General features: G+C 39.7%; 93 protein-coding genes, 1 tRNA gene, 1 pseudogene and 1 CRISPR repeat array (1 of these 96 cut by a window edge). Of the genes and pseudogenes, 43 read left to right on the forward strand and 52 right to left on the reverse strand.

Annotated features, from left to right (window positions below):
* The 4 genes and pseudogenes from ACFG4S_RS29890 to ACFG4S_RS29905 form a co-directional block, all read right to left on the reverse strand.
* Positions 1 to 325 carry the 5' end (the start) of a mercuric reductase gene (locus tag ACFG4S_RS29890; RefSeq protein WP_392532514.1) on the reverse strand. It extends 1,226 nt beyond the left edge of the window, so only the first 325 of its 1,551 coding nucleotides appear in the window; its start codon is at positions 323 to 325; its stop codon lies off the left edge, out of view.
* Positions 326 to 574: 249 nt separating this feature from the next.
* The gene (locus tag ACFG4S_RS29895) at positions 575 to 1,294 is read right to left on the reverse strand and encodes a TVP38/TMEM64 family protein (protein WP_392532515.1); all 720 of its coding nucleotides are present in this window, start codon (positions 1,292 to 1,294) and stop codon (positions 575 to 577) included.
* 31 nt (positions 1,295 to 1,325) lie between these two features.
* Positions 1,326 to 1,454 (reverse strand): annotated as a pseudogene (locus tag ACFG4S_RS29900) (TVP38/TMEM64 family protein); the annotation flags it as partial.
* Positions 1,455 to 1,604: 150 nt separating this feature from the next.
* Positions 1,605 to 2,681, reverse strand: a complete 1,077-nt coding sequence (locus ACFG4S_RS29905) for a PIN/TRAM domain-containing protein (protein ID WP_392532516.1) — start codon at positions 2,679 to 2,681, stop codon at positions 1,605 to 1,607.
* Positions 2,682 to 2,932: 251 nt separating this feature from the next.
* Here ACFG4S_RS29905 and hemW point away from each other — a divergent pair, with 251 nt between their 5' ends.
* Positions 2,933 to 4,102, forward strand: coding sequence for a radical SAM family heme chaperone HemW (hemW, locus tag ACFG4S_RS29910; protein WP_392532517.1), 1,170 nt, complete (start codon positions 2,933 to 2,935; stop codon positions 4,100 to 4,102).
* A 10-nt stretch (positions 4,103 to 4,112) separates the two neighbouring features.
* Positions 4,113 to 5,000 carry a sugar phosphate nucleotidyltransferase gene (locus ACFG4S_RS29915; protein WP_392532518.1) on the forward strand — a complete coding sequence of 296 codons (888 nt, stop codon included), beginning with the start codon at positions 4,113 to 4,115 and terminating at the stop codon, positions 4,998 to 5,000.
* Here the strand turns inward: ACFG4S_RS29915 and ACFG4S_RS29920 are convergent.
* The 4 genes from ACFG4S_RS29920 to ACFG4S_RS29935 all read right to left on the reverse strand — a co-directional run bounded on the left by ACFG4S_RS29920 (position 4,987) and on the right by ACFG4S_RS29935 (position 9,685).
* A complete protein-coding gene (locus tag ACFG4S_RS29920) occupies positions 4,987 to 5,379 on the reverse strand; it encodes a hypothetical protein (RefSeq protein ID WP_392532519.1) in 393 nt (130 codons plus the stop codon). The two genes, ACFG4S_RS29915 and ACFG4S_RS29920, sit on opposite strands and share 14 nt — an antisense overlap.
* 39 nt (positions 5,380 to 5,418) lie before the next feature.
* The gene (locus ACFG4S_RS29925) at positions 5,419 to 6,447 is read right to left on the reverse strand and encodes an LD-carboxypeptidase (RefSeq protein ID WP_392532520.1); all 1,029 of its coding nucleotides are present in this window, start codon (positions 6,445 to 6,447) and stop codon (positions 5,419 to 5,421) included.
* A gap of 186 nt (positions 6,448 to 6,633) precedes the next feature.
* Positions 6,634 to 7,020 carry a KGK domain-containing protein gene (locus tag ACFG4S_RS29930; RefSeq protein WP_392532521.1) on the reverse strand — a complete coding sequence of 129 codons (387 nt, stop codon included), beginning with the start codon at positions 7,018 to 7,020 and terminating at the stop codon, positions 6,634 to 6,636.
* Between the two features lie 184 nt (positions 7,021 to 7,204).
* Complete coding sequence (locus ACFG4S_RS29935; protein ID WP_392532522.1) at positions 7,205 to 9,685, reverse strand: dynamin family protein; 2,481 nt, start codon at positions 9,683 to 9,685, stop codon at positions 7,205 to 7,207.
* Between the two features lie 257 nt (positions 9,686 to 9,942).
* Here ACFG4S_RS29935 and ACFG4S_RS29940 point away from each other — a divergent pair, with 257 nt between their 5' ends.
* Together ACFG4S_RS29940 and ACFG4S_RS29945 are read left to right on the forward strand one after the other, a co-directional pair.
* Positions 9,943 to 10,197 carry a PCC domain-containing protein gene (locus ACFG4S_RS29940; protein ID WP_392536111.1) on the forward strand — a complete coding sequence of 85 codons (255 nt, stop codon included), beginning with the start codon at positions 9,943 to 9,945 and terminating at the stop codon, positions 10,195 to 10,197.
* A 310-nt stretch (positions 10,198 to 10,507) separates the two neighbouring features.
* Positions 10,508 to 10,912: a response regulator gene (locus tag ACFG4S_RS29945; protein ID WP_392532523.1), complete on the forward strand. Its 405-nt coding sequence runs from the start codon at positions 10,508 to 10,510 to the stop codon at positions 10,910 to 10,912.
* Positions 10,913 to 10,924: 12 nt separating this feature from the next.
* Here the strand turns inward: ACFG4S_RS29945 and ACFG4S_RS29950 are convergent, their stop codons facing one another.
* The gene (locus ACFG4S_RS29950; protein ID WP_392532524.1) at positions 10,925 to 11,908 is read right to left on the reverse strand and encodes a polysaccharide deacetylase family protein; all 984 of its coding nucleotides are present in this window, start codon (positions 11,906 to 11,908) and stop codon (positions 10,925 to 10,927) included.
* A 546-nt stretch (positions 11,909 to 12,454) separates the two neighbouring features.
* On the opposite strand from ACFG4S_RS29950, the gene ACFG4S_RS29955 reads away from it, so the two are divergent.
* Positions 12,455 to 13,150: a hypothetical protein gene (locus ACFG4S_RS29955; RefSeq protein ID WP_392532525.1), complete on the forward strand. Its 696-nt coding sequence runs from the start codon at positions 12,455 to 12,457 to the stop codon at positions 13,148 to 13,150.
* A gap of 38 nt (positions 13,151 to 13,188) precedes the next feature.
* Here the strand turns inward: ACFG4S_RS29955 and ACFG4S_RS29960 are convergent, their stop codons facing one another.
* Complete coding sequence (locus ACFG4S_RS29960; RefSeq protein ID WP_392531164.1) at positions 13,189 to 14,436, reverse strand: ISL3 family transposase; 1,248 nt, start codon at positions 14,434 to 14,436, stop codon at positions 13,189 to 13,191.
* A gap of 407 nt (positions 14,437 to 14,843) precedes the next feature.
* The gene (locus ACFG4S_RS29965; RefSeq protein ID WP_392532526.1) at positions 14,844 to 16,394 is read right to left on the reverse strand and encodes a YcjF family protein; all 1,551 of its coding nucleotides are present in this window, start codon (positions 16,392 to 16,394) and stop codon (positions 14,844 to 14,846) included.
* A gap of 343 nt (positions 16,395 to 16,737) precedes the next feature.
* Between ACFG4S_RS29965 and ACFG4S_RS29970 the strand changes: the two genes are divergently transcribed.
* On the forward strand, positions 16,738 to 18,117 hold the full coding sequence (locus ACFG4S_RS29970; protein WP_392532527.1) for a DUF3370 domain-containing protein: 1,380 nt from the start codon (positions 16,738 to 16,740) through the stop codon (positions 18,115 to 18,117).
* A gap of 939 nt (positions 18,118 to 19,056) precedes the next feature.
* The gene (locus tag ACFG4S_RS29975) at positions 19,057 to 19,779 is read left to right on the forward strand and encodes a hypothetical protein (protein ID WP_392532528.1); all 723 of its coding nucleotides are present in this window, start codon (positions 19,057 to 19,059) and stop codon (positions 19,777 to 19,779) included.
* Between the two features lie 165 nt (positions 19,780 to 19,944).
* Here the strand turns inward: ACFG4S_RS29975 and ACFG4S_RS29980 are convergent, their stop codons facing one another.
* Positions 19,945 to 21,300, reverse strand: a complete 1,356-nt coding sequence (locus tag ACFG4S_RS29980) for an AAA-like domain-containing protein (RefSeq protein ID WP_392532529.1) — start codon at positions 21,298 to 21,300, stop codon at positions 19,945 to 19,947.
* 997 nt (positions 21,301 to 22,297) lie between these two features.
* Between ACFG4S_RS29980 and ACFG4S_RS29985 the strand changes: the two genes are divergently transcribed.
* The 4 genes from ACFG4S_RS29985 (at position 22,298) to ACFG4S_RS30000 (ending at position 32,402) form a co-directional block, all read left to right on the forward strand.
* Positions 22,298 to 24,046, forward strand: a complete 1,749-nt coding sequence (locus ACFG4S_RS29985; RefSeq protein ID WP_392532530.1) for a ShlB/FhaC/HecB family hemolysin secretion/activation protein — start codon at positions 22,298 to 22,300, stop codon at positions 24,044 to 24,046.
* Between the two features lie 51 nt (positions 24,047 to 24,097).
* On the forward strand, positions 24,098 to 28,435 hold the full coding sequence (locus ACFG4S_RS29990; RefSeq protein ID WP_392532531.1) for a filamentous hemagglutinin N-terminal domain-containing protein: 4,338 nt from the start codon (positions 24,098 to 24,100) through the stop codon (positions 28,433 to 28,435).
* A gap of 61 nt (positions 28,436 to 28,496) precedes the next feature.
* Complete coding sequence (locus ACFG4S_RS29995; protein ID WP_392532532.1) at positions 28,497 to 31,427, forward strand: CHAT domain-containing protein; 2,931 nt, start codon at positions 28,497 to 28,499, stop codon at positions 31,425 to 31,427.
* A 207-nt stretch (positions 31,428 to 31,634) separates the two neighbouring features.
* On the forward strand, positions 31,635 to 32,402 hold the full coding sequence (locus tag ACFG4S_RS30000) for a DUF928 domain-containing protein (protein WP_392532533.1): 768 nt from the start codon (positions 31,635 to 31,637) through the stop codon (positions 32,400 to 32,402).
* On the opposite strand, the gene ACFG4S_RS30005 is transcribed toward ACFG4S_RS30000, so the two are convergent.
* Complete coding sequence (locus tag ACFG4S_RS30005) at positions 32,380 to 35,103, reverse strand: CHASE2 domain-containing protein (RefSeq protein WP_392532534.1); 2,724 nt, start codon at positions 35,101 to 35,103, stop codon at positions 32,380 to 32,382. The two genes, ACFG4S_RS30000 and ACFG4S_RS30005, sit on opposite strands and share 23 nt — an antisense overlap.
* A 632-nt stretch (positions 35,104 to 35,735) precedes the next feature.
* Between ACFG4S_RS30005 and ACFG4S_RS30010 the strand changes: the two genes are divergently transcribed.
* A complete protein-coding gene (locus ACFG4S_RS30010; protein WP_392532535.1) occupies positions 35,736 to 36,410 on the forward strand; it encodes an HAD-IA family hydrolase in 675 nt (224 codons plus the stop codon).
* A 289-nt stretch (positions 36,411 to 36,699) separates the two neighbouring features.
* Complete coding sequence (locus ACFG4S_RS30015) at positions 36,700 to 38,112, forward strand: sugar porter family MFS transporter (protein ID WP_392532536.1); 1,413 nt, start codon at positions 36,700 to 36,702, stop codon at positions 38,110 to 38,112.
* Between the two features lie 289 nt (positions 38,113 to 38,401).
* Here ACFG4S_RS30015 and ACFG4S_RS30020 read toward each other — a convergent pair whose 3' ends face one another.
* The 3 genes from ACFG4S_RS30020 to ACFG4S_RS30030 form a co-directional block, all read right to left on the reverse strand.
* Complete coding sequence (locus ACFG4S_RS30020; RefSeq protein ID WP_392532537.1) at positions 38,402 to 39,961, reverse strand: Hsp70 family protein; 1,560 nt, start codon at positions 39,959 to 39,961, stop codon at positions 38,402 to 38,404.
* A gap of 80 nt (positions 39,962 to 40,041) precedes the next feature.
* Positions 40,042 to 40,680, reverse strand: coding sequence for a hypothetical protein (locus ACFG4S_RS30025; protein ID WP_392532538.1), 639 nt, complete (start codon positions 40,678 to 40,680; stop codon positions 40,042 to 40,044).
* Positions 40,681 to 40,739: 59 nt separating this feature from the next.
* Positions 40,740 to 40,952, reverse strand: coding sequence for a DUF2997 domain-containing protein (locus ACFG4S_RS30030; protein ID WP_392532539.1), 213 nt, complete (start codon positions 40,950 to 40,952; stop codon positions 40,740 to 40,742).
* A 145-nt stretch (positions 40,953 to 41,097) separates the two neighbouring features.
* Between ACFG4S_RS30030 and ACFG4S_RS30035 the strand changes: the two genes are divergently transcribed.
* The 4 genes from ACFG4S_RS30035 to ACFG4S_RS30050 all read left to right on the forward strand — a co-directional run bounded on the left by ACFG4S_RS30035 (position 41,098) and on the right by ACFG4S_RS30050 (position 46,193).
* Positions 41,098 to 42,360, forward strand: a complete 1,263-nt coding sequence (locus tag ACFG4S_RS30035; protein WP_392532540.1) for an STM4015 family protein — start codon at positions 41,098 to 41,100, stop codon at positions 42,358 to 42,360.
* 96 nt (positions 42,361 to 42,456) lie between these two features.
* Positions 42,457 to 43,686: a hypothetical protein gene (locus tag ACFG4S_RS30040; protein WP_392532541.1), complete on the forward strand. Its 1,230-nt coding sequence runs from the start codon at positions 42,457 to 42,459 to the stop codon at positions 43,684 to 43,686.
* Between the two features lie 29 nt (positions 43,687 to 43,715).
* Positions 43,716 to 44,972 (forward strand): HEAT repeat domain-containing protein, encoded by a 1,257-nt coding sequence (locus ACFG4S_RS30045; RefSeq protein WP_392532542.1) that lies wholly within the window; start codon positions 43,716 to 43,718, stop codon positions 44,970 to 44,972.
* Positions 44,973 to 44,987: 15 nt separating this feature from the next.
* The gene (locus ACFG4S_RS30050; RefSeq protein WP_392532543.1) at positions 44,988 to 46,193 is read left to right on the forward strand and encodes an STM4014 family protein; all 1,206 of its coding nucleotides are present in this window, start codon (positions 44,988 to 44,990) and stop codon (positions 46,191 to 46,193) included.
* Here ACFG4S_RS30050 and ACFG4S_RS30055 read toward each other — a convergent pair.
* Positions 46,172 to 46,579, reverse strand: a complete 408-nt coding sequence (locus tag ACFG4S_RS30055) for a four helix bundle protein (protein ID WP_392532544.1) — start codon at positions 46,577 to 46,579, stop codon at positions 46,172 to 46,174. The two genes, ACFG4S_RS30050 and ACFG4S_RS30055, sit on opposite strands and share 22 nt — an antisense overlap.
* Positions 46,580 to 46,690: 111 nt before the next feature.
* Between ACFG4S_RS30055 and ACFG4S_RS30060 the strand changes: the two genes are divergently transcribed.
* From ACFG4S_RS30060 to ACFG4S_RS30075, 4 genes are all read left to right on the forward strand, one after another.
* A complete protein-coding gene (locus tag ACFG4S_RS30060) occupies positions 46,691 to 47,482 on the forward strand; it encodes an STM4013/SEN3800 family hydrolase (protein ID WP_392532545.1) in 792 nt (263 codons plus the stop codon).
* A gap of 51 nt (positions 47,483 to 47,533) precedes the next feature.
* Positions 47,534 to 48,991 carry an STM4012 family radical SAM protein gene (locus ACFG4S_RS30065; RefSeq protein ID WP_392532546.1) on the forward strand — a complete coding sequence of 486 codons (1,458 nt, stop codon included), beginning with the start codon at positions 47,534 to 47,536 and terminating at the stop codon, positions 48,989 to 48,991.
* Between the two features lie 81 nt (positions 48,992 to 49,072).
* Entirely contained in the window at positions 49,073 to 50,266 is a 1,194-nt protein-coding gene (locus ACFG4S_RS30070; protein WP_392532547.1) for a HEAT repeat domain-containing protein, read from the forward strand.
* Positions 50,267 to 50,303: 37 nt separating this feature from the next.
* Positions 50,304 to 51,158 carry an STM4011 family radical SAM protein gene (locus ACFG4S_RS30075; protein WP_392532548.1) on the forward strand — a complete coding sequence of 285 codons (855 nt, stop codon included), beginning with the start codon at positions 50,304 to 50,306 and terminating at the stop codon, positions 51,156 to 51,158.
* Between the two features lie 260 nt (positions 51,159 to 51,418).
* Here ACFG4S_RS30075 and ACFG4S_RS30080 read toward each other — a convergent pair whose 3' ends face one another.
* Entirely contained in the window at positions 51,419 to 52,270 is an 852-nt protein-coding gene (locus ACFG4S_RS30080; RefSeq protein ID WP_392536112.1) for a dienelactone hydrolase family protein, read from the reverse strand.
* A gap of 310 nt (positions 52,271 to 52,580) precedes the next feature.
* Here ACFG4S_RS30080 and kdpA point away from each other — a divergent pair, with 310 nt between their 5' ends.
* The 3 genes from kdpA (at position 52,581) to kdpC (ending at position 57,650) form a co-directional block, all read left to right on the forward strand.
* A complete protein-coding gene (kdpA, locus tag ACFG4S_RS30085) occupies positions 52,581 to 54,266 on the forward strand; it encodes a potassium-transporting ATPase subunit KdpA (protein ID WP_392532549.1) in 1,686 nt (561 codons plus the stop codon).
* A gap of 426 nt (positions 54,267 to 54,692) precedes the next feature.
* The gene (gene kdpB, locus ACFG4S_RS30090; RefSeq protein ID WP_392532550.1) at positions 54,693 to 56,798 is read left to right on the forward strand and encodes a potassium-transporting ATPase subunit KdpB; all 2,106 of its coding nucleotides are present in this window, start codon (positions 54,693 to 54,695) and stop codon (positions 56,796 to 56,798) included.
* Between the two features lie 249 nt (positions 56,799 to 57,047).
* Entirely contained in the window at positions 57,048 to 57,650 is a 603-nt protein-coding gene (gene kdpC, locus ACFG4S_RS30095) for a K(+)-transporting ATPase subunit C (RefSeq protein ID WP_392532551.1), read from the forward strand.
* Positions 57,651 to 57,753: 103 nt separating this feature from the next.
* Here kdpC and ACFG4S_RS30100 read toward each other — a convergent pair whose 3' ends face one another.
* The 4 genes from ACFG4S_RS30100 to ACFG4S_RS30115 all read right to left on the reverse strand — a co-directional run bounded on the left by ACFG4S_RS30100 (position 57,754) and on the right by ACFG4S_RS30115 (position 61,278).
* On the reverse strand, positions 57,754 to 58,470 hold the full coding sequence (locus tag ACFG4S_RS30100) for a molybdopterin-dependent oxidoreductase (RefSeq protein WP_392532552.1): 717 nt from the start codon (positions 58,468 to 58,470) through the stop codon (positions 57,754 to 57,756).
* Positions 58,471 to 58,541: 71 nt separating this feature from the next.
* Positions 58,542 to 59,138, reverse strand: coding sequence for a cytochrome b/b6 domain-containing protein (locus ACFG4S_RS30105; protein WP_392532553.1), 597 nt, complete (start codon positions 59,136 to 59,138; stop codon positions 58,542 to 58,544).
* A gap of 369 nt (positions 59,139 to 59,507) precedes the next feature.
* Positions 59,508 to 59,984: a hypothetical protein gene (locus ACFG4S_RS30110; RefSeq protein WP_392532554.1), complete on the reverse strand. Its 477-nt coding sequence runs from the start codon at positions 59,982 to 59,984 to the stop codon at positions 59,508 to 59,510.
* A 43-nt stretch (positions 59,985 to 60,027) separates the two neighbouring features.
* Positions 60,028 to 61,278, reverse strand: coding sequence for a proton extrusion protein PcxA (locus tag ACFG4S_RS30115; protein WP_392532555.1), 1,251 nt, complete (start codon positions 61,276 to 61,278; stop codon positions 60,028 to 60,030).
* Between the two features lie 389 nt (positions 61,279 to 61,667).
* Between ACFG4S_RS30115 and ACFG4S_RS30120 the strand changes: the two genes are divergently transcribed.
* Both ACFG4S_RS30120 and ACFG4S_RS30125 read left to right on the forward strand, forming a co-directional pair.
* On the forward strand, positions 61,668 to 62,219 hold the full coding sequence (locus ACFG4S_RS30120; RefSeq protein ID WP_392532556.1) for a COP23 domain-containing protein: 552 nt from the start codon (positions 61,668 to 61,670) through the stop codon (positions 62,217 to 62,219).
* Between the two features lie 73 nt (positions 62,220 to 62,292).
* Positions 62,293 to 63,420, forward strand: a complete 1,128-nt coding sequence (locus ACFG4S_RS30125; RefSeq protein WP_392532557.1) for an aromatic acid exporter family protein — start codon at positions 62,293 to 62,295, stop codon at positions 63,418 to 63,420.
* A 137-nt stretch (positions 63,421 to 63,557) separates the two neighbouring features.
* On the opposite strand, the gene ACFG4S_RS30130 is transcribed toward ACFG4S_RS30125, so the two are convergent.
* Both ACFG4S_RS30130 and ACFG4S_RS30135 read right to left on the reverse strand, forming a co-directional pair.
* Positions 63,558 to 66,038: a filamentous hemagglutinin N-terminal domain-containing protein gene (locus ACFG4S_RS30130; RefSeq protein ID WP_392532558.1), complete on the reverse strand. Its 2,481-nt coding sequence runs from the start codon at positions 66,036 to 66,038 to the stop codon at positions 63,558 to 63,560.
* 199 nt (positions 66,039 to 66,237) lie between these two features.
* Entirely contained in the window at positions 66,238 to 66,660 is a 423-nt protein-coding gene (locus ACFG4S_RS30135; RefSeq protein WP_392532559.1) for a hypothetical protein, read from the reverse strand.
* A gap of 1,122 nt (positions 66,661 to 67,782) precedes the next feature.
* On the opposite strand from ACFG4S_RS30135, the gene ACFG4S_RS30140 reads away from it, so the two are divergent.
* The gene (locus tag ACFG4S_RS30140; RefSeq protein ID WP_392532560.1) at positions 67,783 to 68,055 is read left to right on the forward strand and encodes a hypothetical protein; all 273 of its coding nucleotides are present in this window, start codon (positions 67,783 to 67,785) and stop codon (positions 68,053 to 68,055) included.
* Positions 68,056 to 68,167: 112 nt separating this feature from the next.
* On the opposite strand, the gene ACFG4S_RS30145 is transcribed toward ACFG4S_RS30140, so the two are convergent.
* Positions 68,168 to 70,378, reverse strand: coding sequence for a family 1 glycosylhydrolase (locus tag ACFG4S_RS30145; RefSeq protein ID WP_392532561.1), 2,211 nt, complete (start codon positions 70,376 to 70,378; stop codon positions 68,168 to 68,170).
* A 316-nt stretch (positions 70,379 to 70,694) separates the two neighbouring features.
* On the reverse strand, positions 70,695 to 73,133 hold the full coding sequence (gene glf, locus ACFG4S_RS30150; RefSeq protein ID WP_392532562.1) for a UDP-galactopyranose mutase: 2,439 nt from the start codon (positions 73,131 to 73,133) through the stop codon (positions 70,695 to 70,697).
* A 531-nt stretch (positions 73,134 to 73,664) separates the two neighbouring features.
* Here glf and ACFG4S_RS30155 point away from each other — a divergent pair.
* Entirely contained in the window at positions 73,665 to 74,363 is a 699-nt protein-coding gene (locus ACFG4S_RS30155; RefSeq protein ID WP_392532563.1) for a DUF305 domain-containing protein, read from the forward strand.
* Positions 74,364 to 74,462: 99 nt separating this feature from the next.
* Here ACFG4S_RS30155 and ACFG4S_RS30160 read toward each other — a convergent pair whose 3' ends face one another.
* From ACFG4S_RS30160 to ACFG4S_RS30170, 3 genes are all read right to left on the reverse strand, one after another.
* The gene (locus ACFG4S_RS30160) at positions 74,463 to 75,473 is read right to left on the reverse strand and encodes a glycoside hydrolase family 43 protein (protein ID WP_392532564.1); all 1,011 of its coding nucleotides are present in this window, start codon (positions 75,471 to 75,473) and stop codon (positions 74,463 to 74,465) included.
* A 155-nt stretch (positions 75,474 to 75,628) separates the two neighbouring features.
* Positions 75,629 to 76,438 (reverse strand): phytanoyl-CoA dioxygenase family protein, encoded by an 810-nt coding sequence (locus ACFG4S_RS30165; protein ID WP_392532565.1) that lies wholly within the window; start codon positions 76,436 to 76,438, stop codon positions 75,629 to 75,631.
* 264 nt (positions 76,439 to 76,702) lie between these two features.
* A complete protein-coding gene (locus tag ACFG4S_RS30170) occupies positions 76,703 to 77,092 on the reverse strand; it encodes a signal peptidase I (RefSeq protein ID WP_392532566.1) in 390 nt (129 codons plus the stop codon).
* Between the two features lie 421 nt (positions 77,093 to 77,513).
* Between ACFG4S_RS30170 and ACFG4S_RS30175 the strand changes: the two genes are divergently transcribed.
* Complete coding sequence (locus tag ACFG4S_RS30175; protein ID WP_392532567.1) at positions 77,514 to 77,636, forward strand: hypothetical protein; 123 nt, start codon at positions 77,514 to 77,516, stop codon at positions 77,634 to 77,636.
* 474 nt (positions 77,637 to 78,110) lie between these two features.
* The gene (locus ACFG4S_RS30180; protein WP_392532568.1) at positions 78,111 to 79,193 is read left to right on the forward strand and encodes a helix-turn-helix domain-containing protein; all 1,083 of its coding nucleotides are present in this window, start codon (positions 78,111 to 78,113) and stop codon (positions 79,191 to 79,193) included.
* A gap of 457 nt (positions 79,194 to 79,650) precedes the next feature.
* On the opposite strand, the gene ACFG4S_RS30185 is transcribed toward ACFG4S_RS30180, so the two are convergent.
* From ACFG4S_RS30185 to ACFG4S_RS30220, 8 genes are all read right to left on the reverse strand, one after another.
* Positions 79,651 to 81,149, reverse strand: a protein-coding gene (locus tag ACFG4S_RS30185; protein ID WP_392530881.1) for an IS5 family transposase whose coding sequence is annotated in 2 segments (ribosomal slippage) — positions 79,651 to 79,910 and positions 79,910 to 81,149 — 1,500 coding nt in all. Because the reading frame shifts where the segments join, the coding sequence is not laid out codon by codon here.
* Between the two features lie 342 nt (positions 81,150 to 81,491).
* Entirely contained in the window at positions 81,492 to 82,532 is a 1,041-nt protein-coding gene (locus tag ACFG4S_RS30190) for a hypothetical protein (RefSeq protein WP_392532569.1), read from the reverse strand.
* Positions 82,533 to 82,592: 60 nt separating this feature from the next.
* The gene (locus tag ACFG4S_RS30195; protein ID WP_392532570.1) at positions 82,593 to 84,233 is read right to left on the reverse strand and encodes a hypothetical protein; all 1,641 of its coding nucleotides are present in this window, start codon (positions 84,231 to 84,233) and stop codon (positions 82,593 to 82,595) included.
* A 135-nt stretch (positions 84,234 to 84,368) separates the two neighbouring features.
* A complete protein-coding gene (locus ACFG4S_RS30200; RefSeq protein ID WP_392530294.1) occupies positions 84,369 to 85,697 on the reverse strand; it encodes an IS701 family transposase in 1,329 nt (442 codons plus the stop codon).
* Positions 85,698 to 85,736: 39 nt separating this feature from the next.
* Entirely contained in the window at positions 85,737 to 86,819 is a 1,083-nt protein-coding gene (locus ACFG4S_RS30205) for a hypothetical protein (protein WP_392532571.1), read from the reverse strand.
* A 92-nt stretch (positions 86,820 to 86,911) separates the two neighbouring features.
* Positions 86,912 to 87,073 (reverse strand): hypothetical protein, encoded by a 162-nt coding sequence (locus tag ACFG4S_RS30210; RefSeq protein WP_392532572.1) that lies wholly within the window; start codon positions 87,071 to 87,073, stop codon positions 86,912 to 86,914.
* Between the two features lie 138 nt (positions 87,074 to 87,211).
* The gene (locus ACFG4S_RS30215) at positions 87,212 to 88,780 is read right to left on the reverse strand and encodes a hypothetical protein (protein ID WP_392532573.1); all 1,569 of its coding nucleotides are present in this window, start codon (positions 88,778 to 88,780) and stop codon (positions 87,212 to 87,214) included.
* Between the two features lie 115 nt (positions 88,781 to 88,895).
* Positions 88,896 to 89,039, reverse strand: a complete 144-nt coding sequence (locus tag ACFG4S_RS30220; protein WP_392532574.1) for a hypothetical protein — start codon at positions 89,037 to 89,039, stop codon at positions 88,896 to 88,898.
* A gap of 26 nt (positions 89,040 to 89,065) precedes the next feature.
* On the opposite strand from ACFG4S_RS30220, the gene ACFG4S_RS30225 reads away from it, so the two are divergent.
* The gene (locus ACFG4S_RS30225; RefSeq protein ID WP_392532575.1) at positions 89,066 to 89,206 is read left to right on the forward strand and encodes a hypothetical protein; all 141 of its coding nucleotides are present in this window, start codon (positions 89,066 to 89,068) and stop codon (positions 89,204 to 89,206) included.
* Positions 89,207 to 89,277: 71 nt separating this feature from the next.
* Here the strand turns inward: ACFG4S_RS30225 and ACFG4S_RS30230 are convergent, their stop codons facing one another.
* The 3 genes from ACFG4S_RS30230 to ACFG4S_RS30240 are packed head-to-tail and all read right to left on the reverse strand — an operon-like array spanning position 89,278 to position 90,230.
* Positions 89,278 to 89,529, reverse strand: a complete 252-nt coding sequence (locus ACFG4S_RS30230) for a hypothetical protein (RefSeq protein ID WP_392532576.1) — start codon at positions 89,527 to 89,529, stop codon at positions 89,278 to 89,280.
* Between the two features lie 6 nt (positions 89,530 to 89,535).
* A complete protein-coding gene (locus tag ACFG4S_RS30235) occupies positions 89,536 to 89,883 on the reverse strand; it encodes a hypothetical protein (protein ID WP_392532577.1) in 348 nt (115 codons plus the stop codon).
* Positions 89,883 to 90,230, reverse strand: coding sequence for an STAS-like domain-containing protein (locus ACFG4S_RS30240; RefSeq protein ID WP_392532578.1), 348 nt, complete (start codon positions 90,228 to 90,230; stop codon positions 89,883 to 89,885). Before ACFG4S_RS30240 ends, ACFG4S_RS30235 begins: the two co-directional genes overlap by 1 nt.
* A gap of 238 nt (positions 90,231 to 90,468) precedes the next feature.
* Here ACFG4S_RS30240 and ACFG4S_RS30245 point away from each other — a divergent pair, with 238 nt between their 5' ends.
* The 4 genes from ACFG4S_RS30245 (at position 90,469) to ACFG4S_RS30260 (ending at position 93,459) form a co-directional block, all read left to right on the forward strand.
* Complete coding sequence (locus tag ACFG4S_RS30245) at positions 90,469 to 91,482, forward strand: transposase (RefSeq protein ID WP_392536113.1); 1,014 nt, start codon at positions 90,469 to 90,471, stop codon at positions 91,480 to 91,482.
* Positions 91,483 to 91,784: 302 nt separating this feature from the next.
* Positions 91,785 to 92,453 carry a hypothetical protein gene (locus ACFG4S_RS30250; RefSeq protein WP_392532579.1) on the forward strand — a complete coding sequence of 223 codons (669 nt, stop codon included), beginning with the start codon at positions 91,785 to 91,787 and terminating at the stop codon, positions 92,451 to 92,453.
* Positions 92,454 to 92,475: 22 nt separating this feature from the next.
* Positions 92,476 to 93,099 (forward strand): hypothetical protein, encoded by a 624-nt coding sequence (locus ACFG4S_RS30255; protein WP_392532580.1) that lies wholly within the window; start codon positions 92,476 to 92,478, stop codon positions 93,097 to 93,099.
* Positions 93,100 to 93,102: 3 nt separating this feature from the next.
* On the forward strand, positions 93,103 to 93,459 hold the full coding sequence (locus ACFG4S_RS30260; protein WP_392532581.1) for a hypothetical protein: 357 nt from the start codon (positions 93,103 to 93,105) through the stop codon (positions 93,457 to 93,459).
* Between the two features lie 23 nt (positions 93,460 to 93,482).
* Here the strand turns inward: ACFG4S_RS30260 and ACFG4S_RS30265 are convergent, their stop codons facing one another.
* Both ACFG4S_RS30265 and ACFG4S_RS30270 read right to left on the reverse strand, forming a co-directional pair.
* Complete coding sequence (locus tag ACFG4S_RS30265; RefSeq protein ID WP_392532582.1) at positions 93,483 to 94,850, reverse strand: restriction endonuclease subunit S; 1,368 nt, start codon at positions 94,848 to 94,850, stop codon at positions 93,483 to 93,485.
* Between the two features lie 28 nt (positions 94,851 to 94,878).
* The gene (locus ACFG4S_RS30270) at positions 94,879 to 95,487 is read right to left on the reverse strand and encodes a hypothetical protein (protein WP_392532583.1); all 609 of its coding nucleotides are present in this window, start codon (positions 95,485 to 95,487) and stop codon (positions 94,879 to 94,881) included.
* Positions 95,488 to 95,580: 93 nt separating this feature from the next.
* Between ACFG4S_RS30270 and ACFG4S_RS30275 the strand changes: the two genes are divergently transcribed.
* Positions 95,581 to 96,909, forward strand: a complete 1,329-nt coding sequence (locus ACFG4S_RS30275) for an IS701 family transposase (RefSeq protein ID WP_392530294.1) — start codon at positions 95,581 to 95,583, stop codon at positions 96,907 to 96,909.
* 21 nt (positions 96,910 to 96,930) lie between these two features.
* Here ACFG4S_RS30275 and ACFG4S_RS30280 read toward each other — a convergent pair whose 3' ends face one another.
* The 3 genes from ACFG4S_RS30280 to hsdR are packed head-to-tail and all read right to left on the reverse strand — an operon-like array spanning position 96,931 to position 100,319.
* On the reverse strand, positions 96,931 to 97,470 hold the full coding sequence (locus ACFG4S_RS30280; RefSeq protein WP_392532584.1) for a hypothetical protein: 540 nt from the start codon (positions 97,468 to 97,470) through the stop codon (positions 96,931 to 96,933).
* Complete coding sequence (locus ACFG4S_RS30285; protein ID WP_392532585.1) at positions 97,470 to 97,913, reverse strand: hypothetical protein; 444 nt, start codon at positions 97,911 to 97,913, stop codon at positions 97,470 to 97,472. The genes ACFG4S_RS30280 and ACFG4S_RS30285 overlap by 1 nt, the downstream gene beginning before the upstream one ends.
* A gap of 9 nt (positions 97,914 to 97,922) precedes the next feature.
* The gene (gene hsdR / locus ACFG4S_RS30290) at positions 97,923 to 100,319 is read right to left on the reverse strand and encodes an EcoAI/FtnUII family type I restriction enzme subunit R (protein WP_392532586.1); all 2,397 of its coding nucleotides are present in this window, start codon (positions 100,317 to 100,319) and stop codon (positions 97,923 to 97,925) included.
* A gap of 210 nt (positions 100,320 to 100,529) precedes the next feature.
* On the opposite strand from hsdR, the gene ACFG4S_RS30295 reads away from it, so the two are divergent.
* Complete coding sequence (locus ACFG4S_RS30295; protein ID WP_392532587.1) at positions 100,530 to 100,955, forward strand: hypothetical protein; 426 nt, start codon at positions 100,530 to 100,532, stop codon at positions 100,953 to 100,955.
* Positions 100,956 to 101,144: 189 nt separating this feature from the next.
* Complete coding sequence (locus ACFG4S_RS30300) at positions 101,145 to 101,822, forward strand: hypothetical protein (RefSeq protein WP_392532588.1); 678 nt, start codon at positions 101,145 to 101,147, stop codon at positions 101,820 to 101,822.
* Positions 101,823 to 101,858: 36 nt separating this feature from the next.
* Here the strand turns inward: ACFG4S_RS30300 and ACFG4S_RS30305 are convergent, their stop codons facing one another.
* The gene (locus tag ACFG4S_RS30305) at positions 101,859 to 102,020 is read right to left on the reverse strand and encodes a hypothetical protein (RefSeq protein ID WP_221709058.1); all 162 of its coding nucleotides are present in this window, start codon (positions 102,018 to 102,020) and stop codon (positions 101,859 to 101,861) included.
* A gap of 144 nt (positions 102,021 to 102,164) precedes the next feature.
* Between ACFG4S_RS30305 and cas12k the strand changes: the two genes are divergently transcribed.
* Both cas12k and ACFG4S_RS30315 read left to right on the forward strand, forming a co-directional pair.
* Positions 102,165 to 104,096, forward strand: a complete 1,932-nt coding sequence (gene cas12k, locus ACFG4S_RS30310; protein ID WP_392532589.1) for a type V CRISPR-associated protein Cas12k — start codon at positions 102,165 to 102,167, stop codon at positions 104,094 to 104,096.
* A gap of 115 nt (positions 104,097 to 104,211) precedes the next feature.
* Entirely contained in the window at positions 104,212 to 104,451 is a 240-nt protein-coding gene (locus ACFG4S_RS30315) for a hypothetical protein (RefSeq protein WP_392532590.1), read from the forward strand.
* 228 nt (positions 104,452 to 104,679) lie between these two features.
* A CRISPR array of direct repeats spans positions 104,680 to 104,934; the repeat unit is 37 nt; unit sequence GTTTCAACAACCATCCCGGCTAGGGGTGGGTTGAAAG.
* Between the two features lie 380 nt (positions 104,935 to 105,314).
* Here the strand turns inward: ACFG4S_RS30315 and ACFG4S_RS30320 are convergent.
* Positions 105,315 to 105,388: transfer RNA gene (locus ACFG4S_RS30320), tRNA-Pro, on the reverse strand.
* 140 nt (positions 105,389 to 105,528) lie between these two features.
* Between ACFG4S_RS30320 and lipA the strand changes: the two genes are divergently transcribed.
* The 3 genes from lipA (at position 105,529) to sigC (ending at position 109,381) form a co-directional block, all read left to right on the forward strand.
* Positions 105,529 to 106,407 (forward strand): lipoyl synthase, encoded by an 879-nt coding sequence (gene lipA, locus ACFG4S_RS30325; protein WP_392532591.1) that lies wholly within the window; start codon positions 105,529 to 105,531, stop codon positions 106,405 to 106,407.
* Between the two features lie 23 nt (positions 106,408 to 106,430).
* The gene (locus ACFG4S_RS30330; protein ID WP_392532592.1) at positions 106,431 to 107,387 is read left to right on the forward strand and encodes an NAD(P)H-dependent glycerol-3-phosphate dehydrogenase; all 957 of its coding nucleotides are present in this window, start codon (positions 106,431 to 106,433) and stop codon (positions 107,385 to 107,387) included.
* Between the two features lie 743 nt (positions 107,388 to 108,130).
* Entirely contained in the window at positions 108,131 to 109,381 is a 1,251-nt protein-coding gene (gene sigC, locus ACFG4S_RS30335; protein WP_392532593.1) for an RNA polymerase sigma factor SigC, read from the forward strand.
* A 395-nt stretch (positions 109,382 to 109,776) separates the two neighbouring features.
* Here the strand turns inward: sigC and ACFG4S_RS30340 are convergent, their stop codons facing one another.
* From ACFG4S_RS30340 to ACFG4S_RS30360, 5 genes are all read right to left on the reverse strand, one after another.
* Complete coding sequence (locus tag ACFG4S_RS30340) at positions 109,777 to 112,116, reverse strand: cation:proton antiporter (protein WP_392532594.1); 2,340 nt, start codon at positions 112,114 to 112,116, stop codon at positions 109,777 to 109,779.
* Positions 112,117 to 112,776: 660 nt separating this feature from the next.
* On the reverse strand, positions 112,777 to 113,757 hold the full coding sequence (locus ACFG4S_RS30345) for an SDR family NAD(P)-dependent oxidoreductase (protein ID WP_392532595.1): 981 nt from the start codon (positions 113,755 to 113,757) through the stop codon (positions 112,777 to 112,779).
* 12 nt (positions 113,758 to 113,769) lie between these two features.
* Positions 113,770 to 114,186 carry a retroviral-like aspartic protease gene (locus ACFG4S_RS30350; protein ID WP_392532596.1) on the reverse strand — a complete coding sequence of 139 codons (417 nt, stop codon included), beginning with the start codon at positions 114,184 to 114,186 and terminating at the stop codon, positions 113,770 to 113,772.
* Complete coding sequence (locus ACFG4S_RS30355; RefSeq protein WP_392532597.1) at positions 114,179 to 114,397, reverse strand: hypothetical protein; 219 nt, start codon at positions 114,395 to 114,397, stop codon at positions 114,179 to 114,181. The genes ACFG4S_RS30350 and ACFG4S_RS30355 overlap by 8 nt, the downstream gene beginning before the upstream one ends.
* Positions 114,398 to 114,516: 119 nt before the next feature.
* Positions 114,517 to 115,005, reverse strand: coding sequence for a hypothetical protein (locus ACFG4S_RS30360; RefSeq protein WP_392532598.1), 489 nt, complete (start codon positions 115,003 to 115,005; stop codon positions 114,517 to 114,519).
* Positions 115,006 to 115,343: the final 338 nt, after the last annotated feature.

The raw sequence follows: 115,343 nt of genomic DNA on the forward strand, positions 1-115,343 counted from the left end.
TATTAACTCCCAAGTTTTTGGCATTCCAGATTTCGCCAACTACCCGAGCCGAGCGAATCACAGTTTTAGATGGGACGCAACCAACATTCAAGCAATCTCCACCCATGAGATGCTTTTCAATTAACGCTACTTTTAAACCCAAATCCAGACCTGCTGCACCCGCCGCCACGACTAATCCCGCCGTCCCAGCACCAATTACTACCAAATCATAAATATCGGCGGGTTGAGGATTGACCCAATTTGTAGGATGAACATAAGACACTAACTTTTGGTTATACTCATCCATTGGGCGAACCGTGACTCTCTCTAATTCTGAATTTATCATTGGCGAAACCTCTTTTAAGAATTGAAAATACTAAAGTCAACTGGCTTTTAAGGCAATTTAAAATTCAAAATCCAAAATCCCGATAAATTTATATGCTTGTTTAACAAGAAATACAACCTTTAAATTGTTTTGTCCGTTTGTGAATTGACAGATAGTATAGAAGTTTTCCTGTATAAACGTTTCGGCAAACAATAATTTACAGCAATTTGCAGTTAAATAGACTACAGCGGGTAGCATCATTCTGCTATGTTATAATTCTTCTTCCAAAGCTTTACGAGCAATTCGGGTGATATAAATTGTAACGGCGACTGTGGCAATAAAACCGATAATTCGGATTGCCCATTGTATGGTGGGGTTAGTGGGTTGAGTTTCAGTACCAATCATGGCTAGATTACCCGCAAGGGAACCAAGGTAAACATACATAATGGTTCCCGGAATCATACCCAAGGAGCCGATAAAGTAATCTTTGAGGGAAACTCCTGTGATCCCAAGGCTATAGTTCAATAAATTGAAGGGAAATATTGGCGAAAGTCGCGTTAACAGGACAATTTTTAATCCTTCTCTACCAACCGCTTGGTCAATTGCGGCAAATTTTTTGTTATCTGCAATTTTATGAGCAATCCAGTCTCTTGCTAAATAACGTCCAACCAAAAAAGCCGCTGTAGCGCCAAGGGTTGCACCAATAAAGACGTACAAAGAACCCCAAACTACCCCAAAAATAACGCCAGAACCTAAAGTAAGGATGGAACCTGGGAAGAATGCGACGGTAGCGATAATATAAAGTGCAATAAAAGCGATCGCTCCTACTGTACCAAGGCTATCAATCCACTGCAACGCATCCCGTAAAATTGCTTGGGGATTAAAAGAATTTGTCTTAATAGATTCTTGTGCTAAAGCAAACTCTGTATTTAACAAAAAACCAAAGCCAATTACTACCAATATTAATCCAATTAATCTAAAACTCCTCATTTTCTCTGCGCCTCTGCGTGAAAAATATCATAATCATGACAAGATTCCCAGCTAAAGAAGCAATATAAACGTACATTACAGTATCGGGGATAATGCCAAAAGAACCGAATATATAATCTTTGAGAGAAAATTGTGTAACTCCAAAAACGTAATTTAATAATACTGGTATGCCATTAAAACAGATAGCAAGAGTAACAGGGTTAGTGAGTCTGGTGAGTCTAATTAACAAATAATCGGTGCAGTCAAACTGCACCGATTGCTGCGCCGACGCTGTACATTAAATAGAACTCGAATTGGAAATCCCATTGTTTCACGCCAATGCGGAAGCTTGGGGTTTAGCAAAAATCATCCGTCCTGCTGTAGTTTGTAAAGCACTGGTGACTACCACCCGCACTTCAGCACCCACATAACTGCTGCCTTCTTCAACGACTACCATTGTGCCGTCATCTAGATAGCCAATACCTTGACTGGGTTCTTTACCTTCCTTGAGAATTTTCAAATCAAGATTGTCGCCAGGTAAATAACTGGGACGAACGGCGTTCACCAAATCATTCACATTCAAAACAGGTACTTTCTGAACGCTGGCGACTTTAGATAAGTTGTAGTCGTTGGTTAGCAGTGTCCCGCTAATTTCTTGGGCAAACCGGACTAATTTCGCATCTACTGTGGGAATATCTTCGTAATCAACTGGGTTAATGAGGATGCGATCGTGGTAAGTTTCCTTGATGCGGTTGAGAATTTCTAGTCCTCGCCTTCCTCGCACCCGTTTTTGGTCTTTGCTAGCATCGGCTACTTGTTGGAGCTCCTGCAAGACAAACTGCGGTACGAGAATTTGCCCTTCCAAAAACCCTGTTTCTAGTAGTGCTTCAATGCGACCATCGATAATGCAGCTAGTGTCTAAAACTTTGGTGTTGGCGGGTTTTAGCGTCCCTTCCACAACCATCGATTCTACTGTGTTGGGATTAATGAACCGTAATAAGCCTCTTCCGTGGGTGTCTGCCAAATTCATGCCAGTGACGGAAAGTATTATACTGCCGACAACTGCCACCAGTGGCTTAATAAAGCCAAAATCAGCCGGGATGGGTAACAAAAATAACGGTGCTAGCATCAGGTTTGCTAGCAATAGCCCAATCACTAAGCCGATCGCCCGCGTTAAGATTACTTCTAGAGGCATTTCTTTGACTTGTGCCTCCAAGCGACGATATGTCGTCTGGAAACTCAGGCCGATGGCACCACCAATAATGGCAGCAAAGACGGCAAAAACTAAGCGTAAAGCTTCTATATTTGTCACCTGATCTAAGGTGCCATTGGGTAGCAGTTCTAAGCTATAGAACCCTATTCCCGACGCTGCCAGAATAAATGAGAAAATAATAATGGCGTCAAGCATGGTTGTCTTGTTTTCCTGCAACTGTGTTAACCGATAAAATTAAGTATTTTTTATTTCATCGGTAAGTATAAACTAATCAATATTGACTTACACTAAGGGTTTAGGTAAATAATATCTGCAATTATTATAACTAAAGGCTTTTATCTTCATATTTTTCATTGTTTCGTTGTAAAATGATAAAAACTTGTAAATAAACTACTCATTTTCATTATTTCTAATTTGCAGTTGGGTTAATTTAATTCTTTCTCAAAATGGCTCTAAATTTTGATGTTTCTGGGATTGTAAGCTCTGCTTATGTACATATTCCCTTTTGTAGAAGGCGATGCTTTTATTGTGATTTTCCTGTGTCTGTTGTAGGCGATCGCTTGCGCGGCGAAACATCTGGTACTATCTCCCAATATGTTGAGGTGCTATGTCAAGAAATTGCCATGACACCAACGCTTGGTCAACCCCTAAAGACAATTTTCTTCGGTGGTGGTACTCCTTCGCTGCTCTCGATAGAGCAGTTACAACGTATACTAGCAGAGCTAGAGAAGCGTTTTGGGATTGCGCCTGGGGCAGAAATTTCTCTGGAAATGGACCCAGGTACCTTTGATTTAGAACATATAGCAGGTTATGGCAGTGTCGGCGTGAACCGCGTCAGTCTCGGCGTACAAGCCTTTGATGAAGAATTATTGCAAGTTGCGGGGCGATCGCACTCGGTTGAAGATATTTTTGCAGCGGTGGAATTAATCCATCAAGTCGAGATTCCCGAATTTAGTTTAGACCTGATTTCGGGGTTACCGCATCAGTCTTTGGATCGATGGCAAGATTCTTTAGAAAAAGCCGTGGCAATTTTACCCACTCACATCTCTATCTACGATCTTACCATCGAACCAGGTACGGCTTTTGGTCGTTACTACAAACCTGGTGACAGTCCAATGCCTACGGATGAAGCCACAGTCAAAATGTACCAGATGGGGCAGCAAGTTTTGACTAGTGCAGGTTATGAGCATTATGAAATTTCCAATTATGCTCAGCCTGGCCATCAATGTCAGCATAATCGAGTTTATTGGCAAAACCGCCCCTATTATGGTTTTGGCATGGGTGCAGCGAGTTATCTAGAGGGGAAACGCTTCACTCGTCCCCGTAAGACTAAGGAGTATTACCAGTGGGTGCAAGCTGGCGGTGTAATTGATTGTGATGTGACTCCCCCAAACGAAGTATTGTTAGAAACGTTAATGTTGGGATTGCGTTTGGCTGAGGGTGTAAGTTTGGCGACGCTTGGGGAAGAGAAAGTAGAGAAGATTTGTAGGTATTTGCGATCGCACTTTGATAAAGGTTGGGTGGAAGTTGCAGAAGGAAGGTTGCGTTTGAGCGATCCCCAAGGGTTTTTGTTTTCTAATGTGGTGTTGGCAGAGTTGTTTAGTAAGTTGGGGTGACGAACTCTTGATGCAGAAAAATCAAGTTAAAAAAGCTGTGATTCCAGTAGCCGGTTTCGGTACTCGTTTGTTTCCAGCGACGAAAGTTGTGAAAAAAGAGCTTTTCCCAATCATCGATGGAGATGGTAGGGCAAAACCTGTGATTTTAGCAATTATTGAAGAAGCAATCAGTGGTGGAATTACAGAAGTCGGAATAGTAGTACAGCCAGACGATCGAGAAATATTTGAAAATCTTTTCAAAAATCCAACCAAAAGAGAATTATTAGAAAAACTTTCCCCACAAAATCAAGAATATAGTCAATATATTGAAAATTTAGGTAGCAGAATTACCATCTTATTGCAAGAGGAGCAATTAGGCTATGGTCATGCGGTATTTTGTGCGAAGGATTGGGTACAAAATGAGCCATTTCTATTAATGCTGGGCGACCATATTTATACATCTAAGATTGAAAAATCTTGTGCTAGTCAACTTTTAGATGTTTACGAAAAAGTCAATCAAAGTGTTGTTAGCTTAACTACAATACCAGCAGAAATTATCCATCAATCTGGGTGTGTCACAGGCGTTTGGCAAGATTTGAACTCAATTTTAGAAGTTACACAACTCTATGAAAAACCAACCATTGAGTATGCACAACAAAATCTGCGTGTAGAAGGAATGGCAGAAAATGAGTTTTTATGTATATTTGGCTTGTATTTACTGACACCGAAAATTTTTGACTTTCTTGCAGAACACATCAATCAAAACTTTCGAGAACGAGGTGAATTTCAGTTAACATCCTGTCTTGATAGATTGTGTCAGGAAGAAGGAATGACAGGATATGTTGTTAAAGGTAAGCGTTTTGATACAGGATTGCCAGATGCTTATCGCCAGACAATGATTGATTTTAGAAATTTATAATACTTCTATTTGCAAAAGGGATTGGGATTATGGACACTCCTCTGCGAGAGGCTGCGCCAAGGATTACATCTTCATCTGGCACAGCAATATCAATAGATTCTTCTGATTTTACATAAAAAGGAGCCAGATAAAAATCCCCAATAAAAAGTAAGGGGTCTAGAATTGCCATTCTGACAACATTTTCTAGTAAAGGTGGGTAATTAAGAAGATTGATATAACCTGTTTTTACCTTGTCTAAAAGTTGTCTATCTAAATTATTAATTTCTGGCAAATCTTCTTGCCATTCGCCAAAGAATGAGTCATCTAAAACTAACTCAATCCCCAACCTATCGATTAAGTAGCGTAAGTCGATATTCTTTGCTTGAATTGTTGGCGTCATAGGTTGTGAGTAGTAGAGCATATAATCAAGCGATCGCTCCTATTTTTCCACACTAACAGCCGCTTCTAACATTTGTATTGTCCCCATATTGGCATCTATTTCTACTTCTACACCAATTGGCAAAGTAAATTTATCCTTAATATGACCAATCATTGAACCGTACCAAGCAGGAATACCTAAAGGAAGTATATGGTCTTGCAATACTTGGATTAAGGTAAATGATGGTTCATCGCCAAGACTACAATTAGTGCATTGCCCAAAGATAAAACCAGCAATTTGGTGAAGTATTCCAGCAGTTTTTAACTGCGTCAACATTCTATCGACACGGTAAACATCTTCGCCAATTTCTTCCACAAATAAAATACTTTTGTTCCAAGAAGGTAGGTAAGGTGAACCTACCATTGCTGTTAATACTGATAAGTTTCCACCTATCAGTTTCCCTCTGGCTTTTCCTGGTGCTATTATCCCAACTCGGACTTCCCCACCGTTGGAATTTTGCATAGTCACTGCTTCGCCATTAAATAGGATACGCTTGAAGTAATCTACTGTAAACTCATTCCAGGTAGACGTAGCTACTGGCCCGTGAAAAGTAATCAGCCGACTACGCGCATTAATTGCCAACAATAAAGTAGTAATATCACTGTAACCGATGAGAATTTTGGGATGGGAGCGGATCAGCGAGTAGTTCAGTAAAGGTAAAATGCGATTACAGCCCCAACCGCCGCGCATGGGGATTATTGCTTTGATGGAGCGATCGCTAAACATTGAGTTTACATCATCAGCGCGATCGGCATCTCTACCTGCCAAATAGCCGTAACGGTCTAAAATATGCTTTCCTTGTTTGACTTTTAACCCCAATTGTAAAAATGATTTTTTGGCGGCTTCGATATCTTTGGCGTCAACGATACCCGCAGGGGCGATTAATCCGACGGTATCACCCATTTGCAGCCGTAGCGGCTTCAGAATGGTGTTTGAGGATGGCTTACCTTGGGCGGTAAGTGCAGGTATTTGGGTGGCTAAGGTAGCGAGTCCAAAGGTTGTGAGAAATTCCCGACGCTTGATAGGCATAATTATTGAGTTAGGGATTGGAGACTAGGGACTATTTTCCTAATACCCAGTTTTGTACAGACGTAGTTATAGCAAGCGTAAATCATTCATCAACAAAAAGATTCCCGACTTTTTAAATAAGTCAGGAATCTAGACCTTTCGAGTTTCAAAAATTAAATAGCATTGCTATATGTCAGTTTTTGTTGACTAATTTTCCTCTTGAATCATACGGCGAAGATCGTCAAGAGGGGATTCTGTTTTGGTGATTTGTGAATTGTTACTATTAGTTATTTTCATATCTTCCTCTTCAGCATAAAATTCAACACTTATTTTCAATTTCACTTTTCCCTTTTTCCAGCTTTCAGAACCAAGTGTTAAAATTTCACAATTTATACCCTTCTGAAACCAATTCACATTAGGAGGCTGTTTTATACTTACTCCTTGCGTACTTAATTCTTCATTTAATGTATCTTCTAACGTGGAGTTAAATGAGGTATTAATTGCTTGTTTAAATTTAGCAACTTTATATGTGTTATCTCCAAAGTCCAAAACATCACCATTATTACACTCGATTGCCTTGAATCCATCTTCCATATCAACCTCTATTTTTGAAAATTTTCGACTTTACGTAAAACTGTAGTTAGTGAACACTAAAGTCACTAACTACAAACTACAAAAATCATCTGTGTTTATGTGATACAGGATTTTGCAAGTAGCTGAGGTAGAAAATGCAGAAATTAAAATCAGATACTTGATGCAAAAAAAATCTGTATGAAGACTAAACCTCTGATATACCATCCACTAAACCATCTGAAATCACAAACCCATTAGTGGCAAATCTCACATCAGTATCTAATACATCAGGGGTAATGTACATAAATTCTACATCACCAATTACAGGCAAAAAATGGTCATATAATTGCATCGCTTGTAAACAATTATTGATACTAGAAGCTGCTGAATTATATGCTTCAATGTTTTCTTCAAGAACATTCACTAATCGGCGATTAGTCGCAATTTTTGCTTCCGCTTCTTGTTCGAGTGTTTTCTCTAAATACGCTCGCGCCTGTGGATATTGTTGCAAAATTTCATCTGCTTGTCTATCTGCCATCGCTAACAACTGAGTTTTGAGGATTTGGTTGATAGTTTGACGGAAAGATTGACGAATCGTTTGAGAAACTTTTGGCTCAAAATCTAGTTTCAATAACTGCCTAATTGCTGGTTCTGCTTCCACAATGCTTTCAGCATCATAACCTTGGGAAGTTTGTAATAAAGTCTGGCGAAATTGATATATGGAAAAAGTACCTTCGTCGTAAAATCTGGGACTTTCTCGCACAAAGCGATCGCACTCTACGCTAGCTGCACTCACTAGTGCTTGAGTCGCTAGTTTTTCCAAATTTCTAATCTCTTGTTCAATACCACCATCATTATCTAATAAACGATACAATTGACGATAATATTCTGATTTGCGAATTTGTTCGAGCAACCGCTGGAAAAAGTTTGCAACTAGTTGCTGAGAGGATTGAACTAAAATATCTTCTAATTGATTTGCTAAGTAATAAAATGCCTCTACTAAAATAGCAATTAAAGGCGCCGTAGAATTTCGAGGATGGCTGATTGTGGCGCGTCGATAAGCATAAGCTACCGAAAAAGTATCTAGTAACTCATCTAGACGACGAATCATTCGTGATTGCAATTGCTTAAAATCAGCTTCAAAGGCGTCGCAGGAGTTATTAATTATTAAATTAACTTCTTCTGTGATATGCTGACTAAACTCTCTACCAATTTGCTGGAGTTGCTGATTCAGGCGTTGTAATTCTTGCGCCTTCATACTTTGAATTTCTTGTGGCTGGCTATCTAAATTACGTTGTAAACTCTGATAATGTTTTTTCAGCTTTATACAAATATCTTGCAAGTCATCAGCAAGATTTTTAAATAATTGCGGACGTTTTTCTTCAGTCAGATAGCGAGTAATAGCTGTGCGAAATTCCTCAATTCCACTATCTTCAATTAGCTGTTCTATCAATTCATTTCCGCAATCTCCCAGAATTCGGACATAATTTTGATTTGGTGTTTCAAAGCTGTTGACAGAAATGCGGAATTTGCTAGCTGACAATTTACCTGAGTTAGCACAGTAACGATTAAACTCATTAATAAATTGTGGCGTTTCTTCTTTACCATCTAAACCTTTAATACTTTCAGCAAAAAAAGAATCTAAACCAAATCGATTCTGTCCACTTGTCTGTTTAATCTGACTGCCGTAAAATCCTAATAATCCACTCGTCTTATAAACTTTGCTGGTATTGCGAAACTGCCCATTAATTAAATCATCTAATCGTTGCCGTAGCTGAGTATTATACCAAGTCTCATCGATCCGATTGAAGATATAGAAAATGCGATCGCGTACTCCGCCATTGTCTCGCATTAGTTCCAAAAGTTCTGTTTCTTCTTTTGTCATATCCCCCGCCGAAGCAGGTTTTAGCACGCATACTACCGCTGAAGTATCGGGATGTTGAATTTTGGCATAAGTGAGCTGTGCATCCTTCTCCACTGGCGCATCGATACCCGGCGTATCAATAATCACATTACCACCTTGTAACAGGGGATGGTTGCAGTAATATTCTATCCGCTTCAATACTGCACTATTGCTACCACGACGAGCATATCCAGCAGCTTCCTTGAGATTAGAAAAGTGAAATTGCTCCATTGAATATGTAGCATTATTAACCGTGTTGATGCGATCGCGGTTTGCTATATATCCCTCCAACAATAACATTAACGCCTTCGCCTGTTTTCCCCGTTCTGATTTACTCTCACCACCCTCGTGCTGAATAATATTTTCACAATCTTGACGTAGCAAGTTCATGACATCAGCTTGGTTAATATTAGCTACTGTCTTAAATCCTAGTTGCTGACATAAATAAATGGCTTGTTCCCTAATTTCCGCTTCACTTAAAAACGTCAAAACAACACGTTCTTTATCTATTTCTGCATACTCAATTTTGCATTCTGTACCTGTAGCGTGTCCCTCTGCACTATAAAGTAATTCTCTCTCTAAAAGTGCATTAATTAGCATTGATTTTCCAGCACTAAATGCACCTGCAAATACAATCTCAAACTTGGGAGAAATTGCCTTATTTAAAGAAGTTTGAACAGATGTAATATCTTGAGAACGTAGCGTTGGTTCTTGCTGTAAAAGTTGTAATATAGATTCAACTTGCTCTTTCAAATTTTTGCACTGAACCAGTAAATCTGACATATTCAGCATCCTGATAATATTTATGTATATATTAGTAACATTAGTTAGGTTGATGGCTCAGTAAAATTCCTGAGAATTTTGTTGTTTAGTTACTAAACATTACTTAAACAACTAATTAAAAATTATTGACTAATGAAAGTTTTTGCGATCGGATTAAAACCCTGCGACAATTTAAAACAAAGCTTAAAGAGTTTTGTCAAACAAGAAGATAAGCAGGATTTATATTAAGTGCCATTGGTAGCTTAGAAGAAGCAAAAATTCGCTTTGCTAATCAAGCGATGAGTACAGTATTAACTGAAAAATTTGAAATCATCGCTCTCAATGGTACAATATCAACTATGGGTGTACATTTGCATATTGCTGTTTCCGATCGAGAAGGCAAAACTATCGGTGGACATCTCGATTATGAATGCATTATCTACACAACTGCTGAAATAGTCATTGGTGTAAGTAAGGAGTTTACCTTTAATAGAACTTTTGATCGACAAACAGGTTATACCAATTTTTTATGAAGCTGCATATAATTCGATCCCCCCTAGCCCCCCTTAATAAGAGGGGGGAACCAGAAAAACATCTATTAAAGTCCCCCTTTTTAAGGGGGATTTAGGGGGATCAAGATATGTGCAACTTCACGTTAAATTGGTATTACGAAGAACTATAAATTATCCGTGATTGAATAATTACTAATTTGTAATATTCGCCTCCCGCGAAAAGCAAGCTACTTAATTTGTAATTAATACTACAACCCCCTCAATTCATTGATGGAGATAAAGAATATAATTCCAATTTCTGCGCCGCCGACTTCAGTCGTTGTCATTTGTTATGCAACCTTCTCTGGCTCTTACTGGCTTAAATATTCTCGTAGTTGAGGATGATGATGATATACGCTTTTTTATTACTACAGTATTGGAAGCAGATGGAGCCACCATTGTAGCAGTTCCATCAGCAGCCCCAGCACTGGAAGTATTACCCCAATTGCAACCTGATGTCTTAATTTCTGATATAGGTATGCCTGGAGAAGATGGCTACACCTTAATCAGGAAAATACGTGCGCTCAAACCAGAGATGGGTGGACAAGTCTTAGCTATTGCCTTAACTGCTTATGGCGATAGTGAGAATCGTATTCGCGCTTTGGAAGCTGGCTTTCAGACTCATGTATCTAAACCAATCTCTCCAGAAGAACTAGTGGAAATTGTCGCTAATTTGTTTGCTTCTTGTCATTGGTAATAGATTATATTTTTATCTCTTTTGAGGTATTAAAATAGGTAGTTTACGAACACCAGCTACTAATTTGGCGTGTTGTCCCACAGTCAAAACATTGAACTGATTACATATAATTTCTAAACTTTTATTCACCACTGCTAGCTTTTTATAAGTGGGGACGCTCATTCCAGGAAAAAATGATAATTCCGGGACATCTTCTTGACTTAAAAAGTCTGTGGGATGCAATAGCAAAGAAGGCTGGGTACGTGTAAGTTTACACAGCCACAGGGCAATTCGTAAGTAAAGTAACGCCAGTTCGCTAGAAAATGTACTTATATACATGATGTAACTGAAGTGAATTGGCACCTTGAAAATTGGCATGGTGGTAACAGGAATCTCAGTCAGTTTATCCTTACCCATATGCCACTGGTAAGGTTTTAGAGGCTGTAAACCGTCTTTGAAACTGCCAAACAAAGCTTCGCGTTTTTTACGTTCTTCCTTACTTAGCTTACATGTCATTAAATAATAAGCTCGTGCCATCGGCCCCAAAAATGTGGGGAAAGTCGAAGCATCATACTCGTATCCTCGTCGTGCTAAGACTTTCAATACCGCAGGTGATAAACTGTATCCAGGTCCCCGGAAGCCTACAGGATGTTGATAGGTAACGCGCTTGATCTGTTCTTCGGCCATAGCCACCTCTTCTTCAATCTGATTTTCGGAATACAGATGTAGCCAAGGGTCGTGGTAGAATGAATGATTACCAATTTCGTGACCAGCGTTGGCGATCGCCTGTATAGCCTGATGATTCTTTTCTAAGGCTGCATCCTGACCGACAACGAATACTGTAATTGTCAAATTCCATTGCTGGAGAATCTCTAGGAAACGGGGTACTGCGATATCCAGGTAAGAGGGGAAAGTCTCCCAACCAGGAGCGCCTTGATTTTTCAGATAAGACCAAATATTATCTAAATCTAAAGAAAGACTGGCTGTTGGTTTTTTTACTTGTCCTTTGGTTTTCATTATTACTTCAAGTATTTGACAATTTCAAAATAAAAAGTGAGTTTAAAATCAGTATCCCGTAGGCGAGTGGTGGTAGATATCGCCTTTAATGTGGACTTTATCAAATCTTCAAATAACTTTGTTGCCCTGAGATTTGATTGCTGGTAATTAATATATCATAGTAAAAACGTATTTAAACGCAGAACGGGAAGTTTTCGCGATCGCTAGTGCTGACTGAGCATTTGATTTTAAATAGGAATTAGAAGTATTTTAAAGCCACTTTCAAAAAAGAATGCAAGATGAAGTTTGTGTAAATTTTATATAAAATTTGTGTATTTGTACTTAGTATACATTCAAATTATTGCATGTATCATGATGTTGATGACAGCATCATTCAAATTAAAAGCCAATTTCCAGTAGAAATAGAACGCTAGTTGAATACTGAATTGTTCACTACGCTTAGTTACTCTTGCGATCGAGCAACCGCGTACTTTGAAAAGCAGTGATTGTATAGGAAAAAATTTTGTCAATTTCACTTAAACAGGTTCAAAGTTAGAGGGATATCTCATGAAAAACTGTTACAAATTAGCAATTACAGCTGCTATTGTTGGATTCGGATTAGGAACACTGAACGTAGCGCAAGCAGCAACTATTAGTTTGAGTAGTTCAAATCAAGGTTGGTGGAGTAAGGACATTAGTAACTTGAACTATAACGACAACTATATAACTGGAAATAATATCAACGCGATCGCTTATCATAACTTTTTTACATTCGATCTTGGTACTCTAGCTGGAGTCTCCACAGCCACTTTGCAAGTTCAGCGATTTAATGGTTTAGGAAATCCAACAAAGACTTTAGGTTTTTTTGATGTTTCAACATCTGCTGATGTACTTGCTCAAAAAGCTAACAATCCCGATATCAATATTTATAATGATTTGGGAAGTGGTAAAAATTACGGTACTTTTAACGTCAGCACTTTTGGCGATCAAAACGAAATCCTAAGTTTTGTTCTCAACTCAGATGCTATTGCAGATATTAACGCCAGAAGTGGGAAATTTTTCTCAATTGGAGGTGCGCTTCTGGGCGATCTTGGAATTGGAAAGCAATATCTGTTTGGAGGTAGTGGTTATTCCTCCGCTAAACTTGTGCTTGATACCGATCTAGCCACTGTTCCAGAACCTGGCACTTTTAGCGGAGCAGTCCTTGTTGGTATTACGAGTTTGTGGCTAAAGCGCAAAATAAAAGCGTTTCAAGCTGTATAGGCTAATTTAATTGGTTCTTCAGTACATAATATGCTTAACTAATAGGTTAAATGCCAATTTAACAAGCATCTAACTCGGAAATTATCAAAGTTTCTAAATCCATAGCCGGAACGTTTAATTAGCTTAAGTTTGTTATTAATGCCTTCCACAACACCACTAGTTGTCCCATTATCAAAGTAAGCAATAATCTCATCAAACCAACGGATAATAGTATTGTTACTCTTGGGAAAATATTTTTTAGCTTTTGCTAACCACATCCCGAGTTTAAAAACTCCCGGATACCAGTTATCTGTCTTATTGAAAATCTTTCTAATTTTTTCTTTTAATTCATGCATTTCTTTGAGAATAGGAGATAAATTTTTCACTTCATAAAGTTTGTTTATCTGCTCTTCATTTAAGTCTGACTCATTTTTCAATAAAACGTATTTACTATTTTTTAGTCCCGACAATACTTTTTCGTACTTAGATTTTTTTGATAATGATTGCGCTTTTTTAACTAATTCTTCTAGATTCCGCTTCTCTTGTTTTCTTTGTGTATCTAGTTCTTTATTGATTTGTGTCATCACATGAAATCTATCTGCTACTACTTGAGCATTGGGCATTAATTCTGTTACTACATTTTTGTAACCTACCCACAAATCTATACTCACTTCCTCAATTCGTGCTAAAACCTCAGTTCCCCACTCTATAAGGGTTTTCTTTACTACCTCTTGTGTGCGCCCACTTAACAAAGTTATTAATTTAGATGTATCTAAATCTATTAATACTGCACAGTAATTACCCTTGCCTTTAACTAGAGCTATTTCATCAATTCCAAGCCTTTTTATAAAATCAGGTTTGTTATCAGATAATTTTTCTGAGGCATCTTTTAACATTCTTTCTATTTCTTCTGTTGTCACTATCCCTTTATTTGCTACACTATGGATATCATTTTCTACAACATCTTGTATTATCTTGTCTGCTAGCCGTTTTGTATAAGTTCTTTTCTTACTTACAAAATCTAGCTTTTCACTAAACGGTTTTTCACATTTTTCACATTTGAATTGTCTCCTATTTATTTCTAAAAATACTGGCTTTTCTCCAAAAGGTAAGTCTTTAACAACGTATCGATGATTTTGATGTAATCTATGGCTTTTTGTACCACAGCGAGGACAATTACTGTATGATTTTGTTGATTCAGTTTGTAAAATCATTCCTATCCCCTCATGAATCCGATGAGATATAACTTTCACATCTTTTAAATCAAGAAGCGCTGTTAGGATTTTAATATTTTGTTTCCTATTCATGACTGTAAATACACAAAAAAATATTTCTCTTGTAATTACAGCTAACAACAAATATGCTTTATAAGTCAATTAGGTCAAAGTTTTTTCTCAATAGCTGATACGATTATTTTTATTTATTAAGCTTTTTGGCTAACAATTTAGCATAACAAGTGCTGAAGAACCATTTAATTTGATGCCTATCCAATAAAGTATTTTTTCCTAGAAAAATTTCAATGCTCTTGCTTTTTTGCCAGAGCATTTTTTACACTAAGGAATAAGAATGAAATAACATACAATTTATGTCCCTGGCTTACCTCACCCTCAATCCCTCTCCTTTATAAGGAGAGGGAAGCTAGAGACATGATGAAGTTTTGCATTTTATTTAATCCACGTTCCTAATTTGTAAAAAAAGTTTATGGTTAGTGAGATTATTCTCTACTCTCTTGTTCCTCGATCGCTTCACTTTTCTCTGTTAACGGCTTCACAACTCGGGCGATCGCTTCTTGAATAAAAGCTTTAATAAATTCATCTCTACGATTAATTTGAAACTGTCGCTGGACAACTTCTGTCATTCCGCCATCACCCCAATCTTGATCGTGACGAAAATATTCAATAAAGCTTTTACCAGCAATTCGCGTTAAATAAGCTGCTGTCACACCTTGAATCGCTCTACCAATCACAAAGGTGGCAACATTGAGTTGTAAAGCTGTGGATAATAATTCAATTGCACCTTTGACAATGCCTAAACTAGCAATGGTTTTTGCTAAAGAAAGAGCTAATTCTCGTCCCCGTTCCATATTCAATTCACAGCCGTAGACTCGACCAATTTCTACAACCATTTGAGCATTGACGGCGGCTGTAGCCAATAAATCGACAACTGGTATCGGCGTCACTGAGACTACACCAGCACCAATCCACTGAAAGCGTTCCACGATTTTGTCAGCTTGGCGGCGACGCTGGCCATCGATGAGTTTTCGCGCCTCATCTCCCAATCGCAGAGATTGTAAAAGAATATTATCCGCCACCAAATCTTCACCTTCGGCGCGTAAAACCGCAGCCGTGCGCCGCAGCAAGGGAACAATATCTGGTTCTGGCTGGAAGGTTTCGCCAGTTTCGAGTTTGGCAGATTGAGGATTAGCAGCGATCGCTACTACATCATTAGTAGCAATAAATCCCCGCACTCGTTGACGCAATCTGGCGAGGATGGATTCTTTATCTTCATCAGTATATAAATCAGTTTTGTTGAGAACCAAGAGCGATCGCTTACCAATTTCAGCTAATCCCCTTAATGGCTCATATTCGGAGCGTCGTAAATCATTATCCACCACAAACAACAGTAAATCAGCTTCTGTTGCTAGTTCTCGCGCCATTTGTTCTCGTTCTGTCCCCGCCACACCCGCTTCTAAAATCCCCGGCGTATCTGTAATTAAAATCTTGCGTTCTAATCCCTTCAATCGGAGACAATAAGTTTCTCCAACTTGGGTTGTACCCATCGGTGCATCCACTTGACCAACCATACGTCCCATGATGGCATTTACCAGGGAAGTTTTGCCAGCACTCCCTGTCCCAAATACTACTACTTGAATTTCACCCCGTGCTAAATTTGCTTCAATCTCCCGCGATCGACTTAATAAAGCTTGGCGTGCGACTTCATCTTGAATTTGGGATACCTGTTGGCGCACAGCTTGTAAAGTTGTGGAAGCAGCATCAGATTTCGCCGCTGGAATTTGCGCTGGAGTCACTCGCTTCGGGTTGCGACGCGATCGCTTTTCCCCAGCCTGAATCACCAGTACATAATAGACAAAAGCCGCAACCAATGCTCCTATAAGTACAATCAGCAGTAATAGCAGCAAATTGCCCAGTAACGGCGAATATGACAATTGCCAGTAAAGCCGCGATAGGGAATCAATTAGCCATAAAGCTAGCCCCAAAATGACGATTAGACCAACAATTAGGGTTACTATACGTGACAGAGGCATGGCTGGCAAAGATTAGTAGGTATGAAATAGGCAGATGCTTCCGATCTTAATAGTTTCAGGATTTTTTACCATAGTGTTAAGCAAATTAAATGCTAGTGTTCATCGCTGCAATGCTTGTCACACCGATCGCCGTAAGGAGTAAGAGATTTAAAACTATTTAAAGTGGCAATACCAAACCAGCCTAGTCTTACTGTTTCCATCCCCTTGAGGGGTAAGAGTAGTCACTTTGGTGGATGTTACTTGCAACTTTATTTTACAAACAGCCTCCTCTAACTTGTTACGCTTGGGGAGAGGTTAAGTATGCTGTATTCTTAACTTCAGCGATAAATTGCTTTTTGAATAAATGCTTAGTTTTATTTCCTATTTGTTTTTGGCTCAAGCATCGCCTTCTCCTGCACCTACACCACAGGAAATCTTCATTCCCCAACCAACAAGACCTTTAACAGGACATCTTGATGAAGTACCAGTATTTAACAGTAATAACCCAGAAGTAGTTCAGAGTGAAGGAATTCTACTATCTACATTTCCTCCTCAAGGCAAAAGAGTGCCCACCGCACACCTGAACTTTCCATTTCAAGGACGGTTTGATTTATTTTCTCACCATATTGCTAGAGCAATTGAGACGCCAAATGATTTGCGAACTCTTTATTTGGGAGTGATTGTTTACAATCCCAGCGATCGCCCTGCAACTGTCAACATCTTGCAAGCAGCTAGTTATGTTAGTCAACCTGATGCACCTTTTATCAAGCTTCCTCCTATGCAAGACAATAATTCAGGAAACATTTATGCTGGCCCAGGCGATCGCGTGATGAACGATCTGCTACGAGTCAAACGACAGTCAGGATGGCCAGCCCAGTTGGTAATTCCAGCCAAACAAAGCCGGATGTTGATGAATCATCCCATTCCAGTGCGTCCTTTAACACCGCCATTGAATGGACGTTCTACTTTGTTGCATTTGTATAGCGATCGTCCAGTTTATCTGGCAAACCTAGCAATGTTTGCCAAACCCAATCCCGATGGTAGCGAACGAGCGCCTACTTTAGAAGAATGGGAGAACTTGTTAGAAAATGGTGATTTTGCTGGGCCGCGTGAAGATGCTCCCAGTCCTCCAGATAAGCTTGCAGGAGCAAAAGAAATTTACGGACGGGTAGCGGGAGTAGCTATTGGCTCTCGTTGGCAAGCACAAGTTACTGACTCTAATAGTTCATACCTGACAATTCCCAAATCAGGGCAAGCTTTTTCCTACGGTTTAAGTACCCTTTTAGCTGGCAAAATGGGTACTGGACAAAACCAAACTGCTAAACTCGTAGCGCGTTATCCTGGTACTGCTTACGAAGCCCACGGCAACTACGGCATTGAATACAATATCTCTCTACCATTATTCAACAATACCGATCAGCCGCAAACTATAAATGTACTTTTCCAAACGCCTATCAAAGAAGATGAGTTAAGTAAACCAGGGCTTCGCTTTTTTTCACCACCCGAACCATCGGTCTTTTTCCGAGGCACAGTTCGCATTCGCTACAATGACGATCGTGGCTTACCCAAAACTCAATACTGGCATTTAGTTCAACAACGGGGACAGATGGGAAAACCACTTGCTCAATTAAAAATATCTCCTGGTCAGCGGCGACTGGTAGAAGTGGATTTTCTCTACCCACCTGATGCTACGCCCCCTCAAATGTTGACAATTCAAACTGTAGATAAGCTGTTACGCATTTAATTCTACATTTACCTGATGACTGATGACTGTTAACTGTCAACGACCATCAAGAGTGTTTATATACTTTATACCAATTTAACGTGAAGTTGCACATATCTTGATCCCCCTAAATCCCCCTTAAAAAGGGGGACTTTAATAGATGTTTTTCTGGTTCCCCCCTTCTTAAGGGGGGCTAGGGGGGATCGAATTATATGCAGCTGCAGCTTCATAAAAAATTGGTATTAGACGCGCATCAGCTTAAAACATAAGGTAGAGGACAAACTACTTAATACGCTCAGTGGAGCAAATTATTCAAATTCAATCAAATCAACAGGTTCAACTTTCCCAATTCCTCAACGACTCCAGCAATCTGCCTGAATACACTTGATTAATGCGATCGCCTATGGCGGGTGCTTGCGCCATCGCTAATCTTCTATTACCCAAACCGAAATTTGTAGTATCCCCTTGACATTATGTAGAAAGCATGCTACAAATGTAGTATGAGAATAAAGAGGACAACAAAAGCAAAATTAAAAAACCCCTTGCAACCTTGACAATTGCATAGATGCCACTTTTGGGGCCGCGATTGGTGTTCGACTGCTCCGAAACCAACAAACGGACGGTTGCAGGATTCGGGTTCAATTCCCGACGGCTCCACTAGACTTGACTGTGGTTTAAGTTGTGTAGAAGCTTGGGTCATGGTTAAATTTCCTAGTCATCCGTGCCCTAACAAAATAAGCATACATACATCCATAACGGTCCTAAAGTAAGATAGTTCGAGCAATCAAATAAGCGAAGTATGATTTCTAAGTCTGCTTTGCTAACTTGTGCGGAATTTCAATTATTTGAATTGTATTTATCTATAACCTTTACTCAATACAGAGGTGAGTTCAATGATGTTAACCAACTCATGTTTAATAACAACTCAATTAGTACAACTGCATTTAAACAACGTGAGATATGAGCGAACATCGTTTGAGCGAGATTGTGATTGAGCGTCCTCGTGGTGGGAGGAGAATTAGCCTCAAAAAGGTGACTGGCTTTAAGAAGCAATTATACAAAATCACCGAAGATGCAATTCAGGATGGATTGTTGAATCCCTACTTGATTAAACCAATAAATAAATCTAAGTATCTTTCAGACCATCTCGGTCCTCTGCGTCGGTTTTTGCGATCGCAAGTCGGACAGCCTTGGAATGACGTTTACAGCCAACTGTGTCAACGACTAGATCCCAGTACAATGGCAGGACGCCATGTTATCGATCATGTGTGGGACTACGTTGAACGGTATGTAGAAATAATTGATGGTGGTTTCTATAGCAAGCCTTATCGAGGGTATCGAAGTCAGCTAGATACAAATCATCGCGATCGCTTCTATATTCATCCTGAAACCGGAATTCTTTGTGCAGCCGAGAAAATACCCCGAAAGGAGAAACAAAAGCAGGAACAAACTGATATTGTCATCATTGATAATTATCATCAATACCAGAAGCTAAACGAGATTTGGTATTTAATTACCTTTGAAGATTTGCCATCGCCACCCATTCATTATGTGAGGGATGCTGTCAAAGGTATAATTCATCGTTCTGTGGCATATACAGGTCGAATGATTTACGCTGTTAGGAAACAGCAATGTAGCAAGAAAGAAATTCGATTTATTTTAAATCAACTTTCTAAAACTTAAAATTTTCACTTCGTGCCCTAACTGGATAAGCTTTACATACTAGCGAATGGTAAGGCATTTGACTGAAGATCAAGCAACTACGGCTTCAAATCCCGTGTGTGAATCAACAGCTTTTTCAACTTGCACGAGGTGATTTTATTTCATTAATGAGTGAAATTATAACTATTACAAAACTCGATAGAAATACTCCCGATACAAATTGCATCTAGGTATTACCTGATTGTCCTGTCGCTGCACTAATCCCATACTGTGCAACTTATAAATCTGCATTGAATCTAATTCAACTGGCTCAGGTGAGCTAACTACCTTTTTTAAGGCTACTTTTAAACCTTGAGCTTCTTCAGAATGTAGCGTCTCTAAGTACCGCCGCAGATGGTTGCTGTAAATTCCTGCTTCTGTAGAAGCATCTTGTAATAGCTGTTTTAATGTTGTCTTTCCAGTATATACTTCATACATTGCTAACCGGATTAGATAAGGATGTCCTCCTACTATTTTCATTAATTCTTCTACCTCGATATCGTTCCAATTCAATTGATGAAGGTGAGCCAAATTTATCACCTGCTGCTGGTCAAATTCCAATAACGTCACTGGTAGCCCTGCATTAAAGGGAGATTGATTCATGTCTAAGGGGATATAAACTTCGGTAGAATGTGCTATCACTAGCCTTAATCGTTTCCATTGCTCAGAAATTTTTCCCTTTTCATGCCAGCTTCGCAGCATTCCTAAAAAATCATCAACCACTTGGTTATAGGGAAAAATCCGATCTACTTCATCGAATCCTAAAACCAAAGGAGAATCTATTTCTGCCAATAAATACTCTTCAAAATAGACTGTGCAATTATCATTGCTACCTAAAATTTCTGTATCCCAATACTCTTTTAAACGATTTTCTAACTTTAATTTTCGACCAACTATTAAACACAACCAGCGTAGCAACTTATCTAAATTCGTTAAAATTGCCCGTTCTACACTACTAAAATTCAAATATACTGTTTGATAGTTCTGGGATTCAGCATGATGTAAAATCCTCATAATCAACGAACTTTTTCCCATCAGATTTGGCGCTTTAATACGAATTAGAGAAGCGGTTTTGATAACTGTTTGGTAACAAACAGACTCTAGTCCATTTCGCTCCACATAAAAAGGAGAATCTAGAGGAACTGAACCCTCTGGAAATGGTAACTCTGCTAAAGAAGATTTTAGCTGTTTGATATTACTATCAATATTTGGAGATAGTTGCCTTGTAGATGCTCTCTCCAACGCTCCTTTAAAATTACTCTTTGTTACCTCTTCTCCTAAAGCCTCTGAAAGCTTTTGCCACAGATGAGGGCCTACATCTCCTCTAAGGTAGTTTACAGAGAGATTGTACTGTTCTGCCATCTTTTCATAGATTACACCTTCCCACGAGCCTTTAAGCACATCCATTTCAATATCTTTGAGATGCTCGCCAAGATTGTTGAAGACAATTTGCTCGGCAATCTGTTTAGCTTTTTCCCACGTAAAGGCTGATTTTGAGTTCATAATAGGATTCCTATTTGATTTTTGAACAGATACGTAGGGTCTGTTATCGCTGAGATTAGGGCACCATTATTAAGGGTTTGGTGCGTTACGAACTTGATTCTAACGCACCCTACAATAACTAATTTCTTTCATAAATCAAACCGGATTACTATAGATGCTGAGTCAGCAAAAATAACTTCATATTGAAGGTTGCATCCTACAATAAATTACAGGGTAAGCTCATCTAATTTGGTATAATTTTAACTTGACAAATTAAAGAAGATAAGCATAAAGTAACAGATAAAAACGCACTTGACAACTGAGTAAGATAAATGGGAAGACTTCAATGCTATTGTCAAAACAATGTCAGGAGTAAAGTTGATGTCACAGCGATCGCTTCCATCTGTTTCTCTATCTATGTTTAGCATCCACTTTTGCAAGAAGCATAATTATTTCGTTCCATAAACCTCACTATAATCGGTTCTGGAAAAAAGTCTATCTGCCAAAATTCAATGTTTTCTTAACCCTTTTATAAATATAGCTTAACCAATTTAATTACTAAACTATTTTAAAATATAAATTATCAAATCTGGCTCTTCAGTTACTTTTATGGTTAACAAACATTAAAGACAATGTAATTAATGCTTACATCTCTTGTTCAAAGAGCTTTTTAATGTTCTAATGTCCTTGCAAAACTTAATTCTTACTAACTTACGCAAGAATTAATGGCTAAAAACCTTGGCTTTTAAGGATTTTAGCTAGTTAAATTTGTTCTTTACCATAAAAATAGCGGAAGAACCTCAAATCTTAGTTTTATGCCTTCTGTAAAGACAATTCATCACTAATATGAACTGGAAAAAAACTTATTGGCAAAATTTGTGATAAATATTGTCTCCAAGTTACAGGGCATATATTGTAATTCAGATTCTGGTTAATTTTTCCATGCAAAAACTCCACATGATTAATAATGCCGAAAGTATGCCGTCCATTATTGTGGTCTTTCACACTAGCTTTGAAAATGTCTGCAATACTAGGGGTGTTAGTTGTCTTCCATAAGGGTAGGGCTTTTGCTTTGATTTTGAGTGATAAATCCCAAAATACTGACAATTCGCGCTTGAGTTTTAATGTTAAGAAAAAGGGACAGTCTGTTATCCGAATTTTGTCTCAAATTATCGATTCGGAACCGCCAATCCCCATCCTAGAGCCACAAGCAAAACCTCCCATCGATCTGCCTACTCAAACATTTCCTTCATCTCAAGAAAGCTTTGTTCTTCCTCAAACGATCGTCGTTAATAAATTTGAGTTTGATGGAAACACAGCATTTAGCGATGAAAAATTAACACAAGTGACAGCCCCATTTACCAAGCGATCGCTAACCTTTGTAGAGTTATTACAAGTTGAGGCTGCGATAACTAAACTTTACACCGATGCGGGGTATATCAATTGCGCTGCTGCGATCCCAGCTGGCCAAACCTTGTCTCAAAAGGGATCTGTCGTCAAAATCCAAATTATTGAAGGAGGACTAGAAGAAATTGCAGTGACGGGTACACGACGGTTGAACTCGAACTATGTACGTAGTAGATTAGCCCTTGCTACCGCTAGACCCCTAAATCAAAAGCGCTTATTAGAAGCATTGCAACTATTACAACTCGATCCCCTGATTCAAAATATATCAGCCGAATTGTCTGCGGGATCGCGTCCTGAATTAAGTTTACTGACAGTCAAAGTCATAGAAGCTGACTCTTTTAATACAGAATTATTTATAGATAATAGTCGTGCGCCTAGTGTTGGTAGTTTACGACGTGGTGTCCGCATAAACCAAGGAAATTTATTCGGTTTTGGGGATGCCTTGAATCTGGAATATATCAATACTGATGGTAGTAACGCCTTTGACTTGCGCTACAACATACCTGTTAATCCTCATAATGGTACAGTTACCTTGAGAGCTGGATTCACGAATACCGAAATTGTCAAACCACCCTTTGACCGCATAGATATTATTGGTAATTCAGATTACTTCGAGTTAGGCTTTCGCCAGCCTTTAATCTTATCTCCCAATAGAGAATTTGCTGTGGGTTTATCTGCGTTACGACAAACAAGCAAATCTCAACTGCTAGGTGTTGGTTTTCCCCTGTCAGCAGGTGCAAACGATCGGGGAGAAACTCGCATCTCGGTTTTGCAGTTCTTCCAAGAATATCAGCAGCGAAATACTCAAGAAGCCTTTTCCTTACGTTCTCAGTTTAACCTGGGTTTAGATATCTTTAATGCCACCATTAACAACAATCCTCCTGATAGTCGGTTTTTTTCTTGGCGCGGACAAGGACAATATGTGCGACTTTTAGCACCGCAGACTTTACTGGTGTTACGTTCTGACCTGCAATTTTCAAACCGTGCCCTTGTACCTCTGGAGCAAATTGGGCTGGGGGGTCTGCGTAGCGTTCGGGGTTATCGACAGGATGTTCTCTTAACAGATAATGGCTTTTTTGGATCGGCAGAAGTGCAATTACCAGTACTGCGGATACAAAAAATAGGAGGAGTTTTGCAAGTAGTACCGTTTATTGATTTTGGTTGGGGTTGGAATAGTTCCGACAATCCACAGCCAAATCCTCATACCTTGCTAGGGTTGGGATTGGGTTTACAGTGGCAAATGAGCGATCGCCTCAATGCTCGTTTTGATTATGGTATTCCATTGACAGATATTCGAGACGGAGGCAGAACTTTGCAGGAAGAGGGTATTTATTTCTCAATAGTGGCGAATCCTTTCTAAAATTTTTTGTCAAAAATTTCTTGATTAGCAAAGGTCTAAAAGTCAACAATTATGCAACATCCTAAGCGATCGCTTCTATCTTCTACTTTACTTCTGCCTATCGGGGTGAACGTTGTGTTGGCTTCGTTGTCTTGTATCACTCCTCGGACAGCAAAAGCACAAATCACACCTGATGGAACTCTGGGCGATCGAGGTTCAGTTGTACTCCCAGACAATTTGAATGGCAATCCGATCGACCGGATTAATGGGGGAGCAATTCAAGGAAGCAACCTATTCCACAGTTTTACGGAATTTAATGTTAATCAAGGAGCAAGAACCTACTTTACGAATCCGGGGGGAATTAACAATATTTTGACGCGGGTAACAGGGGTTAATGCCTCAAATATTCTGGGGACTTTGGGAGTTTTGGGTAATGCCAACTTTTTTCTGATTAATCCTCATGGAATTGTTTTTGGTCCCAATGCGCGTTTAGATGTAGGAGGGTCGTTTGTAGCTTCTACAGCAGATAGTATAGTCTTTGATCGCGGGTTTGAGTTTAGCGCGACGAATCCGCAAGCACCACTTTTAACGGTAAATATTCCTCTAGCATTGCAATTGAGGCAGAATCCGGCGAGCATTGTCAATCAATCATCTGCGGTTCTGGCATTGCAACCGGGAAACACCTTGGGACTGATAGGCGGAAATGTCATACTTGATGGTGGCAGCTTGCAGGTATCTGGGGGACGGATTGAGTTAGGAGGATTAGCTAGTGCGGGAACAGTTGGTTTAAATATTCAGGAGTCTCAAGGGGTACAAAAGCTGACTTCTTTGAGGTTTCCCAATACTATCGAACAAGCTGATATCTCTTTGTCTAATCAATCAATCGTTAACGTTGCCGGCGGTGGTGGAGGGAGCATCGTCAGCAACGGTCGCAACATCAGCGTTTTGGGAGGAAGTAGGCTGCTAGCTGGCATCGCGCCGGGGTTAGGTTCACTTGGGACTCAGGCGGGAAATATTGAAATTAATGCCACCGGAAAAGTAGTTTTTGATGGAGTATCAAACGGCTTTATTAGTGGTGCATTGAATCAAGTCGAAGTTGGAGCGACTGGTAACGCAGGTAGAATCGAGATTAACGCCAATAACGTAGAAGTAAAAAATGGTGGTCAACTAAATACCAGTACCACTGGAAAGGGAAATGCCGGCACAATCCAAATTAATGCTACTGATAAGGTAGTCTTTAGCGGCGCTCCTTTGGGATTCCGCAGTTCTGCATTTAGTCAAGTGGGTAAGAACGCTGAAGGCGATTCTGGTGGAATCGAGATTAACGCCAATTCCGTTGAAGTTACTGATGGCGGTTATCTGGAAGCCAATAGTATAGGACAAGGAAATGCTGGCACAATCCGAATTACTGCTAGGGATCGGGTTTTGTTTGACGGGGAATCTACTTTAGGATTTCGTAGTTCTGTATTTAGCCAAGTGGAAGAAAACGCTGTAGGCAATTCCGGAGGAATTAAAATTAATGCGGGTAGCGTTGAGGTGACTAATGGCGCTCAACTTAGTGCTACTACCCTGGCAAGTGGAGATGCTGGCAAGATCCAAATTACCGCTAGCGATCGGGTTTTGTTTGACGGAGAATCTACTTTAGGATTTCTGAGTTCTGTATTTAGCCAAGTGGGAGAGAACGCCATCGGTAATTCTGGTGGGATTGAAATTAATGCGGGTAGCGTTGAGGTGACTAATGGCGCTCAACTTAGTGCTACTACTGAGGGACTGGGAAATTCGGGTTTGATCCGAGTTACCGCCGCCGATAAAGTGATTTTCGATGGGGAATCTTCTTCGGGATTTCGTAGTTCTGCAACTAGTCAAGTTTTTAATGGCGCTGAGGGCAAATCAGGTGGAATCGATATTCACGCGGGTGATGTTGAAATAACCAATGGCGCTTTGCTGGATGCCAATACTTTAGGTAAGGGTGATTCTGGAACAATCCGTATTAATGCCCGCGATCGCGTGCTTTTTGACGGAGAATCTCATTTTGGATTCTTGAGTGCTGCATTGAGCCAGGTGCAAGAGAAAGCTGAAGGCAATTCCGGCGGGATCGATATTCATGCAGGTAATGTTGAAATAACCAATGGCGCTTTGCTAGATGCCAATACTTTAGGTAAGGGTGATTCTGGGACAATCCGCATTAACGCCCGCGATCGCGTGCTTTTTGACGGAGAATCTCGTTTTGGATTCTTGAGTGCTGCATTTAGCCAGGTGGAAGAGGGAGCTGAAGGTAAATCAGGTGGGATTGATATTCACGCGGGTGATGTTGAAATAACCAATGGCGCTTTGCTGGATGCCAATACTTTAGGTAAGGGTGATTCTGGGACAATCCGAATTAACGCCCGCGATCGGGTTGTCTTGGACGGGCAATCTCATTCAGAATTTCTGAGTTCTCTATTTAGCCAAGTGGGAGAGAATGCCATCGGTAATTCTGGTGGGATTGAAATTAATGCGCGAAGCGTTGAAGTGACTAATGGCGCTCAACTGAATGCTCTAACTCAAGGAGCGGGAAATTCGGGTTTGATCCAAGTTACTACCGCCGATAAAGTGATTTTTGATGGGGAATCTCCTTCGGGCTTTCGTAGTTCTGCAACTAGTCAAGTTTTTACTGGCGCTGAGGGCAAATCAGGTGGAATCAATATTCACGCGGGTGATGTTGAAATAACCAATGGCGCTTTGCTGGATGCCAATACTTTAGGCAAGGGTGATTCTGGAACAATCCGTATTAATGCCCGCGATCGCGTGCTTTTTGACGGAGAATCTCATTTTGGATTCTTGAGTGCTGCATTGAGCCAGGTGCAAGAGAAAGCTGAAGGCAATTCCGGCGGGATCGATATTCATGCAGGTAATGTTGACATAACCAATGGCGCTTTGCTGGATGCTAGTACATTAGGAAGGGGCAATGCTGGAGCAATTCAGATTACTGGTCGCGAACGGGTAGTTTTCGCTGGGGAATCTCAGGTAGGAAATGGCAGTTCTGCAATTAGCCAAGTAACAGATAGCGCTGTAGGCAACTCAGGAGGAATCGCAATTAACGCAGGTACACTTGAGGTAACTAAAGGCGCTGAATTAACTACCACTACTCAGGGAGTGGGAAATTCAGGCACAATCCAAATAACTGCTAATAACGGTGTGGTTTTTGATGGAACATCTAGGAATGGCTCCCGCATTTCTGCTGCAACGAGTGAAGTGGGATTTGGAGCAGCAGGTGACTCAGAGGGAATTCAAATCTATACTCCTAGCTTTCGGGTAACTAATGGCGCTTTTGTCAGCGCTAATACTAACGGAAATGGTAATGCTGGTAACATTGAAGTCACGGCTAACACTATTGAACTCTCCAATGCCGGACAAATCCGTACTAGCACTTCAGCTAGTTCCAAAGCAGGTAATATCACACTGAACGCGCAAAATCGCGTTTTCCTGACTGACTTGGGAACCGCAATCTTAGCTCAGACTGAAAAAACTTCCACCAGTGCTGGTGGTAATATCTTCGTGGTTGGCTCTCCTGAAAATGTCCTGATTCAAAATGGTGCCCAACTCTCTGTGAATAGCAAAGGAACTGGAACTGGGGGCGATATATCTCTGCAAGCAAACTCTATGACTTTAGATGGGGGAACAATTTCAGCCGAAACTGCCAAAGAAAGAGGTGGCAATATCAGCTTAGATATAGCAGATTTATTACTCATGCAAGGTGATAGCAAAATCACTACCAATGCAGGTATTGAGAGCCAACCGGGGGCAATTGGTACTGGCGGTAACATTGCGATTAACACCCAATTTCTAGTTGCACCACCCTCAAGACCTCATGGTAGCGACATCACCGCTAATGCAACTTATGGTAACGGTGGTCGTGTTGATATCACAGCTAATGGGATCTTTGGCATTGAATTTCGGGATCGGGAGAGAGATTTTTTCAATGACATCACCGCTAGTTCCGAGTTTGGTGGAAATCCGGGAGTGGTAAACATCAATCAAACGATTGATCCCAGTCAGAATTTAGTTGAATTACCGACAAATGTTATCGATCCCAATGACCAAATCGCTCAAAATCCCTGTAGTCAAGGTCTTGGCAGTGAATTCATCATTACCGGACGTGGTGGACTACCTCCTAGTCCCAACGAAGACTTGAGTCAAGAAGCTACTCAGGTTGGTTTAGTTGAACCAGTCTCAAGCGTCAGTAATGTAAAACCAACGCCGAAAAACTCCTCCACTTATTCTTTAAAATCCCAAATCCCCAGCCCGATTGTCCCTGCTCAAGGATGGATATTCAACGATCGAGGTGAAATAGTTCTTACTGCCTATAATCCCAACGTCACTGGAACCCACCGTCTACCCAAGAATTTAGGTAGTTGTTCTCCACGATGAAGAGCAGGAAAGTCAGAAAAAATAGGTAGTTTGGTGAAGATATTGATATAAGAGAGGAAATATGGTTTTAAAACAGCACAGATGGCGATGGGCTAGACCTCGATCGCAACGAACGTTCAGGACAAAATTTTTCTGGCAAAATAACCGCCAAGTCGTGAGGGGATCGCAGACTTGGAAGCTAATTCTGGCAGTTCTATTATTTTTCTTGTCTGTGGGAGGAGTGCTAGTTAATAGCCACGTTTGGGGATCAACTGCAATCGTTCAAACTCCGCAGACTCCTTTCTTGTTGGTAGAACAAGCCAAATCCCTATACGAAAATAGACAATTTGAGGAAGCCCTTACTGTTTGGGAACAAGTAGCTAGGGCTTTTGCAGGGCGAGGGGATAGACTAAACCAAGCGATGGCGTTGAGCAATCTTTCCCTGACTGCTCAACAACTCGGTAGATGGGATCGAGCCAAAAAAGCGATCGCTACCAGCTTAAACATCATACAAACACAGGCAAAGACACCAGCACAATTGCAAATCCTCAGTTCCACATTGGATATTCAAGGACAGTTGCAACTAGCAATGGGTGAATCAGAAGCGGCCATAACTACTTGGCAACAAGCGGCTAAAATCTATCAAAATCTCGGCAATCAAAATGGTGTAACTAGAAGCCAGATTAACCAAGCTCAAGCTATGCAAGACTTGGGTCTTTACCCAAGGGCTTGCAAGACCTTATTAAAAACTTTAGAGTTCGATCGTCAAAGCTGCCAGGTTGTAAAAGAACAATTGCAAACCTTGCAACAACATGTCAACAACAAAAATTCCTCATCTTTGCAAATCCTGGCTTTGCGTAGTCTCGGTAATGTTTTGCGCTTTGTTAGTCAACTCCAACAATCTCAAATGGTCTTGTCCATAGCTGGGCAATTGGCTCAACAATCAGGTGATTCTGCCAATCTAGCTGCTATTTATCTAAATTTAGGCAGTACAGCGCGAGCTTTGGGCAATATAAAAATGCAGTCGGAAAAATCAAACCAACAGCCTCTGTTCCTAAACTGTATCCAGGTAGCTAGTACAGCTAATTTTGCTGACTATTATCAACAGGCAAATACTTGTTATCTGCAAGCTGAATCATCTACCTCATCAGATATCAAAAGACAAGCACAATTGAATCGATTTAGCCTCTTAATTCAAACTCAACAATGGTCTGAAATCCCAATATTGTTGTCTGAAATAACTTCCAATCTCAATGACTTACCTACTAGTCATCAGAATGTCTATGCTCACATCAAATTTGCTCAGAGTTTGATGTGTCTTCAATCAAAGGTGAATAAAAACTTATCAAATGCTTTATCTCCAACTCTACAACTATGTAGTTTCGTCAAGAATAAACCTACAAGCACTAGTGTTAAAACTCTTCAATCCTCAAAAATTCCCTCATGGACAGAAATTAGCCGAATTTTAGAAACAGCCCTCAATCAAGCTCAACAATTGGGAGATCGTCAAGCCGAAGCCGATGCCCGTGGTTATCTAGGAGGAGTTTATCAGCAAATGGGGAAATTGGTAGAGGCACGACAATTAACTGAACAAGCTGTGCAACAAAAATCTGCTCTTAGTAATTCCAGTATTACCTATCTTTGGCAGTGGCAGTTAGGACGAATTTACCAAAACCAAAAAGATGATAAAAGCGCCCTAAAAGCTTACACTTTAGCCTATGAAACTCTTCAGTCCTTGCGTAAAGATTTGGTTGGTATTAACCCAGAAATTCAATTTACTTTTCGTGATAGTGTAGAACCCGTTTATCGAGAATTAGTCAATTTGCTCTTACAACCTGTTGATTCTCAACAGATAAAACCAACGAAAATTATTCAAGAGAATCTTAAGCAAGCTCGTGATGTTATAGAAGCACTCCAACTAGCAGAACTGACCAACTTCTTTCGAGAAGCTTGTGTAACCAGCCAACCTCAACCAATTGACCAGTTAGATCCCAATGCTGCCGTTATCTATTCGATTATTTTGCCAGATCGCCTCGCTATTATCTTATCTCGACCCCAAAAGCCTTTAAAATACTACGCAACAGCCCTAATGGTTAATTCTCAGCCAGGAGAAATAGGAGAGGTTGAGCGAGTCTTTGATAATATGTTCGCCGGATTAAACCCTTATATCTCAGATCCAGATTCAGTTCAAGCCCGAGAAATTCTTTACGACTGGTTAATTCGTCCAATGGAGGCGGAACTGCAAAAAGATGATATTAAAACTTTGGTGTTTGTACTAGATGGAGTGCTACGCGGATTACCCATGTCGGCACTTTATGATAAGCAGAAGCAGCAGTATCTGATTGAAAAATATAATCTTGCTTTGAGTCCAGGATTGCAACTGTTGTATTCACGTTCCCTTTCCTCAGATAAATTAAAAACTTTAATTGGTGCTTTGGCTGAAGCTCGTCAAGGATTTTCTAAATTACCTGGAGTGGAAAAAGAAGTTAAAGAGATTGTAGAGATAGTTCCGACAAAAGTTCTCTTAAATCAAGAATTTACTCGTAGTCGGCTGACAAATGAAATTAACAATGTTCCATTCTCTATTGTTCACTTGGCAACTCACGCTCAGTTTTCTTCTCAAGCTGAAAATACTTTTTTATTGACTTGGGATGGTCGAATTAATATTAAACAATTAGACCAGTTATTGCAAGGACGCGATCGCCCCGGTCGCAGTCCTTTAGAATTATTCATTTTGAGTGCTTGTGAAACCGCAGCTGGCGATCGGCGAGCAATTCTGGGATTAGCAGGTATAGCAGTGCGTTCAGGGGCGCGTAGTACCTTAGCAACACTTTGGTCAGTACAAGATGAATCTACATCTGAACTGATGAACAAATTTTATTCAGAATTAAGCCAATCTAGACTAACTAAATCTGAGGCACTTCGTCAAGCTCAATTGTTTCTGTTGCGATCGCCAAAATATCGTCATCCTTACTACTGGGCAGCATTTGTCTTAGTAGGTAATTGGTTATAAATCAACATGCTTGGGTTAAGGGCTAATGGCAAAAATTTTGGGTTTTTGAGACGGCGATTTATCCCGTCTCAACAAGTGTTAATTAATCTAATATTTGTCGTGTTGGTCGCAAATATTTTGAATATTCAGAATTATCTAGTACTATCTTTTTGGCATGTAAATAATTGTTTCTTTCAGATTGCATCTACTTTACCAAAAGTTAATCTAATGTTAAATATTCAACAGTTGACTTATCTACTTACGGTAGGGTTGTTTTTGATCGCGACACAACCAACAATTGCTGAATCATCTGCAAATATTCCCACGCCGACTAAGACGAATCGCTCAAAGTCTCAGAGGATAATATTCAAACTACCACCCAATGATGGTAAGCCAAAATCTACGTTATCAGCGGGGTCGCGTGGTGATTGGCAGTGTCCTCAAGATGCAACGTCAACGACTACACTATCCAAACAGTATCCTCTGATGGTTCTTGTTCCCTCTGACAGCAACTATGGGTTGACAAGCGCAGAGCATCCGACATTTTTAGTGTATTTGCCGCAAACATCTGCCAAACAGCTAATCTTAAGCTTTATGGAAGAAGATAATCAGCTTTATTCTCAAACCTTCATTCCCATTCAAGGTAAACCTGGTATTGTTAGCATCAAGTCGGCGAATAACTCACCTTCTTTGAAAGTAGGCAAAACTTATAAGTGGGCTTTAGTGTTGGTATGTGGGGAAAAGGCTAGCCCTAACGATCCGGTAGTCACATCCTGGGTACGCCGTGTGCCTTTAGCTCAGCCACAGAGTCATCACAAGGCAAGTTTGGAGCAAGCAAATACTTACAGTCAACAAGGAATTTGGTATGATGCTGTGTTGGCTCTAGCTCAAATTAAAAACGCTCAACCTGACAATCAGGCTATAGCAGATATCTGGGCTGATTTTCTCAAGTCTGCGGGGCTAGAAGCGATCGCTACTCAACCGTTGCGATTCTAGAAGTGGCTAAGTGTTTTTCTGCTAACTGCTGCTCGATAAAAGCCTGATGATCTTGGCTTTCTGACTGTTTGAGGTATTCAATTGCAATTACTCCAGCAAAGGGATAATCTTGGCATATTTCTAAAAGCAATGCCAAAGTATGATGGAATTGAAGTCTTTCAAGTTGCTTGTAATTGACCAACTTTAAGACAGTTGCCGATCCCAAAAACACCAGCACAGAGGGAGTGATGGGTAACCACCAGCCTAGCGAAAAAGCTAGAAAGCCAATCCCCACAAGCCCACTGCTAGCAAAGATGATACTGGCAGCGATCGCAATTGAAGACCTCAACTGTCGGCTTACTAGCGCTCCTAATCCTGCCCAAACTAAAATCCACAGCCATTCTATGGGGTCTTCCCAAACACGAAGCAAAGGTCTACCATCAACCGCAGCACTAATGATTTGACTGACAATATTGGCATGAATGGTTACCCCAGGCATCGGTTCAGAAGAACTGAATACACCACCATTGTATGGCGTATAAAATTCATCTTTAATGCTTGCAGCAGTACTGCCAATCAAAACTATGCGATCGCGTAAATCATTAGAGGGAATGCGGTTTTCTAATACATCTCTTAAAGAAAAGGTAGCAAAATTTTCCTGTTTTCCTCGGAAGTTCAACAGAATTTGGTATCCTCGAAAATCCTCATGGAAGTAGATACCGCTATTGCCTAGAAATCGCTCAATAACTGCTTTACCCCAACGAAATTTTTGACGTTGGGGACTGTTATCAAGAAATTCTTGGGTTATCCCTTGGTCTTCTAAATAGTGCTGCGCCAGTTTCATTGCAAAACTGTAGCGTCCTTGATTTTGCGAAAGCTGTACATATAGTAATGCACGACGCACCTTCCCGTCTCTATCTAATACCTGATCTGCAAAGCCTACTCTTTCTAAACTGACAGTGGGAGGAGGGGCAATAACACTTCCCACAACTTTTTCAATTCCATATAAGTTAGGAGTTGATTGAAAGATTTTAACCAAGTCTTGATGCCCAGGATCTACACGCAAATCTCGAAAAATATCTAAACCAATTACTCTAGGTTTTTGGGCTTTAATATTGGTAATTGCATCAGCTAAAATTTGATCGGAGATAGGCCACTGTCGGGCTTTCTTGATATCTTTTTCATCTATAGTGACAATAACTATACGTTTCTCTGGTGACTCTAGCAACACCCGCCAGCGAAAAAACTGATCGAGCATATTCCACTCAGTCCCCTGCAAGAGTCCATTAAAGCGTAGCAGCATAATAGGTACTGTCACACATATAGCAATCAGTGGTATCCAACCCCATCCAATGTGTCGTTGCAAAACTTCTTGTTTAGCTTTTTGTCTAGCTTGTGCCAAAAGTTTGTTAGCTTGTTTTAGTGCTTGCAGTGATATTTGGACTTGGCGTTTGGCTAAGTCCTGACTAGCAACTAAAAATTGATAATCTAAATCGCCGATGCTTTTACCTAATGCCCAAGCTAAGGCATCTTGTAAAGCTTGTCCTTTTAACAGATAGGATTCATCTTGGTAATTTGAGGCTGACCAAAGTGCGATCGCTTCTGCATAAGGTCGTAACTGTGCTAATTTACGCCCAACCCAACTGTGATTAAATACAGCTGCATAGATGCGATTATAGACTTTGAGCTTGCCTTGTCGCTCAACTACTAACCCTGAAAGTCGTAATTCGATTTGTTCAGAAGTACCATCGGCAGGAATTTCGCCTTGACGTAAAATTTGTTGGTATAACTCTAATAATCTAACTGTACGTTTTTGATTTCTGTAGAAGATGCGATCGCGAATCGTCCTCAAATGCTCAGGTTCATCTTGAGATTCCCAATTTTCAACAATCTGTAATCTGACTACTTGCTCAACTGATGAAAATCTTTTAGCCTCTGACTCAAAAACTATAAGTTGACATAGTTTTTGCGTGAGAAATGGTTGCCCACCTGTCCATTGTAATATCTCAATTAAAATCGCTTCAGGGTTAGGAACTCTCCCTTTCAACCCATCTATTAATGGTTGCGCTTCATCAGGCTGAAATCCTTGTAGTTCAATTGCCTTACCAATATTAAATGGTGTCTGAGTCTTATCTTGAATCAGTTCATTAGCATTGCTTACACCCAATAATGCAAAAGTCAAATGCCTATATTCATAACGAACTTCTCTTTTTTGAAAAAAGAATCTAATTAAAGCAAAAAAATCATCTAAGGAGAAATTCTGGCTCAAAACTCGATCGATTTCATCAATAAAAATGACTATATTTTGCTTAATCTCGACTAATAAAACTTCCTCTATAAATTGACTCAAACACTGTACAGGTGAAAGTAAATCTCGTCGCTTACGCCACCAACTCCGCCATTGAATTTTTGAGTTCAGTTGGCAACTACTCACCAAAGATTGGACAATCCCCGCATACCAATTTTCTGGAGTCACATTCTGCGTTCCTATCCCTGTCAAGTCAATAAAAACACAGACTACCCCTTCTGCTTGTAGCCTTTGCATTGCTCGTACTCGCAAGCTAGATTTACCCATTTGCCGCGAGTTTAGTACATAACAAAATTGACCTGCTTTTAATCCTTCATAAAATTCCGTATCAGCTTGCCGTTTCACATAGCTAGGAGCGTTACTATCCAGACTACCTCCGATTTGATATTCAAATTTCGAGTTAGCTTGTACCATCAGCGCTGCCCTTTACATTTTCTAGTCAAAATAACTTTAAGTTATTATACCTGTATAAAATTAATATATTAAGTAAGTTTTTTTAAACCTAATTTTGTTAGGGGATTCATATTTGATTTTTGAACAAAACTCAGTACGCCTTTATTCCTTCTTCCCAGAGGGGACTCCACCTTTCCCAGTCTCTTACATCTACGAGTGATTCAGAAATCAAATCGGATTGCTATATTTTGATTGAGCAACATACTTAAACTTACTTTTACCTACTTTTATTATTTTTTATCAAAAAGATAATTATTAAAGATATTAAGAATATCTGATTTTTTCCGATTGTATTATTAATATTTTCTCCTTATTCTGAATAAGTGCAAAAACTTGCACTGCTACTCAGGCTCTTGAAAAAATACTAATTTTTTCAAATGTACAAGTTTCTCCTTTCCATTAATATTGTCGCTGTTCTTAGTAATGTAACTATGAATGAGTAACTCAAGATTTTTACTCATTTTTGAACAAGAACGAGTAAAACATAGTTTCTTCTTGATAGGAAAACTTTAATGAGACCAACGAAACATAGAATGAACTAGCACAACACACTGGGAATTAACAGACCATTAATTATTTGAGGACTAACAAATATGCTTTCTGCAATCCTGTTTGATTTGGACGGTACTTTAGTAGATAGTGAGCCACTACATTATAAAGCTTGGTGTGAGACATTAAGAAACTATGGACTAGAGATTAATGAAGAATTCTACAAGATAAATATAATTGGAGGAATTAACTCTCAAGTTATTAGAAATATTTTTCCTTCTATGTCATATGAAGAAAGAGAAAAGTTTGCCGATCAAAAAGAAACTCGTTTTCGTCAGTTGGCTGTAGAAGAACTTAAACCCTTGGATGGTTTATCTAAATTACTTATGTGGACTCAAAAGTTGGGACTAAAACGAGCTGTTGTCACAAATTCACCTCGGAAAAATGCTATTTTGACACTGGAAATATTGGGTTTGTCAAATTTCTTTAATGTGGTGGTGGTCGGTGGAGAAGCAGTAGCACCTAAGCCTCACCCAGCCCCTTATCGCCAAGCTCTTGATTATTTAGGTATGATTCCAGAGTCAACAATTGCCTTTGAAGATTCTCTTACGGGTATTTCTTCATCTGTAGGAGCAGGTATCTATACAATTGGTGTTGCTTCAAGTCAAAGTCCAGATCATCTATGTCAAGCCGGAGCAAAAATTTCAATCCCTGATTTCAATTCCCAGCTCTTATGGGAATTACTGGATTCTTCTTCAAGAGTTAGCATCAGACGCTGAATCTAGTGCTTTATTAAGTGACTAAGTACTTAATTGTGAAGTCAATAAATTTGGAATTAGTAATTAACTGTCCTATTTGTGTTAGCAAAAAGCTGGTTAGAAAAGCCAGGACAAACGCATCTAAAGGATAAAGGTTTGAGAGTTTGATGACTCAGGCTATTTTCTCATCAATATTCTTCTCCAGTAGGGGCTAAAAAATCCTGTGCGTTTGCCCTGTTACTCTAATAGATTGCTACACGGTCTAATTCATCTTTGTAGACAAAATATTTGAACTTTTTGGAAGGGTTTAATGACTTTAAAACAATCCACTCTTAATCAAGAGCAAAACGTTTCCTTTCTGATTTTAATTGTCTGTGCTGCGGCATTGGGAGGTTTTTTGTTTGGTTTTGATACGGCTGTAATTAATGGAGCTATTCTAGCCATCTCAAAAACTTTTAATGCAGATAGTATGATGAGCGGCTTTATTGTATCTTGTGCCTTGCTAGCGTCTGCTTTGGGAGCATTAATAGCAGGGCCAATTGTGCATAAACAGGGTCATCGTAAAGCTATGATCGCTGCCGCAATCCTTTTTACTTTAAGTGGAATTGGGTCTGGAATGGTAGTCAGTGTGTGGGACTTAATATTCTGGCGTGTATTGGGTGGAGTTGCAGTAGGAATGACAAGTGTAATTACTCCTGCTTATATTGCTGAGGTTGCACCTTCCAAAGTCCGTGGAAGTCTTGGTTCGTTGCAACAACTAGCAATTGTAGTAGGGATTTTCATAGCTCTGCTTTGTGACTATTTTATTGCATTAGCCGCAGGTGGATCGGCAGAATCACCATTTTGGTTGGGAATTACTGCATGGCGTTGGATGTTCTTGGCAAAAATCCCTCTCGCAATTCTATATATATTTGCCGCGTTGATAATTCCTGAATCACCTCGATATCTAATAACACAAGGAAAATTTAGAGAAGCAGAAAATGTTTTAAAAAAAGTTGTGGGGGGTGATGTCCCAGCCAAAGTCAAAGAGATTTACCAGACAGTTCTAATACAACACCAGCCTAAATTCTCTGATTTGTTCAGCCATAGTGGTGGACTATTGAAAATTGTGTGGATTGGAGCAGGATTATCTATTCTGCAACAGTTTGTTGGAATCAATGTTATTTTCTACTACAGCAATATCTTGTGGCAAGCAATTGGTTTCTCAGAAAAAGATTCTCTTCTGATTACTATGATTACAGGAATTATCAATATTGTAACTACATGCGTTGCGATCGCCTATGTTGATAAAATAGGCCGTAAACCCCTACTTTTAGTGGGTTCAATCGGTATGACTATAATGCTAGGTACTTTGACTATTGTATTCGGCAATACATCTATTACTTCAGACACAGGCAATCCCACTCTTACTGGTTCACTAGGAATTATTGCACTTTTAGCAGCAAACTTATACGTAGTGTGCTTTGGATTCTCTTGGGGTCCAGTTATTTGGGTGCTGTTAGGAGAAATATTTAATAACAAGATTCGTACTGCTGCCCTTTCTTTTGCCGCAGCAATGCAGTGGATTGCAAACTTTATTGTTTCCACTTCATTTCTTTCCTTACTCAAATACCTTGGTTTAGGTTCTACTTATGGTCTTTACACTATTGCATCAGCGACTTCCTTCTTTTTTGTAGCTTTGTTACTAAGAGAAACAAAGGGCAAAGAATTAGAGGAAATGTAAATGCTATGAGACTTTATTGGAATACAGCAGGTTTCTTTTGCATGAAGTACAAAGCTAAGGGTTTGGAGGCAGGACTTAGAAACTGTTTACATCCGATTTGAAGTCCTCCATTTTGTACCTCATTTACTTGCAAACTGCTGTATTTTCTTGGAAACAGTTAACTACTTTATTCCAGGTTTTATTATCGGTTTCAGACATCAAATATGATTCCTATATTAGTAGTATTTATATTTTTGATTAAGGTTCTTTTTAAACAAACTGCAAAGTCGCAAAAAACGCGAAGAGAAGATTATTTTAGTTTAGCAATCTCACCCCTATCAACTAACATTTTTCCCGTCAATAAATCCTTTACCGTCACTACTAATACCCGTTGTTCATTCACTTCAAATTGTGCCTGTATTCGGTCTACTCCCGTTTGTCCAGGCGGTTCGATATGGGCGACACATACCTGTTGATGATGAGTTTCCAAAGAGCGATAACTATCTTGTTTTACTAACTGGCTACTCGTCATCCTTCCTTGAGTATCGTAATAAACTTCCGCTTGAGAAACTTCTGCTACTTCCCCAATATCAAGGCGAATTTCTCGCTGTCCCTCTGTGGCGACTTGCAGAGTTAAAGCTTCAGAACGCGCCCCTGGATATTTTGCCCCTTTTTCAATCAAAGTTAAATAAGAATAACTTTTGCTGTGGGGTTCCCAAAGACGAATAGCATAACTGTGGCGCAGGTAATCATCAACTGCTGCCATTTCACTTAAAGCTAATGCGCCATGTGCGACTGCTTCAAAGGGTTTGTCTAACTTTACCTTTTGTCGTCCAAAATAGGAAATTACTAGTTGTTGCACGGCGGGAATTTGACAAGTACCACCGACTAATAAAACCTGTTCAATTGTAGATTTGCCGATCCCTTTAGAAAGTGCGATCGCTAATACTTCATCTATCGCCTGTCTTAGCTGTTCTAATAATTGTTGATTTTCTAAAATTTCGCTTAACTCGTCCCGATGCAATTGTAATTCATGGGACATAAAATTTTCATCATCAAACCAACTTTCTTTCGCCTCATCTGTTATGGAAAGTTGAATTTTTACCCTTTCTGCCACTTCCAGCAGATTCATAAAACCGATTTCTCCAACTTCAGCACGGGAGGAACCGATTTTTTGCAGGTAATGTTCGACAATCCATGTATCAATATCTACGCCGCCAATAAAAGCATCAGATTTAGCGATAACTTCCGCACGCACTACTTGCTGTTCAGATTCAGCGCTGACAGTCCGTACTAAACTTAAATCTAGAGTACCGCCGCCAAAATCAACCACCAAAACCACAGCACCAGGATGCTTGACAGCATAACCAAGGGCTGCTGCGGTAGATTCATCGACAATTTGCACTGCGGGAATATTTAACTTGTTGCCCAAGTTGCGGAACCATTCAAGATATCGCTCGAATGCACCGACGGGAACTGTGAAAATAACGCTAGTGGGTTGTAATTGCTGTTCAACCTGTTGCCAAATTTCCTTGAGAAACAGTTCCGAAACCACCTCAGCGCTGTAACTATTACCATCCAACTGTCGCGGAGGTGGGACAAAATCTGCTGCTAAATCGCGTTTGAAAGCTCTAAAACAGCGTTCTGGCTGGGCAAACCCCAAGCGTTTGGCGCGTACAGATTCACCAAAAGAAATGCGATCGCGCCCTTCCACAAATACTAAACTGGGTACAACACTAACTTGTTCCGCCCCAACCTCAAACCGACGCGACATCGATTCAAATCTCAACGTCCGTGGTTTTTGCGTAATCAAATCAGTAGTACAAACAACAGTATTGCTAGTACCAAAATCAATTATTACTGTAGTCATTAGTCATTTGTCATTTGTTCTTGGTTATTTCTCCCTTGTCTCCCTTGTCCCCCTTGTCTCCCTTGTCCCCCTCATCCCCCTCACCTCCCCCCTCCCGGTAAAGTGCGACTAACTTTCGCAGGGACAAGAATTCGTCCTTGATGCTGATAACCAACAAATCGAATATAAACTAACTCCTCTTCAGCAATATCAGCAGTGTCTGGTTGATGAATCTGCGGATTGTAAGCTACTTTTTCCCAAGGTTTGCCTATCTGTTCGTAACCCCATTTATTGAGGAGGTTATCTAAAGAAGTAAACATCGAAAGCAGATTTTTCGCAGGTAATTCTGGTTTAACCTGCACCATCTGATGGATGCTGGGATAGTTTGTTAACAATGTCTGCAATTGCTCAAATGTCGAAGAGCGTATTTCGTCTGTTAGTTCAAGACGCTGCTGCTGCAATTCCTCATGCAGTCGCAAGCCTTCCTGATGCAGTGCTGTTTTCTCCAAAACAAGCTGGTGTAACTTTTGCTCTAGTTCTAAGTAATTTTGATGAGTTGCTTTTAGCTCATTTTCTAGGAATTCAATTTGCGTAGACGCTAAGCTGTTTGTTGCTAGACATCTCGCCAATTCTAACTTGTTAGTTTCCAAGTCTGCTTGGCGAGCGATCGCAGCGCTAATTGCTGGAATAATCAAAAGTAACGCCAAAAATCCGATTGCGATCGCCAAAAGGCTTTCCATAGAAAACATCCCCATTCCTTAGATATGTAACAGGTTATCTGCGATCATCAACGTCCCTCCTATTTTTGCTTGAGAGACTGTTGTTCTGTTCCAGTCACATTGTCGTCTCCCTCATAATATTCAGGAAGCAGTTCTTGAGTTTCTAACTCTCCCAAAGCGTTTTCGATTCCAGATGTTGTGCTTGTACAAGCTGCACCAGAAGCGTCAATTACTTTTTCAGTAATTTTACCATCTTTGCCAATGCGATATTCAACTTTCTGATACTCCGCCATAAGTATAATTTCTCGATTTCTTCAGAGTGTTAGAAATGCCACAATCATCTCTATGTTCTACTAAATTTCCGTCAACGGCAATTATTCATTGATGTATGCGTAGCATTTTTGGGAATTCTAATAAGGAATCAGAAGGTAAAGCACCATGACAGACAACCAAAATCAACCCAGAGATTATGATGCAGTGTTGGGAGGACAATCTCCGCCTCCTGTGGATGGAGTAGTTTTAGGAGGAATTGAGGGGGTTAAACGTTGTTTATCAAATCCTGTGATTACAGTCCGAATTGCTGCACTTAGCGAAGCCTTGAAATATGGCGATGCTGGGTTGGATGTATTAATTCAAGCATTGCAAGATGAATCGAGATTGGTGCAGCGTTTTGCTTATCGACTATTGAAGAAAAAAACAGAACCGCAAGTAAAACAAGCTTTGCAAACATATAAACCTTGGAACTTGGAAGAGAGATTTAACGAGTATCAAGGGTATAAAGGAAATAACGTTACTCAATTTGCTAATCGGCAAGTTGTAGAGTTCGATGTAAATGTAGGTATTGTTGAATTTGTTAACAATGCTTATGCTCTCAGGTTTGAGTATGAAAATCATGAGAATTTACCCAGTAAACTTAGTAGACTTCTGCAAGAACCCAACGCCGACAAATTAGAAGCTTTAGTGTTTGGTTTGTGGAGCGAAGGAAGCCAAACTGATTCAAGTAGTATTGTTCAAGCTTTAGTTGATGCTAAACAAAGTTTAACTAATCTCAAAGCTGTTTTTATTGGCGATCTTACTTCTGAGGATTCGGAAATATCTTGGATTCAACAAAGTGATGTAAGTCCCATTTTACAAGCTTATCCCAAACTCGAAATTTTGCAAGTTCGTGGAGGCGATCGTTTACAATTTAGTCCGCCGATACGACACAATAACCTCAAAGCCTTGATTCTTGAAACTGGGGGATTAAGTCGGGATACTGTTGCACAAATTTGTAATATGAATCTACCAGCCTTGGAACATTTAGAATTATGGTTTGGTAGTGAAGATTACGGCGGAGATTGTTGGGTTGAAGATTTAAATCCGATTATTTTTGCAGAAAAATTTACCAATTTGGTTTATTTAGGATTACGCAATAGCCAATTTACCGATGAAATAGTCAGCGTTATTATAGGTTCTCCAATTCTTGATTATATCAGCGTACTTGACCTTTCAATGGGAACTCTGACTGATGCTGGTGCGGAAGAATTGCTGAATAGTCAAGCTATAAATAATCTTGATATTCTCAATATTTCAGAAAACTTCTTATCTCAGGAAATGATTGAGAAATTCTCTGGTTTGGATGTGCGTGTTTTGGCAAATAATCAGAAAGAAGAAGATGAAGATAGCTACATTGACGGCCGCTATTGTTCTGTTTCTGAGTGAAATTTATAGTAATGGGCGACTAGAAGTCGCGGCTACACAGACAAAACCCGCCTACGCAGGTTAAAAAACTTTCTCTTAATTAGTTCAATTTTAGCTATGAATAATAATTCTAATCAACCCGGAGAATTTGACGCAGTACTTGGTGGAGAACTGCAAAATCAAAACTACGGTGTAGTTTTGGGAGGAATTGAGGGAGTTAAAAGTCGTCTAAATAGCGAAGATTATGAAGTCAGAATTGCGGCGCTTGAAGATGCACTAAAATATGGTGATGTTGGAGTAGATTTAATTATTGAGGAGTTATATTACTCTTCAAACGAAACACATGATTACGCTATTGATTTACTCCGAAAAATGGGTATTAAAGGTAAACAGGCATTACTTGATTATGATCCTTGGTTAGTTTTTACTACATTTAAAAATTGGAGAAACCTTTATTTTGATAAAATTGATGATCCAAGAGGTATAGCATACTGTGTGGATATTGAAAATCCATTATCAGATTTACTTAAAGACCCTAAAGCTAAATTGTTAGAAGCAATAAAATGCAGAATATATGACGATGATATAAACATTACAACTAGTTTTAAAGATTTTTGTAACATAATTATTCATGCTCGTGAATTACTTACAAATTTACAAGCATTATTGATTGGAGATGAATACCAAATTTATAATAAAAAATATAAGATATCAAGAGTTAATGTATCTAATATTCATCCTCTACTCAAAGCTTATCCTAATTTAGAATTACTTCATATTCGGGGTAGAATGCTTGAGGAAGATATTCTCAAGCCTGAACTCAAAATACTACAAGTTCGTAATACTCAGAATAATTTTATTATTCCCATTAATTCATTAAAACATGAGAGTTTAAAGACTTTGATTGTTGATGCTGATGGTATATCTGATAGCAATCTTGCCAAAGTTTGCAATTTAAATCTGCCATATCTAGAATACTTTGAACTATGGCTAAATAGAAGCGATTTAAGCAACATTAATATTCATAGTTTAGCACCTGTACTTTCGGGTGAATCGTTCCCTAACTTGGTATATCTAGCGGTGAGAAAATGCGGAAATATGAGTGAAGTTGCTCAAGCTATTGTTAATTCTCCAATTATGGAAAATCTGAAGGTACTTGAGTTAACAGATGGAAATATAAGTAATGGGGATGTTTTATTAACCTCTCCAGCAATTAATCGTTTACATACTCTCGATGTTTCTGGAAATCGTTTACATAACAATACAATTGAGCAACTTTCAACCTTGAAATGTCGAGTAATTGCAGATTCTCAGTTTAGCGATCGCTATTACTCAGTCTGGGAATAAATTAATAAAATAATACAAGATTATCTAAAATGAACAACAATCCAAATCAACCCAGAGAATTTGACGGTGTACTTGGTGGAGAAGTACCACCACCAGTTAGCGGTGTAGTATTAGGAGGAATTGAAGGCGTAAAAAATCGGTTGAAAAGCCCTGAGGCTAGAGAAAGAGCATCTGCATTGATTGATGCTTTACGATATCAAGAAGAAGGCTTTGAATTAGTAATTGAAGCATTGAAAGACTCTTCAGATAAAGTGCAGATGTTTGCTGCTCGTCTCCTACAAAATAAAGGTGGAGAAAAGGGTAAAGAAGCTTTATTGAGACATAATCCTCAGCAATGTTTTACTATGCTAGAAGATTGGCAATTTGAAACTTTTTATCCAAATATTGGAATCACTTCTGCAATTAGTACAGCTTACAATGTTAACCTCTATCGTGAGGAGCCAAATCCTCGTGGAGAATTTCGTGTAGTTGAAGATTTTAATCTAGATGATCTTCAAGTATTCCTCAATGATATCCAAGTCAGTGAAGTTGAAGCTTTAGCTTGTTGGATGCCTGATAAAATTTACTTAGAAATATATCACCAAGAGTGTCTGACACTCATAAATATGCTTTGTAAAGCTAGTCAAAAGTTAAGAAGTTTAAAAGCTTTATTCATTGGCGATCGCCGTCAACATGAATATAAAAAATCACGTATTTATTTAAGTGATATGATTTCTATTTTAGAGAGTTTTCCCAAATTAGAAGTGCTTAAAATACACGGGAATCCTCATAATAATCTCTTTTCACAAAAAATCTACCATCCATCTTTAAAAACTTTAATCTTAGAAACAGCAGATAACTATGCTCTCGCATTAGCACAAGTATGTACTCTGGAATTGCCATCACTCGAATATCTGGAATTATGGGGAGGACGCTGTAGATACTCACATTTTGATTTTTTTAAGACACTATTTTCAGGTGAATTACTTCCTAATTTATCTTATCTTGGTCTACCAAGCTTTGAAAATACTGACGTGCTTCTAGAAGCTTTAGTACAATCTCCAATTATTGAACGTCTAGCAGTGCTTGATATATCTATGGGAACTTTAACTGATAACGGTGCAGAAAATTTGCTAAATTGTCCAAGTGTAAATCGGCTTCATACACTCAATATTTCTAAAAACTGTATATCACCACAGATAATTCAACAATTGTCTCAACTTGATTGTCGATTAATTGCAGATTCGCAGGAAGAAAACTATCGTCGAGGAGAAGCAGGTTCACGTTATTGGGCATTACACGAATAAAGAATATATTAGATAATGCTAAACTTCGTCCTCATCGCCAACCCCGAAAACCGCCGTGTCGGTTTCCTCCAACAAGCCCTCGCCCATTTCAACTTACCACCAGCCACGGTAGTAGATTACGCCGACTTAATAGCAGGAAAACAAACTCTCGAACAATTCAACACACCCAATACTATTATCCGCTTTGACTCTCCAGAAAAAAACTTTGATGTCGATAAAGCCATCATCGCAGAAGGGAGTAGGGAAATTTTTTCTACTTCCAGTCATCAACATATCAGTGCAGAAGCCGCGACAAAATTAGAATTTGACAAAGGACTCATCCTCTATCCGCGACAGTGGTATTTAGGCTGGCGGTATCTGTTGCAAAAATGGGAAACACAACTTACTCCCCTCATCGCTTGCGGGGAGGGGTACTTCATGAACCATCCCCAAGATATCGCTGTGATGTTTGACAAACCAGCTTGTCACGAAAGATTCAGCCGTCATAATATCCCCGTTCCGCGATCGCTAGGTAAAATCCACAACTACGATAATTTACGCGAACAAATGCAAATGCAGGGAATAGAACGAGTATTCGTCAAACTTTCCCACGGTTCCGCCGCTTCTGGAGTCGTTGCTTACCGCGCAAATTCGCGTTTTGAATCAGCCATAACTACTGTGGAACGAGTGCGAGAAAATGGGCAAAATCTGCTTTACAACTCCCGGAAAATTAGGCACTACACTCACCGCGAAGAAATCGCCGATATCATCAACATTTTGACAGCAGAAGGCGTACAAGTTGAAGAATGGCTACCTAAAGCACATTTACAAGAATGTGGATTTGATGTGCGTGTGGTGGTTATCAATGGTGAAGCACAGCATATCGTTGTTCGCCTTGGTAAAAGTCCGATGACAAATTTGCATTTGGGGAACGAACGGGGAAATACAGAAGAATTTTTAGCAAAAGTTGGTGTAGAAAATTGGGAGATCATGAAGCGAACTTGTGAACAAGCAGCAGCGTTATTTCCTAATAGTTTATATTGCGGAGTTGATTTACTGATTTTACCCGATTGGAAAACTCATGCAATTTTAGAGATTAATGCTTTTGGTGATTTATTACCGGGTATTTTATGGAATGGGATGGATACTTATATGAGTGAAGTTAAAGCGATTTTGGAAAGGGACAAGGGGGACAAGGGAGACAAGGGGGACAAGGGAGATTATTCACCGATAATCCATTGATTTGGATTGTTAATCATGTTGATTAAGCCTTTAAGGACTTGATTGTAGGTTTTATATAGTTCTCTACCTTGCTCAATATCTATGTAAGAGCATTTAACAGCAAATTTAATCCATACTTGAGTTTCAGCGGCTTCCGCTTGTCTACGACACGCTGCGCGAACACAATCACTCAACTTTGCGATAAAAGCAGCTTTATATCTTCTTTTTCTCCAAGCTTCTGCTAAATTAGCGCAAACAGAACGAGAGGAGCGACGAATCTGATCTGTTAACGAATATTTTTCTTCTTGAGGAAACTTTTTTGACATCTCAAAAATTTTCATTGCTGTTTCAAATGCCAACTGAAATACCACCAAATCTTCATGACTATAAAATGATTTTTTATTCACAAATCAAACATCCTTTACTGTCTCCTCCTATATTTCCCCGTTTTCTTCTTAATTTCACCCTTGTCCTCCTTGTCTCCCTTGTCCCCCTTTTACCTCTTCGCCATGTTCAATATGAATCAAATCGTCGGAACTTATGACATCTTATTTATTACCTTAGACACATTACGTTATGACGTAGCCAAGGATTTACTCGCACAAAAACGCACTCCAAACTTAGCAAAAGTACTCCCTAAAACAGGCTGGGAAGAACGACATTCACCCGGAAATTTCACTTATGCTTCTCATCATGCGTTCTTTGCAGGCTTTTTACCCACACCTGTAACGCCTGGAATTCACCCCCGTCTTTTTGCTTTGGGATTTGAAGGAAGTACCACGACAACTGATAATACTTGTGTGTTAGATAGCTCAAATATTGTTACTGGATTAGCTGCAAAGGGATATCATACAGTTTGCATTGGTGGAGTTGGTTTTTTCAACAAACGCAACCCTTTAGGTAATGTAATTCCCTCAATGTTTGCTGAAAGTTATTGGAGTCCAGAATTAGGTGTTACTAACCCCGAATCTACAGAAAATCAGGTAAATCTTGCACGACAAATTTTAGAAAAAACGCCAAATAATCAACGTATATTTTTATTTATAAATATTTCTGCTTTGCATCAACCAAATTATTTCTATCTTCCCGATGCCAAAGATAAAATCGATACGATTGAATCTCACGCCGCAGCTTTGGAATACGTCGATCGCCAATTAGCCAAACTCTGGAATATTATACGACAAAGGCATTCTACTTTTTGCATTCTCTGTTCTGACCACGGGACAACTTATGGTGAAGATGGTTACACTGGACATCGACTTAGCCATCCTGTGGTTTGGACTGTTCCTTATGCTGAGTTTATTGTGTGAAAATTCACGCAGAGACGCAGAGGCGCAGAGTTCTAAATTCTTTTAAATTTTATGCTGACAATCCAAAATCTTAAATCGAAAATCGCCCAGTCTCCTTATCAAGCATACGTCTATTCTTACCCGCACAAAACAGCTTACCGTCCCCTCACTCCACCTGTGTATCTCCCGGAACTTTGGGCGCAGCAAGATAGACAAGCGCTATTTCTCTATATACATATACCGTTTTGTGAAATGCGTTGTGGGTTCTGTAATCTGTTTACTACAGTCAGCCACAATGAAGATTTTATGAGTCAATATGTCCGCACGTTACAGCGACAGGCGCAACGGATGAAAGCGGTATTGGGTGATGCGTCATTTGCTAGGTTCGCTATTGGTGGCGGAACTCCCACCCAATTACCAATTCAGTACCTCGAAACTATTCTCAATATTGCTGAAAATACGATGGGTGCAAAGTTACAGGAAATTCCCATTTCTGTGGAAGTTTCACCAGAAACCGCCACTGAGGATAAGTTAAAGCTGTTGCGATCGCACGCCGTCGATCGTGTTAGCATTGGTGTCCAAAGCTTCATCGATTCGGAAGTTTTAGCCACCCAGCGCCGTCAATCTACTACTCAGGTAGAAGCAACGCTGACAAGGATCAAAGAGATGGGATTTCCCACTCTCAACATTGATTTGATTTACGGTTTACCCGGACAAACTGTAAATACTTGGTTGCAATCAATACAAGCTACTTTGCGCTTTCAACCAGAAGAAATTTATCTATATCCATTGTACGTGCGATCGCTCACCGGTTTGGGACGCACAGATCGAGAATGGGACGATATTCGTTTAGCTTGTTATCGGGAAGGGCGATCGCTATTATTGTCAGAAGGATATACGCAAGTTTCCATGCGGATGTTTCGACGCTTAGAAGAGGGACAAGAGGGACAAGGGGGACAAGGGGGACAAGGGGGACAAGGGGGACAAGGTAGACAAGGTGGACAAGGTAGCAATATTTCTCCCTTGTCTCCCCCCTCTTCCTTGTCTCCCCCTTCTTCCTTGTCTCCCTCATCCCCCTCTCCCGTCTACTGCTGTCAAGCCGACGGTATGATTGGTTTAGGTTGTGGCGCACGTTCCTACACTAATACTTTGCACTACTCCAACGAATATGCAGTGGGAGCAAAGGGAATCAGCCAGATTTTACAAGCGTATATTCAAACAGCAGATGAGTCATTTGACTACGCGCACTATGGTTTTCAACTAAATGCTGAAGAACAACGTCGGCGGTATATTTTGTTATCTTTACTTTCCGATGAAGGATTAAATTGTGCTAGTTATCGTCAGCAATTTGGTAGTGAAGTATACGCTGATTTTCCAGAATTTTCAGAACTGCTTGCTTTAAATTTAGCGATAAAAGATGAGGATATTTTGCAGTTAACTGAATTTGGCATTGAGCGTTCTGACACTATTGGCGCGTGGTTATTTTCTGAGAAAGTTCAGGAATTAATGCAGGATTATGAGTTGAAATAGTGGGGTTTCAAAAAGATTTGTAGAGAAGCGATTAATCACGTTTCTACGGATATTTACATTACATCTACCGTTGGAGAAAATATGACAAACAATCAAAATCAGCCTAGAGAATTTGATGCAGTACTCGGAGGAGAAGCACCACCTACAACTGATGCTGTACTAGGTGGTGTTGAAGGAGTTAAAAAACGTTTAGCAAGTCCTTATGCAGAAATACGTGTAGCAGCCCTTCAAGATGCATTGAATTATCAAACAGAAGGGTTAAATTTAGTAATACATTCATTGCATGATTGTTCAAGAAAAGTCCGTCAATCTGCCTATAATTTATTACGTGATAGAATTGAGCCTCAAGTCAAACAAGTTTTGCAGGAATATAAGTATTGGGACTTATTTGAACGAATAGATGAACCCCTAAATCAGGGATATATCTATAATACTTTTAACCAATTCTACAATCGACAAGTTGAGAGCTATGACCCTAAAATAGGTTTACAAAACACTGCTGAAAAAGCTTATGTTCTGGATGATAATGTTACTACTTTTTTAAGAGAACCCGATGTAAATAAAGTAAAAGCTTTGATATTTAGAGGTTACTATGATTTATGGCGCATTTTATCGCCAGATATTCTAAAAAATATTAAAGCTCTTTTTTACGGACCTTATGACATAGATTACCAAATTTCTTGGACATATATTGAGGATATTAGTCTTATCTTAGAAGGTTTCCCTAATCTAGAAATGTTGCTAGTTCGCGGTGGAGATAACAGTTGTCCCTGGGAAAAATTCATTTCTTTACGCCACGAAAATTTGAAGGCACTAATTGTAGAAACTGGAGGATTAGGTCGTGACAAAATTGCTCAAATTCTCTCTCTCGAACTACCAGCATTAGAGCATTTAGAATTATGGCTAGGTAGTGATGAATATGGTGGGAACTCTTCTATTGATAATTTAATGCCAATCTTCTCAGGTAATTTATTCCCTAAATTGACTTACTTGGGACTGCGTAACAGTGAATATGCTAATAATATTGCTGCTACTATTGTTAACTCTTCTGTTATTAATACAATCAAAGTTTTAGACCTTTCATTAGGAGATTTAGGAGATGAAGGTGCTGAAGCTTTACTAAATTGTCCTGCTGTGAATCAGCTAGATATTCTGAACGTTTCTAATAGTTGTTTAACTGAAGAAATGGTTGAAAGGTTGAAACTTTTAGATGTCGAAGTTATCGCAGATACAGAAAAGGAGCCAGGCGATCGCTATTGTTCTGTTTCTGAATAATCAAACTTACAAAAATTAATTTGGATATTTAATTACTATGCACCTCACCATACTTTATCGCGGTTATTTAATTAGTTGCAACTACGGTTGTGAATATTGCCCCTTTGCCAAACGCCAACAAACAGCCGCCGAATTAGCAATCGATAAACAATCTTTAGAACGGTTTGTAGATTGGATTTCCCAACATCCCCAACATCAATTTTCAATTCTTTTTACTCCTTGGGGAGAAGCCCTAATCCATTCTTGGTATCAGCAAGCACTGATAAAATTAACGCAACTCCCGAATGTTAATAAAGCAGCAATTCAAACTAATCTATCTTGTAATTTAGATTGGGTAGAGGAATGTAACAAAGATAAATTGGCGCTTTGGGCAACTTTTCATTCAGAATGGGTGTCACGCGATCGCTTCTTAGCCAAATGCCTTAATCTAGACAACAAAAATGTCAAATTCAGCGTGGGAGTTGTCGGTTTTCCCAAGTTTCAAGCGGAAATAGCAGCTTTGCGTCAAGAGTTACCAAAGCACGTTTATTTGTGGATTAATGCTGTCAAGGCTGAACTTCCAAATTTATCACCAGAAAATCGAGAATTCTTTCAATCTATTGACCCATTATATGAATTAAATACCCAACATTATCCTAGCTTTGGGCATTCTTGTCGGGCTGGAAAATCAGTGATTTCTGTTGATGGTGACGGTACAATCCGCCGCTGTCATTTTATCAAAGAACCAATTGGTAATATTTATGATTCTGACTGGGAAGCAGCTTTATTTGAACAACCTTGTAGCAACCAAACTTGTCACTGTCATATTGGTTACGTTCATCTGGAATATTTAGAAATGGATAAGGTCTTTGGTTCTGGTATTTTAGAAAGAATTCCTGAGAGGATGTTTTAAAAGTGGGTGTCTGTAATTTTAGGCACTTGTTGATCCCCCCAACCCCCTTAAAAAGGGCAGGGCTGTTTCATACAAGCAGAGAAAAACTAAAACTGGGTTTCAAAGCCTCTCCCCCACGGGGGGAGAGGTTTGGAGAGAGGGAAAAAGGCTGGACACAAGAAGTTTCTTCTCCTGGCTCAACTTGGCGATAAATCGCCGTTGTAAAACTTAATTACGTTAGCGCAGCAGTAGCAAATCCACGAACGTCATTACGAATTATTTTAAACACCATTTTGCTTAAACCACGCCAAAAGACGTTTCCAACCGTCTTTGGCTTCTTTTTCGCGGTATGAGGGACGATAATCAGCAAAAAAAGCATGGGGTGCGTCTGGGTAGACGATGATTTGAGATTTGCTACTGCTGGACTTTGAACCATGTCTACCACGGGCTAAAGCTACACGCATTTGCTCTACTGTATCTAGGGGAATACCCGTATCCTTGCCACCATAAAGTCCGAGAATAGGAACTGTTAATTTTGATGCAATATCAATGGGATACTTGGGCTGAAGTTCGCTAGGATCGCCCACCAGTCGCCCATACCAAGCCACACCCGCCTTCACTTGGGGATTGTGTGCTGCGTATAGCCAAGTGATGCGACCGCCCCAACAGAAGCCTGTAATCGCTAATTTATTAGCATTACCCTTTGCTGATTTTACAGCCCAGTCCACCGTGGCATCAAGGTCAGATAGCACTTGCTCGTCTGGTACTTTGGCGACAATTGGGCGAATTTCGTCTATGCTGCTTAACTTTGAGACATCGCCTTGACGCACAAACAATTCTGGAGCGATCGCCAAATACCCCAACTGAGCAAAGCGGCGAGTGATATCCTGAATATGCTCGTGTACCCCAAAAATTTCCTGAATTACCAAAACAATTGGAAAATTCTCACCAGTAGCGGGTACTGCTCTATAGGCAGGAATTTCGCCATCTTTAACGGGGATTTTCACTGCACCAGCTACCAACCCCTTAGCATCAGTCGTGATGACTCCGGCAGAAATGGGTTGCACTGCCAAAGCAAAACCCGTCGCTAAGGAGGCTGTGGCGATAAATTTGCGCCGAGTTATTTCTTTCATCATCTCTACCTTGAATGGGCGAAAACTTTATTGTTTGTTATGCGTACAGTACTATAAAACAGGAATTCTGTATTCCTACTCCTGAATTGTATTTAGGTAAAATTTAAATATTCTTAACAGAAACTTTAACCAGCATCTGAAAAGTAGTAAATGCTTAATCAGCAAACATATTACACTGTGTTCGTTCAGCACTCATTCCAGTGTAATAGTCATTATTCCTTTCTAAACGCAAATGACAAAGGACTACAGTTCATCTGTTATTTTTAAGAATTAACTTACTAGCACTTAACTTTAATCGAGCGCAGAATATATGGGACAGGGTTTTTTACAAATCGGCTTAACGCTGTGTATCGTTGTCGCAATTACTCCGGTATTGGGAAGATACATAGCGCGTGTCTTCTTGGGAGAAAGAACACTACTTGATTTCTTGATGAATCCGATAGAACGAACTATATACTTACTATCGGGTGTTCGCCGAAAAGACGATATGACAGGCTGGCAGTATATCCGGGCTTTAATCTGCACTAATCTGATTATGGGTATTTCAGTATATTTATTGATATATTTTCAGAGAATCTTACCCTGGAATCCCAACGGTTTCGGCGCACCTAAGTGGGATGTACTGCTGCACACAACCATTTCATTTTTAACAAATACCGACCAGCAACACTATGTCGGTGAGACGACCTTAAGCTATTTTAGCCAGGTAGCGGCTTTAGGCTTTTTAATGTTTACCTCCGCAGCCACGGGCTTAGCGGTGGGAATTGCTTTTATTCGGGGATTGACTGGTAGAAAACTAGGTAACTTTTACGTCGATCTTACCCGTGCAATTACGCGAATATTACTGCCAATTTCCATTATTGGGGCGATCGCTTTGGTTGTAGTAGGTGTACCGCAAACATTAGCTAAGACTATGGAACTGACAACCTTGGAAGGAGGAATTCAGTATATTGCTAGAGGTCCGGTGGCATCTTTTGAGGCGGTTAAAATGTTGGGCGAGAATGGCGGCGGCTTTTTTGGCGTTAATTCTGCTCATCCCTTTGAAAATCCCAATGGTGCTTCTAATTTAATCGAAACCATTGCCATGATTTCCATCCCCGCAGCCTTGATTTACACTTATGGGGTGTTTGCCAACAATATCAAACAAGCGTGGCTGCTTTTCTGGATGGTGTTTGTAGTTTTTGTCGTTCTGGTTGGGGTCACGACTGTCGGAGAACTGCAAGGTAATCCCCTGGTTAATAAAGCCTTTGGACTAGAACAGCCGAATTTAGAAGGTAAAGAAGTCCGATTTGGTTGGGCAGAAACGGGATTTTGGGCAGTTACGACCACCGCTACCATGACTGGTGCTGTTAACGGAATGCACGATTCCTTAATGCCACAGGGAATATTTTCGACTCTGTTCAACTTGTTTATCCAGGTTATCTGGGGTGGTCAGGGAACTGGAACAGCTTACTTATTCATTTACTTAATTCTTACAGTGTTCTTGACTGGGCTAATGGTAGGACGCACCCCAGAGTTTTTAGGACGGAAAATTGAAAAGCGGGAAATTGTCCTCGCCAGTGTTGTACTGTTGATTCACCCAATTGTAGTTTTAATTCCCAGCGCGATCGCCCTGGCTTATCCCATCTCTCTGTCTGGAATTAGCAACCCTGGCTATCACGGCATTTCTCAAGTAGTTTATGAATATGCCTCCGCTGGGGCAAATAATGGTTCTGGCTTAGAAGGATTGAGTGATAACACTCTATGGTGGAACTTGAGTACTTTAGTTAGCTTGATAGGAGGACGCTACATTCCGATGCTTGCCATCCTGCTGTTAGCTGAGGGTATGTCTGGCAAACAACCAGTACCAGAAACCTCTGGTACCCTAAGAACTGATTCTTTGGTATTTACTGGGATCGCGGCTGGAGTCACACTAGTTTTGGGAGTATTAACTTTCTTTCCCGTTCTAGCTTTAGGCCCCATAGCCGAAGGTTTACAACTAGCGTCCGGTAGCTAGAAAAGTTAGAAGTTATGAGTTATGAATTATGAGTTATGACATTCCTACATAATTCATGAAATTCTCTCTTTCTTTACCTAGCGTTCTTAGCGCCTTCTCTACAAGATATTACGCCTTCTCTACGAAATACTACGCGATCGTCTAGAGAAGGCAGTTCTATAATTTTCACAACTCAAATAGGATTGCTATAAGTAGAGCAGGTGAACTATTCATGGTTTGTAGTGTTCGCTTAGCGTCTCTACGAACTAATCTCAAGATTTTTTACATTACTTAATTTATTTTGATTTATTCTCGCCTACTTCACTTATGAGTTTTAAAGTTATAACTCCTATACAGACGCGATTAATGGCGTCTATATTTCTAAATCCTGTAGAAACCCGATTAATGGCATTTCTAACCTTAAATCCTAACTCCTAAACTTTCTTTATGAATAAAGCGGCAACTAACTCCAAAGCTAGACGCCCAAATAATCGTCCTGGCGATCGCCGTCAAGCACGTAAAAAGGCCAGGATAATTACTAAATGGCTGTACTTAAGAGCAATTAGGGATGCTTTTGTCAAACTCAACCCTAAGTATGCAATCAAAAACCCGGTAATGTTTTTGGTTTGGGTGGGGACAATCATCACCATCTTAGTAACCATCGATCCCAACCTATTTGGTCCAGTCACCCAAAAGAACCCACAAGTTTTTAACGGTTTGTTGTCGGGGATTTTATTCTTTACAGTTTGGTTTGCCAATTTTGCTGAAGCTGTAGCTGAAGGGCGGGGTAAAGCTCAAGCTGATGCCTTGCGGTCTACAAAATCAGAGACCATCGCTAAAAAACTCGCTGCCGATGGCTCAGTTAGTGAAGTTTCATCCACCAGCCTCAAACAGGGTGATACCATCTATGTAGTTGCTGGCGATATTATACCCGCTGATGGTGAAGTAATTATGGGTGTCGCCTCCGTAGATGAATCGGCAATTACTGGGGAATCTGCACCAGTATTAAAAGAATCAGGCTCCGATGTTGCCAGTTCAGTGACTGGTGGAACCAGGATTATCTCAGATGAATTGATTATCCGCATTACATCCGATCCGGGCAAAGGCTTTATTGACCGGATGATTGCCTTAGTGGAAGGGGCAGAACGCAGCAAAACACCCAATGAAATTGCCTTGACAGTATTATTGGCAGTTCTCAGTTTAGTATTTTTGTTTGTCGTGGTCACTCTGCCAGCACTTGCTTATTATGTCAACAGCCCAATTAGCGTCCCAATTTTGATTGCCCTCTTAGTGGCATTGATTCCTACCACCATCGGCGGGTTATTAAGTACCATTGGCATTGCAGGTATGGATCGAGTTGCCCAATTTAACGTCATTGCCACCTCAGGACGAGCTGTGGAAGCCTGTGGTGATGTTAATACTTTAGTTCTTGATAAGACAGGTACAATAACACTTGGTAACCGTTTGGCGGAAGAGTTTATCCCGATTGACGGTCATTCCATACTAGAAATTGCGAGTATTGCCTGGGCAGCTAGTGTATTTGATGATACACCAGAAGGTAAATCAATTGTTCGACTGGCAGAAAAGTTAGGCGCAAGGTTTGATTTTGACTCCAGTCAAGCTGAAGGAGTGAATTTTTCTGCCAAAACCCGCATGAGTGGCACCAATTTACCCGGTGGACATGAGGCGAGAAAGGGAGCAGTAGAAGCCATTAAAGGATTTGTTCGTTCTCGCAACGGACGCCATACCCCGGAACTGGATGCAGCCTACGAAAGAGTTTCTCACCTGGGAGGTACACCCTTAGCAGTCAGCCTAGATAACGAAATCTATGGAGTTATTTATCTTAAAGATATTGTGAAACCTGGTATCCGCGATCGCTTTGAGCAACTGCGACGCATGGGAGTACGCACCGTCATGCTAACCGGAGACAACCGAATTACAGCTTCCGTCATTGCTAATGAGGCTGGAGTCGATGACTTCATCGCCGAAGCCACACCAGAAGATAAAATCAGCGTTATTCAAAAAGAACAAGCAGCAGGCAAAATAGTTGCCATGACAGGGGACGGAACTAACGATGCTCCAGCATTAGCCCAAGCTAACGTCGGCGTTGCCATGAATACAGGAACACAAGCGGCAAAAGAAGCCGCCAATATGGTAGATTTGGACTCCGATCCAACAAAGCTAATCGATATTGTTAGCATTGGCAAACAATTGCTGATTACTCGCGGAGCATTGACTACATTTTCCATCGCTAATGATATTGCCAAATACTTTGCGATTATTCCAGTGATCTTTGTTGCTGCTAACCTACAAAGCCTGAATATTATGAATTTAACCAGCCCTAATTCTGCCGTTCTATCGGCACTGATTTACAACGCTTTGATTATTCCAGCTTTAATTCCCTTGGCATTGAAGGGCGTGAAGTTTAGACCGTTGACAGCTAATCAACTATTACAACGTAACATCTTAATTTATGGCTTGGGTGGAGTGATTGCGCCGTTTATCGCTATTAAGTTGATAGATATGGTGATTACAGCTGTGGGCTTGGCTTAAAAAGAGCAAAAGTAAAGACCCTTGAGATTGGCAAGTCAGTGAATCATAAAAAAGTACTGCTTTGGCGACATCCTTATGGCGTAGAGAAAATCTACCACTCGCTATTTTTATCCTGCTGTGATTGAATGTGGTAGTTCTCCCAATTAATTATTTATGCTGTTGACTACATCCTGAAAATTGTTCTACTTTGGCAAAAGATTAAAAATTAAAAATTAAAAATTAATTTTAGGAGCAAGTGGAAAATTTATTATGTCTATTTTTCGAGAAACCATCAGAGCAATTTTCATCACTCTCATGCTTTGGTTGTTGACAGCAATCATTTATCCTCTGGTAATCCTGGTAGTGGGTCAAGTTTTTTTGCCCTATCAAGCTAATGGCAGTATCATGCGGAATCTAAATAATGAAATAATTGGTTCAGCTTTGATTGGTCAGGTATTCACATCTGAGCGATATTTCCATCCTCGTCCCAGTACTGTTAGATATAGTCAAGGCAAAAAAGCTAAGCCAACTGGCATATCTGGAGCCAGCAATCTTGCTCCTAGCAATCCAGAGCTATTAAAGCGAATTTTAGAACAGGCAAATGAATTGCGAGACGAAAATCTTCAACCGATCGCTGATATTATTTACACTTCTGCATCTGGGTTAGATCCCCATATTTCCTTCAAAGCAGCGCGCCAGCAATTGCAGCGAGTAGCTCGTGCCCGTGGAGTCGGAGAAGATGAAATTTTACGTTTAATTAATAAGTATACTGATGGAAGATTTTTATGGATTTTTGGCGAGCCAGGTGTCAATGTTCTCCGATTGAATTACGCTCTTGATTTGCAAGATGTTAATCGTCAGCAAAATCAATAATTGGGCATTGGGCAGGAGGCAGGAGGCAGGAGGCAGGAGAGGAGGCAGGAGGAGAATAACTCCTAACTCAGCACTCAGCACTCAACACTCAGCACTCAGTACTCTATAGCCCTGCAAACCATTCATAGCCCTGATCTTCCCAGTAACCTTTAATTGGTAACAATTTACTGACGAACGTAATCTGGGTTACCCACTTGCTTTGCTTGTAGCCCAGTTTAATTGGGGATGCTAAGCGGATGGGGGCGCCATTATCGGCTGATAATGGTTGTCCATTTTTTTGATAAGCCATGAGGGTTTGGGGATGTATGGCAGAAGCGATATCCCAGCTTTCGTAGTAGCCATCGGCAGATTTAAAGTAGACGTAACGAACATCTGATTTAGGCTGTACTAAGGCAACTAAGTCTTGTAATCGCACACCTCCCCATTGAACGATCGCAGCCCAGCCTTCGACACAAATATGGCGAATCACCATCAAAGTCAAGGGCAGTTTTTGAATATCTCCCATACTCAATTGCATCGGGTTATTAACTTCACCATCAATCCTCAAGCGAAACTGCGCCGGATCGATTTGCGGTGTGAAATCAAATGTATTAATTAATAACTTGTCTGGCTCAATAGCACTGAGAGGAAATTCACCCACTGGTTTCTGACTTAGCAGCAGTGCTTCGAGACTTTGATTTAGTGGCTCAGATATTTTGTTTACACTATCTGAGAGCAAATTTAACTCACAGCCACCTAGAAGCAAACCCATACCCGAAAGTCCAGATAATTGTAGTAAGCGGCGACGAGATAAAGTGTGTTTGGGAAGAATCAGGTTCATAAACTTCTTAATAAAAGAAAAAGTGTTTGTTTCATTCGTAGCTAATGGTGTGTCGCCTATGGGACAGACCACTAGAAAAACATAGACTTAATTAGACGGAAACTTCCTACCTTGAGGGCGAGTAAGGAGTGAGCAATTGTAAACAATATTACTGTGGGAACAGTTATAAAATGAACAGTACGTAGATTTTGCCAACTGCCAAATAGTCCAGAAAGCCAATACAGTTGGGCTGGCTTGTACATAGCAAGGCCGCTCAATATTGCCAGCACTAACACCGGAACGATCGCAGTGTAAACTAGTCGATGCCATGCGTAGTTCTTCCGTTTTGGGTTCTGGCTTACTTGCAATGCTTTCAAATCACCGCCATCAGCAAAACGACGTTGCCAACGACGACTGACGAAAATATAAAGTCCATACCAAAGCAAATTCAGAGAAAAAAGCCACATAGCACCAAAATGCCAATGCCTACCACCCCCTAACCAACCTCCCAACAACAGAAAATCGGGAAATTGCCAACCCCCACGTCCACCAAATACCGGATTGGCATTGTAAATTTGTAGTCCGCTGCCGATCATTAAGATCAAGCTGATGATATTGATCCAGTGAAAGATCTTTGCTAAGAGAGGTTGACCTAGTGTTGATCGCACTTTACGTATAGATGAAGTCATACTAATTTGGGATTTTAGATTTTCCCCAGTCAGAATTTTGGATTGCTATTATATAGAATTTACGTACCGAAGCCTAAAACTCTTAGTTTTTCAATGGGAGAACTTCTAAAGCGCCCAATTGTATGGGTTAGGATATCTAAGTGCATAAGTCCGGTTTGCATCCAAAATCGGCAATCTAAAATTTGCCCAGTTATGCCTACAAGTCTGGAGTGGGGAAGAACGGAGCGAGTTAAAGTAAAAAAGTAAATGATAATTTTGCAGCTTTTAGAAATGCTAAAATAACATCTACTTCTAATTGCAATTCTTGGGCAAGCCGATATAGGTCTTTTTCCTCAATTTACAGTAACCTAACTCAGTACTTGCTACTTTTCATTTTCGGCGTTTTGGCATCGGACGCATAGCTTCACGACCCAAGATAAACATTCCCGTAATTCCCAAACTGACAAACCAAATATATTGATACCAGTATTGCCGAATCTGCTCTACTGTATTGGGTTCTGGATACAACGTGTTTAAGTACAGCAACAGTAGTAATATCATCAGCGCTCCAAAACCAATAAAGCTTAGCCCCACAAAAATTCGTGCAGGTCGCAGTTCAAAATCACTAATATTGTCTAGGTCAATTTCTGTGAGTTCTGTAAAGTAGTCATCTGCCAAAAATGAGGTTATTTGCAATCTCTTACTGAGCTTTGGTGGCAAAATCGGTGATAGTGTTGCTACAGTTGGGCGGCGTAGCAAAGCCTCAGTATCTCGCAGCAATTCTAGTGGCTTACGGGTAGTAGTTGCCTGAGCAAATTCTACATTATCTGTAACAGTTGGGGCATTGGCTTTGCTTTCAAAATCCATAGCAAGTCTCAGAATAAACTGGATATACTTCTTAAATTATGAACTATTCATCCATCTCTTTTAATGTAGCTAATGCTGACGGAGATAAGCGACTGAGATAGCGGAATATCCAGTACTTAAAGATAGTATTTAAAATTACAGGAAACGTCGCAATAAATACAAACATTGGGTCTTTATTGGCTGGTAGACCGAAATGTTCTGCCAATCCTTCTAAAATAACCTCCCAGCCATCTGGTGAGTGAAATCCTACGAATATATCTGTAAATAGAATAATTACAAAAGCCTTAGCACTATCGCTAAGTCCATAGACAATATTATCTATAAACGACTTTACAATTACAATTTGTCTTTTGCTCAGACTGATAACCAGACCAAAAGAAATTAGTGATATTAAATCAGCAAAAATATTACTAATGTTTCTGTTGCTTTTAATGCGAAATTTTTCAGATATATCAATTGCTTTGTTTTTGACTTTTTCTTGTATTGCTTCTGAGTATAATGGTGGTGCTTGATGAAGTAAATATTCAAATCTTAATTCTGATTGAAAATTTTGTAATTCATGGAGGGCTTCTTTTTCCATGTCAGAATTAATAAAAAGTTGAGTGATGTTGTCTCCCCTAATTCTTTCTACTATGGGATTTACTAAAAATTCTTTAGATAAATTCTGGGTTAAAAAAGGTACAAGAATTAGAATTAGGAAAAATCTCAAGGCAGTTATTGTTCTCTGTCTAGAAAATCGATAACTTTTAGTAAAATTTTCTTCTGCTCGTGGGGAAAAATCTCCTTTAATCGAATTAATAGTTCGGATAATAGAACCTGGAAAAATTCCAGTTTTTTCCAATGGGGAGTCATTTATAATATTATTAACATTAGACAATTCTGGCTGCTTTTTTATTTGATTCTGGGTAATTGAATTAATTAGTTCGTTTTTAATTGCATACTTCTCTACAACTTCATCAATAATTTTCAATCTTTCTAATAATACAGAGTTAGAGATATCTATAATTTGGCGACTAAGTGTAAATTCTGCAAGCCTAATCTTGATAATTAGTAAGTTTTTATCAAGATATACTTGCCAATAAGACATCATGCTTTCAGTATATTCTTCAGATGCTGAAGATATCTTTTGGCTACCAAAATATTCAATTTCAATGTCTTTAATTCTCTGAGCAGCTTGATAAGCTTCTAAGAGCGCCCTTTCTGGTGTATCGAAAAACCAATTATTAGACGATCGCCAGTATTGTTTCAACTTTTGAGAAACTAATTTTAGTGTTTTTACGAATGATTTTTTCATAACATAAATAATTGGTGTAAATATTTGTAGTTGCCATCAGGCAAGAGGATTTTAGTCTAGTTTATCTTTAGTTGACATAATATAGTTTAGTTTTATTTTACTGGCTTACTTGTATAAGCATTTACAAGATTTACTAGATGGAAATAAGTATTATTAATTGTTAAAAGACCTATCCTATAATCATCCGTGAGAATTTAAGAGTGCAATGTAACGTCTGGGAGCTAGTTAATTGGTAGTGCCAATTATTTTATCCCAAAGGCGATCGCTAACATAATTGACAGTTTAGTAGTTATGGACTCTTCCTGAAAACGAATACTTAGAATTTAGTGGCAATTATATTTTAAGATATCAGTAATATATCTGATATTTTGTTAGTAAAGCACGCATGAATGATGAGACTGAAATTACTCAAACCAAGATTGATAGGGATTGTAATAGCTTCGCTGACTGGATTGATCGCAACTGCAACCATCAATCAGCCTAGCTATGCTGGAGGCACAACCTTCTACTGCCAAAAAAGCAACGGTATACCCATAACATTTGCGCGTACCCAAGATGGGAGAAACGTGCCCATGATTAAATGGGTTTCTCAAGATTACTTCTCCAAAGAATGGACAAATGAACGTCGTTGTAAAGACGTATCTCGCAGATTTCAAAGGAGCTATGACAACGGTACGCTAAAGTACATCAGGACAGGAACCCTTAGAGGAGAAACAGTTGTATGCGCGGCTGCTAACCAAAATGCTATTTGTACAGATAGCACTTTGTTATTCACTCTCAAACGTGGTAGTAATGCCAAACTTACTATGCGAAGACTATTAAATCGTCGAGGATTGGTAGCTGGAAGTGTGCTGAATGAAAGTAGTGAAGACACAGTGAATATTGATTTTAATGAATATCTAAACAAAGCTACAGATGAGCTAGATAGTGAATCTAATTAAGATTGAGGTAATATTCATATTCTCAGTTGTGTTGTTCTAAATTATACCTGTGGTTTGTTTAAGCCTAATATTCATGGCAAAGTCCTCTAATAGACCTCGGTCTGAAGTTAGCACAGTCACAAGCCGAATTATTTCCAAATTCACAACTTGGGCTGCTATGCCCAAAGGAATGTCAACGATTTTACTAGGCAAGATGGCACTGAAAATAGCGATCGCCTCAGTCATCTCTTTTCTTATTGCTCAGGGATTGCAATGGGAATATCCATTTTATGCAGTCATTGCAGCAATCATTGTGATGTCATCTACCCACGGTAGCACACTCAAACTAAGTATTCAGAGGTTAATTGGGACGGCTATTGGTGCTATAGCGGGAGCGATCTTTGCCATCGCCTTAGGTAGCAATTCATGGTCGCTAGCACTGTGTGTTTTTCTGACCATATTTTTCACTTCGTACTGGAAATTAAATGAAGCAGCGAAACTTGCGGCGTATGTTGCAGCGATCGTAATTTTAAGCCACAGCCAGTCTCCTTGGCTCTATGCATGGCATAGATTTTTAGAAACCTTTTTGGGTATTGGTGTGGCTTTGTTGGTGAACAACTTGATTTTCCCTGCTCGTGTAGGTACAGAACTAAGGCGTTACTTATCTCAAACATTGGTTGATTTAGAGGAATTTTACAGGTTGGTTGTAGACTGCGCCTTTACAGGTAACTACGATCGCCCTACTGTGGATGTATTGAAACTAACTGTTATTAATTCATTGTTGGCAGAACGAGAGTTATGGCAAGAACTCAGACAAGGACAAACAAATGAACCAATAGAAACGCGGGTGAATGAAGCTTGGGAGTTCCTGATTCGGAGAATTTGGGAACATATCCTGACTATGGAACATACTGTACTTGCTAGGCAGCAGGATACATTTTGGCAGGTTTTATCGCCGCAAATAAACCAATTAGCACTAGAAACTCAAAACGCCATGCTGACTTTAGCAACGGCGGTTAAGTCCCGCAAATCTCATCTATCTTTGCCGGAGATGGAAATTGCGATCGCTAATGCAACCCAAGAATTGAACCAACTGCAACAAATTCAGCAAGCAGATTATTCAATGGATGAATTACTGCGGTTTTTTACTTTCTTTTATACCATAGAAGAGGTAAGCAGAAAGTTGCAAAGAATGGCAGCTATGCTCAATCCTAATAATTAATTTGTATTGTATGGTTCTTCAGTAGGGTGTTCACTTGGTGAGAAATTAGCTCAAAAGTTTTCATACAGTTTCTATATCGTCATTTGAAGCAAAAAAGATGCTCTTGAAAGTTTTCTAACTTTTTTTGCAAAGATATTTCAAGGAGCAACACAAGATTTACCGATGAGCGAAGAATTATGAGGCGTTGCAGTAGGTACTTGAGCAACCAAAACTACATTCCCATTGGCATCTATTACCCAACCTTGCGCTTCCACAATTTGAGTAGCTTCATTGACATCATGAACCTTGTGTAGTTTTTCTTCGGTTTGTCGCTGCGCTTGAACAAGCACTTTTTTGTGAATACCATCAGCACGATTATTACTCTCTGGAGAAAGTGCGATCCAATCTGCTAACACTCCATCATCACCTATCAATGTCTGCGTGGGATCGGCTACTATTCCTCCACGCCCAGTTGCAATAAATGAACTTCTTCCTATTTTGCCACCAGAATTACAATCAGCAACAATTTGCTGCGAAGCATCAACCAGATTTACAGGCAATTGCACTAATCCTTGACTGGGATCGGTATCTGGTGAATTGATTTGTACTATGCCATTTAAGGAAGAATTTTGCTGAGAAAATGCCGTAATGTCATTAGTTGGTACATTACTTGGATTTAGTTGGTTTGCATCTTCAGTATTTAAAATCCTCACGAAATCTGCACGAGTACGCTGCACAAATCCAAATATATTTTTAGCAGTAATTGCGATCTTACCACCAGATCCAGAGAAAGCATTGGCGGTAATATCATTATTATCTAAGGGAGCAGCAACAAGAAAACCCGACGGTGCATTAATACTAATATTACCTCCATCCCCACGAGTCTGTGGTGTTTCTGCATTAGTAGATATCTGACTTTGGCGGCGCATCAGTAATAAATTTCGCACATTTAGCGTAATATTCCCGCCCTTACCTAACTCACTTTCAGATATTAGTTTTCCTTTGTTATCCAGAAGTATAGACTGGGCGTTTACACTTAGATTGCCTGCCAATCCCAGATTATTTGCACTCTCTTGGTAAGTAACACCTTCTCGATATCGACTGCTGACAGTTACCACAGCTCCATCTTTAATAATCAATTGTCTTGTAAAAAGGTTTAAATCTCCAGCAGAACCGAAAGCTACAGTTGATGCAGATAATTTACTAGGTGTCGGGTTGATAGCATTTGATGAAGTTCCAGTTAATTGTATAAACTCGGAAGCATTCACAGTCAAATTTCCTCCTTTCCCTGTACCTGCCTCAAATCTATTAGTTTGAAAATTAAATCTTCCGTCAGATTGCGTTGATACCTGTGCCCCTCCCTGGATATTTAACCTTGGAGTATTAATTATGATGTTGCCAGCATTTCCAACACCGTAAGTTGCGCTAAACAATCCGCTGGATATAAATCTATTAAAAGCACCGATGCTTCCTCCGCTCAATTCCACAGAATCTGAAGCGTTTACAGTTAATTGCGGCACAAAATCTGACACTGAATTAGAATTATCAAGTAATACTTGCGCTCCATCTTTAACAATCAACCTCCTCGTGGCAATCGTTAAGTCTCCTGCAACTCCCCCCATAGTCCTTCCAGATCTCAAAGGGTTACCACCGATCAGTTCCACAGAATCTGAGGCAGTAACCGTTAAATTTCCTCCTCGTTCTGTGTCCAAGGCATTGGTAAAAATTGATGAACCGCCACTAATCTGCACATTTTTGCCCTGCACTTGGATGTTGCCTTTACCCTCGCCACTGGGATTTACACTGGCATCTACAGAGGATCGAATGTTATCTCGCCGAATTAGTTGAATGTTTTGGAAATTATGGACATCTTCATATCCCAAAGACCAACCTTGATCCGTTGAATTTAGACTGACCAGACTATCGCCAGCAACACTTCCTAACTCTATTCGTCCCCCTTTTGCTGTTAAATTTCCTCCCTCCAGCCAAATATCACCGCCTACAAATGCCAAAGTTTTATTTGGCTGCACTTCTAGACCAACAGGCGTCCCACTGGGCTTTGCTTGGGATTGATTACGGATAGTAGCCGCAGTTGTTCCGAATTGTAAACCAATAGGAATACTTACTTTTAATAAAGGTATGGTTTGGGGTTCTATAGTACTAAACTTAATGCCGTCAGCAAAATTCAGGCTACTGGCTGTACTGGCTACAAATGAACCGCCGATATTTAAAGAAGCATTAGGGCCAAAAATAATTCCATTAGGATTAATTAAAAATAAGTTAGCTGTACTATTAGCTTTTAAGATGCCATCAATATTAGAGATGGAATTGCCCGTTACTCTACTAATAATGTTTTGAATATTTGCCCCATTGTTAAAGTAAGCTGTACTTCCTTTGAATACAGAAAACTGCTCAAAGCTGTGGAACAAATTTGTACCGCGAATTGCGCCACCATCTATTTGATTACCAAGTTGACCATCAATCACCTTGGATGTAACTACTGAACTTTCAGTTCCTAAAGTGTTATCTTCTCTAACCTGTGCTAGTACACAACATCCAGATGAAGCAAAGATTTCTGTAGTTACCAAAACACTTACTAATTTGAAGTGCCAGCACCAAAGGCTACGGCTTTGATACATCACAGAATTTATACCCCAAAAATAATAGTTTAATGATGAGTCAATTATTTAGCAGTAGCAGCTTTGAACATAGCTAAGTATCCGGTAATAGTTGCACCATCAAAATTTGCATTTCCGACGTGGAACAATTGCCTGTTAAAATTTCCTAGCTTACTGACACTTAGCACTATTACTGAAGAAGAGGAGAGTTGAGTTAGGTTTAATCTACCCAGCAACCATCAGGATAGTCAGGGTTAGGTTGCAAGTCAGGACCTAAGCAAGGGTTACAAAATCCGCCCAGAAAAAACTCTACAGTTGTTTGTCGTGTTTCGAGAATTTCTGGTGAAAATCCCACAGCTTGATGACCATTGCCAGTATCTATACCTTTAAATTGAGTTAGATCGATTGAACACTGAATTTTCAGGATTTTTTGTCCTGATATGCCGTGTTCATTGAGTATCTTACTGACGTTAGAGTTAGCCAGTAGCTCACGAATCTCTTTCTGAATTTTGTCTTGTAACTGCTTTAGGCTTTGGGAATCAATAACTATTGGCTTTGATTCTAATGTTTGACATTCATCGCCTTGTCGCTGCTGTGGCCTTTGCGAATCAATAACTATTGACTCTACTTTTTGAGATTCCATGAGTTTTGCTTTCCTTATCAGACTGATAGATGTATGAATTGATTTTGTAATGTACTAATTAAGTTGAGTTCTATGAGTCAATTCTGGAAATCAAAGAATCCAGTATATAGGGTCTTAAGCTTTAAAAGCTCCCTCAACTTCACACTCAATTAATTACTCAGTCTGGGTTGTAGAAATTACGGAGATTTTAACAAAACTTCATAAATTTAGCGCTAAATTTCTCATCGTACTCGTGATGTTTCTCGTTAGGGAACTCCAAGAAATAAATTATCCAATATTGTGAGGTGGGCATCCTGCCATTGGTATCAAGTTAAGCTCAAACTTACTATGTCAATAAGCATTTAGGCTGAAAAATTCGGTTTGAAAGGGACAAAAAACGAACTTTTTCAGGGACTATTAATGCTTTGTTTATTAGCATCACTCCCAACTTGCGTATAAAAGTCAGAAAAAAGTTCATCTTTATACTTCGTTCCTGGCAAAACCTATCGTTGACAAATGGGTTTTAACCTTAAGTTGACACCAATGGCATCCTGCCCGCCTAGTTGATATGGCTCTCGTGTCACCCACCCCACAAGAGTTAATTGGATATTTTTTATTTGGAAGTCCCTAAGGATGCCAATGTGATTCCCAAACAAGCGCTTGAAGTTGCTGACTGCGATTGCTGAATCTCGACTCACTTCGACGCCGCTCAGTGCAAGTCGCTCGATTTAAGCGTTGGTCATTGAGCGTAGTCGAAATGAGCCGAAGTGTTGACTGTGAAGTGTGAGATATTTTTATTTGTCAGTCCCTAATTTCAGGGGGTTTGTTGCGCTAAAGCATCTCCCCTTGGGAGATGATTCACTATCACTATAAGTAGCTGAACTCTGCGTTGTGTTTTTGACCACTGAATTTTTAATGATTATGTATGTTGCTGTAACCGTTTTTTAATTATGATTATAAATTAATAATTATTTGGTCAATCGAGCTAAAAAGTGACCAAGAATTCAGATTTGCATTAACTACTAACCCACAATTATTAACAGAGGTTGCGACTGTATTCCCTGATAATTCCAGCTAGGACTTGCAAGAATTAGCAGGTATCAGCTTTGTTGTGACTAATGTGAGAAAGTTTGATGGTTGCAGATGAACATAGGAATAATTGAGTCTTACAATAGCGGATTTTTAGACGTTATACCAGAGGGTGAAGATAGTGATTATTGGCAGATTGCAGCTGTACACATTAATGGGGAAGCCTACTGCCCAACTCCTCGGCTTTATCGTTCAGAAAAACTGGCATTAGCAAAAGCTGCACAAATTTATGATTGGCTAGCTGACCACGAAGGAGAAATTACTAATGGAGCTTGCAACTGCTCTCAATTAAAACTCATTCTATGGCAGCAACCAAAATTATCTTAGCTCGACTTTATCCATTTTTTGGCCATGCGATCGCCTCAGATGAACTTCTGTAGGACGGTAGTTTTACTTCTTGGTAATCCCTTATCTGGATTACAAATTCCGCCAAGGTGGACTAATTTCTTTCTTCTAAGTACCGAGAAATTGCGCTGTCAAGGTGTGACATTAATTCACCGCGATCGCTACCAAGAACGCTGTAAGCTGGGCGGGGAGCAATTAAACCAAGTTCTTGCGTAGGACGAGCAATTAAATTACTGACACTCACACCTGCTTTTTTCGCCGCCAATCGGGCTAAGTCAGCCCAAGCAACAGCACTTTTGTTAGCCAAATGCCACAAACCATTCTCGCCATCAATCAATAAATCAAGGCTGGTATGGACAAGATCCGGTACATAAGTAGGCGAAACGATCGCATCTTCGGCTGCGACAAAAGTATTACCAGCAGCTAATTGCCGTAGAGCGATGGTAACAAAATTGTAATCATCCCAGGGACCAAAAAATGCACTGGTGCGAATCACTAGGGATGCTGGATGAGCCTTTAATACTAGCTTTTCTGCCAAAACTTTGCTGTATCCATATACATTCAGGGGTGCAACATTATCAGTTTCTACATAAGGATTAGACTCAGCACCATCGAATACCAAATCTGAAGAGAAAGTTAGCAGCGCTACATTATGTTGAGCGCAAGCAGCAGCTAAAATCCCTGCCCCTTCGGCGTTTACCTTTAAACAAATGTCGGGTTCACCTTCTGCATCGTCTACCCGCACGTATCCGGCAGCGTTCACAACTGCCCACGGTTGCAACTCGGCAAGTACTTTATTGACGGAAGCAGGATTGGCAATGTCCATATCTTGGCGTGTCAGCAGACGATAGGAAATTCCTCGCACTTCACACAACCGAGCAAAAGCTTGGCCTAGTGTTCCTGTGGCTCCGACGATGGCTAGGGGACGAGAGCAGGTAGGGGAGCAGGGGAGCAGGGGAGCAGGGGAAGATACGCGACAACTGACGGCTGGGTATAGTAGGCGCTCTTGTCGCTGCCACCATCCTGGTGTATCCAGTAATGGATGATTGGGTTTATGTCCAGTGGCTAAATATCGCACCATCTTGGCGATCGCTGTTTGTCTGGGACGGGGAGAGCGCAAATCAAAGACGCCTGACTCGTAGTATCCTGCGGAGCGAGTGACTAAACTATTCCAATCGTAGCTGCCCAGAAGTGCCCAAGCAGTCACAGCCCGAACATCTGCACCCTCGTCTCGTAATTCTTGAGCTGCATTCCACACTTCATTGAACCAGCGTAGCTGCTCTTCACGAGTGCAACTCAGGTGAACTTCTGTGACAGCCAGGGGTAGTTTGTAGCGTTCCCATGTCTCTTTCAGCAATGTCCGCGGTCCTGCCAAACCCTCAGCACAAACTCGCACTGCTTCGACATCTGCATAGTTGTCCCGACCATTACCCCCATACGTTCTAGCTGGATAGGTTTCTAGGTTTTCATCCAAAAAGCGATCGCTTGTCAGATAATGGTTAATGCCAAGAATGTCAGGCGGACAAGGATTTTCTAAAAATACTTCAAGTTCAGCTTCGTTGATACCACAGTCGCCCAAGTAACCCCACATGGAATGAGTTGAGTTGATGCGACCGCATAATAAATCAAAACTCAACCAGCGGCGCTCGTTCTCAAATTCTGCTTGATAAGCCAGTTTTGATGTACTGTAAATCTTGCCTAAATCTTCAGTTTGCACGAGTTGGGCATAGGGATTGACTTGGCGGATTGCTTGCATTGAAAGAGCGATCGCTTTACACTCTCCTAACAATGCACGAGCAAAAGTTAAATCATCCTTTCCGTGAGGATACCAGTGACCATACATCCCACTGAATCGTGCTGTAGTTAGTGGCTCGTTTACAGGTGTGTAATGTGTAACCCAAGGATAGCGTTCTGCAACCGCACGAGCAAACACCGCCAGTTTCTCAGGAAATCCAGGATCTACCAAGCTGGTATGACGCGGTCCACTGCCATGATGCACTAATCCCACAATCGGACGGATGCCGAGTTGGCGTAAGCGTCCCAGCCGTTCGTCTGGCCATGACCAATCAGCATTTTCCAAACCATTGGGCGCTATCCTTTCCCAAAGTACTGGATAACGGATAGCGTGTATACCAAGTTGGGCGAATAAATCTAGGTCATCCAAGCGAGTTGCATGACCATTGCGTTCTAACTGATCGAAATACTCTTCACCCACACGATTAACCGTACACTCTACACCAGCCCAAACTTCTAGAGGAAGTTGTGTTTTGTTAGTGTTGAGTGTCGAGTTGAAAGCTGAAATCATAATTTACAACTCAAGCTGATATTTTATTTGATGCGTTCTTTTTGAGTTTTGTAGTGTGTGTTATGCCAAAGGCTAACGCACCATCTTAGATTTTTGGTGCGTTAGGGCTAGGGCGTGTTTTCAAAGTCTTAGATCCCCCTAAATCCCCCTTAAAAAGGGGGACTTTAAGAGATGAAATTCTTAGCCCCCTTTAAAAAGGGGGGTTGGGGGGATCTAAAAAATTAGGTGGTTAAACGAGTAGTTTGAAAACAAGCCGTAATGTCCATAACGCACTCTACTAAATACAGAGCAGTCCTAATTACGAATTACGAATTATTTAAGCCTTAACCGCAATTTGTTTGTACACAGACAGAGCTTGAGCAACACATTGATCCATGTTGTAGTACTTGTAGGTCGCTAATCGTCCTACAAAATAGATCCCTGGAGTTTCATCAGCCAGCACCTTATATTTCTTGTAAATTTCCTGATTTTCAGAACGCGGTACAGGATAATAAGGGTCGCCCTCAGCTTTGGGAAACTCGTAAACAATACTCGTTTTCGAGTGTTCCTGACCAGTTAAGTATTTAAACTCTGTCACACGCGTATAAAGCTGTTCGTTGGGATAATTAATTACTGGCGCTTTTTGAAACACACTCGTGTTGTGCGTCTCATGCTTGAAATCAAGGGAGCGATAGGGTAGTTTGCCGTAGCGATAATCAAAGTATTCGTCAACCGGCCCCGAATAAACCATCTCGCGGCAAGGTATCGCTTTTTGAATTTCTTGATAATCAGTGTTGAGCATTACCTTGATGTTCGGGTGATTGAGCATATTCTCGAACATCCGGGTAAACCCGTGTAGTGGCATTGCCTGGTAAGTATCGGTAAAATAGCGATCGTCCCGATTAGTACGTGTGGGAATTCTGGCAATTACTGATTTATCAAGTTCCGATGGGTCAAGTCCCCATTGCTTGCGTGTATAATTTCGGAAAAACTTTTCATACAGTTCTCGACCAACTTTGCTCACCACCACATCTTCACTAGTGCGGATGTATTCCATTGGTTCAGCCAGGGATTTGTAAAACTCGTCCACCTCAAATGAATTGAGATTCATCCCATACAGCTTGTTGATGGTATCGAGGTTGATGGGTATAGGAACAAGTTGCCCGTCTACACTGGCAAGGACGCGATGCTCGTAAGACCGCCATTTAGTAAAGCGTGAGAGGTATTCAAAAACATCGCGGGAGTTGGTGTGAAAGATGTGGGGACCGTATTTGTGTACGAGAATGCCATGTTCATCATAGCGATCGTAGGCATTACCGCCTATGTGGTTGCGTTTGTCTACAACCAGAACTTTTTTACCAGACTCACTTGCTAAACGTTCTGCAATGACGCTACCAGAAAAACCAGCACCGACAACCAAGTAATCAAAGACAAAATCTCTGGTAATGATATTTGGTGCTTGTTTACCAGGCACACCTTTGGAGTAAGCTTTGTCTTCACCATCACGGGCTGCAATGGCAGAGTCAATTAGCTTCATCATTGATGCCCAAGTACGATCCCAAGAAATCTTTTCTAAAAAGACATCTACTCGACTCAACCATTCTGAGGTTGCGGTGTCTTCTTGCATTCCCTGTTCGGCGGCGACGACAAACTCAGAAACTGTGTCTGCAATTCGTACCAGTTTTGACTCTCCGTAAGGACGCACTACATCTCGAATTGAGGTAGATACCACAGGCCTACCTGCGGCAAGATACTCTGGAGTTTTGGTAGGACTAATAAAACGTGTTGACTCGTTACGCGCAAATGGCAACATCGCTAAGTCCCACCCTGCTAAATATGCAGGTAGCTGTTTATAGTCTCTACCGCCGAGATAATGGATATTTTCGTGCTGTGGGAGAGTTGCTGGATCGATTTTGACAACTGGCCCAATAATTACTAGATGCCAGTCGGGACGTGCTTCGGCAATACCTGCAAGCAGTTCAATATCCATCCGTTCATCAATTACCCCAAAGAACCCAAGGCGAGGATGTGGAATATGAGCTTGATCTTCTGGTTCTTGAATATTTCTCGCCTGGCCAAAGTGGGCGACATCTACACTGCTGGGAAAGGCATAAACGTTGGGGTGCTGGTTCACTTTACTTTCGTAAAGGCTTTGTCCGCCTGTAAATACTAAGTCTGCACGGCGGAATAGTACGGCTTCGTAATTCTTTAAAGTGGGTGATGCTCCCTGGAATGCAGACAATTCATCCATGCAGTCGTAGACTACGGCTTGGGGTTGCAAGTGATCGGTAAAAGCGATCGCCATTGGTGTGTAATACCAACAAATATACTTGCTGATATTATGCTCTGCAAACAAACTATCAATTAATAGTTTTAAATCTGCATTGATTGCTTCTTCACTTATACCTTCTGGTAGATGTGGTACAACTACAACCACTCCACTATCATCTTCCTTGATGTCCAATTTTCTCAAGGGTTCTTGAGAAAAAATCGGCTCCTCAATAAAGAAGACTCGCTTTCCTTGAGCGCAACGAGTTAGTAAATGTTGTGGTCTTTGATAAACAAAATTCCAACGTAAATGAGATAAGCAAACTATATCAGGTGTATCTTTAAAGGTTTCTGTTGATTGAAGTTTTTTATTAGACGAAGTTAAATTTAGCAGTGATTTACTTGATGATTGCATTTCGTCTAGCTGCGATCGCTTTGTTTTACGCTGTTTTGGCGAAATAATATTGCTGGTGCCGTTGTTTTTGACTTGAGCTTTTTCACTTGCCATAGTTCGTCTCATTCTTTAGATTATTAATTCTGACTAGCCAATCGCTAATATCTTTTCTTTACAAGGCAGCGCCAAACTCCCCTTCAGATAAAAGCTTGCAACATAATTTCCTGTATTTTGTATATCAAATCGATAAAATCAATCTTTGTGTTGCATTAATTCTAAAATACTGTTTTATTTATTACTTCATCATCTATCTAAATAAATATAAAATTACTTTCTTGCTTAGTCTTGAGTATTATATTTTTATCGAAAATCCCCCTAAAAGCATTAAGTTATGTTAAGTAATTTTTGGTTTATATTTAACTGCAAGCCTATATATATATAGAAATCTGATTTGATTTATAAAATTACTTGCATAGGTAGGTAATAGGGTTAGAGGACAGAAAGGAATTGATGGGTGCTGACTTTTTTCAAAAATGGAAAAGGTAAATAAAACTGTTTTATCCTCACAAGTTCCTCACAGCTTTCAACTAAACTAAATTACAGAAGCAAAATATTAAGTCTTCAGTCTCTCAAATAGGTAAATTTATGAATAATAAAAATTTGATTTATGGTCTTATAGGCTTATTAAGCAGTAGTGTTTTTGGAGGATTATTAATCATCAATAACACGCAAGCTCAGTCCCCAAACTCACAACATAATACTCATCATCTATCTACTGACATTACTCCTGACGAACAACGGATGATGGGGGAGGTTAATCAGCATTTCATCACAATGATGATTCCTCACCATCAGCAAGCAGTAGAAATGGCTAATCTAGCTCTAACACGTGCAAAACATCCTGAAATCAAAAAACTTGCTCAAATTATTAAAATAGACCAAGCCCGTGAAATTCAACAAATGCAAACTTGGTATAAGGCATGGTATGGAAAAGAAGTACCTGTAACAACCATAAATCATCAAGAAATGATGGTAAGACGTGCGGATATGAGTCAACAAATGAACTCAGGCATGATGAAAATGCCAATGAACCAAAATATGAGAGCTATGAATATAGATTTGGTAGCCTTGAAAAATGCACTAGATTTTGACAAAGAATTTATCCGTCAGATGATTCCTCATCATCGTATAGCTGTGATGATGTCGCAAATAGTTACTAACAAAGCTACCAAACCAGAAATTCGTAACTTAGCTCAGTCCATCATTAAAACTCAAACAGCTGAAATTAGCCAGATGCAGCAATGGTATCAGGCTTGGTATAAGTCAAAGTCCGAAGAAAGTTGAATTCTAGAGCTACTTTTTACCTGACACAACTGGCATTTATTCTTAAGAGAGATCTAACGTGAAAATCTCTAGCTTTATCGTAACTACTTAGTAGTAGAGTTACGGGCTATCGATGATGGTCTGTGGTGTCCAGGTAGGCCCTTGGCAAAGAGGTCCTTCTGGTGTCCAGATCAGCATATCTAAGCAGATTTGCCGCCTATCCATGTTTTCCGTCCAAGCATGGTAGACAAGATACTCAGTGTGACCATCTGGACCAAGAACGATAGAATTATGTCCCGGTCCTCTAACAAAATTAGGAACAGACTTTAGCACCCGTGGCCCGGTTTCATTACCTGCATCAGAGTAAGGCCCGATCGCATTGTCAGCAACGCCATAATCTACACCGTAGTTCTCAGTTTCCCAACGTCCACCACTATAAAAGCAGTAGTATTTACCTTCATGCTTACGAACACAGGGACCTTCTAAAGTATGCCAATCATAGATTTCACCGTACATCAAACGATTGGTTAAAAAACGTTGCCAATCAGATCGCGCCCGCAAAACGACTTTTCCCTCACTCGCAAGTTTAGTCATGGTTTCGAGTCGATCTACAAATAATGCTGTGCCAGCACGCACTCCATCAGATGTATCCAGAAAGTCATGGGCGTAAAACAAATACCACTGTCCATCATCATCCCGGAATGGGTGGGGATCGATCGCAAAGGAACAGGACTTTGGGTCTACAAGTGGCTCACCAACATCTTGATAAGGCCCTAACGGATTATCACTTATCGCCACACGTAACTGATGATTCTTGTCTCCGTGCCCAACAGAGTAGTAGAGATAAAACTGTTCATTGCAATAAGCGACTTCGGGTGCCCAAAAATTATCACCAAGGTCGGGGTCTGGCCGCTGTAGTGCGTTACCAACAAAATCCCAATTTACAAAGTCGAAGGAACGTAACAGAGGAAAAACACGTGATTTGTTAGTGAAGTCTACGGAGGTTACTTCATGTACCGTTTCTTCTGCTTCTGCTGCACCAGTACCGATCGCATAATATACGCCTTGGTGTTGCCAAACAAAGGGATCGGCAAAATAACCTTTGTAGACTGGATTAGTATAAGTTTGCATCTTAAATTATCTATGGAATGACAAAAATCCTTGTTTCACTAGTGGTTTATCAAGTTAAGTTTGCTTGGTTTGTAGTGAGGGCTTTAGCGCTCAAATCAAGGACTAAAGTCCTTACTACAAACTGATTTGCCAAGCATTGTTGCCTTAAAAAACTACTAGTATTTAAAATTCACGTAAGTTTCGACTTTGTTCTGAGGTAAGCTTTCTACTAGCTGACAGCGTAGCATCTGCTTTAGCTTTTCTGGCAGACTTTCATAATAGTCTTGTGGGAGAGTCAAATCTACCTTTGGTGTGTGCAACCAATGCATGGCATAGCCCAGAACTACCATAGGTCTTGGATGGTTTGTCCGATTTGGGGAACCCCGATGCAGCGCTAAAGGCGATCGCACCATCACGTCACCTGGCTGCATATAAAAAGATTCCATCGGAATTTCACCACTAGCAACCTTCTTTAATCCTTCTTCACGCGGTAATATATGAGTCCCGCGTGCCATTTGAAAGGGACCGTTTTCTGCGGTTACTTCCACGAGGGGAAAGTTGACTGCTAGGGCGTAAAGTGGGGTCACTATGCGATCGCTAAATAATGGGCGAAAATCCCGATGGATTTCCTGATAATCTGAACCCTGGAATGGGACATCAACTCCCATCTGAACCATTACGTATTCTTGGAAAAACACGCGCTCTAGGATACCCATAATCACTGGGTTAGCAAAAACTAATTCATTAGCAAATGGGTAAATCCAAGGCAAGGTTAAATAGTAGCGGGAAAATTCACGAGGAGCCAACCCACCTGGTTGATTTTGACGCTCGTGAAATAATTTTTCAAAAGCTTGTGCCCACTCGTCAATCAATTTTTGCTCAAAAACACCGGGAATCACACAAATTCCGTCTTGATTCAGTTTTTGAGCAAATCGGTCTAGGTCGGTAGCTGAATATTTCGCTATACCGCCTATACTTTGAACCATCTTTTTTATCCTCTTCAACTTATAACTAGAGACGTATTAAGTAAGGACTTCCAAATAAAAAATATTCGACTGTTCACAGTCAACAGTCAACAGTCAGCAACTTCAAGCGGTTGTTTTTATTTCTTGGATTTCCCTAATATCAGACCTCTAGGAGATTTTTTAATTGCTCGTCGATAGTAGCGCACTATTTTCCAAATTAGTGGCTTATATACCAATTCTCTGTAACAATTAATTAAAATAAATGATGACGAATTACTTAACAAACTAACTCTTTGATACTCCAGGCAATGCAACACTATCGCCTGGCTTTGAAGGCCATCTGACAGTGAGAATAGTGCAGTCTGACTCAGCAACCCACCAATGGGATACACCTGCACACCAAAGAACGTAATCACCTTCACAAGTTAAGAAAATTTCTCTATCTTCAAATTGCAAGCGAAATTGTCCGTGAATGAGAATTGAAAGCGTCGCAGCTTGGTTATTTACTGCCCATTCAGTTCTACTTTCACCTGCTTTATGAACAGCCCATTTTACTTCTAGCATTTCCGTGGAACGCGGATCGTCTTCAGGGGTGATAAAGTGACCCATGAACCATCCCCAACGATTTACACCTTCAACGGCTGCGTTTCCATAAACAACTTTAGGCTGCATCATTTAACTCCAAGGAAGGAACCAAAATTTGTCCGGTGTAACCTGCTTGCTTGTAGTGTTCAAGAACATGAGTTGCAATATCTTTGCTCTCATACCAATTCTATATGAGGCTGCATAGAAATGTAGAATAGAGAATATGGAAGATAAATGTACATTCGCAAATTAAATGTCGGAATTCGCAGATGTGTCGCAACCGCATCTAAATGCCTGAGACTTTTACCCTGTAAGGATTATAAACTATTTACTCACACAGAAAATAAATAAAATAAATTTGCTTAATTCGCAAATTATATGTCGCAAATTTTAGCTTATCAAATTAGATGTCGTTTGTTAAGATTTAAGCATTTATCAAATTGTATGTCGTATTCTTAGCAAATTAATAGTACATTAGTACCTTAATTATTCATGAGTGTTTTTCACTCCAATGGCAGACAAACAATTTGAATTCACGGAAGAATTAACGCAAGCTCCAGATGCTATTTTTCTTGACAAGAGTAATTTTGTTATAGATCCATCCCAAATTATTCTGGAAACATCTGTCGAATAACTAATTATTTGTCGTCTTAACTAATTAATGTCGTTTATATAAAATAGCTATAAGTCTTACAGAATAAGGTATATAGCTTTTTTAGGCTAAACTTAATACCATTCATGATTTAACTAATTAGCTGTCGTAAATTAAATACATAACATTTTAAGCGTCGTTTTTTCAAAAAACAGCTTTAAAAATTTTTCAGCTATAGATAACGAAATAAGTGTCGTTTTTCTGAAAGAAGATAGATATAAAAAATTATATGTCGTTTTTTGGAACAAAATAGTATTATATTAAATAGTATCCAAACAAAAATAAGTAACAAATAAGACATATATGTACTAATGTCTTATTGTTTTTCTCTACTTGCGAAGTCAATACTCCTATTCCAGCTTCATTTCGATGCAAGCTAAATCTGTAAACTTGGCTTTTCTTAGAGAGACTTGCTGTATTGCCTAATCAATTAGTTTCAAGCTATGAAGTTTGTTTATGGGTGAAACTCCAAACTCCAATCAGGTTGATGAATCTTTGCTTTTGCACGATCGCTCGGATCAGGTTGATAAAACTTCGGAGAGTGCAGATGCAAAAGAAAACAATGTAATTGTTACTGAAATTTCGGCAGAGGCTAAGTTGAGAGTGGAGGTATTACAAAGTCTGATTGGTCCATGCGATCGCAAAACCTACGGAATTAAATTAAAGCAAGCCGCAGAAAAACTTGGCAAGACGGTTCGGACAGTACAACGACTCGTCAAAAAATATCAAGAACAGGGGTTATCAGGCGTTACTGAAGCCGAACGATCTGATAAAGGTGCTTATCGGATTGATGATGGTTGGCAAGATTTTATCGTCAAAACTTATAAAGAAGGTAACAAGGACGGTAGAAAAATGACACCGGCTCAAGTCGCAATTCGAGTTCAGATTAGAGCCGGACAGCTAGGTTTAGAGAAATATCCCTGCCACATGACGGTTTATCGCGTTCTCAATCCGATTATTGAACGTAAAGAGCAGAAGCAAAAAGTAAGAAATATTGGCTGGCGTGGATCGAGAGTTTCCCATCAAACTCGTGACGGCCAAACGCTTGATGTACATCATAGTAACCATGTTTGGCAGTGCGACCATACAAAATTAAATGTCATGCTAGTTGACCAGTATGGCGAAACTCTAGCACGTCCTTGGTTGACAAAAATTACAGATAGCTATTCGCGCTGTATTATGGGCATCCATTTAGGTTTTGATCCACCTAGTTCTCTGGTAGTTGCCTTAGCTATGCGTCATGCGATGTTACGCAAGCAGTATAGTTCGGAATATAAACTTCATTGTGAGTGGGGAACTTACGGGGTTCCAGAAAACCTATTTACTGATGGCGGGAAGGATTTTCGCTCCGAGCATTTGAAGCAAATTGGTTTTCAACTTGGTTTTGAGTGCCATTTACGCGATCGCCCGCCAGAAGGTGGTATTGAAGAACGTGGATTTGGGACTATCAACACAGATTTTTTATCGGGATTTTACGGTTATCTAGGTTCAAATATTCAAGAACGCCCAGAACAAGCGGAAGAAGAAGCTTGTATCTAGGGTGTTGACTTTGTGAGAAATTAGCCCAAAAATTTTCATGCAATTTCTGTGTCGTTATTTGAGGCAGTAAACACAGTTCTTCTCTTTGAAAGCATAGATTGACCGAAAACTTGATCGGACCAAGCTTCAAGATCAAGATACCGAACTGTTTCCAAGGCAAGTTTTACAACAGATCCTGTCAACTTCATAGTAGATAAAGAAATGCTCAAAATCATCTGACCTATCTGTTTAAGAGGACATCGAGAAGAAAACTGTTTATATTTGCCAAAAAGCGATTCAATTACATCAGAAGTCGCAAGAATTGTCTGTTCTGACTGAATTTTAGAACTTTCAATTGTTAAATAGTCTATAATCTTTAGTTGGAAATTAACTAGGGGTTGCTGAAAAAGTATGAAAAAGCAATTCTTTTGGGTTGACTAGTTATTCAAGCAAAATGAAAGATAAGCTTTTGTTGTCTCTAATTCAGAAAATAATAACTTTCAGTTATAGGAAACTGCAAAAAAGGTGCAGTTTTCAAAAATAGACATAAAAAAGCATAAAACACGCGCGACAGGTGAGTAGAAAGATTCATCACTAAAAAAGTAATAGCAATTGCAGTTTCAGAAGTATGGGAAAGTTTCGCCATCACTCGATTGAGGCTAAACCTTCTTTTAGCTTGCCCAAATTTTCCTTCAATACAATTACGAATTTTCTCAGATTCTAAATCTTGTTTCTTTTTTCTTTACTAAGATTAGCAGGTGGTCTTCCCAAAGGAGGGCCACTGATGATAATACCTCTTTCTTTGCACCAAGCTCTATTCTCTCTTGTGCGATAAATTTTATCTACATGAACCGATTCTGGATAATAGCCAGTATAATTTTTATATGCTTCTACTTGTGCTTTTAAGTCTCCTGATTCATTAAAATTATCCCAACTAATATGGTCTAAAAATACATATCCATCAAAATAACTAGCTGATAATTTTGCCCCAAATTCCACGGCTTTCCCAGCTTTTCCACGGACAATTGGACGGATATGTGGTTGGCTTAAACTAACGATTCGGTCATCAATACTCTGTTTTTTATTTTCATACAACCATAGTTGTTGACGATAAACTTCTACAACTACAAGCAACATTTTATATTGTCTAGTACTTAGTTTTTCTAGAGTTGCTCCTGTTCTGATTAGCTGGTCAATATGAGATAAGTTTCTTTTGATATATTGAAGCTGCTTTTTAATCGCTTTTTTCCTATCTTTTTGGGATACACGACGCTTTTTAGCGACTTCTAAGTAGTCAATTCTTGCTATTTCCCGATAAGTCCTTGGTTTTTTCTCTAATGTACCTTTTATCTGTTCATAAAGAAGGTCTATTATTTGTTCTGTCTGTTTTCTTGCTTGGTTCAATAGCTCGAAATCTGTTGGATAGCTGATGTCTGCTGGCGCACAAGTCGCATCTAATATTAATTCTCCCCGATTTTTTGGCGTGTTATCTTCTTTTTCTAATTCTTCTTTTTTTTTTTGAGTTGATTCAGTTGATTCAATTGATTCAGTTGCTAAAGTCGAAGATGTTGTCTCTAGTATCCTCTTAACAGTTTCTTGATTTACTTTGTTTACTAATTCTGCACTAATTCTTTCACGAAAATGGACTAGCATCGATGCATTAAATGGAGCTTCATTAATATAGGATGACATCCCTATGAAGTACTGTAGATAAGGGTTTTCCTTGATTTGTTCTACTGTCTCTCTATCACTTATTCCTAGTTTTTCTTTGATTATTAATGCCCCTAATGCCATCCGAAATGACTTTGCTGGCGCTCCCATCTCTACAGAGAACCCGGATGAATATTCCTCTTCAAATTCTGCCCAGGGTATTAAATTCGCCAGAATAATCCAACGATTATCTGATGACAACTTGCCTGAAAACGGAAATTCAAAGTTCTCTGGTGAGATTGGATTTTGCCCCTGTTTTCGGTACATGGTTACAAACAGCACACTTGTGTACTGCTGGTCGCGGTTATGCAAGGATTTTGGGCTATTTTACCCTCAAGTCTTGCACCTGAATATACTTCTTTGGTCAGATAATCTATATCCTGTGAGCTTCTCTTTCTTTTTCAGCAACCCCTAACTAGAGAATTGGCTCCCATTGTTAATTGCTGTAACTTCAGAACGCTGCTTAACTTTTGATTAAGCCCACAATTTTTAAGATGAGTTTCTACAGTTCGAGTCATTTGAACCATTTGGCTCCAAATACTAAGCGGCTCTTGATAATTGATTAACCATCCTAATTTGGATTTTAATTTTTGCCTCAAAATGGCAGGTTCAATATTTGGTAACAGTTCTACCCTGTATGTCTATTGGAGAATCTAAAAGTTTAATAGCCCAATTAATCAGCCTTTCGATATTGAAATAACGACATTGAGAACGTTGAGATGGTGGAGATAAAAAAGATAGCTCTGTTTGTTGTAGTTGTTGTCTACATTGTGTACATTGCTGGATAAAAGACTGATATTTCTCATCAGCTACTAACTCATGTTTTAGCAGTAAAGCCATTGCATGAGTCACATCATAGGTGTAAATCACTTCGGGATATTGTTGTTGATATAGCTTGATTCCTCTTTGTATATCACTACCGTGGTCAGCTATTATTTGTACTAGACAACCAACTTTTTTCGTTAGCTCAGAGAGTTTCTGCTCGATGTACTCTCCTTTAGTTGAGTACATAATTTCTAACGCCAGAAGTTCGACATCTTGATGTCCTAATCCTCGCTTTAAAGGGAAAACTTGTTCTTCAAGCAGTTGTTGTGAAACTCCCAACACTACTAAAGCTTTTTCTGTTCCAAGTTCTACAGTCAAATCAACGATAAAGATCCAATCACTCCGATATTCTTTTTTTCTGTTGAGTTCGTACAATCCAATTCGTCCTAACCATTTTCTAATACTACTAAAGCTTGGAGTCCCGTGTTCGGAGAAATCAACGTACAACTCAAAAGTTTTCTCAACTCCTCGCAAACTATTCCCACAATTGATAACTTGTTGTACTGATATTTGAATTGTTTCGACTGAATAATGATGTCCCTTCGCTATCGGAACAAGAGCCTCTCCACTTGTTTCCAAATTAGCTAAAGCGCTTGGAACTATCTCTTTTTTTTCGTCCCCTATCTCAATATTCTGTTTGAGTAGCTTGGATTCAGCAATTTTTGCTCTGCTTTTCCAATAGTCTCGTGAGGCTGATAAATCTCTGATTTTTATTTCTAATGCTCTAAGTTTTTTCTGTTTTTCCAAAGCTCTCTCTTTCCAATTGTCTCGACCGTTGCGAAACAATCTTGTTAATCGGCTGGTTGGGCTTTTAAACTCTTGCATTAACTTTTATAAAGCTACGTACTTATTGCATGAAAATTTACCACCTTAAAACCCTTAGAGTCAACACCCTACCGTGACTCCTGGAGCATAGGGAGCGTTAGGTCTGTTAGTTTCCCACTTAGACAATTCACCAATAGCTTCTAGGAATTTACGAACATCATGCCCATATTTCACTTGCTGTGGAAGTGTATTCCATCTTTGTTCAACAGCTTGTTTTAGAATTTGCTGCTGTTGGTTGGGAGGTAGGGCACAAGGCTGCTTGAGTAGAGCCGCAGAAAGAGAAACTTCAAATAAACTCCCAGTAAGCCATAGGAACTGTTCAATGTTGGATGATGCTATATTTGCCAAACGAGAGATGCCGTAATAGTAGGGTATTTTAAACTCTTTACAAAAAAATAGCTCTGCTGCTGCACGCACCTGAGAATCGTCACGTTTTTCTAATTCATCTACTTCTAGCGGCAAATCAAATATTGTTAATTGTTTATATGGCTTTCTCTCTTCTCTGTCAATGAGAATCTCCAATGTTTTCCAAGCGATTGCATTATCTTTTTCTGTACCCTCTTGCTGTTCTCTTTCTGAAACCCATTGGATGTAGCGTTGCTTCTGGTCAGCGCTACTGCGTACACGTTCACTAACAATTAACTTTCCTTCGGCAAACTTATTTTGCCACTTTTCTCCATCTAAAGAATTTTGAAGGCATCCATTAAAAGACTCTATATCTGTATCGGCTGCTTCTCTCACTCGACAATCAGCAATATTTTTGACCACTCCCTCAAAGCGCCTATTCCCTCGCCAGAAAGCCTCTAGGTTAATGACTCCTTCATGATCTCGCCCAATTATTGCTCCTTCAGATAAGAGTTCTTCAACACCAAGTGCCTCCAATCTCTCTGCCATCCAAATACCAACAGGAAGACGGTTATCAATAAGTTCTTCTCGCAAAAAACGTCTTTGCTCCCAAGTCAGTTTGTGTACATCATCAAGCATTAGCAGCACACGCTCAGTAATTGGTTGCCCAGCATGTAGTATAAAAGGATATTTAATTATGTCCAGAGCAATTAAATAATCATGCCCAGGTAATCCATCTGTAGGAGTAATAAAGCTATCCAAAGCATCACAAACTTTCTGCTCTACTCCGCACGCCCAGTCATACAATTGCTTACCTGAGCAGGGTAGGGTCAGCCCTACAGAAGATGTGTCTATCGAAAACGAAATTTCAATTTGTTCAAGAGCAGATGTCTCTGGATATCTTAATCCTTTAAGTACCAAAATGCTCCGCAAAACTGCAAGTATAATCCGAGCATTCAATAATGATAAAAGTAAGCGCTTTTTTTTTGCTAAATCTATATCTAACTCATCAAGAGTTGCAAATCCACGGGCGCAGGATAATAGAATACCTAATACCTTGATTTTGCTTTCATCAAGTGCCCCAAGTTGCTTGAGTCGTTGAAATAAGTCTTTAGTATCATTAGAGCGTTCCCGAATAGTGCGAATAGTCAGCAGTGCATTAGGAGTAAAAAGGCGCAATAGAGAAGTTTTACCACCACCAGGAGCACTTCTAAAGATTCGTAGCCTATCAAAAAGACCTTCAGTTGAATCCCCTAATATGTCAAGCACACGCGAACTAAATAAGCGGACAAAGTTTTCATCCGATTCACTTTGCTCTGAGGCTCGCATTCTAAATGGATTACGAGATTCTTTCATAGCTAACTCCGATGCCTTTCCGTTCGTGGGAAAAGACCTCTTACACTGTAAAAATCAGGATCAGCCCAAAGTAAAAATATAGAATTATCCCTCTTCTGTCACTCTCCGAGATAAGCAAGTAGTAACAAAGTGAAATTATCCAGAAGCATAACAGGTTTTAAATTGATTCATTGCACTAATTAATTGATTGAATCCCAGCAATAATTTAGAATTTGGGAAAATATGTATCCAGGGATAAATTAACCAAAATAGTAAGAGTGGTTGGGCAATGAGACGCAGATTATTTAGAGTATTTTTCCATCCGCATTCATGGTTCCATTGTTGATGATTAGAAAAATCAACATCACTATTTTTTTGAACCTCAGCTTCAATTTGACGAGATTTATTTAAGCTTAAGAAGGCTGGAGAATTTAAACTAATCATTGTGTACACACAAAAAATAATTTCCCACCACCTTTCTATATGTTGAAAATTTGTGAACCGATAATCTGTCCAGCCGAGTTCCTGTTTACACTGTCGAAATCCATATTCTACCCAGGTTCTTAATCCATATAAATCGCCTAAAGTTTTTTTGAGTTTTCCTTGAAGATTTGTCATCACAAATGTTGTAGAATTTTCTGGCATGGTTTCTGGGTCAGTAGTTATTTCCCAGTAAGTTATGGCTCTTTTTTTACCATAAATTATTTCCCTAATGTATCGGGTTTCTGATTTTTGATTGCTAAATGTTCTTTCAAATTTACACCACTTATTAGCCCTAACGCTTTGTCCTGCTGGCAACCAGACTCCATGATTACTTCTTATTGCTACGACATAATCTAATTTATATTCAGCTACTTTTCTAATAAATTGGCTACTTTCACCATATAAACTATCTGCCAGTACCAGTTTAATGTTAAAACCTGATTCAATTAATTCTGTAATGATGTCTGACGCTAACTCTATTTTAGTTTTATATTTATCCTCCTCTTTTAACGTTCCTTTGGGTTTGAATACTTTTACAGTTAATGGAAACGTTATATTAGAATAAACTCCATAGGCATTGACTGAAACTATTCCATTATCGACTTTTCCTACACTTCCTAGATATTGCCTGGCTACATAATCAGTCTTTTTACCTTTTTTTCTATCTCCGGTTTCATCTATTACTACTGTAATCGCATTTCCATTTAGTGCTTTTTTAAGTTTATTTAATCTTAGTTGTTTTAATTTATCTACTGACCAGTCTGAATTGGCTAAAAAATGATGTAATGACTGTGCGGAGTTTATACTTACGACTTTCGCTATCTCTGGTAATGATTTTCTTTTAATTTGTGACATTATTCCCAGATGTAAATATTTGAAGCATTCATAATTTCTTACTTCTTTAAACAGGTCTTTATACTCTGCACAATATTCATCTATGGTCGCAACTGTTGGGTGAGCATCTCTTGCCAAATGTTTCAAAATTTGTAATTCTACATCCATTGCCCTACTTACCTTTCAGGGTTTTCTTTTTTTATTCTTTTATTTAGAATAACCGGAAAGTGACAGAAGAGGGATATTCGGCGTATTATGACTTAGCACTAACGGTAGACTACAATCGTTAAAACCTCGCCTCCCATCTCCTTTACCTACATTCATGTGCTTAGTTTTAACCTTGGCATCGTAATATATATCCTTTTCTATTAATTCTAGAAAAAGAGAGTCATCCATCTGCTGTAATGGAACTCCTGTTGATAAAGGTTGTATAACTGTAATATTGCATTTTATAGATTTTTCAGAGAATAAATCTGCTACTATAGAATCTAAGTGAGAACAAGCTTGTTGGGTCGCCATATATAAAACAAGGTGTATATGAAGCTCATTTTTGTTAAAAAGTTTTTCTATACCATTGTTTAAATTACTTGCTGCTTCGTAAAATTGTTTATAAACTTTATTAATTTTTCCCTTAAATTCTTTAGTTTCAGGGTTTTTTCTTAAGTAACTTAGACCACTTGCCGAAAAATCATCAAGCAGAAAGACCATTCTAAAACAGCTTTCATACTCTGTAGGTTTTCGCCCCAGTATACTCTCCATGTCTTCAGATAGGTTCTTGATCATATCCTTAGCTTTTTCGGGAGAAATTTCGTAAGCTTGCCATATTTGTTCATGACTCAGTTCTCGATTGCTGCGACGGAATATATCAGTATGTGCTCCATCACTTAAACCTAGAAAAAGACATTGCCGTCGAAGTACTTTAAATTCCTGGCTATCTGCAAGTCGGCTAATATAGTTTTTGGGAATGCCAGATTCTTTAGCTGTGTAATCCAATAAAATTGGTCTAATAAAATCTGGATATGCAATTGCTACAAGATGTTCCATTTCTGCTGAAGAACAAAAAATTAACCGTTTCTTCACAAATTCGTAAGCAATTTTCCGCTCATTTTTGGAGAATTGTTTGAGCCATAAAGCTAGACTTTCAACAAATTTTCTCCCAGTTGAAAATTGCTGATATTGGTCATATTTGTAAGCAGCCATTGCTTGAAGTGAAGGACGTTCATTAGCAACATTTTCTGATGTCCATTCCATAACTTCCGCTAGAAGCCGCTCTGCCAACTCATCTTTCATTGGTTTTTACTTGCAATTTGTCCTAAATCAAAATGTATACCATCATCAACAATTTGCAGGCAATCTAGGTAAGCAAGAGTTGCTTGCACTCCTCAAAATCCTGGAGGTGCAAGATTCCAGCAAGTTTTAGGATCGGGCGAAACTTCATCCACACTCAAGGAAAATGGCTCTCTCAACAGATAAAAGTCATTACCAGTCCACATACCGTGATCGCCAATACACAAAACTTCACCTGTTCCTAAGATACCCAACATCCTGCGAACCTGCTCTACAACTGTAGATTTGGATACACCAGGCGCTAATACATCAATAGAGTGACTAGACCTGACTATAGTTACATTTGGAGAATTAGTGGCATGAACTATTGTCTGGACTAAAGACCAAATTGTTGTTTATGGTGCAAGAGATTTTGCTTCAACTGTGATCTGCTTCTTACGAACTGTAATTTGTGCCATTTTTGGCAGTCGAATGTCTATTTGAAACGCCTCCGCTAATGGTGCCAACTCAATACATGGTTTTTCTGAGAAATTAGGGTGCTGGTCATCATCTAAAAGCCCACAATCTGCTCCGTTATAGTAGCCTACTAATATTTGCTGCCAGTATCGCTTGGGGATAGCTTCGCGAAGAGCTTCTTTAACAGATTTTCCTCGACCTGTGGCTACCCCAATAACAATGCCTGCTTTTAGCAAACGTGAAAGTTCCTTGGTCATCTTGCTACTAAGGCTACCAAAGCGATCGCTACCATCACACAGAGTTCCATCGTAGTCAAAGATTATGGCAGCAAAAGAAACCCTTTGCATTTTTTGAATAAACTCTTCATAGGATTGTCGCCAAAAATCTAACTCTCCAAATGAAGTAAGAATTTCAGGAATAGTACCCGTTTTACGCATGATACAGAAGGTTGCAATGTCAGTATCTTTACCAAATCTTACTGATGGAGTACCCAAGGCACGAAGATTATATAGTTGCTGTCCAAAGGGTGGAACTCCAGGACGGCCTGGATCGATACCTCGACGCTCTCCAGCAAAAGATACAATGTAAAAACAAGTTACTAGAGCTTTGATCGCCGCAACTGTTTCATTTCCTGCAAAGTACAATTGTACTATAGAGATATCTGATGGAAGTAGTTGAAGGGTTTTTTCTGCAAGTTCTTTTTCTGCCTGCGTTATTAATACAAGTAAGGCTGTGCTTTTTCCACGCTTGGCAAGCCAATGGTGTCTGCCATGAGCAAAATTGCGGTAATCAGCAAGGTGTAATGAACCCAATGCTGCTTCAACAAACTTAGATTCCAGGTCAATAGCTGCTGGGTGTGTAGGGATACTATACAGCACAGAAATATAGTCACGTTCCCACAATGAAATACAATATTCCCGGAGTAGCGAGTGGTACTCATTGGCAGTTTTTCCATCGTATAAGAGTTCTGCTAGGTTTTCGGGAAGTTCTTTGCTAGTATCGAAAACTTGATGATAGGCTCGTGCCAAAAGAACGAAAAAGGCAAGTAGTGAATTGGTGGCTAGGAAGCCATCTTTCTGAGACGGTAAATCAAAATCAAAAATCCCCGCGTAACTATACCGCGCAACAAGACGCGAGAGTGGACTCCCGCTCTTTGCACATAGTACAAATAAATGTTGAGGTTCACGGAGGACAGCCGTTTTAAAAGCGGCTTGAATATCTGAGTTTTTACCTCCTGCACTCAAGCACCAAATTGCTACTTCTCTCGTTACTGGACTACTCTCTATGAAATCGAGAGTCGTGACTGCTTTTGCAACTGTCTGTGCAAATCGTTGATGAAGAGCACTCATAAAGTGCGCGGCTGTGAGCGCTCCTCCTGAACCAGTCACGAGTAGAGGGAGCGACGCTGACGATGCGACAGCAGCAACTAAGCGATCAATATTTAAAGTCATTGCTATAGAGTAAGTATCTGCAAGCTGCTGAAGTTCTGAGAAATATGGTTTGCCCATAAACAATCTCCTTTGGGAAAGCTACTAGCTTACTACAGTGCTTCTCATACCTCAATCACTCAAAGCTTCAAAAATCTTACTCTTCACTCTACATATATTTTTTCATATACTTTTTTCAAGTGTAGCTGCTAGCACTCTTCGCTCTAAGAAAAGCATCTGGGTGTTGTTTTACTTCGTTAACCTGCTCACTAGCCACAGATAAATGTAATACCATTTTGACTTGGGAGTTACTTTCTCTGTCTAAGTTTTCTGAATCCATCTTTTGTAATCATTTTTCCAATTGGTATGATCCAACCACACAGTAATCAAGGGGTGACCTGCTTTTCAGGATGCGATCGCACTTTCCAAGCCAAACTCTACAGCATCAAGCGATCGCTTGATCAATTTGTCTTCCTAGCACCTGCTTCACCAATAAAGTTACGGTAGTGTATGGTCTTCACTTTTGCGGAGATGACAGAATGTCAAAAGCAGATTTAGAGGATTGAGGTGGTCGCATTTCATCTAACCAGAAGTTTGCCTTTACTTTTCGCTGCTGCGATCGCACCACTATTTGCAGTAAAAACTTTAATACCTGGGACAGTCACATAATCACCATCATCGGTAATTATTTGTGTAACTCCAGCTTTGTCCAACGCTTGCAGTATCCGCAAGTCGTAGCCGTCAAGTAATTGGGTTTGAAATCTGGTTAGCGCCCCATTGCTTGTTTCTTCGCTAACCAAAACATCTGTGCATACAGCACTAGATATCACCTGACTTCAAGCGGCTTGAACCTCGGCTACAACTTTTGCTCTCTCGGTTGGGAAGTTATGACGGTATTCTTTAGATTTTAATGTAGAAGAAAATATTTCTCTTTCTGTTTGCTCAATGTTGTGTGCTAATTCTGCCAATGAAAGACCGCAGTACAAAAGCAATGAGTTAGCAGAAATGGCTTTGGCAATGTAGGAAGGATACTCTGTAATCTGATAAGGACGAAATGAAATACTGGCATTAGTATAGGTATACCAATACCAGGCGTTTATATCTACTAAGAAAATATCATCATTTTTCGGAGCGTCAGACCGGATATCAACCACTTCAGCCTGAACTGTGTAGTTGACTGGCATTACTGTGTATTTGCTTGTTCGCTGATAACTTGGTCTACTCTACTACGGAAATCAGGGTCGGAGTAATACCGCTTGGAATTTTCGATTACTAGTTTGAGTATTTGCTTACCAACCGTATTTAGATTGGAGAACTTAAGCAGACTGTTTAGAATTTCTGGCTTAATATCCCGAAGTAATTGTCCAATAGCAAAGTTAAAGAACGGGGAAGCAAAAATTTCTACTCCTGCAAAGTCTAGCTCAACCTCATGAAGTGGTAATAATTCTGGATGAACCAAATCGTACACCTTCTGACCATCGCCAGGTGTAATACAGTTTTTGCCTATTAGGGTTAGGATTTCGTGTTTCATAGCCGCATTTCATCTTAATAGGGGCGATATCTAAAACTTTTTTTCTGTGGCTGAAAACCTTTCAGGACTTACGCAACTGGCACAGTGAGATCGCTAATTAGTAGTACATACGTATTTAATTAGCGAGAATGTGTTTGATTGGCTTTACTCGAATTAGTAACAATAATCAATGATGTATCTTGTTGTTCAAAATTTTATGAGAAAATTGATAGAAGGTGCATCAAAAAGTTGGTTAGTGATGAGATTTACTAAACTTAATTATTGTCAATATTTACTTAGTAGCCAAATTAACTATATAATGACTAATTTAGCAAAATATTTGGAAAATATTAGTCATGATAAAATCAATTATTATTTAAAGAATGAAAAATTAACTCCTCGTTTACTTTGGGATAATGTCAAAAATTTAATTGTCGCTGACGAGGATGCTTACATTATATTTGATGATACAGTTTTAGATAAAAGATTTTCTGAGGAAATAGAAATAGTCCGAAGGCAGTATAGTGGTAATGAACATGGTGTTGTTAGAGGGATAGGAATAGTAAATTGCATATATGTTAATCCTAAAAATCTCAATTTCTGGGTAATAGATTATCGTATTTTCAATCCAGACAATGATGGTTTAACTAAGATTGACCATGTGAAAAATATGCTGCAAGGGCTTGTATATCAAAAGCTTCTACCTTTCGATACAGTTTTGATGGATACTTGGTATGCAGTCAATAATTTAATGCTTTATATCGATAGTTTAAATAAAGTTTATTATTGTCGTTTAAAGACTAATCGTTTATTGGATGATAGTTTTGGTAAAGAAAAATATAAAAATATTGAATCTTTAGAATGGAGTAATGAAGATTTAGAATGTGGTAAAATCATAAAAATTAAAGGATTCCCTGCTGATAAAAAAGTGAAACTTTTCCGGGTTATTATCTCTACCGATAGGACGGATTATGTCGCAACCAACGATTTATCTCAAAGTTCTACTGATGTTACACAACAGGTGTGTAAAATCCGTTGGAAAATAGAGGAGTTTCATAGAGAAATAAAGCAACTAACTGGCATTGAATCATGTCAATGCCGTAAAGCCCGTCTTCAAAGAAATCATATTGCTTGCACTATGTTAGTTTGGCTAAAACTGAAAAGTTTAGCTTATCAAACAGGTCAAACTATTTACAAGCTCAAGCACAATTTGCTTTCTAATTATTTAATTGAGCAATTAAAACGTCCAGAGATTGCTATGTCTTCTGTGTAGTTTTTGGGCGCTCGGTGCGCTTCGCGCACCATTGCTTGTGCCAGTTGCGTAAGTCCTGCCTTTAATAGACGTGTTTCTGCCCCTTCGATGGATGGCATAGCATAAAAAGTCTGTTTAAGATGTATTTAAAGTTCTTTGCTTTTTCTGATAAAAAGGTACATTTTTAGGATGATATAGATATATAGCATTGCAAAGTGGCTGGAAAGCAACTCGCTAGTCGTGTAGTTATATTACAGTTGTATGAGGAGGTTGTCTTACTCAGTCCTGTGTAATCTTAGCCGTTGGTGAGGGTTAATTGTCTAATGCTCAGTAAAAATGTGGAAGTTAGAGATTTTTCGATTGTGGTGGTGGCGGATAACCAAAATCCATCAATCTTGAATCCTGACTTTTTGAAGTACAACCAAATTGTACCGCCTGACTGGGAGTTGGCAATGCCGCCGATTTGTACCCCTGCTCTATCTCAAGTTGTGTTCAAAAATGGAGTTAATGTAGTAGCTCAGTCTGATAGAGTCACTTTCTGGGAAGCATTAGATAATAATAATCTAGTGTTCCAAATCCCAGAAATTTCATGTAAGTATATTGATATCGTTCCTGCTTCCGATTATAGAGCTGTGGGAATTAATATAAATGCTCATCTTCTTATAGCAGATAAAGAAGATAATCAAGATACTGTTTTAAATAAATTAATTAGTCAAGGAAAATGGGCAAATTTTCAAGGTAAGTCACCAAATGCTGTTGTTCAATTCACATATCAGTTAGATAGTGCTAACTTAATAATTGCTATACAAGAAGCAATTATTCAACAAAATCCTAATAACGAATTAGTAAATGTACTTAACTTTTCAGCAAATTTTCATAGAGAATTAATTAACGGTACTTACCCAGAAAAAATATCTTATGTAAAAAATATTATAGAATATTGTAAGGGTGATTTTGAGATTTTTATTTCTTTTGTAGAAGAAGCTTTTTGAGAGTGATAGCAAGGGTAACAATATGAACAAAATCGCTTGGGGAGATACCAGTCTCAATGGTATTAAAGGGAAGGATACCACTTCAATTTATAAAACAGCAGAGCAAATTTATCCTGTTTCTACAACCTACACGAAATGTGTTTTTCCTGTGTCATCTGCTTCAAAAGCTGCTATTTTAAGGTATTTAACTTTTAACCGTGTTTACGATATAAGAAATTCTTCCTTGTTTATCGATACACGTAAGCAACAGGTTTTTGACTGGCAGAAAAATACTAATGCTTATCAAAGAATTATTCACTTGTCAGATTTGGAAGATAAGTGGGATGGTTATGATGCTCCTAAGTTTTCTAAAGAACAGATTGATTTAGCTCTCAACCTCTACTCTAATTTCCGTACTTACTGTATTAATAGAGGGCTTGATTTTTCAAAGGTTGAACCGTTTATCGCCCCATGCTCTGATGGTATGATTTTATTTGAATGGGCTGGTAAACGTTTCCATTTCAGACAGTTAGAAATTTATATTCCCGTGTCAGCAGAGGATAAACTTGAATATTTGAAGACTGAAGGCAATTTAGACATCGAAGGAGAATTCCATCTAGAGGAGTTATATCCTATACTAGATTGGCTATTTAAATTCGACTGTTAATAAATGGCTGAACCCTATCAAGTAAAGCCCTCTGATAAGCTGCTGAGGTGGCTGCATCCAGGTCAAATTCACCCAGAGGAAAATAGACCAACTTCAGCAGCTTTTAGAGATTTTGAGATGTCTGTAGATATACTTTCTCTAACAACAATAGAAGAAAGCTATAACAGAGCTAAAAAAATAGGTAAAAATGCTGTTGTATCTATAAAAGCTCAATTGATCATAGAAAAAGGGTTAGAAATTTGCCATGAGCCAGTTGAAGGTAATGATGCTCATGCTGTTGTTTTAGGTAAAAAAACCAACTCAATTGCTAAGTTTTTGGCTAATAACTGCGAAATAGAAATTTATCCACCTAATCAGTAGTGAGTTAATAGCAGCTTCTCTCCTCAAAATTTTCCTTTAAAAGCTTTATCTAAGATAGAAGGTAGTAACGCATCAAGTTCTTTTATTGCTTCTTCTCTAAGCCGTTTCATTCTGTCTACTTTGGTTTGTAGTTCATCTAGGTAGGTGACGATGCGGTGTTGTTCGGGCAGAGGTGGGACTGGAATTGAGAAAGAAGCAATATGTCCCTGATTAATTTTCCATATACCAGAGGTTGTCTTAGCAACTTCAATTATTTTTTCTCGCATTAGTGGATTATTCCACCAAGCTACAAAAAATGAGGGCAAGATTTTATGGCAATCTAAAGGGACTTGGATAAATAAATCAGGAAATATAGTTCCTTCTGCAAACTTTTTAACAATCCCTGCTTGACCAACTAAATGTTTGCTACCATTTCCACGAACGATAAAAACATCTTCAGCTTTGACTAAATATTGTTGTGCTTCTTCGTGACTCATGGGTACTGGCTTAGAGTCAGTGCAATCTATCTGACCATTTCTGATTGCTGATAGCCTTATGCACTTAATTCCTGATGCTTGCTCAGTTGCCCTGATAGATTTTCCATTCTTAAGATTTGCACGTCCTACTAACTTTTCTATAGAGATGCTACTTTCTATATAATTATCAAAAATTTGTCTAGCAAGATTTTTATAAATCAGATTACTTTCCTCTAGTGCTTTTTGACGTAGCGATCGCACTTCCTCAACCTTCCCCACCAGTTCCTCAACCCGCATCATAATCCGGCGTTGTTGCTCTAGCGGGGGTGGGAGTTCTGGCAGTTCTTCAAAACTACCATCTTGTCGTTTCCTCACAACCTCCAAAAAGTTGCTGATAGCTGACTGAATCTCACTATCAACCATTGGCACTAAAATCTTCATCAATTTTTGACCATTGACGTTAGGCTGTGCAGAGCCTTCCTTTTCATCTAAAATCTGTGTCCAGTAAGCATCAGATTGAAAAAATGAATAAAGATACTCAGGTTCTACCAGTCGTTTTGGACGAATTCGTATCAAGTAGGAAGCAAAAACAGCGTATGGAGCTTCTTTAACAAGATGTGTTTTTCCAGTTGTTGCACCAGTTCTTGCAAACAAAATGTCATTAGGGTAGATCAGATACTTTTCTGGCTCATCACATTTGCAATAGGGTACAGTATCCCAATTGATTCCACCATCTTTTAAATCAGTAATCCGAACAAATTTTGCTCCTACTTCTTCAATTGACGCACTAGCGGTAAAACCATATTGTGGATTTTCGGCAAGTTCAGAAAGAGCTACAGATGGGTAGTGTAATTGATTTAAAGTATTAAATATAATAGTTGAAGCAGCCCGAACCATTAATTCTGCTGGAGTCTGCTTAAATGTCAGTTTTAACATAGATAAGTATTTATATCAGCAAGCGAATCTAACCTTCCAACATACTCTTAATATCTGCCATAATTTCAGATATTCGCTTATCTTTCTCTAAGATATCAGCCACTAACTGCTCAGGCGGTAAATGCTCAAAATCCTGCTGAACATTTGGATTTTTTCGGTCAATATTGTAAATTACCCAGTAAATAGCATCTCCTTTAGCTTTCTCATTTTTCGCAATCTCGCGCTGAATTTGCTCCTCAGTTTGAGCCTGTTTCACTTCATCTTTAAGTAACTCAATCTTATTCTTAATCTGTGTAACTTCTTTAGGTAGGGAAAAATCCAAAATTGAATTTTGTAAACTTTGGATTTTCTCAGCTAATTCCTTAACTGTCTTTGCAAGCTGATTAGCCGTTTCCTCTGCTTTTTTACCAGCATCCCAATGAGGCGTTGCTTCTTTTATTGCCTGCTTATAAGCTTCCCTAAAGTTATATTTATAAGCTTGTTCATTCTCCTCTCGATTCTTCCACCATGCCACACATTCAGCAAAATCTTCATCCTGTATCGGCTTAGTTTTTGTGAAAGTTTTTCGTCCTTCTGGTAATGGAATTTCATAGTACCAAATTTCATTCGTTTGTCCAGAACGGTCAAAAAATAACAAATTTGTGGGAATGCTGGTATCCCTCTTCTGTCACTTTCCGGTTATTCTAAATAAAAGAATAAAAAAAGAAAACCCTGAAAGGTAAGTAGGGCAATGGATGTAGAATTACAAATTTTGAAACATTTGGCAAGAGATGCTCACCCAACAGTTGCGACCATAGATGAATATTGTGCAGAGTATAAAGACCTGTTTAAAGAAGTAAGAAATTATGAATGCTTCAAATATTTACATCTGGGAATAATGTCACAAATTAAAAGAAAATCATTACCAGAGATAGCGAAAGTCGTAAGTATAAACTCCGCACAGTCATTACATCATTTTTTAGCCAATTCAGACTGGTCAGTAGATAAATTAAAACAACTAAGATTAAATAAACTTAAAAAAGCACTAAATGGAAATGCGATTACAGTAGTAATAGATGAAACCGGAGATAGAAAAAAAGGTAAAAAGACTGATTATGTAGCCAGGCAATATCTAGGAAGTGTAGGAAAAGTCGATAATGGAATAGTTTCAGTCAATGCCTATGGAGTTTATTCTAATATAACGTTTCCATTAACTGTAAAAGTATTCAAACCCAAAGGAACGTTAAAAGAGGAGGATAAATATAAAACTAAAATAGAGTTAGCGTCAGACATCATTACAGAATTAATTGAATCAGGTTTTAACATTAAACTGGTACTGGCAGATAGTTTATATGGTGAAAGTAGCCAATTTATTAGAAAAGTAGCTGAATATAAATTAGATTATGTCGTAGCAATAAGAAGTAATCATGGAGTCTGGTTGCCAGCAGGACAAAGCGTTAGGGCTAATAAGTGGTGTAAATTTGAAAGAACATTTAGCAATCAAAAATCAGAAACCCGATACATTAGGGAAATAATTTATGGTAAAAAAAGAGCCATAACTTACTGGGAAATAACTACTGACCCAGAAACCATGCCAGAAAATTCTACAACATTTGTGATGACAAATCTTCAAGGAAAACTCAAAAAAACTTTAGGCGATTTATATGGATTAAGAACCTGGGTAGAATATGGATTTCGACAGTGTAAACAGGAACTCGGCTGGACAGATTATCGGTTCACAAATTTTCAACATATAGAAAGGTGGTGGGAAATTATTTTTTGTGTGTACACAATGATTAGTTTAAATTCTCCAGCCTTCTTAAGCTTAAATAAATCTCGTCAAATTGAAGCTGAGGTTCAAAAAAATAGTGATGTTGATTTTTCTAATCATCAACAATGGAACCATGAATGCGGATGGAAAAATACTCTAAATAATCTGCGTCTCATTGCCCAACCACTCTTACTATTTTGGTTAATTTATCCCTGGATACATATTTTCCCAAATTCTAAATTATTGCTGGGATTCAATCAATTAATTAGTGCAATGAATCAATTTAAAACCTGTTATGCTTCTGGATAATTTCACTTTGTTACTACTTGCTTATCTCGGAGAGTGACAGAAGAGGGATATTTCTTCTTCTACCCTTAAATCAGAAGCTAATCCTATAAAACTTCTGCCTAAATGTAATGGAAGTTCAGATGTATAGTATTTACATTCAACAGCAATAATTACTTTGTTATGTCTAGGCTCATATAAGTTATTTCTACAGTTAGTAGCTTCATCTTCTAATAAAACACATAGGTCACACTCATGAGAAACCCGCGAACGTCCTTGAACTCTGATGCCTACGTGGGCTTCTAATGTTGGCTTATGATCAAATTTTATTACAGCATGAGTATAAGCTTGAGTTGATACGTAAATCTGTCCTGGACTCCGACGAAAAATTAGATATTGAGCATCTTGTCCAAGAGCATCTTTATAGCTGATGCTGCCGCCTTCATTTTGGGCGGCTCTAATCAAAATACTAAAAACGTAAGCTTCATATAGGTCAGATAAATCAGTTGCTGTATTGAACCCTAGTGGAATTAAATGTCCTAACCTACTTCTAATTCCTTGCATTAAAGATGAAGTATCAGGCATTACTTATTAACCTCTTTTCGCAGCATATCAAGTAAATTTTTTAGCTCCATCGCTATCTGTTGGCGTACTTTCACAGAATCAGTATAAAAAATAACTTGATAATCTTCATCATCTTCCTCAGAAAATAGTAGTTTTGGATCTAGTATTGATTCTCGATTTTCTTCGGTCAAAAACTCATTCAGTTCATTTTCTATTTCTGAAGAGTCTAATATTATCCTTTCAAAAGCATCAATTAAAAGAAATAGTTTTTCTTTTTCAGAAAAATTTTCTTGTTTTATTCTATGTGTTTTCGTTTTAGATTTTCTAGGGAGTGATTCTTCTACATTAACTATTTTACCCTCACGAATAGTTTCATTAACCTGCTCGACTACCCAAGTTAAGTTATACTCATTCAGTATTTTTTTAAGCTGATCATACAAGTTTTTATATTCATTATTATTCATAAAAAAAAACTATGCAGTGTAAAGTAAACTTTGCAGATGATTCACGGCTTCTTTAAGTTGTTGAACCCCACCAAATCGTTGAGCGATTTCAGCCACATTCCCATATTTATCAAACTCGCGGTTAGCCTTAAATGTGGTTGGGATATTAAACTCATCAACTCCTTTGTCTGCATACTTGTCCAAAATAATCTCTAAAATTGCCCTAGCATCTTCCCCATATTGTTCAAAAAAATCAACCTTACGGCGACGCAACGCTTCAGCCCGTTGCTTGCAAGTCAGCACCGGAGCATCAAAGGCAATATGACATAGTAAATCAAAAGGGTCAGCTTCGGGAAGATTAGTAACTTGTTTTAACTCATCAAAATCAATATCCCTATCCCTATCCGCTAACAATTCAATAATTTCTGAACGCTGTTCTGGATCTGCCCAGCGTTGCTGTATTTCTATAGTTGAACGATACAGGATGCGAACTTGTTCTCTGGTGTAGTCAATTAATCGAGACAAGCGCAGTTGATTATCTGGATTTAAATCATAAATTCTTTCTTCAACAATCTCTTCGCTTCCCCCGTCAGCGTAATATTTCCGAGGTGGTGTGTCATCATCATCTGGAAGTCCCGGAAATCCAGACCTTTCATCGTCTTCCAAGTCGTCTGCTTCCTCTTCTAACTCTGCTGACTCTAATTCCTCTTCATGTTCAGAGAGTATTTGCCCATTATCATCTATCTCTGATTCATTAATCAGGGCGGGTTCGCCGTCAAAATCTCTATCCTCAAACAACACCGTACTATTGGTGTAATCGAGTATATTAAACGACCGTTTACCCCGTTCTTCTCGTACACGGGTTCCCCGCCCAATAATCTGCTTAAAGTCTGTCATTGAACGAATAACACGGGCAAGCACAACATTTTTACAGGTGGGAATATCTACCCCTGTTGTTAGCAACTTAGCTGTAACAGCAATAATGTGAGTTTCATCCAAGACATCTTTAAATTTGTAGAGATGCCCCTTACCAACATCACCAGCATCAGAGGTAATACGAGTTATGTAGTCAGGATTTATTCTGGTGATATCGCTGTTGAGGTTGCGTAATTCTTTAATCATTGCCTTAACGTGTTCCTCATCCACACAAAAGACAATGGTTTTGGCATAGCGATCACCGCTTCTCAAAAAATCAGTGATGTGTTGTGCGATCGCCTTTGTCCGGGCTTCTCTGACCAATTTTCGCTCAAAGTCTGGAGTGAGATAAACTTCATTGGGAATTGTTCTTCCATAGCGGTCAATCTGTCCAGCGTTAGGTCGCCATCCTTCCCGATCAGAACGGGTAGTAATTCGATAAACTCGATAGGGAGCTAAGAAACCATCATCAATCCCTTGTTTGAGGGAATATGTGTAAAGGGGATTGCCAAAGTAGCGATAGGTATCAACATTATCATCGCGTAGCGGTGTTGCTGTAAGTCCTAACTGATACGCAGGTTCAAAATGTTCTAGAATTTGTCGCCAGTTACTTTCATCCCTGGCGCTACCTCGGTGACACTCATCAACAATAATTAAGTCAAAATAATCAGGATTATATTCTCTGTAAAGTCCAAAGCTATATTGTGTATCACCAATTGCTTGATAAATAGCAAAGTAGAGGTCACGTCCTTTTTTCGCTTCCCCCTGAATTTTGTAAATTTTCTCTTGATTAAAGGCAGAAAAATCCTTATTCATGGGATCATCTACCAAAATATTCCGATCTGCCAAAAACAGAATTCTAGGAGAACGAGATTCTCCAGAAGTATTCCACTCCAAACTTGACAGTTTCCAAGCTATTTGGAAAGCAACACTAGTTTTACCCGTTCCCGTTGCCATTGTTAGCAGTAGGCGCTTTTGACCTTTGAAAATTGCCGCTAGTGCAGCATTAATAGCATTTCGTTGATAGTAGCGCAGTGGTTTATCTGGAATTGGATAAAACGGAGTTAACAGTTTTTCTGCTATGTCTCCTCTAATTTGCTCTTTCCCTGACCCAGTTAATCGTCGCCAAAGTTCATCAGGACTGGGAAACGATTCCATCACATCAGACTGCTTACCCGTGATGAAATCAAACTCTACAATTCCTTGTCCGTTAGTCGAGTAAGCAAACTTCACCCCTAAAAGATTGGCATAGTCTATTGCCTGTTCCAGTCCCTCATCAGGAGTTTTGTGTTTCCTTTTCGCCTCTACTACCGCTAAGGGAAATTCTCCGTTATACAGCAGCAAATAATCTGTAAATTTTCGTTCACCACGAGGTTGACGCTTGTTCTTGGGGCGAATTTTGCCATTAGTGAAGTAATACTGCTCAGTATAATCGTGAGGCTCTTTTTCCCACCCTGCATCTCTTAGTTTTGGCTCAACATACTTACGGCAGGTATTAGCTTCATTGCTCATTGCTTGCTATTTTACTAGTTAGTTTTATAACTTAACACCTAGTTATGTCTACGCACAAAAAAAATAATATTACCCTTGTTATTCAAGATGCAAATAATACCTGAGCAATAATCAGCGATCGCACTGCTTTTCTACATACATCGTGGCTCATAATATCTTTAACATAGTCATGAATCGTGACTAAATATGTTACTCAGATCAAGTAAGGTCATGCGCAGCAAGTTTTCCAAATATTGGCAGTACGACTCTCAAAAACTCGAACTAATTGACACTTTAGAATTAGAAGTTATCAAAAAATTTGAGCATTATCAAATACCAGTCATTCAACTACGTGACTCATTGCCAAAAGATGCAGTGTGCCAAGTTTTTGAGGATACTAATACAACCGGATGCGACCTCAATTTCTTCGATTTAATGAGTTCGAGTTACTGCGTGGGTGATTTTAGCCTTCGAGATGATTGGAAACACCGCGAAAATCGCTTTCAAACATTCAAGGTTTTGCGGAAGGTTCGTAGTACCGACTTTATGCAAGCTGTTACCTTAGTAGCTGGTTACGCTCGAAGAATCGAAGCAGCTAAACAGGGTTGGAATTTAGATAAATTACCTGGTGTTGCTTGTGGTCGTACCGAAGTATGAAAATTAACAAAAGAAGAATATCAAATATGGGCTGACCCAGTTAATAAAGGTTTTGAAGAAGCGGCTCGTTTTTTACGCGGTCAAAAAATCTTTGATGCTGATGATATTGCTTGTCCTATCCAGTTAGTTGCTTTAAGTGCAATTTTAACCATTATTGGCGATCGCTCTCGTTCGTTTCAAGTACGTTCCATGTTAGAGCGTTGGCTGTGGTGCGGAATGTTTGGTGAAATTTATACCCACTGGCACGATTCCCAAGCTGGACGCGATATTGTCGAAGTACCAGCATGGATTGAAGGTGGTTCCGTTCCCTTTGGTATCACGCAAGCAAATTTCTCGTATGAACGACTTCTTAGCGTCAGAAAGCGACTTGGCGCAGTTTATCAGGGATTTGCGGCATTACTAAGGCGTGAAGGCGCAGTAGATTGGATTACAGGCGAAGAAATTAACGACGTTGTTTATTTTGAAGAACAAATCGACTCGCACCACATCTTCCCCGTAGCATGGTGTCGCAAACAAGGCATTGATCCAAAAAAATATAACTGCCTAGTTAATCGCACTCCTCTAAGTGCCAAAACCAATAAAAGAATCGGCAGCAAAGCACCTTCAGCTTACCTCAAAGAGTTCGAGCTACATGGAACTGCGGTAGCTAGCTTGGATGAAATAATGCGATCGCATGGGATCAAACTAGAAATTTTACGCAACGACGACTTTGAAATATTTTTCCAAGTAAGAGCAAAAGCGTTAATGGAACTAATTGGGAAAGCTATGGGCAAAAATTTAAGCCTTGAATTAGTTGAGGATGCTGATGGGGATTTATGTAATGGGAATGCTTACAGGCTAGATCCAGAAATCACCACCAAATATTAGGTGATTAGCAGTAGAGTCAACACTTCCAAGCCAACTCTATTTCTCAGCAGATGCAGACTCTTGTTTTTTCAACCAATCCTTAATAGCATCTTCCAGCGCTGCCGTCTGGGTTACTTCCAAACGAGCGCAGGCAATCTCAAATGCAATTTTTAACTCTTTAGGGATTCTTCCCCTAACTTCTCGTGTTTCTTCAGTCATCCCAGCACCAAGTCCCTGTCCGGGCTTAATTTTTGCACAGTATATTAACAAAAATGTATTTGCGCTATTTAGCTCTTACGCTATTGCGTCATTAAGCTCATAATTAAATTGGGTTATTGATTACAACAATACTTACGTGCATCTATGAGCGTGATCACGATTCAATGTCGCCTAGTTGCAGATGAGGAAACCCTCCGCCATCTTTGGGAATTCATGGCAGAGAAAAATACGCCCTTAGTTAATGAAATATTGGAACGATTAGGAAAACATTCTGAATTCGAGATATGGGTCAAAACTGCAAAAGTTCCCAAAACTGCGATCAAAGAATTGTGTGATTCTCTCAAAACCCAAGAACCATTTATAGGTCAACCAGGTCGTTTTTATACGTCTGCAATCACCTTAGTCACGTATATATACAAATCTTGGTTAGCTTTAAATAGGCGACGACAGCTTAAAATTGAAGGGAAAGAGCGATGGTTAGAAATGCTCAAAACTGATGTAGAACTTGAGCAAGAAAGTAAATCAAGTTTAGAAAATATCAGAACAAAATCAACTGAAATATTAGCTTCATTTGCAACACATCAAACTCATGAGACAAATCATAAGGTGAGAGGCAGAAGAAGCAGGAAGCCTAAAGATGAAAAAGCTGATAGACCAGATAAAGTTGTAACTATTAAACCAAGCCGTCTATTTGAAGCTTATCGTCAAACAGAAGATGCTCTGACAAGATGTGCCTTAGTCTACCTCCTGAAAAATAATTGTCAGGTAAGTTTTGTTGAAGAAGACCTCGAACAATACACCAAACAAAGACGAAAAAAAGAAATAGAAATTGAACGGCTGAAAATCCAATTAACAAGCCGAGTTCCTAAAGGACGAGATTTAACTGGTGAAAAATGGCTAGAGACCCTAGAACAAACAGTTCAGCAAGTTGCCCAAGATGAAAAGGAAGCTAAATCGTGGCAAGCCAACCTTTTAAGAAAATCGAGTTCTATTCCTTTCCCAGTAGTTTATGAAACTACTGAGGACATGAAATGGGAAATCAACGATAAGAAAAGACTTTTTGTTTGTTTTAACGGGTTGGGAAAGCTTAAGTTTGAAATATATTGTGACAAAAGACACCTTCATTTATTTCATCGCTTTCTAGAAGACCAAGAAACTAAACGTAAAGGTAAAAAACAACATTCCAGTAGCTTATTTACTTTACGTTCTGGACGAATATCTTGGTTAGAGCAAGAAGGTAAAGGAAAACCTTGGAACGTACACCGTTTAGTTCTTTTTTGCTCTCTTGATACTCGCATGTGGACTGTTGAAGGAACTCAACAAGTTATTGAAGAAAAAACAGCAGATATTAAGAATAAGTTAGAAAAAGCCGAAGAAAAAGGCAAACTCAACCTTCAACAGAAAGATGATGTCATCCGTAAACAATCTACACTTGCTAGAATTAATACACCCTTTCCTCGTCCTAGTAAACCCTTATATGAAGGTAAATCGAATATTCTAGTTGGTGTTAGCCTTGGTTTAGAAAAACCTGTAACCATTGCTGTTTTTGATGCAGCTAATAATAAAGTCCTCGTTTATCGCAGCGTTAAGCAGTTACTAGGTGATAATTACAACTTACTTAACCGTCAACGACAGCAAAAACAACGCTTCTCTCACGAACGTCACAAATCTCAAAAACAGTTTGCACCAAATGATTCTGGCGAATCCGAGTTAGGACAATATTTAGACAGGTTACTAGCCACAAAAATTGTGGAAATTGCAAAAGTATACTCTGCTGGAAGTATTGTTATACCAAAGCTTGGGGATATGCGGGAAATTATTCAAAGCGAAGTTCTCCTCAAAGCTGAGAAAAAAATACCCGGTTTTATCGAAGGTCAAAAAAATTACGCTAAAGAGTACCGACGACAAGTACATAACTGGAGTTATGGAAGATTGATTGAGAATATCCAAAATCAAGCCGCAAAAGTTGGAATCTCTATTGAAACACAACAGCAAGCAATTAGAGGTAGTCCACAAGAGCAAGCACGGGATTTAGCCTTAATTGCTTATCAATGCAGAATTACTTCATCAATCTAAATAAAATACTGAACCTTGAAAACTTAATATGAAAAATAACAGCGCCGCAATTCATACTGTTTACAGCCTCTGTATTGCGAAAAATCTGGGTTAGTTTGACAGTTGGAAGACTGTTATGCTTTCTGACCCTGGTAACTGCCCGCTCTTGATGCTGCTATCTAGCTTGACTAGACAGGATATGCCCTTTTTTGTAGCTTGGATAAACCAATTATTTTCCGACCTGTTCAGCGACGAAAAAAGAAGTTTATACAAGGATAGCAAAATAGGGACAGGTGCGCTCCCAGCAATAAAGAGTAAGGCTTTTTGCCCTAGCCGTTTTCGTAACGGTGCGGTTTACCGCAGTGGTGGTTACTGAATCACCCTCTTCGTCGGGGGAACCCTCTCAAATATTTTTTGGCAAGGCAAAGCGTGGGCAAAATCCCTGGACTCCCGCCAAAAACTGAAAACCCTTGTCCAGCAGTAAATTCAGAAATCAGACTGTCAGTTAATTTAGTTTTTGAATTTTCAGTTGGACATGCTTCAAAGCAGACCTGACAAAAGTGTTTGTGGACAGCTTGCAAAACAAGGGTACTAGACGGGTCGAGTTTCAACAACCATCCCGGCTAGGGGTGGGTTGAAAGCAGGTCAAAGAAATTGTGATATGTCGAGATTTTGACAGTTTCAACAACCATCCCGGCTAGGGGTGGGTTGAAAGCGGATTTCCCTAATCCGCAAGTCTTGCCCTGTAATGTTTCAACAACCATCCCGGCTAGGGGTGGGTTGAAAGAAGCACATCAAAACCCGTATAAATACGAAAACCAGGTTTCAACAACCATCCCGGCTAGGGGTGGGTTGAAAAAATTTTTCATCATTACAACTTTATTTAAGAGGGTTGAAAGGCGCACTTCGTTCGGGATTATCCTGAATATTTGCAGTTAAACCACGTCCATTTTGAAAACTGGAGGTTTTTAAACAGTCTGTTGATAAATAGCCCTTGGTATATAAACTTTTCAAGCAATATTGCAAACACCACAGGTTTGAACCTGGATGAAGTTTATATTAGACTTTGGGGAAGCTTGATTTTGAACCAGCCCCAAAAAAGACAGTCGGCGACATTAATTTGTTAACGGTTACAAAAGCAACTTTGATGACATTAATTTGTTAACAGCGATATTAATTCGTTAATCACGACATTAATTTGTTAACGACGACAAATAATTAGTTATTCGACAACAACAATCGGGATGACTGGATTTGAACCAGCGGCCCCTTCGTCCCGAACGAAGTGCGCTACCAAGCTGCGCTACATCCCGCCATAAAAATGGCATCCATCATAGATCCAAAATATCATAACCTCTACCAAATAACAAAATTACATCTATATATAATCACTTCACCACAGGGTTTGCTTGCTAGGATTAAATTTGTATAACTTTAGTGGTAAAAGCGGATTGTGACTGTAAAACCAGACTGGTTGCGGGTAAAAGCACCTCAGCGTGAGCGCATTGGTAACGTTAAAGACATTTTACGGGATTTAGCCCTCAATACAGTTTGCGAGGAAGCGTCCTGTCCAAATATTGGCGAATGTTTCAATGCTGGTACTGCCACGTTTTTGATTATGGGTCCGGCTTGTACACGCGCTTGTCCCTACTGCGATATTGATTTTGAGAAAAAAACCAAACCACTAGACCCTACCGAACCTACACGATTAGCCGAAGCTGTTCGCCGGATGAAACTTAATCATGTGGTAATCACTTCTGTAAACCGAGATGATTTGCCAGATGGTGGCGCATCTCAGTTTGTGGAGTGTATTAATGCGGTTCGTAGCGTCTCACCTAACACCACAATTGAAGTCCTAATTCCTGACTTGTGCGGCAATTGGGATGCTCTAGAAATAATTCTAGAAGCTGCGCCAGAGGTATTAAACCACAATACCGAAACTGTTCCACGCCTGTATCGCCGGGTGCGTCCCCAAGGAAATTACGATCGCACATTAGAATTATTGCAGCGAACTCGTCAACTTTCTCCTAGCACATACACTAAATCCGGGGTTATGGTTGGACTCGGTGAAACTGACGCTGAAATTCGCCAAGTTTTGCAAGACTTGCGATCTGTAGATTGCGATATTTTAACAATTGGGCAATACCTCCAACCCAGTCAAAAACATCTGCAAGTCAATGAATTCATCAACCCAGAACAATTTGTAGCTTGGAAGACATTCGGGGAAGAAATAGGATTTTTACAAGTTATTTCTTCACCATTGACAAGAAGTTCATACCATGCTGAACAAGTTCGGGAACTAATGGAACGTAATCCCCGCAACCGATTTTAGATTTTAGATTGGACTCTTGAGTAATGACTAATCCAAAATCCGAAATCGAAAATCCAAAATCCGTTGTAATTCTGGGTGCAGGTGCTTGGGGTATGGCGCTGGCAAATCTAGCAGCCGCGAATGGCCATAAGGTGCGTGTCTGGTCGCGTCAAGGTTCCCAAACTCTCGAAGCAGTAATGAAAGATGTCCAAATAGTCCTGTCGGCTATCTCAATGACAGGTGTTAGGGATGTTGCTTCTCAAATCCGCTCTTTTACCGTTTCTCCAGAGACAATTTTTGTCACAGCAACGAAAGGCTTAGATCCCCAAACCACCTGTACGCCGTCGCAAATTTGGCAAACAGCATTCCCTAACCATGCAGTAGTTGTCCTGTCTGGACCAAATTTATCTCAAGAAATTCAAATGGAATTACCCGCAGCAACGGTGGTGGCCAGTAGTATTCCCACCGCTGCTGAAGTAGTGCAGTTAGTATTTTCTTCACATCGTTTTCGGGTATATACCAATCCAGATCCTCTGGGTGTCGAACTTGGGGGAACACTGAAAAATGTTATTGCGATCGCAGCTGGTGTGTGCGATGGTTTACAACTGGGAACCAATGCTAAAGCTGCTTTAGTCACCCGTGGACTTACAGAAATAATTCGCATTGGTAACGACTGGGGTGCAAAGACGGAAACATTTTATGGTTTATCGGGTCTAGGAGATCTGTTAGCAACCTGCAACAGTCCTTTAAGTCGCAATTATCAAGTAGGCTATCAGCTAGCTTGTGGTAAGACACTGAAAGAAATTCTGACAAATTTACAAGGAACCGCTGAAGGAGTTAACACTTGTCGGGTTTTGATGCAACGAGCGAAGAAACAAAACATTGCTGTCCCAATTACCGAGGAAGTTTATCGATTACTTCAGGGTGAAATCACACCCCGACAAGCACTTGATGAACTAATGCTGCGGGATATCAAGCCTGAGTACAACTCTAGTTACTAGTCGGAAACGGGGACACAGGGACGCAGTGACAGGGTGATAAGCTGTTACGCATTTAATTTGTATATTTACCTGATGACTGATGACTGAAAACCCGTCAACAGTCATCAGTCAACGACCATCAAGAGTGTTTATATACTTTAGACGCGCATTAGCTGATTGAAACACGGAGATATGGAAACATGGGAATACAGAGACATAGAGAGAGTATTTGATAATTTTTCCGCGTCCTTGCGTGTTCCACTCTCTGCGTCTTCTTCACTGTCCGCATCCAAAGGATTTTTGTGTTACCAGCACTAATCAGTTTCCGACGAGCTATTAGTTAAACTTATTACCAAATAATCCTGAGAAAAAATTGGTAAATCGTCAGGATATTACTTTTATAGCCGTGTAAATGTGACTATGCCAATTATAAACAACATATTCACTGAGCTATGTTTATACTCTGTTACAAAAGTAACTATCAAGAACCATTAAAGTTGAAATCTTAACTAAGTAGTTCAGATATTGAAAGTCTAGCTGCGGATTTGAATAGCTATTGGTTCAATCAGAAGCTTAGTATCCGATTGAGTTCAGTAATACTGTATCCAATAAAACCATTACCATAATTTTCTAAAAAATTTGTAATGGAATCCTGTACCGTGTTAGTTCATCGTGAATCACGGGAACAATAGCAACAGTTGAATAGCTGACCGAAATCTTAGCTGACCCTAATCTATTGTTACCTGGAGCCATTGAGACGTTTTATGCCAGCAACATCTTTTTATGCAGACGCCCCCTACAATACCCAAAAGTCCCGCCAGGTTTTGGACTCGGATCTCACAGTTGATGAAAGTGAGTTATCAGTAGACGATATACAAGAGCTAGAAATGGCTTCTGTTGACAATGCTAACTTTGCTGCTAATACTAACCGTCGTAGTACAGATCTTGTACGTCTATATCTTCAGGAAATTGGTCGGGTTAGGTTGTTAGGGCGGGATGAAGAGGTTTCAGAAGCTCAAAAAGTTCAGCGCTATTTGCGGATGCGGATAGTACTTGCTAATGCCGCAAAGCAAGGAGATGAAGTGATTACGCCTTATCTGAGGTTAGTTGAAGTTCAAGAACGTTTGACCTCGGAACTAGGACATCGCCCGTCTTTGGAAAGATGGGCTGCTACTGCTGAAGTAATTTTATCGGATCTCAGACCGACTTTGGCAAATGGCAAACGTCGCTGGGCTGAAATCGCCAAGTTGACAGTAGAAGAGTTAGAGCAAATTCAGTCCCAAGGACTCCAAGCAAAAGAACACATGATTAAGGCTAATCTTCGCCTGGTTGTGTCTGTTGCGAAGAAGTATCAAAATCGTGGCTTAGAATTATTAGATTTAGTCCAAGAAGGCACTTTAGGTTTAGAACGGGCTGTAGAGAAATTTGACCCAACTAAGGGTTATCGCTTCAGTACCTATGCTTACTGGTGGATTCGTCAGGGAATTACACGGGCGATCGCTACTTCTAGTCGCACGATTCGCCTACCTGTTCATATTACAGAAAAGTTAAACAAAATCAAAAAAGCCCAACGCAAAATTGCTCAAGAAAAAGGTCGCACTCCGACTTTAGAAGATCTAGCAACTGAGTTGGAAATGACGCCTACACAAGTGCGTGAAGTTTTATTGCGGGTTCCTCGCTCCGTCTCTTTGGAAACCAAAGTAGGAAAGGATAAAGACACTGAGTTAGGTGAATTACTCGAAACTGACAATGTAACTCCAGAAGAAATGTTAATGCGGGAATCTTTACAAAGAGACTTGCATCATCTATTGTCAGATTTGACTAGCCGGGAACGCGACGTAATTTTGATGCGATTTGGTTTGGCAGATGGTCATCCTTATTCTTTAGCAGAAATTGGCCGCGCTCTTGATTTATCACGGGAACGAGTGCGACAAATTGAATCCAAGGCTTTGCAAAAACTACGCCAACCCAAGCGCCGCAATCTCATCCGGGATTATTTGGAATCTCTAAGTTAGTCAATGGTCATTAGTTATTAATCATCTCTTACAAAGTCTGAGCAGAGGCTTCCTTCGCTCAGACTTTTCAGTTTGTGATTAGAAAACTTTTCCTGACGGACTGGTAGTAAGCTAATATATTTTTCAATTGCGTATTCAGGGCGGGCAAGATGCCCACCCAGAAGAGTTTTATCTAAAAGCTGTATGCAAATTAAATATTTGAAAGTTTATCATCCAAATAAAAAAATATCCCACTGTTCACAGTCAACACTTCGGCTTATTTCGGCTCATTTCGGCTCATTTAGACTACGGCGAAATCGAGCGACTTGCACTGAGCGGCGTCGAAGTGAGTCGAGATTCAGTGACTACAGTCAGCAACTTGAAGCGGTTGTTTTTATTTCTTGGAGTTCCATTAGTCAATCGATCGCATTATCCGCAGCCAAAAATTCTTTCAGCGCTTCTGTCTCAGCAGCTTTCACTACTGGAAGAGAAAGAGGTACTGAACTGGCGATGCCAAATAACTGTTGTAGTTGACTCAGACCTGTCAAGCTACCACATAACAATACTTGGTCGCCAATTCGCAAGTCCATACCGCCATGAGGATAGCGGATAAATTTACCATCGCGCCGGATTGCCTGTACTTGTACTCCATATTGCTTGGCGATATCTAAATCTGCTAGGGTTTTACCTAGCGTTGACGCATCTGCATTCACTGTAATCCACTGACAAGCACTGTTTTCTCCGGGAACAGCGGCCTGTCCCTTAGCGAATTCTGCCAAAGCTGCTAGTTCTTCATCTGCTCCGACTACCAGCAAGCGATCGCCTTCTTGCAAAAGAGTTTGATTGTTAGGATAATCGATTTCATCGCCGTTAGCGCGGCGAATCGCCATCAAACTTGCTCCAGTTAGGTAGCGCATATCTGCTTCTTCTAAACTCATACCAATCAGCGGTGAACCAGATGGGAGAGGATACCAACGCTGATTTAAATCGCGGGTTGCTTGGCGCAAATCCCGCGCTACTTCCGAAGCAGAACGTTCTGGCCGCAAGTCTAAATAATGATCGTTGCGGATTTGCTGCATTTCTCGTTGGACTACAGCAGGCGACAACAAGCCTAAACTGGTTAATAAATAAGTTGCCATTTCTAAGCTAGCTTCAAACTCTGGTTGCACCACTTCCCTAGCTCCCAATTGATACAGCACTTCAATATTTTTATCCTGGGTAGCACGGACAACTAAATCTAATTCTGGGCGCAATTCCAAAGCGCGTTTCAAGCAAAGACGGGTACTCATGGGATCAGGAAGAGCGATCGCCATTCCTTTGGCATGATTCACCCCAGCAGTTTCTAAAACATGTAAACTTACACAATTGCCATAAACATAAGATACCCCAGCCTCACGCAACTGCTGAATTCTACTTTCTGATTGGTCGATGACTACCAAAGGGAGGTCGTGTTGCTGCAACAATTTCACTAAATTTTTGCCAACTCGTCCATAGCCGCAAACTACTACATGGTCTTTTACAGGTAAATCTTCTGACACATCACGGGGCTGATCTTCTTCTAAATATGGTTTCAACCAGGGCATTGATTCGGCAAAGGTAAATAAAAATGGTACTAACCGCAAGACAAATGGAGTCAGGATGAGAGTGACTGCTGTGGTTCCCAAAATCAGTAAATATATCTGCCGAGATACCAACCCCAAAGATTGCCCTTCACTGGCCAGAACAAAGGAAAATTCTCCAATTTGTGCTAGTCCTAACCCAGCGATTAAGGCTGTTTTCAAAGGATAGCGAAACAGTCTGACTAAGGGTGTGATAATGAGAAACTTACCGATAAAAACTATTGCCACTAGCCCTAAAATCAATTCCAGGTTCTTCCACAAAAATACTGGGTCAATTAACATGCCAATGGAAGCAAAAAACAAACTGGCAAAGATATCTCGCAGTGGTTCCACGTAAGTCAGGGTTTGATCGGCGTATTCCACCTCGGAAATCATCAAACCGGCGACAAACGCCCCCATTTCAATCGATAGCCCCAAATGCTCTGTTAATAGGGCAATGCCCAAACATAAAGCTACAACGCCTAATAAAAATAGTTCTTTACTTTCAGTCCGAGCTAAGAGTCGCAATAAAGGCGGTATTAGCCAAATCCCCGCAGCTACAGCGCCAGCGGCAAATAAACCAATGGTGAATAGTGCTGTTAATACTGCAATGCCAATAGTTTCTGCTGGTTGGTTGAGGGCTGGTAAGACTGCTAACATTAGTCCTAGTGCTAAGTCTTGGACTACTAAAATACCCAGCATCACTTGCCCGTGGGGTGTTTCTGTTTCGTTACTCTCCATTAACGACTTGAGGACAACCGCCGTGGAAGATAAGGAGAGAACACACCCCAAAAACATGCCCTTAGCTGGTAATGCTCCCCAGGCTCCAGTTAAGCCGCAGACTGCAACCGTGACCAAAATCGTCAAAGCAATCTGGAGTCCACCTCCACCAAGAGCGATCGCTTTTACTTTCTTCAGTTCCCCAAAGGAAAATTCCACACCCAAAGCGAATAATAAAAAGGCAACCCCAAACTGTGCCAGAGTCTCTACTTGAATAAGTTCTTTAATCAATCCCAGTCCGGCTGGCCCGACGATCATACCCCCGATGAGATATCCCAACAGCACAGGTTGCTGCAAAAGTGCCGCCAAGAGTCCGCCACAGGCTGCAACCGCCAAAACTGAAACTAAATCAACAATTAACCTAAAATCTTCTTGCACCAGTTTTAAAAGAACTATTAAGACCTATCAAACTCAGGATACGCGATGTGCAACTTTCTTTTGTTCCCTCTTAAAAAGGGGGGCTAGGGGGGATCTTCGTGTGATATGACTCAAATTTTAGATCCCCCAACCCCCTTAAAAAGGGGGCTAAGAAAAAGTTGCACACGGCGTCAGGATACAAAGTTTTATATATCTGAGGATAGTTTATTTTGGGCATGGGGGGTGTGGTTCGACTTCGCTCACCAACCGGGGGATCAGGGGAACGAAACTCAACTGACGATTCTTGATTCACGAGTATAGAAGGTGGATTCATCCAGTTCAAGAGCTTATTCGATAATACTTTTGACTTTTGACTTTTGACTTACGGTACTAGTCGTTGAATTACCCCACCCTAACCCTCCCCGTATGTATTGGGGAGGGAACCGGATTTTTCTTGTTTCCCCCCTTAGAAAGGGGGGGGGAATTCTACTTGTGTGTACACCGTAGCCAATGCATCGGGGGGATTAAGGGGGGTACTTTTACTTGTGTGTACTTAAAAAGGGGGGAACCGAGTCAAATTCCCCCAATTTATTGGGGTATTTAGGCGGATATAGAACGTTTTGCAACCAAGGAGAGGACTTTTCAAACAACCTCTAACTCTTACCCCATCCACAATTCTCATTAAATTTTAGGCGAACTGAGGGCATTCAGTAGCAACAGTGACCACGGCACTTTAATATCAGGTATCAGCCATGAATACTTTCTCAGTACGGGCAATGCAGCTGTCAGCACAAAACGCAAAGAACGTAACGATGCAGGCCGATCGCCATTTTCATCTACAATTCCATATTGGTTAGCGAGTTCGGCAACAATTTGCACGCGTCCTGTACGACGCATAATGTTTGGATCGCCAGCTAGTTTAGCGATCGCCCTTCCAGTAAATAAGGGAGTTTCCCAGTTATAGCGGCTACTAAAAAATGAGTTTTTTAAGTCAGTAGCATTTGTTTGGCTGACTTCAGACGCCATCTGGGAAATTTGCTCAGTCCCAACAATACCCGGCCAAATGGAAACTGAAGCGACGTTATAAGGCTTGAGTTCAACAGCCATATTCGCAGCGAGGCGATCGCAAGCTGCTTTGCCAACACCGTATGCTGTATTAAAAAGATAGGACATACTGCCCCAGGAAGAAAGGGTGCAAATCAGTCCAGACTTTTGCTTAGTCATCATCCGCGCTGCAAAAATACTCGCTACATAGTGACTACGAAGACCAACATTATTGCTAGCATCCCAAAGACTTGGCTCGCCATCCCAAAAGGGCTGCCCATAAGCGTCTCTGATTGCCTTGACTCCTGAGTAAGCATTATTGACCAGCAAATCGAGTTGTCCATTCTGCTCATTTTGGATGCGTTCAAAGAGCAAACGCACCTGTTCATCGTCGCTGTGGTCTACTTGGACGGGAATGCATACACCACCGGCTTGCTCAACGGCTGATTGTGTTTCAGCAAGAGTCCCGGAAAGGTCATCATTGGCATAAGAATTGTTTAAACTGCGCCCAGTAATGTAGACAGTTGCACCTGCTTCACCGAGGGCGATCGCAATTCCCCGACCAATTCCCCGCGTTGCACCTGTGACTAATGTAACTTTACCTTCGAGGTGTTTCATGATTGGTGAATCCTACAACTTAGGAGACAGTTCAAAAGCCATCTGTGAACGATAAAAACAGACATCAAATTCCAAGAAAAAATTCATCCGTCCTAAAAGTAACGGCACATTATCCGTGAGACTCCAAGCAAATACCAATCGGACTGGTACAAAACTGGCTATTTGAGCAGTTAAAATTAACCCTTTTGCTTCAACTGGTGCTAGGTTTCCTGCTAGTTGCACTGAGGTTGTTAGTTCTTCCCAAGTTGCCCCTAACTGAATACCTACACTGTAAGGTAAAACATTAATACTAGCTCCAGTATCCAATAAAGCTGGAAGGTTAACGACAGAATTTTTGTAGCTTAATCTCAGGGGTAATATTGGTACTGCATCGATATCCCCGAACACATCACGACTTTCAACAAAGGGAAATCTTTGGGAATTAAGCATCGTTTACCTGTCTGTCTGCTTCTAGCAGTGCAGCGAGTTTCTGAGCAGCTTCATGAGAATTATAGGGAGACCACACATGATAAGTGACTCCTGACTGTAACGATAATGCTTCTTCTTCAGTGGCTAGTTCTTGAACTAAAAACTGCATGACCTTGAGTTTATCTGCACGAGATAGCTTGTGCAAGGTTGGGAATAAATCTGCTGCGCTCATATCAAGTTGAAGATAAGGACTAAATACTTTTTATATTTTTACAACTACTCTAAGTTGGTTACAAAGTTTGTGGCGATCGCCCTTTTTGCTCGACGGTTCGTGTAAAAAAGTGCAAGCTTCTAGTTCAAAGGTGCAACTTCGAGGGTTAAAGGTGCAACTTTGAGGGTTAGAGGTGGAGCGATCGCCCTTTTTGCTCGACAGTTCGTGTTCAAAAGTGCAACTTCGAGGATAAAAGGCGCAATTTTGAGGGTCAAAGGTGCAACTTTGAGGGTTGGAGGTGGAGCGATCGCTCTTTTTGCTCGACAGTTGGTGTAAAAAGGTGCAACTTCGAGGATAAAAGGCGCAATTTTGAGGGTCAAAGGTGCAACTTTGAGGGTTGGAGGTGGAGCGATCGCTCTTTTTGCTCGACAGTTGGTGTAAAAAGGTGCAACTTCGAGGATAAAAGGCGCAACTTCGAGGGTCAAAGGTGCAACTTTGAGGGTTGGAGGTGGAGCGATCGCTCTTTTTGCTCGACAGTTGGTGTAAAAAGGCGCAAGCTTCGAGTTCAGAGGTGGAGCGTAGATGCGTAAGAGCTTATCATTACCAACATCTTTATAAATCTTCCGCATAAATCTTCAGCTTCGTTGCCATCCCGCCTGGGAATAAATTCCCAGGCTAATAGCTAAAGTCCTCTGAAGAGGACTAAAGACAAGATTTTAAGCAATGTAGATAGCCACACTCTGTAAAAGTAAAATTTTCAGTCCACTTCAATGGAGTTCAGCTATTAGCCAAGAAATTTATTTCTTGGCGGGATGTGGCTCAGTGCGACACTTTGACTGTTGCAAAAATGTGGGTAAGGACAAAACCTGATATCGAGCGTAGACGAGCAGGAGCTTGTTATCAGACATTGCCTAAATGCAATCCTTGATACAGGCTACATTATTAATTAACTCAATATCTCTGCTGC

It is taken from the genome of Nostoc sp. C117 (assembly GCF_043099735.1).
GTDB lineage: Bacteria > Cyanobacteriota > Cyanobacteriia > Cyanobacteriales > Nostocaceae > Nostoc.

Excerpts from the sequence above, each read along its gene's own strand:
- hemW (WP_392532517.1), top strand. The coding sequence starts at position 2,933 with ATGGCTCTAAATTTTGATGTTTCTGGGATTGTAAGCTCTGCTTATGTA.
- ACFG4S_RS30360 (WP_392532598.1), bottom strand. The coding sequence starts at position 115,005 with ATGCGGAAGATTTATAAAGATGTTGGTAATGATAAGCTCTTACGCATC.
- ACFG4S_RS30180 (WP_392532568.1), top strand. The coding sequence starts at position 78,111 with ATGGGTGAAACTCCAAACTCCAATCAGGTTGATGAATCTTTGCTTTTG.
- ACFG4S_RS30020 (WP_392532537.1), bottom strand. The coding sequence starts at position 39,961 with ATGACTACAGTAATAATTGATTTTGGTACTAGCAATACTGTTGTTTGT.
- ACFG4S_RS29920 (WP_392532519.1), bottom strand. The coding sequence starts at position 5,379 with ATGACGCCAACAATTCAAGCAAAGAATATCGACTTACGCTACTTAATC.
- ACFG4S_RS30190 (WP_392532569.1), bottom strand. The coding sequence starts at position 82,532 with ATGCAAGAGTTTAAAAGCCCAACCAGCCGATTAACAAGATTGTTTCGC.
- ACFG4S_RS29980 (WP_392532529.1), bottom strand. The coding sequence starts at position 21,300 with ATGAACTCAAAATCAGCCTTTACGTGGGAAAAAGCTAAACAGATTGCC.
- ACFG4S_RS30250 (WP_392532579.1), top strand. The coding sequence starts at position 91,785 with ATGCTCAGTAAAAATGTGGAAGTTAGAGATTTTTCGATTGTGGTGGTG.
- ACFG4S_RS30045 (WP_392532542.1), top strand. The coding sequence starts at position 43,716 with ATGAACAACAATCCAAATCAACCCAGAGAATTTGACGGTGTACTTGGT.
- kdpC (WP_392532551.1), top strand. The coding sequence starts at position 57,048 with ATGTCTATTTTTCGAGAAACCATCAGAGCAATTTTCATCACTCTCATG.
- ACFG4S_RS30205 (WP_392532571.1), bottom strand. The coding sequence starts at position 86,819 with ATGAAAGATGAGTTGGCAGAGCGGCTTCTAGCGGAAGTTATGGAATGG.
- ACFG4S_RS30050 (WP_392532543.1), top strand. The coding sequence starts at position 44,988 with ATGCTAAACTTCGTCCTCATCGCCAACCCCGAAAACCGCCGTGTCGGT.
- ACFG4S_RS29960 (WP_392531164.1), bottom strand. The coding sequence starts at position 14,436 with ATGAATAGGAAACAAAATATTAAAATCCTAACAGCGCTTCTTGATTTA.
- glf (WP_392532562.1), bottom strand. The coding sequence starts at position 73,133 with ATGGCAAGTGAAAAAGCTCAAGTCAAAAACAACGGCACCAGCAATATT.
- ACFG4S_RS30140 (WP_392532560.1), top strand. The coding sequence starts at position 67,783 with ATGAACATAGGAATAATTGAGTCTTACAATAGCGGATTTTTAGACGTT.
- ACFG4S_RS30285 (WP_392532585.1), bottom strand. The coding sequence starts at position 97,913 with ATGAATAATAATGAATATAAAAACTTGTATGATCAGCTTAAAAAAATA.
- ACFG4S_RS29965 (WP_392532526.1), bottom strand. The coding sequence starts at position 16,394 with ATGCCTCTGTCACGTATAGTAACCCTAATTGTTGGTCTAATCGTCATT.
- ACFG4S_RS30170 (WP_392532566.1), bottom strand. The coding sequence starts at position 77,092 with ATGATGCAGCCTAAAGTTGTTTATGGAAACGCAGCCGTTGAAGGTGTA.
- ACFG4S_RS30175 (WP_392532567.1), top strand. The coding sequence starts at position 77,514 with ATGGCAGACAAACAATTTGAATTCACGGAAGAATTAACGCAAGCTCCA.
- ACFG4S_RS30255 (WP_392532580.1), top strand. The coding sequence starts at position 92,476 with ATGAACAAAATCGCTTGGGGAGATACCAGTCTCAATGGTATTAAAGGG.
- ACFG4S_RS30265 (WP_392532582.1), bottom strand. The coding sequence starts at position 94,850 with ATGTTAAAACTGACATTTAAGCAGACTCCAGCAGAATTAATGGTTCGG.
- ACFG4S_RS29915 (WP_392532518.1), top strand. The coding sequence starts at position 4,113 with ATGCAGAAAAATCAAGTTAAAAAAGCTGTGATTCCAGTAGCCGGTTTC.
- ACFG4S_RS30165 (WP_392532565.1), bottom strand. The coding sequence starts at position 76,438 with ATGGTTCAAAGTATAGGCGGTATAGCGAAATATTCAGCTACCGACCTA.
- ACFG4S_RS30105 (WP_392532553.1), bottom strand. The coding sequence starts at position 59,138 with ATGACTTCATCTATACGTAAAGTGCGATCAACACTAGGTCAACCTCTC.
- ACFG4S_RS30225 (WP_392532575.1), top strand. The coding sequence starts at position 89,066 with ATGATCCAACCACACAGTAATCAAGGGGTGACCTGCTTTTCAGGATGC.
- ACFG4S_RS30035 (WP_392532540.1), top strand. The coding sequence starts at position 41,098 with ATGACAGACAACCAAAATCAACCCAGAGATTATGATGCAGTGTTGGGA.
- ACFG4S_RS29930 (WP_392532521.1), bottom strand. The coding sequence starts at position 7,020 with ATGGAAGATGGATTCAAGGCAATCGAGTGTAATAATGGTGATGTTTTG.
- ACFG4S_RS30345 (WP_392532595.1), bottom strand. The coding sequence starts at position 113,757 with ATGAAACACCTCGAAGGTAAAGTTACATTAGTCACAGGTGCAACGCGG.
- ACFG4S_RS30275 (WP_392530294.1), top strand. The coding sequence starts at position 95,581 with ATGGATGTAGAATTACAAATTTTGAAACATTTGGCAAGAGATGCTCAC.
- ACFG4S_RS30210 (WP_392532572.1), bottom strand. The coding sequence starts at position 87,073 with ATGTTGGGTATCTTAGGAACAGGTGAAGTTTTGTGTATTGGCGATCAC.
- ACFG4S_RS30155 (WP_392532563.1), top strand. The coding sequence starts at position 73,665 with ATGAATAATAAAAATTTGATTTATGGTCTTATAGGCTTATTAAGCAGT.
- ACFG4S_RS29975 (WP_392532528.1), top strand. The coding sequence starts at position 19,057 with ATGAGCGAACATCGTTTGAGCGAGATTGTGATTGAGCGTCCTCGTGGT.
- kdpA (WP_392532549.1), top strand. The coding sequence starts at position 52,581 with ATGGGACAGGGTTTTTTACAAATCGGCTTAACGCTGTGTATCGTTGTC.
- ACFG4S_RS30220 (WP_392532574.1), bottom strand. The coding sequence starts at position 89,039 with ATGGATTCAGAAAACTTAGACAGAGAAAGTAACTCCCAAGTCAAAATG.
- sigC (WP_392532593.1), top strand. The coding sequence starts at position 108,131 with ATGCCAGCAACATCTTTTTATGCAGACGCCCCCTACAATACCCAAAAG.
- ACFG4S_RS29895 (WP_392532515.1), bottom strand. The coding sequence starts at position 1,294 with ATGAGGAGTTTTAGATTAATTGGATTAATATTGGTAGTAATTGGCTTT.
- hsdR (WP_392532586.1), bottom strand. The coding sequence starts at position 100,319 with ATGAGCAATGAAGCTAATACCTGCCGTAAGTATGTTGAGCCAAAACTA.
- ACFG4S_RS30315 (WP_392532590.1), top strand. The coding sequence starts at position 104,212 with ATGCTTTCTGACCCTGGTAACTGCCCGCTCTTGATGCTGCTATCTAGC.
- ACFG4S_RS30100 (WP_392532552.1), bottom strand. The coding sequence starts at position 58,470 with ATGAACCTGATTCTTCCCAAACACACTTTATCTCGTCGCCGCTTACTA.
- ACFG4S_RS30200 (WP_392530294.1), bottom strand. The coding sequence starts at position 85,697 with ATGGATGTAGAATTACAAATTTTGAAACATTTGGCAAGAGATGCTCAC.
- ACFG4S_RS30145 (WP_392532561.1), bottom strand. The coding sequence starts at position 70,378 with ATGATTTCAGCTTTCAACTCGACACTCAACACTAACAAAACACAACTT.
- ACFG4S_RS29925 (WP_392532520.1), bottom strand. The coding sequence starts at position 6,447 with ATGCCTATCAAGCGTCGGGAATTTCTCACAACCTTTGGACTCGCTACC.
- ACFG4S_RS30260 (WP_392532581.1), top strand. The coding sequence starts at position 93,103 with ATGGCTGAACCCTATCAAGTAAAGCCCTCTGATAAGCTGCTGAGGTGG.
- ACFG4S_RS30240 (WP_392532578.1), bottom strand. The coding sequence starts at position 90,230 with ATGAAACACGAAATCCTAACCCTAATAGGCAAAAACTGTATTACACCT.
- ACFG4S_RS30010 (WP_392532535.1), top strand. The coding sequence starts at position 35,736 with ATGCTTTCTGCAATCCTGTTTGATTTGGACGGTACTTTAGTAGATAGT.
- ACFG4S_RS30015 (WP_392532536.1), top strand. The coding sequence starts at position 36,700 with ATGACTTTAAAACAATCCACTCTTAATCAAGAGCAAAACGTTTCCTTT.
- ACFG4S_RS30160 (WP_392532564.1), bottom strand. The coding sequence starts at position 75,473 with ATGCAAACTTATACTAATCCAGTCTACAAAGGTTATTTTGCCGATCCC.
- ACFG4S_RS30125 (WP_392532557.1), top strand. The coding sequence starts at position 62,293 with ATGGCAAAGTCCTCTAATAGACCTCGGTCTGAAGTTAGCACAGTCACA.
- ACFG4S_RS30060 (WP_392532545.1), top strand. The coding sequence starts at position 46,691 with ATGAATCAAATCGTCGGAACTTATGACATCTTATTTATTACCTTAGAC.
- ACFG4S_RS30000 (WP_392532533.1), top strand. The coding sequence starts at position 31,635 with ATGTTAAATATTCAACAGTTGACTTATCTACTTACGGTAGGGTTGTTT.
- ACFG4S_RS30040 (WP_392532541.1), top strand. The coding sequence starts at position 42,457 with ATGAATAATAATTCTAATCAACCCGGAGAATTTGACGCAGTACTTGGT.
- ACFG4S_RS30120 (WP_392532556.1), top strand. The coding sequence starts at position 61,668 with ATGATGAGACTGAAATTACTCAAACCAAGATTGATAGGGATTGTAATA.
- ACFG4S_RS30005 (WP_392532534.1), bottom strand. The coding sequence starts at position 35,103 with ATGGTACAAGCTAACTCGAAATTTGAATATCAAATCGGAGGTAGTCTG.
- ACFG4S_RS29995 (WP_392532532.1), top strand. The coding sequence starts at position 28,497 with ATGGTTTTAAAACAGCACAGATGGCGATGGGCTAGACCTCGATCGCAA.
- ACFG4S_RS29955 (WP_392532525.1), top strand. The coding sequence starts at position 12,455 with ATGAAAAACTGTTACAAATTAGCAATTACAGCTGCTATTGTTGGATTC.
- ACFG4S_RS30065 (WP_392532546.1), top strand. The coding sequence starts at position 47,534 with ATGCTGACAATCCAAAATCTTAAATCGAAAATCGCCCAGTCTCCTTAT.
- ACFG4S_RS29970 (WP_392532527.1), top strand. The coding sequence starts at position 16,738 with ATGCTTAGTTTTATTTCCTATTTGTTTTTGGCTCAAGCATCGCCTTCT.
- ACFG4S_RS30235 (WP_392532577.1), bottom strand. The coding sequence starts at position 89,883 with ATGCCAGTCAACTACACAGTTCAGGCTGAAGTGGTTGATATCCGGTCT.
- ACFG4S_RS30075 (WP_392532548.1), top strand. The coding sequence starts at position 50,304 with ATGCACCTCACCATACTTTATCGCGGTTATTTAATTAGTTGCAACTAC.
- ACFG4S_RS30245 (WP_392536113.1), top strand. The coding sequence starts at position 90,469 with ATGAGATTTACTAAACTTAATTATTGTCAATATTTACTTAGTAGCCAA.
- ACFG4S_RS30195 (WP_392532570.1), bottom strand. The coding sequence starts at position 84,233 with ATGAAAGAATCTCGTAATCCATTTAGAATGCGAGCCTCAGAGCAAAGT.
- ACFG4S_RS30115 (WP_392532555.1), bottom strand. The coding sequence starts at position 61,278 with ATGAAAAAATCATTCGTAAAAACACTAAAATTAGTTTCTCAAAAGTTG.
- ACFG4S_RS29985 (WP_392532530.1), top strand. The coding sequence starts at position 22,298 with ATGTCTGCAATACTAGGGGTGTTAGTTGTCTTCCATAAGGGTAGGGCT.
- ACFG4S_RS30110 (WP_392532554.1), bottom strand. The coding sequence starts at position 59,984 with ATGGATTTTGAAAGCAAAGCCAATGCCCCAACTGTTACAGATAATGTA.
- ACFG4S_RS30130 (WP_392532558.1), bottom strand. The coding sequence starts at position 66,038 with ATGTATCAAAGCCGTAGCCTTTGGTGCTGGCACTTCAAATTAGTAAGT.
- ACFG4S_RS30350 (WP_392532596.1), bottom strand. The coding sequence starts at position 114,186 with ATGCTTAATTCCCAAAGATTTCCCTTTGTTGAAAGTCGTGATGTGTTC.
- ACFG4S_RS29950 (WP_392532524.1), bottom strand. The coding sequence starts at position 11,908 with ATGAAAACCAAAGGACAAGTAAAAAAACCAACAGCCAGTCTTTCTTTA.
- ACFG4S_RS30070 (WP_392532547.1), top strand. The coding sequence starts at position 49,073 with ATGACAAACAATCAAAATCAGCCTAGAGAATTTGATGCAGTACTCGGA.
- ACFG4S_RS29990 (WP_392532531.1), top strand. The coding sequence starts at position 24,098 with ATGCAACATCCTAAGCGATCGCTTCTATCTTCTACTTTACTTCTGCCT.
- ACFG4S_RS30080 (WP_392536112.1), bottom strand. The coding sequence starts at position 52,270 with ATGAAAGAAATAACTCGGCGCAAATTTATCGCCACAGCCTCCTTAGCG.
- ACFG4S_RS30025 (WP_392532538.1), bottom strand. The coding sequence starts at position 40,680 with ATGGAAAGCCTTTTGGCGATCGCAATCGGATTTTTGGCGTTACTTTTG.
- ACFG4S_RS29935 (WP_392532522.1), bottom strand. The coding sequence starts at position 9,685 with ATGTCAGATTTACTGGTTCAGTGCAAAAATTTGAAAGAGCAAGTTGAA.
- ACFG4S_RS30280 (WP_392532584.1), bottom strand. The coding sequence starts at position 97,470 with ATGCCTGATACTTCATCTTTAATGCAAGGAATTAGAAGTAGGTTAGGA.
- ACFG4S_RS30300 (WP_392532588.1), top strand. The coding sequence starts at position 101,145 with ATGTTAGAGCGTTGGCTGTGGTGCGGAATGTTTGGTGAAATTTATACC.
- ACFG4S_RS30030 (WP_392532539.1), bottom strand. The coding sequence starts at position 40,952 with ATGGCGGAGTATCAGAAAGTTGAATATCGCATTGGCAAAGATGGTAAA.
- ACFG4S_RS29945 (WP_392532523.1), top strand. The coding sequence starts at position 10,508 with ATGCAACCTTCTCTGGCTCTTACTGGCTTAAATATTCTCGTAGTTGAG.
- cas12k (WP_392532589.1), top strand. The coding sequence starts at position 102,165 with ATGAGCGTGATCACGATTCAATGTCGCCTAGTTGCAGATGAGGAAACC.
- ACFG4S_RS30135 (WP_392532559.1), bottom strand. The coding sequence starts at position 66,660 with ATGGAATCTCAAAAAGTAGAGTCAATAGTTATTGATTCGCAAAGGCCA.
- kdpB (WP_392532550.1), top strand. The coding sequence starts at position 54,693 with ATGAATAAAGCGGCAACTAACTCCAAAGCTAGACGCCCAAATAATCGT.
- ACFG4S_RS30355 (WP_392532597.1), bottom strand. The coding sequence starts at position 114,397 with ATGAGCGCAGCAGATTTATTCCCAACCTTGCACAAGCTATCTCGTGCA.
- ACFG4S_RS30305 (WP_221709058.1), bottom strand. The coding sequence starts at position 102,020 with ATGACTGAAGAAACACGAGAAGTTAGGGGAAGAATCCCTAAAGAGTTA.
- ACFG4S_RS30330 (WP_392532592.1), top strand. The coding sequence starts at position 106,431 with ATGACTAATCCAAAATCCGAAATCGAAAATCCAAAATCCGTTGTAATT.
- ACFG4S_RS30215 (WP_392532573.1), bottom strand. The coding sequence starts at position 88,780 with ATGGGCAAACCATATTTCTCAGAACTTCAGCAGCTTGCAGATACTTAC.
- ACFG4S_RS29905 (WP_392532516.1), bottom strand. The coding sequence starts at position 2,681 with ATGCTTGACGCCATTATTATTTTCTCATTTATTCTGGCAGCGTCGGGA.
- ACFG4S_RS30295 (WP_392532587.1), top strand. The coding sequence starts at position 100,530 with ATGCGCAGCAAGTTTTCCAAATATTGGCAGTACGACTCTCAAAAACTC.